Origin of the sequence: Neoroseomonas soli (assembly GCF_018129065.1) — a bacterium.
In the GTDB taxonomy this organism is placed as follows: domain Bacteria; phylum Pseudomonadota; class Alphaproteobacteria; order Acetobacterales; family Acetobacteraceae; genus Neoroseomonas; species Neoroseomonas soli.
In genome coordinates, this window is sequence record NZ_JAAEDM010000005.1 from 1 (window position 1) to 115,343 (window position 115,343).

Annotated in this window: 95 protein-coding genes and 2 tRNA genes (1 of these 97 running past the window's edge); 48 read left to right on the forward strand and 49 right to left on the reverse strand. The window is 70.0% G+C overall.

Going from position 1 to position 115,343, the window contains the following annotated elements:
* The coding region (locus GXW76_RS02920) for a caspase family protein (RefSeq protein WP_211860495.1) at window positions 1–2,120 on the forward strand (2,120 nt) is incomplete at its 5' end.
* Window positions 2,121–2,124: 4 nt separating this feature from the next.
* Here GXW76_RS02920 and GXW76_RS02925 read toward each other — a convergent pair.
* The 9 genes from GXW76_RS02925 to GXW76_RS02965 form a co-directional block, all read right to left on the reverse strand.
* The gene (locus tag GXW76_RS02925; RefSeq protein ID WP_211860496.1) at window positions 2,125–2,523 is read right to left on the reverse strand and encodes a hypothetical protein; all 399 of its coding nucleotides are present in this window, start codon (window positions 2,521–2,523) and stop codon (window positions 2,125–2,127) included.
* Window positions 2,524–2,659: 136 nt separating this feature from the next.
* Entirely contained in the window at window positions 2,660–3,835 is a 1,176-nt protein-coding gene (locus GXW76_RS02930; protein ID WP_211860497.1) for a BaiN/RdsA family NAD(P)/FAD-dependent oxidoreductase, read from the reverse strand.
* Complete coding sequence (locus GXW76_RS02935) at window positions 3,832–5,475, reverse strand: NAD(P)/FAD-dependent oxidoreductase (protein ID WP_211860498.1); 1,644 nt, start codon at window positions 5,473–5,475, stop codon at window positions 3,832–3,834. Before GXW76_RS02935 ends, GXW76_RS02930 begins: the two co-directional genes overlap by 4 nt.
* Before the next feature lies 1 nt (window position 5,476).
* Entirely contained in the window at window positions 5,477–6,196 is a 720-nt protein-coding gene (locus tag GXW76_RS02940) for an ABC transporter ATP-binding protein (RefSeq protein WP_408904299.1), read from the reverse strand.
* A complete protein-coding gene (locus tag GXW76_RS02945; protein ID WP_211860499.1) occupies window positions 6,193–6,987 on the reverse strand; it encodes an ABC transporter ATP-binding protein in 795 nt (264 codons plus the stop codon). The genes GXW76_RS02940 and GXW76_RS02945 overlap by 4 nt, the downstream gene beginning before the upstream one ends.
* 3 nt (window positions 6,988–6,990) lie before the next feature.
* Complete coding sequence (livM, locus tag GXW76_RS02950; RefSeq protein WP_211860500.1) at window positions 6,991–8,313, reverse strand: high-affinity branched-chain amino acid ABC transporter permease LivM; 1,323 nt, start codon at window positions 8,311–8,313, stop codon at window positions 6,991–6,993.
* Window positions 8,310–9,224 carry an ABC transporter permease subunit gene (locus tag GXW76_RS02955; protein ID WP_211860501.1) on the reverse strand — a complete coding sequence of 305 codons (915 nt, stop codon included), beginning with the start codon at window positions 9,222–9,224 and terminating at the stop codon, window positions 8,310–8,312. The genes livM and GXW76_RS02955 overlap by 4 nt, the downstream gene beginning before the upstream one ends.
* 513 nt (window positions 9,225–9,737) lie before the next feature.
* A complete protein-coding gene (locus GXW76_RS02960) occupies window positions 9,738–10,046 on the reverse strand; it encodes a hypothetical protein (protein WP_211860502.1) in 309 nt (102 codons plus the stop codon).
* Window positions 10,047–10,113: 67 nt separating this feature from the next.
* Complete coding sequence (locus GXW76_RS02965) at window positions 10,114–10,674, reverse strand: hypothetical protein (RefSeq protein ID WP_211860503.1); 561 nt, start codon at window positions 10,672–10,674, stop codon at window positions 10,114–10,116.
* Window positions 10,675–11,065: 391 nt separating this feature from the next.
* Between GXW76_RS02965 and GXW76_RS02970 the strand changes: the two genes are divergently transcribed.
* The 4 genes from GXW76_RS02970 to GXW76_RS02985 all read left to right on the forward strand — a co-directional run bounded on the left by GXW76_RS02970 (window position 11,066) and on the right by GXW76_RS02985 (window position 14,002).
* The gene (locus tag GXW76_RS02970; RefSeq protein WP_211860504.1) at window positions 11,066–11,644 is read left to right on the forward strand and encodes a recombinase family protein; all 579 of its coding nucleotides are present in this window, start codon (window positions 11,066–11,068) and stop codon (window positions 11,642–11,644) included.
* Window positions 11,645–11,865: 221 nt separating this feature from the next.
* Window positions 11,866–12,609, forward strand: coding sequence for a ParB/RepB/Spo0J family partition protein (locus tag GXW76_RS02975; RefSeq protein ID WP_211860505.1), 744 nt, complete (start codon window positions 11,866–11,868; stop codon window positions 12,607–12,609).
* Window positions 12,610–13,174: 565 nt separating this feature from the next.
* Window positions 13,175–13,618 (forward strand): ribonuclease HI, encoded by a 444-nt coding sequence (rnhA, locus tag GXW76_RS02980; RefSeq protein ID WP_246513875.1) that lies wholly within the window; start codon window positions 13,175–13,177, stop codon window positions 13,616–13,618.
* Window positions 13,619–13,861: 243 nt separating this feature from the next.
* Window positions 13,862–14,002 carry a hypothetical protein gene (locus GXW76_RS02985; protein ID WP_211860506.1) on the forward strand — a complete coding sequence of 47 codons (141 nt, stop codon included), beginning with the start codon at window positions 13,862–13,864 and terminating at the stop codon, window positions 14,000–14,002.
* Between the two features lie 49 nt (window positions 14,003–14,051).
* On the opposite strand, the gene GXW76_RS02990 is transcribed toward GXW76_RS02985, so the two are convergent.
* The 10 genes from GXW76_RS02990 to dcd all read right to left on the reverse strand — a co-directional run bounded on the left by GXW76_RS02990 (window position 14,052) and on the right by dcd (window position 22,218).
* On the reverse strand, window positions 14,052–15,584 hold the full coding sequence (locus tag GXW76_RS02990) for a DUF6538 domain-containing protein (RefSeq protein WP_211860507.1): 1,533 nt from the start codon (window positions 15,582–15,584) through the stop codon (window positions 14,052–14,054).
* A gap of 96 nt (window positions 15,585–15,680) precedes the next feature.
* Window positions 15,681–15,756, reverse strand: a tRNA-Phe gene (locus tag GXW76_RS02995).
* A 73-nt stretch (window positions 15,757–15,829) separates the two neighbouring features.
* On the reverse strand, window positions 15,830–16,021 hold the full coding sequence (gene yacG, locus GXW76_RS03000; RefSeq protein WP_211860508.1) for a DNA gyrase inhibitor YacG: 192 nt from the start codon (window positions 16,019–16,021) through the stop codon (window positions 15,830–15,832).
* Window positions 16,011–17,189, reverse strand: a complete 1,179-nt coding sequence (locus GXW76_RS03005) for a ribonuclease E/G (protein WP_338150875.1) — start codon at window positions 17,187–17,189, stop codon at window positions 16,011–16,013. The genes yacG and GXW76_RS03005 overlap by 11 nt, the downstream gene beginning before the upstream one ends.
* Before the next feature lie 50 nt (window positions 17,190–17,239).
* Window positions 17,240–17,827 carry a Maf family nucleotide pyrophosphatase gene (locus tag GXW76_RS03010; RefSeq protein ID WP_211860510.1) on the reverse strand — a complete coding sequence of 196 codons (588 nt, stop codon included), beginning with the start codon at window positions 17,825–17,827 and terminating at the stop codon, window positions 17,240–17,242.
* 25 nt (window positions 17,828–17,852) lie between these two features.
* Window positions 17,853–18,071 carry a translation initiation factor IF-1 gene (gene infA, locus GXW76_RS03015; protein WP_137128126.1) on the reverse strand — a complete coding sequence of 73 codons (219 nt, stop codon included), beginning with the start codon at window positions 18,069–18,071 and terminating at the stop codon, window positions 17,853–17,855.
* 116 nt (window positions 18,072–18,187) lie between these two features.
* Window positions 18,188–19,480, reverse strand: coding sequence for a histidinol dehydrogenase (hisD, locus tag GXW76_RS03020; RefSeq protein ID WP_211860511.1), 1,293 nt, complete (start codon window positions 19,478–19,480; stop codon window positions 18,188–18,190).
* 148 nt (window positions 19,481–19,628) lie between these two features.
* A complete protein-coding gene (hisG, locus tag GXW76_RS03025; protein WP_211860512.1) occupies window positions 19,629–20,336 on the reverse strand; it encodes an ATP phosphoribosyltransferase in 708 nt (235 codons plus the stop codon).
* Between the two features lie 50 nt (window positions 20,337–20,386).
* Complete coding sequence (gene murA / locus GXW76_RS03030) at window positions 20,387–21,646, reverse strand: UDP-N-acetylglucosamine 1-carboxyvinyltransferase (RefSeq protein ID WP_211860513.1); 1,260 nt, start codon at window positions 21,644–21,646, stop codon at window positions 20,387–20,389.
* A gap of 17 nt (window positions 21,647–21,663) precedes the next feature.
* The gene (gene dcd, locus GXW76_RS03035; protein WP_211860514.1) at window positions 21,664–22,218 is read right to left on the reverse strand and encodes a dCTP deaminase; all 555 of its coding nucleotides are present in this window, start codon (window positions 22,216–22,218) and stop codon (window positions 21,664–21,666) included.
* A gap of 389 nt (window positions 22,219–22,607) precedes the next feature.
* Here dcd and GXW76_RS03040 point away from each other — a divergent pair.
* Both GXW76_RS03040 and GXW76_RS03045 read left to right on the forward strand, forming a co-directional pair.
* Window positions 22,608–22,682: transfer RNA gene (locus tag GXW76_RS03040), tRNA-Thr, on the forward strand.
* Between the two features lie 148 nt (window positions 22,683–22,830).
* Window positions 22,831–24,537, forward strand: coding sequence for a DEAD/DEAH box helicase (locus GXW76_RS03045; protein ID WP_408904300.1), 1,707 nt, complete (start codon window positions 22,831–22,833; stop codon window positions 24,535–24,537).
* 237 nt (window positions 24,538–24,774) lie between these two features.
* On the opposite strand, the gene GXW76_RS03050 is transcribed toward GXW76_RS03045, so the two are convergent.
* The 8 genes from GXW76_RS03050 to GXW76_RS03085 all read right to left on the reverse strand — a co-directional run bounded on the left by GXW76_RS03050 (window position 24,775) and on the right by GXW76_RS03085 (window position 34,544).
* Entirely contained in the window at window positions 24,775–25,476 is a 702-nt protein-coding gene (locus GXW76_RS03050; protein WP_211860515.1) for a NeuD/PglB/VioB family sugar acetyltransferase, read from the reverse strand.
* Window positions 25,476–26,615 (reverse strand): DegT/DnrJ/EryC1/StrS family aminotransferase, encoded by a 1,140-nt coding sequence (locus GXW76_RS03055; RefSeq protein WP_211860516.1) that lies wholly within the window; start codon window positions 26,613–26,615, stop codon window positions 25,476–25,478. The genes GXW76_RS03050 and GXW76_RS03055 overlap by 1 nt, the downstream gene beginning before the upstream one ends.
* Window positions 26,615–27,616 carry an NAD-dependent epimerase/dehydratase family protein gene (locus GXW76_RS03060; RefSeq protein WP_211860517.1) on the reverse strand — a complete coding sequence of 334 codons (1,002 nt, stop codon included), beginning with the start codon at window positions 27,614–27,616 and terminating at the stop codon, window positions 26,615–26,617. Before GXW76_RS03060 ends, GXW76_RS03055 begins: the two co-directional genes overlap by 1 nt.
* On the reverse strand, window positions 27,606–28,730 hold the full coding sequence (locus GXW76_RS03065) for a DegT/DnrJ/EryC1/StrS family aminotransferase (protein WP_211860518.1): 1,125 nt from the start codon (window positions 28,728–28,730) through the stop codon (window positions 27,606–27,608). The genes GXW76_RS03060 and GXW76_RS03065 overlap by 11 nt, the downstream gene beginning before the upstream one ends.
* Complete coding sequence (locus GXW76_RS03070) at window positions 28,727–29,752, reverse strand: Gfo/Idh/MocA family protein (protein ID WP_211860519.1); 1,026 nt, start codon at window positions 29,750–29,752, stop codon at window positions 28,727–28,729. The genes GXW76_RS03065 and GXW76_RS03070 overlap by 4 nt, the downstream gene beginning before the upstream one ends.
* A complete protein-coding gene (locus GXW76_RS25930; RefSeq protein ID WP_211860520.1) occupies window positions 29,749–30,261 on the reverse strand; it encodes an acyltransferase in 513 nt (170 codons plus the stop codon). The genes GXW76_RS03070 and GXW76_RS25930 overlap by 4 nt, the downstream gene beginning before the upstream one ends.
* Before the next feature lie 696 nt (window positions 30,262–30,957).
* Window positions 30,958–33,252 (reverse strand): calcium-binding protein, encoded by a 2,295-nt coding sequence (locus tag GXW76_RS03080; RefSeq protein ID WP_211860521.1) that lies wholly within the window; start codon window positions 33,250–33,252, stop codon window positions 30,958–30,960.
* Window positions 33,253–33,584: 332 nt separating this feature from the next.
* A complete protein-coding gene (locus GXW76_RS03085) occupies window positions 33,585–34,544 on the reverse strand; it encodes a right-handed parallel beta-helix repeat-containing protein (protein WP_211860522.1) in 960 nt (319 codons plus the stop codon).
* On the opposite strand from GXW76_RS03085, the gene GXW76_RS03090 reads away from it, so the two are divergent.
* A complete protein-coding gene (locus tag GXW76_RS03090; RefSeq protein ID WP_211860523.1) occupies window positions 34,544–35,713 on the forward strand; it encodes a right-handed parallel beta-helix repeat-containing protein in 1,170 nt (389 codons plus the stop codon). The genes GXW76_RS03085 and GXW76_RS03090 overlap by 1 nt on opposite strands.
* Before the next feature lie 83 nt (window positions 35,714–35,796).
* A complete protein-coding gene (locus GXW76_RS03095; protein ID WP_211860524.1) occupies window positions 35,797–38,118 on the forward strand; it encodes a hypothetical protein in 2,322 nt (773 codons plus the stop codon).
* A 24-nt stretch (window positions 38,119–38,142) separates the two neighbouring features.
* Here GXW76_RS03095 and GXW76_RS03100 read toward each other — a convergent pair whose 3' ends face one another.
* Window positions 38,143–39,492: a DUF5935 domain-containing protein gene (locus GXW76_RS03100; RefSeq protein WP_211860525.1), complete on the reverse strand. Its 1,350-nt coding sequence runs from the start codon at window positions 39,490–39,492 to the stop codon at window positions 38,143–38,145.
* Between the two features lie 522 nt (window positions 39,493–40,014).
* On the opposite strand from GXW76_RS03100, the gene GXW76_RS03105 reads away from it, so the two are divergent.
* The gene (locus GXW76_RS03105; protein ID WP_211860526.1) at window positions 40,015–43,800 is read left to right on the forward strand and encodes a calcium-binding protein; all 3,786 of its coding nucleotides are present in this window, start codon (window positions 40,015–40,017) and stop codon (window positions 43,798–43,800) included.
* A 12-nt stretch (window positions 43,801–43,812) separates the two neighbouring features.
* On the opposite strand, the gene GXW76_RS03110 is transcribed toward GXW76_RS03105, so the two are convergent.
* The 4 genes from GXW76_RS03110 to GXW76_RS03125 are packed head-to-tail and all read right to left on the reverse strand — an operon-like array spanning window position 43,813 to window position 49,646.
* The gene (locus GXW76_RS03110; RefSeq protein ID WP_211860527.1) at window positions 43,813–44,904 is read right to left on the reverse strand and encodes a glycosyltransferase; all 1,092 of its coding nucleotides are present in this window, start codon (window positions 44,902–44,904) and stop codon (window positions 43,813–43,815) included.
* On the reverse strand, window positions 44,901–46,988 hold the full coding sequence (locus GXW76_RS03115; RefSeq protein WP_211860528.1) for an NAD-dependent epimerase/dehydratase family protein: 2,088 nt from the start codon (window positions 46,986–46,988) through the stop codon (window positions 44,901–44,903). The genes GXW76_RS03110 and GXW76_RS03115 overlap by 4 nt, the downstream gene beginning before the upstream one ends.
* Window positions 46,985–48,145 carry a glycosyltransferase family 4 protein gene (locus GXW76_RS03120; protein WP_211860529.1) on the reverse strand — a complete coding sequence of 387 codons (1,161 nt, stop codon included), beginning with the start codon at window positions 48,143–48,145 and terminating at the stop codon, window positions 46,985–46,987. Before GXW76_RS03120 ends, GXW76_RS03115 begins: the two co-directional genes overlap by 4 nt.
* Window positions 48,146–48,203: 58 nt before the next feature.
* Window positions 48,204–49,646 carry an oligosaccharide flippase family protein gene (locus GXW76_RS03125; RefSeq protein ID WP_211860530.1) on the reverse strand — a complete coding sequence of 481 codons (1,443 nt, stop codon included), beginning with the start codon at window positions 49,644–49,646 and terminating at the stop codon, window positions 48,204–48,206.
* Window positions 49,647–50,078: 432 nt separating this feature from the next.
* On the opposite strand from GXW76_RS03125, the gene GXW76_RS03130 reads away from it, so the two are divergent.
* From GXW76_RS03130 to GXW76_RS03140, 3 genes are read left to right on the forward strand one after another with little or no spacing between them, the layout of a single operon-like run.
* Complete coding sequence (locus tag GXW76_RS03130) at window positions 50,079–50,984, forward strand: glycosyltransferase family 2 protein (protein WP_211860531.1); 906 nt, start codon at window positions 50,079–50,081, stop codon at window positions 50,982–50,984.
* Entirely contained in the window at window positions 50,981–52,012 is a 1,032-nt protein-coding gene (locus tag GXW76_RS03135) for a glycosyltransferase family 2 protein (protein WP_211860532.1), read from the forward strand. Before GXW76_RS03130 ends, GXW76_RS03135 begins: the two co-directional genes overlap by 4 nt.
* Window positions 52,013–52,055: 43 nt before the next feature.
* On the forward strand, window positions 52,056–53,066 hold the full coding sequence (locus GXW76_RS03140) for a glycosyltransferase (protein WP_211860533.1): 1,011 nt from the start codon (window positions 52,056–52,058) through the stop codon (window positions 53,064–53,066).
* Between the two features lie 24 nt (window positions 53,067–53,090).
* Here GXW76_RS03140 and GXW76_RS03145 read toward each other — a convergent pair whose 3' ends face one another.
* The 5 genes from GXW76_RS03145 to GXW76_RS03165 form a co-directional block, all read right to left on the reverse strand.
* Complete coding sequence (locus GXW76_RS03145) at window positions 53,091–54,026, reverse strand: hypothetical protein (RefSeq protein ID WP_211860534.1); 936 nt, start codon at window positions 54,024–54,026, stop codon at window positions 53,091–53,093.
* Window positions 54,027–54,109: 83 nt separating this feature from the next.
* Window positions 54,110–56,041, reverse strand: a complete 1,932-nt coding sequence (asnB, locus tag GXW76_RS03150) for an asparagine synthase (glutamine-hydrolyzing) (protein WP_211860535.1) — start codon at window positions 56,039–56,041, stop codon at window positions 54,110–54,112.
* Between the two features lie 336 nt (window positions 56,042–56,377).
* Window positions 56,378–57,364, reverse strand: coding sequence for an NAD-dependent epimerase/dehydratase family protein (locus GXW76_RS03155; protein ID WP_246513876.1), 987 nt, complete (start codon window positions 57,362–57,364; stop codon window positions 56,378–56,380).
* A gap of 8 nt (window positions 57,365–57,372) precedes the next feature.
* Window positions 57,373–58,698 (reverse strand): glycosyltransferase, encoded by a 1,326-nt coding sequence (locus tag GXW76_RS03160; RefSeq protein ID WP_246513877.1) that lies wholly within the window; start codon window positions 58,696–58,698, stop codon window positions 57,373–57,375.
* A gap of 11 nt (window positions 58,699–58,709) precedes the next feature.
* Window positions 58,710–59,648 (reverse strand): exopolysaccharide biosynthesis polyprenyl glycosylphosphotransferase, encoded by a 939-nt coding sequence (locus tag GXW76_RS03165; protein WP_272876014.1) that lies wholly within the window; start codon window positions 59,646–59,648, stop codon window positions 58,710–58,712.
* 571 nt (window positions 59,649–60,219) lie between these two features.
* On the opposite strand from GXW76_RS03165, the gene GXW76_RS03170 reads away from it, so the two are divergent.
* The 8 genes from GXW76_RS03170 to GXW76_RS03205 are packed head-to-tail and all read left to right on the forward strand — an operon-like array spanning window position 60,220 to window position 69,163.
* A complete protein-coding gene (locus GXW76_RS03170; protein WP_211860538.1) occupies window positions 60,220–60,843 on the forward strand; it encodes an XrtA/PEP-CTERM system exopolysaccharide export protein in 624 nt (207 codons plus the stop codon).
* A gap of 3 nt (window positions 60,844–60,846) precedes the next feature.
* On the forward strand, window positions 60,847–62,316 hold the full coding sequence (locus GXW76_RS03175) for an XrtA system polysaccharide chain length determinant (RefSeq protein ID WP_246513878.1): 1,470 nt from the start codon (window positions 60,847–60,849) through the stop codon (window positions 62,314–62,316).
* Window positions 62,313–63,212: a P-loop NTPase family protein gene (locus GXW76_RS03180; protein WP_211860539.1), complete on the forward strand. Its 900-nt coding sequence runs from the start codon at window positions 62,313–62,315 to the stop codon at window positions 63,210–63,212. Before GXW76_RS03175 ends, GXW76_RS03180 begins: the two co-directional genes overlap by 4 nt.
* A 22-nt stretch (window positions 63,213–63,234) precedes the next feature.
* Window positions 63,235–64,956: a TIGR03016 family PEP-CTERM system-associated outer membrane protein gene (locus GXW76_RS03185; RefSeq protein WP_211860540.1), complete on the forward strand. Its 1,722-nt coding sequence runs from the start codon at window positions 63,235–63,237 to the stop codon at window positions 64,954–64,956.
* Window positions 64,956–65,993, forward strand: a complete 1,038-nt coding sequence (locus GXW76_RS03190; RefSeq protein ID WP_338150876.1) for an AAA family ATPase — start codon at window positions 64,956–64,958, stop codon at window positions 65,991–65,993. The genes GXW76_RS03185 and GXW76_RS03190 overlap by 1 nt, the downstream gene beginning before the upstream one ends.
* Window positions 65,990–66,868 carry an XrtA system polysaccharide deacetylase gene (locus GXW76_RS03195; RefSeq protein ID WP_211860541.1) on the forward strand — a complete coding sequence of 293 codons (879 nt, stop codon included), beginning with the start codon at window positions 65,990–65,992 and terminating at the stop codon, window positions 66,866–66,868. The genes GXW76_RS03190 and GXW76_RS03195 overlap by 4 nt, the downstream gene beginning before the upstream one ends.
* 4 nt (window positions 66,869–66,872) lie before the next feature.
* Window positions 66,873–67,916 carry a FemAB family XrtA/PEP-CTERM system-associated protein gene (locus GXW76_RS03200; protein WP_211860542.1) on the forward strand — a complete coding sequence of 348 codons (1,044 nt, stop codon included), beginning with the start codon at window positions 66,873–66,875 and terminating at the stop codon, window positions 67,914–67,916.
* An 8-nt stretch (window positions 67,917–67,924) separates the two neighbouring features.
* The gene (locus GXW76_RS03205) at window positions 67,925–69,163 is read left to right on the forward strand and encodes a TIGR03087 family PEP-CTERM/XrtA system glycosyltransferase (protein ID WP_211860543.1); all 1,239 of its coding nucleotides are present in this window, start codon (window positions 67,925–67,927) and stop codon (window positions 69,161–69,163) included.
* A gap of 15 nt (window positions 69,164–69,178) precedes the next feature.
* Here GXW76_RS03205 and GXW76_RS03210 read toward each other — a convergent pair whose 3' ends face one another.
* Window positions 69,179–70,378: a GTP-binding protein gene (locus GXW76_RS03210; protein WP_211860544.1), complete on the reverse strand. Its 1,200-nt coding sequence runs from the start codon at window positions 70,376–70,378 to the stop codon at window positions 69,179–69,181.
* A gap of 173 nt (window positions 70,379–70,551) precedes the next feature.
* Here GXW76_RS03210 and GXW76_RS03215 point away from each other — a divergent pair, with 173 nt between their 5' ends.
* The 4 genes from GXW76_RS03215 to GXW76_RS03230 all read left to right on the forward strand — a co-directional run bounded on the left by GXW76_RS03215 (window position 70,552) and on the right by GXW76_RS03230 (window position 80,271).
* The gene (locus tag GXW76_RS03215) at window positions 70,552–72,714 is read left to right on the forward strand and encodes a peptidase domain-containing ABC transporter (protein ID WP_211860545.1); all 2,163 of its coding nucleotides are present in this window, start codon (window positions 70,552–70,554) and stop codon (window positions 72,712–72,714) included.
* On the forward strand, window positions 72,711–74,114 hold the full coding sequence (locus tag GXW76_RS03220; protein WP_211860546.1) for an HlyD family type I secretion periplasmic adaptor subunit: 1,404 nt from the start codon (window positions 72,711–72,713) through the stop codon (window positions 74,112–74,114). The genes GXW76_RS03215 and GXW76_RS03220 overlap by 4 nt, the downstream gene beginning before the upstream one ends.
* A 25-nt stretch (window positions 74,115–74,139) precedes the next feature.
* Window positions 74,140–79,857: a DUF4082 domain-containing protein gene (locus GXW76_RS03225; protein ID WP_211860547.1), complete on the forward strand. Its 5,718-nt coding sequence runs from the start codon at window positions 74,140–74,142 to the stop codon at window positions 79,855–79,857.
* Window positions 79,858–79,989: 132 nt separating this feature from the next.
* Complete coding sequence (locus GXW76_RS03230) at window positions 79,990–80,271, forward strand: hypothetical protein (RefSeq protein ID WP_211860548.1); 282 nt, start codon at window positions 79,990–79,992, stop codon at window positions 80,269–80,271.
* Here the strand turns inward: GXW76_RS03230 and GXW76_RS03235 are convergent.
* The 6 genes from GXW76_RS03235 to GXW76_RS03260 form a co-directional block, all read right to left on the reverse strand.
* Window positions 80,254–82,116 (reverse strand): ABC transporter ATP-binding protein, encoded by a 1,863-nt coding sequence (locus tag GXW76_RS03235; protein WP_211860549.1) that lies wholly within the window; start codon window positions 82,114–82,116, stop codon window positions 80,254–80,256. The genes GXW76_RS03230 and GXW76_RS03235 overlap by 18 nt on opposite strands.
* Window positions 82,113–83,141 (reverse strand): glycosyltransferase family 2 protein, encoded by a 1,029-nt coding sequence (locus GXW76_RS03240; protein ID WP_211860550.1) that lies wholly within the window; start codon window positions 83,139–83,141, stop codon window positions 82,113–82,115. Before GXW76_RS03240 ends, GXW76_RS03235 begins: the two co-directional genes overlap by 4 nt.
* Window positions 83,141–86,116, reverse strand: a complete 2,976-nt coding sequence (locus GXW76_RS03245) for a trifunctional glycosyltransferase/class I SAM-dependent methyltransferase/polysaccharide deacetylase (protein ID WP_211860551.1) — start codon at window positions 86,114–86,116, stop codon at window positions 83,141–83,143. Before GXW76_RS03245 ends, GXW76_RS03240 begins: the two co-directional genes overlap by 1 nt.
* A gap of 20 nt (window positions 86,117–86,136) precedes the next feature.
* Window positions 86,137–87,333, reverse strand: coding sequence for a glycosyltransferase family 2 protein (locus GXW76_RS03250; protein ID WP_211860552.1), 1,197 nt, complete (start codon window positions 87,331–87,333; stop codon window positions 86,137–86,139).
* A 321-nt stretch (window positions 87,334–87,654) separates the two neighbouring features.
* The gene (locus tag GXW76_RS03255; protein WP_211860553.1) at window positions 87,655–87,906 is read right to left on the reverse strand and encodes a hypothetical protein; all 252 of its coding nucleotides are present in this window, start codon (window positions 87,904–87,906) and stop codon (window positions 87,655–87,657) included.
* Window positions 87,903–88,574 carry a structural protein gene (locus GXW76_RS03260; protein WP_246513879.1) on the reverse strand — a complete coding sequence of 224 codons (672 nt, stop codon included), beginning with the start codon at window positions 88,572–88,574 and terminating at the stop codon, window positions 87,903–87,905. Before GXW76_RS03260 ends, GXW76_RS03255 begins: the two co-directional genes overlap by 4 nt.
* Window positions 88,575–88,664: 90 nt before the next feature.
* On the opposite strand from GXW76_RS03260, the gene GXW76_RS03265 reads away from it, so the two are divergent.
* Window positions 88,665–89,057, forward strand: coding sequence for a hypothetical protein (locus GXW76_RS03265; protein WP_211860555.1), 393 nt, complete (start codon window positions 88,665–88,667; stop codon window positions 89,055–89,057).
* A 6-nt stretch (window positions 89,058–89,063) separates the two neighbouring features.
* Here the strand turns inward: GXW76_RS03265 and GXW76_RS03270 are convergent, their stop codons facing one another.
* Genes GXW76_RS03270 through GXW76_RS03280 form a run of 3 tightly spaced genes read right to left on the reverse strand, consistent with a single transcriptional unit; the run spans window position 89,064 to window position 92,103 of the window.
* Complete coding sequence (locus tag GXW76_RS03270) at window positions 89,064–89,441, reverse strand: phage tail fiber protein (protein WP_211860556.1); 378 nt, start codon at window positions 89,439–89,441, stop codon at window positions 89,064–89,066.
* Between the two features lie 31 nt (window positions 89,442–89,472).
* Window positions 89,473–91,410, reverse strand: coding sequence for a glycosyl hydrolase family 28-related protein (locus tag GXW76_RS03275; protein ID WP_211860557.1), 1,938 nt, complete (start codon window positions 91,408–91,410; stop codon window positions 89,473–89,475).
* 42 nt (window positions 91,411–91,452) lie between these two features.
* The gene (locus tag GXW76_RS03280) at window positions 91,453–92,103 is read right to left on the reverse strand and encodes a hypothetical protein (protein ID WP_211860558.1); all 651 of its coding nucleotides are present in this window, start codon (window positions 92,101–92,103) and stop codon (window positions 91,453–91,455) included.
* A gap of 273 nt (window positions 92,104–92,376) precedes the next feature.
* Here GXW76_RS03280 and GXW76_RS03285 point away from each other — a divergent pair, with 273 nt between their 5' ends.
* From GXW76_RS03285 to GXW76_RS03360, 16 genes are all read left to right on the forward strand, one after another.
* Window positions 92,377–93,471, forward strand: a complete 1,095-nt coding sequence (locus tag GXW76_RS03285) for a polyamine ABC transporter substrate-binding protein (protein WP_211860559.1) — start codon at window positions 92,377–92,379, stop codon at window positions 93,469–93,471.
* Window positions 93,468–94,511, forward strand: a complete 1,044-nt coding sequence (locus GXW76_RS03290) for an ABC transporter ATP-binding protein (RefSeq protein WP_211860560.1) — start codon at window positions 93,468–93,470, stop codon at window positions 94,509–94,511. Before GXW76_RS03285 ends, GXW76_RS03290 begins: the two co-directional genes overlap by 4 nt.
* 139 nt (window positions 94,512–94,650) lie before the next feature.
* On the forward strand, window positions 94,651–95,481 hold the full coding sequence (locus GXW76_RS03295; protein ID WP_338150877.1) for an ABC transporter permease: 831 nt from the start codon (window positions 94,651–94,653) through the stop codon (window positions 95,479–95,481).
* Window positions 95,478–96,272 carry an ABC transporter permease subunit gene (locus GXW76_RS03300; protein WP_211860562.1) on the forward strand — a complete coding sequence of 265 codons (795 nt, stop codon included), beginning with the start codon at window positions 95,478–95,480 and terminating at the stop codon, window positions 96,270–96,272. The genes GXW76_RS03295 and GXW76_RS03300 overlap by 4 nt, the downstream gene beginning before the upstream one ends.
* Before the next feature lie 55 nt (window positions 96,273–96,327).
* Window positions 96,328–96,687: a hypothetical protein gene (locus GXW76_RS03305; RefSeq protein ID WP_211860563.1), complete on the forward strand. Its 360-nt coding sequence runs from the start codon at window positions 96,328–96,330 to the stop codon at window positions 96,685–96,687.
* Window positions 96,688–96,755: 68 nt separating this feature from the next.
* The gene (locus GXW76_RS03310) at window positions 96,756–97,958 is read left to right on the forward strand and encodes a pyridoxal phosphate-dependent aminotransferase (protein ID WP_211860564.1); all 1,203 of its coding nucleotides are present in this window, start codon (window positions 96,756–96,758) and stop codon (window positions 97,956–97,958) included.
* Window positions 97,955–98,407 carry a GNAT family N-acetyltransferase gene (locus GXW76_RS03315; RefSeq protein WP_211860565.1) on the forward strand — a complete coding sequence of 151 codons (453 nt, stop codon included), beginning with the start codon at window positions 97,955–97,957 and terminating at the stop codon, window positions 98,405–98,407. The genes GXW76_RS03310 and GXW76_RS03315 overlap by 4 nt, the downstream gene beginning before the upstream one ends.
* Before the next feature lie 63 nt (window positions 98,408–98,470).
* Window positions 98,471–100,216, forward strand: coding sequence for a 6-pyruvoyl-tetrahydropterin synthase-related protein (locus tag GXW76_RS03320; protein WP_211860566.1), 1,746 nt, complete (start codon window positions 98,471–98,473; stop codon window positions 100,214–100,216).
* A 32-nt stretch (window positions 100,217–100,248) separates the two neighbouring features.
* A complete protein-coding gene (locus tag GXW76_RS03325) occupies window positions 100,249–101,451 on the forward strand; it encodes a pyridoxal phosphate-dependent aminotransferase (protein WP_211860567.1) in 1,203 nt (400 codons plus the stop codon).
* Between the two features lie 141 nt (window positions 101,452–101,592).
* Window positions 101,593–102,591 (forward strand): GNAT family N-acetyltransferase, encoded by a 999-nt coding sequence (locus GXW76_RS03330; protein ID WP_211860568.1) that lies wholly within the window; start codon window positions 101,593–101,595, stop codon window positions 102,589–102,591.
* Between the two features lie 28 nt (window positions 102,592–102,619).
* A complete protein-coding gene (locus tag GXW76_RS03335) occupies window positions 102,620–103,681 on the forward strand; it encodes a phytanoyl-CoA dioxygenase family protein (protein ID WP_211860569.1) in 1,062 nt (353 codons plus the stop codon).
* Window positions 103,678–104,202, forward strand: a complete 525-nt coding sequence (locus tag GXW76_RS03340) for a DinB family protein (RefSeq protein ID WP_211860570.1) — start codon at window positions 103,678–103,680, stop codon at window positions 104,200–104,202. Before GXW76_RS03335 ends, GXW76_RS03340 begins: the two co-directional genes overlap by 4 nt.
* Window positions 104,199–105,341 carry a PP2C family protein-serine/threonine phosphatase gene (locus GXW76_RS03345; RefSeq protein WP_211860571.1) on the forward strand — a complete coding sequence of 381 codons (1,143 nt, stop codon included), beginning with the start codon at window positions 104,199–104,201 and terminating at the stop codon, window positions 105,339–105,341. Before GXW76_RS03340 ends, GXW76_RS03345 begins: the two co-directional genes overlap by 4 nt.
* Before the next feature lie 68 nt (window positions 105,342–105,409).
* Window positions 105,410–105,751 carry an STAS domain-containing protein gene (locus tag GXW76_RS03350; RefSeq protein WP_211860572.1) on the forward strand — a complete coding sequence of 114 codons (342 nt, stop codon included), beginning with the start codon at window positions 105,410–105,412 and terminating at the stop codon, window positions 105,749–105,751.
* On the forward strand, window positions 105,748–106,206 hold the full coding sequence (locus GXW76_RS03355; RefSeq protein WP_211860573.1) for an ATP-binding protein: 459 nt from the start codon (window positions 105,748–105,750) through the stop codon (window positions 106,204–106,206). Before GXW76_RS03350 ends, GXW76_RS03355 begins: the two co-directional genes overlap by 4 nt.
* A gap of 342 nt (window positions 106,207–106,548) precedes the next feature.
* A complete protein-coding gene (locus tag GXW76_RS03360) occupies window positions 106,549–107,421 on the forward strand; it encodes a hypothetical protein (protein ID WP_211860574.1) in 873 nt (290 codons plus the stop codon).
* A 368-nt stretch (window positions 107,422–107,789) separates the two neighbouring features.
* Here GXW76_RS03360 and GXW76_RS03365 read toward each other — a convergent pair whose 3' ends face one another.
* Entirely contained in the window at window positions 107,790–108,674 is an 885-nt protein-coding gene (locus GXW76_RS03365; RefSeq protein ID WP_211860575.1) for an alpha/beta fold hydrolase, read from the reverse strand.
* Between the two features lie 87 nt (window positions 108,675–108,761).
* Here GXW76_RS03365 and GXW76_RS03370 point away from each other — a divergent pair, with 87 nt between their 5' ends.
* Genes GXW76_RS03370 through GXW76_RS03380 form a run of 3 tightly spaced genes read left to right on the forward strand, consistent with a single transcriptional unit; the run spans window position 108,762 to window position 110,861 of the window.
* Window positions 108,762–109,160: a carboxymuconolactone decarboxylase family protein gene (locus tag GXW76_RS03370; protein WP_211849040.1), complete on the forward strand. Its 399-nt coding sequence runs from the start codon at window positions 108,762–108,764 to the stop codon at window positions 109,158–109,160.
* A gap of 4 nt (window positions 109,161–109,164) precedes the next feature.
* A complete protein-coding gene (locus GXW76_RS03375) occupies window positions 109,165–110,070 on the forward strand; it encodes an NAD(P)-dependent oxidoreductase (protein WP_211860576.1) in 906 nt (301 codons plus the stop codon).
* Window positions 110,067–110,861 carry an N-acyl homoserine lactonase family protein gene (locus tag GXW76_RS03380; protein WP_211860577.1) on the forward strand — a complete coding sequence of 265 codons (795 nt, stop codon included), beginning with the start codon at window positions 110,067–110,069 and terminating at the stop codon, window positions 110,859–110,861. The genes GXW76_RS03375 and GXW76_RS03380 overlap by 4 nt, the downstream gene beginning before the upstream one ends.
* A gap of 18 nt (window positions 110,862–110,879) precedes the next feature.
* On the opposite strand, the gene GXW76_RS03385 is transcribed toward GXW76_RS03380, so the two are convergent.
* On the reverse strand, window positions 110,880–111,206 hold the full coding sequence (locus tag GXW76_RS03385; protein WP_211860578.1) for a multidrug DMT transporter permease: 327 nt from the start codon (window positions 111,204–111,206) through the stop codon (window positions 110,880–110,882).
* 95 nt (window positions 111,207–111,301) lie between these two features.
* On the opposite strand from GXW76_RS03385, the gene GXW76_RS03390 reads away from it, so the two are divergent.
* From GXW76_RS03390 to thrS, 3 genes are all read left to right on the forward strand, one after another.
* A complete protein-coding gene (locus tag GXW76_RS03390) occupies window positions 111,302–112,438 on the forward strand; it encodes a glycosyltransferase family 4 protein (protein ID WP_338150878.1) in 1,137 nt (378 codons plus the stop codon).
* Entirely contained in the window at window positions 112,438–113,355 is a 918-nt protein-coding gene (locus GXW76_RS03395) for a glycosyltransferase family 9 protein (RefSeq protein WP_211860580.1), read from the forward strand. The genes GXW76_RS03390 and GXW76_RS03395 overlap by 1 nt, the downstream gene beginning before the upstream one ends.
* A gap of 136 nt (window positions 113,356–113,491) precedes the next feature.
* On the forward strand, window positions 113,492–115,343 hold the 5' portion of the coding sequence (thrS, locus tag GXW76_RS03400; protein ID WP_211860581.1) for a threonine--tRNA ligase. It continues 89 nt past the right edge of the window; only the first 1,852 of its 1,941 coding nucleotides appear in the window; its start codon is at window positions 113,492–113,494; its stop codon lies beyond the right edge, outside the window.

Consider the following 115,343-nt stretch of genomic DNA (forward strand, 5'->3'; position numbering starts at 1 on the left):
CGGCAGGCGGCGCCTCCTCGGCGGCGACGTCCTCGGGTGGGCGCGGCCTGGCGGTGCGGGAGCAGCAGCCGGCGCCGACCCCGTTGCCGGCTGCCGTCTCGCCGACGGAGACGCGGCGCGAATTCGTCATCCGCCGCTGGGGCGATTTCGGCTTCGGGACCGCCGCCGACATCCCGGCGGCGCGGGACGCGATATCCCACCTGCTGCCGCTGCCGCAGGGCGGGCTGGTCTATGCGGCGGCCGATCCGGGCTGGGGGCGGATCGCGCCGGATGGTGCGCTCGCCATCGCGCCCCGGCCGCCGGGCGGGGATTTCCGCAACACCGGCGTGACGCTCGCGCTCTCGGCCGACGGGACGCAGGTGCGATTCACCCTGCGCGCCGGCGGCCAGCCGCTGGTCTTCGATCCGCTGACCGGAAACCTTTCGGCCTGGACGGGGGAGGCCGGCTTCTCCCCGGCGCGGACGGAGACGGCGCGCATCCGCGTGCTCGACTGGCAGGGGTCGAACCGCCCGCGCCTGGGCAACATGCCGCTGCGGCTGGGGGAGGGCGAGTTCTCCCGCAGCCTCGCCATCCTGGTGCGGGAGGACGGATTCCTCCTCGGCACCGACACGCATCTGCGGCTGTTCGACGCGCAGGGGCGGCTGGTGGATTCCATCGCCACGCCGGGCGCGGTCTGGGGCGTTGCGGTGGCGGGCGACATGGGCGTCGCCGCGCTCGGCGACGGCACCATCCGCTGGTATCGCTTCGAGGCCGGCGCGCTGCGCGAGCAGGCCGCGCTCTTCGTCCATGCCGAGACGCTGCGCTGGGTGCTCTGGACGCCCGAGGGGCTGTTCGACCACGCGCCCAATGGCGGGCAGGAACTCGTCGGCGTCCACCTGAACGGGGCGCGCAACCAGACGCCGGAATGGGCGTCCTTCCAGCAGGCGTATCGCGCGCTCTACGCGCCGCGCGCGGTGCGCGGCAGGATCGCCGGCGACTACGGCCCGGCGCAGGAACGCCTGGCCCAGCTTGGCGAGGTGCGCAACCGGATTGGCCGGCTGCCGAGCCTCGCCCCCGGCACGCTCTGCGCCGTGGTCGGCGCGGAGTGCCGCAACCTCGCCTGGGATGCGCGCGCGCTGCCGGAGGGTGCCTCCGCCCTGCGCATGACCTTCACGGCGACGGATCGCGGCCTCGGCCTCGGGCCGCTCGACGTGCTGGTGAACGACCGCATCGCCGCGCGCGCCGAGCCCGCGGTGGGCGAGGCGAGCGTCGAGGTGCCGCTCGACCCCGGCACCAACCGCCTGGTGACGCGGCTCTATGGCAGCGACGGTTCGCTCTTCGCCGAAGGCCCGGCGCTGCTGCTGCGCCGCCCTGGCGAGCCGGAGGCGCCGCCCACCGCCGGCCGCCTGGTGGTGCTGGCGATCGGGGTGAACGAATACGCGCAGCCGGACCTCAACCTGCGCTTCGCGGAGCCGGATGCGCGGTCGGTGGGCGATGCGTTGCGCGCGCATGGCGACGGCCTGTTCCGCGACGTCGACCTGCGCGTCCTGCCGAGCGCGCGGGCGACGCGGCGCGGCGTGCTGGATGCGCTCGCCGCCGTGGCGCGCGACACGGCGCCCGGGGACACCTTCATCCTCTACATCGCGGGCCACGGCATCGTGTCGCAGCCGGGGAACCGCTTCCTGTTCCTGCCGTCGGATGTGCGCGACACATCGAGCATGGCGGTGCTGCGCTCCCAGACCATCGACGATGCGACGCTGGTCGCCGCCCTGGCACGCATCCGCGCGCGCGACGCCTTCATTCTGATCGACACCTGCTATGCGGGGCAGATCGACATCGACCAGCTCGCCGCCATCGGCAACGACACCGGGCGCTTCCTGCTGGCGGCGTCGTCCTCGGTGCAGGAGGCGCTGGATTCCTACGACGACCGCAACGGCGTCTTCGCCTATGCGCTGATGGAAGGGCTGCGCGGGCGGGCGGCGGTGGATGCGGAAGGGCGCGTCACGGCGCTGGCGCTGGGCGAATGGGTGATGCGGCGCGTACCGCAACTGGCGCGCGAGAAGGGGCACCAGCAGAACGCCGTGTTCCGCGCGGCGCAGCGCGACTTGCGGTCCTTCCCCATCGCTGTGGTGCAGCGGTAGGCGATCAGGGGTCGGGCGGCGCCGCCACGCAGCCCGTCCCGCTGCGGGTGAAGGAGGCGATGCGCCCGTCGCGGACCTCGAATGTGACGCGGCAGGGCGGCGGCGGGGCATAGGCCGGGTACGCCGTGCCGATGCCCCAGCCGGTGCCGTATCCGCCGCGCCAGCCGAAGCCGCCAAGGCCGAAGCCCATCGTGGGCAGTGGTGTCGGCGCGGAGGTGCCTAGGCGTTCGTATTGCAGGAAACGGCGGCCGTCGGGCGTGGTGTAGTCCGAGTCCGGGACGCCGACGGCCTGGACCGCGTCGCCTACGGTCATGCCGACCAGCCCCTGCATCCGGGCGTCGAAGCCGGCCTGGGTGGCGCAGGCTGCAAGCGTCAGGCCGGCAAGGACCAGGATCGGGCGCATGGGCGAAGGATGGGATGCCGGGATGGCGTTTGCGAGAGCAGATCCCGATCAGGTGGAGCCACCTCATCGGGTGAAGATGCTCGCAAGGACAATGATCCAGAGCGGTGAATGTGAGGCTTGGCGAACGGAAACCGCTCTAAGCGGCCTCGCCCGCGGCCCAGCCACTCGACCAGGCCCACTGGAAATTGTAGCCGCCGAGCCAGCCGGTGACGTCCACCGCCTCCCCGATCACGAAGAGGCCGGGGACATTCTTCGCCACCATGGTCTGGGACGACAGCGCGGCGGTGTCCACGCCGCCGAGCGTGACCTCGGCCTTGGCGTGGCCCTCCGTGCCTGCAGGCGTCAGGGTCCAGGCCTTGAGCAGCGCGCCGAGGCGGCGGAGATCGGCGTCGCCGGTCTCGCCGATCACGCGCGGCGGGAGATGCAGCGCGGCGAGCGACTGCGCGAGGCGCTGCGGCAGCAGGTCGGCGAGGATGGTGCGCCCCTCCGCCTTCGGCCGCGTGCGCTTGGCGGCGAGCAGCAACGCGGCCGCGTCCCGGTCGGGCAGCAGGTCGAGGGTGATGGCCTCGCCCTCCCGCCAGTAGGAGGAGACCTGCAGCACCGCGGGCCCGGAAAGCCCGCGATGGGTAAAGAGCATCGCCTCCGGGAAGGCGGCCTTGCCGCAGCGGGCGATAACCGGCAGCGCGACGCCCGCGAGCGGGCGCATGAGGTCCAGCGCCTCTCCCGCGAAGGTCAGCGGCACCAGGCCGGGGCGAGGCTCGGCCAGCGGCAGGCCGAAGCGGCGTGCAATGTCGTGCGTGAAGCCGGTGGCGCCCATCTTCGGGATCGACAGGCCGCCGGTCGCGAGAACCAGGCTGTCCGCGGTGAAGGCGCCGTGGTCGGTGGCGATGGTGAAGCGGTCGCTGCGCGAGATCTCGGTGACGCGGTGGCGCAGGCGGAGGTCCACGCCGGCCGCCCCGCATTCCGCCAGCAGCATGGCGACGACCTGCCGCGCGGAGCCGTCGCAGAACAACTGCCCGAGCGTCTTTTCATGGAAGGCGATGCGGTGCTTCCGCACCAGCGCGATGAAGTCGTGCTGCGTGTATCGGGCCAGCGCCGAGCGCGCGAAATGCCGGTTCCCCGACAGGAAGCGGTCCGGCGCGCAGCCGAGATTGGTGAAGTTGCAGCGCCCGCCGCCGGAGATGAGGATCTTCTTCCCCGGCTCCTCTGCGTGGTCGAGCAGCAGCACGCGCCGCCCGCGTTGGCCGGCGCGCATGGCGGCGAACATCCCCGCCGCGCCGGCGCCGATGACGACAATGTCGAAGTGGGTCACGCCGCCGCCGCGAGCCCCGCCATGTCGCGCCCCATCGCCTCCGCCACGCGGATGCCGTCCACGCCGGCGGAGAAGATGCCGCCCGCGTAGCCCGCGCCTTCGCCAGCCGGATAGAGCCCGAGCGTGTTCACGCTGCGGAAGGCCGCATCGCGCCGGATGCGCACGGGGGAGGAGGTGCGCGTCTCCACGCCGGTCATCACCGCATCCGCCATGTCGTAGCCACGGAGCTGGCGGCCGAAGGCGGGCAGCGCCTCGCGGATCGCGGCGACGACGAAATCCGGCAGGCAGAGGGAGAGGTCGGTCGGCGTCACCCCCGGCCTGTAGGACGGGCTGACGGCGCCGAGATGCGTGGATGGCCGCCCTGTCACGAAATCCCCCACCAGTTGCGCCGGCGCGCGGTAGTCGCCGCCGCCGGCCACGAAGGCGCGTTCCTCCCAGTGCCGCTGGAAGGCGATGCCGGCGAGCGGATCGCCGGGGTAGTCCTGTTCCGGCGTGACGCCGACGACGATGCCGGAATTGGCATTCCGCTCGGCGCGCGAATACTGGCTCATGCCGTTGGTGACGACACGGCCGGGTTCGGAGGTCGCGGCGACCACCGTGCCGCCGGGGCACATGCAGAAGGAATAGACCGAGCGCCCGTTCCCGCAGTGGTGCACCAGCTTGTAGTCGGCCGCGCCGAGGATCCTGTTGCCCGCGAAATCGCCGAAACGGGCGCGGTCGATGATCGATTGCGGGTGTTCGATGCGGACGCCGATCGAGAACGGCTTGGCCTCGACATGGACGCCGCGGTCGAAAAGCACCTGGAAGGTGTCGCGCGAGGAATGGCCGATGGCGAGCACGACATGGTCGGTCTCGATGGTCTCGCCGGCCTCGGTGACGACGCCGCGAATGCGGCGGGCGCCGTCGCGGCCGGTCTCGATGACGAAATCCGTCACCTTGGTCTGGAAGCGGTATTCGCCGCCGAGGCCGGTGATCTTCTCGCGCAGGCTTTCCACCATCGTCACCAACCGGAAGGTGCCGATATGGGGCTTGGCGACGAAGAGGATCTCCTCCGGCGCGCCGGCGGCGACGAATTCCTCCAGCACTTTGCGGGATAGGGCTTCCGGCGCCTTGATGCCGGAATAGAGCTTGCCGTCGGAGAAGGTGCCCGCACCGCCCTCGCCGAACTGGACGTTGCTCTCGGGCGTCAGGACGGAGCGGCGCCACAGGCCCCAGGTGTCCTTGGTGCGTTCCCGCACCACCTTGCCGCGGTCGAGGATGATCGGGCGGAAGCCCATCTCGGCGAGGATCAGGCCCGCAAACAACCCGCAGGGGCCGGTGCCGATGACGACCGGGCGCTTCCAACCCATCGCCGGCGCCTGCGCGACGTGGCGGTAAGCGGTGTCCGGCGTCGGGCCGAGGGTGCGGGCCAAGGTGCGGTCGCGCGCGGCGCGGCGCAGCAGGGCGGCCTCGTCCGCCACCTCGATGTCCACGGAATAGACGAGGAAGATGTCGGACCGCTTCCGCGCATCCCAGGCACGGCGGGCGACGTGCAGGCTGCGCAACTCGCCGTCCCGCAGGCCGAGCCGCTCGCGCACCGCCGCCTCGATGGCGCCCTCCGGGTGGTCGAGGGGCAGCTTCAGTTCCGTCAGGCGCAGCATGTCAGTGGCCGCCGCCGAGATAGGCGTCGCGCACCTCCGGCATCGCCAGCAGCTCGCGCCCGGTGCCGCGCAGGGTGATGCGCCCGTTCACCAGCACGTAGCCCCGATGCGCGAGGCGCAGCGCCTGGTTGGCGTTCTGCTCCACCAGCAGCACAGTCAGTCCTTCCCTCTCGTTCAGGTCGCGGATGGCGGCGAAGATCTGCCGCACGATCAGCGGTGCCAGGCCGAGCGAGGGCTCGTCCAGCAGCAGCAAACGGGGCTTGGACATCAAGGCGCGGCCGATGGCAAGCATCTGCTGCTCGCCGCCCGAGAGCGTGCCGCCGCGCTGGGCCTCGCGCTCCTTCAGGCGCGGGAACAGGTCGAAGACCTGGCCGAGCAGCGGCGCCGGGTCGTGGCCGGCCACCTGCGCGCCCATCAGCAGGTTTTCCATCACCGACATGCGCGGGAAGACGCGCCGCCCCTCCGGCACCTGCGCGAGGCCGAGGCGCATGATCTCATGCGTCGGCATATGCGTGATGTCGCGGCCTTCGAACGTCACGCGGCCGGCACGGGCGCGCGGGTCGCCGCAGATCGTCATCAGCAGGGTGGACTTGCCCGCGCCGTTGGCGCCGACCAGGGTCACGATCTCGCCCCTGGCGACCTCGATGGAGACGTCGCGCAGCGCCTGCACGGCGCCATAGGCGGTGGAGACGGCGTCGACGGAGAGCATCGGGGCGCTCATTCCTCGTCGCCCTCCCCGAGATAGGCGGCGATGACGCGGGCGTCGGCGCGCACTTCGGCGGGCGTGCCGTCGGCGATCTTCCTGCCGTGGTCGAGCACCACCACGCGGTCGGAGATGCGCATCACCACGCCCATGTCGTGCTCGATCAGCAGGAGGGAGCAGCCACCGTCGCGGATGCTGCGCAGCAGGGCGGAGAGTTCCTCGGATTCGCGGGGGTTCAGCCCGGCGGCGGGCTCGTCCAGGCAGAGCAGCAGCGGGTCGGTGCACATGGCGCGCGCGATCTCGAGCCGCCGTTGCTGGCCGTAGGGCAGGGCTGCGGCCGGGTCGTCGGCGCGGTCGACCAGCCCGGTCGCCTCCAGCCAGTGCCTGGCCTTGGCGATGGCCGCCTTCTCAGCCCTTCGGTAGCCGGGCGCGCCCAGCAGCGCGCCGATGCCGAAGCCGGTCGCGGCCATCAGCGTGACGTGCTGCGCCACCAGCAGGTTCTCGAGCGCCGTCATGCCGGGAAAGAGGCGGATGTTCTGGAAGGTGCGCGCCACGCCCGCGCGCGCGATGCGGTGGCCGGGCAGGCGGTGCAGGTCCACCGGCGTGCCGTCGCGGAACAGGCGCAGCGCGCCGCCGGTCGGGCGGTAGAAGCCGGTGATGCAGTTGAACATCGTCGTCTTGCCGGCGCCGTTCGGGCCGATGATCGCGGTGATGTCCCCGCGCATCGCGGTGAAGGAGACGGCGTCCACCGCGGTCAGCCCGCCGAAGCGCATGGTCAGCGCACCGGCCTCGAGGATCGGTTCGGCCATGGGTCAGCCGCGCCCTTCCGCCACGTGCTCCGCCCCGATGGTCTTGCGTTCCCCGAGGGCGACGGTCGGCGTGCGGCTGCCCACCAGGCCGCGCGGCCGCGCCACCATGATGAGCACCATCGCGCCGCCGAAGACGAGCATGCGGTACTCGTCGAGGTCGCGGAACACCTCGAACCCGCCGATCATCACCAGGGCGGCGATGGCGATGCCGATCTGGCTGCCCATGCCGCCGAGCACGACGATGGCGAGGATGATCGCGCTCTCGATGAAGGTGAAGGATTCCGGGCTGATGAAGCCCTGCCGCGTGGCGAAGAAGGACCCGGCGAAGCCCGCGAACATCGCCCCCAGCGCGAAGGCCGTCAGCTTCGTGGTGGTGACGTTGATGCCCAGCGCCCGGCAGGCGATCTCGTCCTCCCGCAGGGCTTCCCAGGCCCGGCCGAGCGGCTGGCGCCGCAGGCGGATGCTGACCCAGTTGGTCAGCAGCGCGAGGGCGAGGATCAGGTAGTAGAGGAAGACCACGCGGTGGGTCGGCGAAGGCTCGATGCCGAAGAAGTCGGCGAAGGAGCCGGGACCGCCGCCGGCGCTGAAGGTGAGGCCGAAGAAGGTGGGGCGCGGAATGCTGGTGATGCCGTTGGGCCCGTTGGTCAGGCTGACCCAGTTGGTCAGGACGATGCGGATGATCTCGCCGAAGGCGAGGGTCACGATCGCCAGGTAGTCTCCGCGCAGCCGCAGCACCGGGAAGCCGAGCAGCACGCCCCAGAAGGCCGCGAGGATGCCGGCGAGCGGCAGGCAGATCCAGAACGAGAGCCCGAAGGTCGTCGCCAGCAGCGCATAGGCATAGGCGCCGACCGCGTAGAAGGCGACGTAGCCGAGGTCGAGCAGCCCCGCGAGCCCGACCACGATGTTCAGCCCCCAGCCGAGCATGACGTAGGTCAGCACCAGGATGCCGAGGTCGAGTTCGTAGCGCCCCGTGCCCGGGACGAAGGGCAGCGCGACGGCGAGGACGAGCATCACCGGCGTGACGAAGGCCCCGGCCTTCCGCAGCGCCGCCGCGCGGCCCGCGGAGGCCGGCTTCGGCCCGTCACGCATGGCGCGCCAGGCAAGCAGCGCGAGGCGCCCCGCGAAGGCGAGGCCGACGAGGATCGCGACGTCCCCCCAGCGCTGGCGCAGCATCAACCCGCCAGTCGGGGAAACATCCGTGCGCAGCCCGACGATGGGGGCGAAGAGGCCGAGCGCGATCAGCGCCGTCAGGACGGCATCCTTCAACGCCGCCGCACCGGCCGAAGGGCGCTGCGCCGCGGAGGCGGCGGCGGTCGCGCTGCTCATACCTTCTCAACCTCCGCCCGGCCGAGCAGCCCGGTCGGCATGAAGATCAGCGTGATGGCGAGGATCGAGAAGGCCGCGACATCCTTGTACTGGACGCTGAAGTAGGCCGACCAGAAGGTCTCGATCAGCCCAATCAGCAGCCCGCCCAGCACCGCGCCGGGCAGGGAACCGATGCCGCCGAGCACCGCCGCGGTGAAGGCTTTCACGCCGGCGAGGAAGCCGATGTAGAAGTCGATCACGCCGTAGCGAAGCAGGTACATGGTGCCCGCCACTGCCGCGAGCGCCGCGCCGATGACGAAGGTCAGGCTGATGGTGCGGTCAGTGTCGATGCCGAGCAGGCTCGCCATCTTCCTGTCCTGCTCGCAGGCGCGCATGGCGCGGCCGAGCGGCGTCCTGGTGACGAGCCAGGTGAAGATCGCGAGCACCGCGAGCGTCACCGCGATGATGAGCATCTGCATGTAGGAGAACTGGACGACGAAGGCGTCGGCCTCGAGCACCGTCACGCCGCCGGGCAGGACGGGATTGATCGGCTTCACCCGCGCGCCCTGGGCCACCTGCATGTAGTTCTGCAGTACGATGGACATGCCGATCGCCGAGATCAGTGGCGCCAGGCGGAAGGATCCGCGCAGCGGGCGGTAGGCGATGCGCTCCACGGTCCAGCCGTAGAGCGCGGTGACGCACATCGAGACGAGCAGCACGATCAGGATCGCCGCCGGCCCGTCCATGATCCCGCCCGAGACCAGCATCACCAGCGAGATCAGCGCGACGAAGGCGCCGATCATGAAGACGTCGCCATGGGCGAAGTTGATCATGCCGATGATGCCGTAGACCATCGTGTAGCCCACGGCGATCAACCCATAGATCATCCCCAGGCTGATCCCGTTGATCAGCTGCTGCAGCGCATAGGCCACCAGCCGCCCCCCTCATGCCGTTCCGCGTGAAGCCCGAACGTCCCTGGAACAACGCTATGCCGTGGCGCGGATGCCCGGAAGCGGATTCGGCGTGGGGAGGGAGGATGGCGCGGATGAGTGGGGCATCCGCGAAGCGCGCCGGCAGGCAGGGTCGGCGTGGCGGCCGCCTGCGGGAGAAAGTGGTGCCCAGGGCCGGACTAAGCCATCTGTCTATAGAAACCCTTATAAATCAATCGACTGAGTGGCACCCCATACCGGCGTCTTGTACCAGTCGAATGGCCTTGCGGCAACGGGCGCTATTGCGGTCACCCGAGGCGGACCCGTCTCATCTACACACAGGGGCACGCCTGCTACGGCGCTATGAGCCGCGCGGCACGCAAGCGCCGCGATGTTCAGGCCAGAAATTTTTTTTGGCAGCCGTGCAAGCCCTGAGGATCGAGATAGCGGCTGCGCGGCTCCCCCCGGTGGCGGGCCTGCGGGGGGTGGGGAGTGGCCTGTAGGGCGCCTGCGGGTTCACGCCGTGATGCCCTGCTGAAGGAGCACCGAACGGCACATCGCGAGGAGATCGGCCGCGAATTCGTCTCGGGCGACGTGATCGCTGGTGATCATCTCCATCAGGCTGGGCACGTTTGCCATCGTCGTACGAGCGATGCCGTCAGCCACCAGGGCGAGCTTAGAGAGCTTCCAGAAGCTGGCTCTGTGGCCGGTCTTCTCAAGCCAGCGATTGGTGAACTCCGTTCTGATGTCTTCCTGCGGCCAGTCGCCGGTCTTGTGATGATAACCAATGATCATCCGAACGAGGTAGCTGACCAGTATGGCCATTTCGTCCAAGTTCATACTGTTTTTTGTAAACAATCCCATTTTAGAATTTCTCGATCTCTCGGGGAGTTCAATAATAAAAATCGAGCGCCCGCTCGATGTCGGCTAGATGCTTGAACAATGGTCCTGATGAGGCCTCTTCGCGGATGTCCATCAGCGCAAACAAGTTCTCCAAATCCGCTGTGGCTGTTTCCGGCGGAAGGCCAAGTTCGTCATTTTTTCTGCGTACAGCATCGGCCATTTCGGCGAGGCATGTCAGGCCTTGCTTCGCGAGTATCCTCCGGGCGCTCTCGTCTTTCGGTGCCAGATGGTCCCGCGCTTCAACGCCCCTGTAAGACGTCGCCAAGTTGCAGATCTCGGTGACGGCGCGGGCCATGTTTACGTGCCCGATGTCCGAACCTGTTTCTGACAGGACGAGCGCGCGGGCAAACCTGACGGCAAGCACGGATGTCCCGCCGTCTGCACCCGCATCCGGCATAGCCTCGGCAATTCCCTGATCAAGAATGGTAAGTCGTTGTTCCACCGGGATGCGCTTATTGTTAGCGACGACGCACGCTCGTCGGAGCGTACTAGCGAATGCGAAGGCGGCGCCCGGCGTCTCGGTGGCCATACGCAGCAGGGTCGCAGTCACGGCCGCGCCTGTGGCTGCATGCTCTATCGGACGCATAAAATGTGGACATCCTTCCAATCGTAACAGTTATGACTGAGCCTGATCATGACTGGGCCTGATACTGCATGTTCTCGCCTTTTGCGGCGCCTGAACAGATGCGGCGGCCCCCGGGCCTCGATGGCCAATTCCCTCAACCGCGCAGCACAGACATTGCCCTGAGAGACCGGCGTGCCGCCGCCGTGCGGTGCGAGGTAAGCGGCAGTAGCCGAACCAGCGTTGGCGGCCTGTCCTTTAATGACCGTCTACGGACAGGTGCGGAAAAGGGCGTCTGATGGTGTCCAGAAACTATCTTGACGACTTTAGGACAGGTGATGATTATGGACGGGGAAATAGGACACCCCGGGGCCACGCCATGCACACCTTCGCCTACCTCCGCGTATCCACCTCCGAGCAGACGACCGACAACCAGCTTCTTGAACTGCGCACCGCTGGATACGAGCCGGATGCGGTCTATCAGGACACCATCAGCGGGAAGACCAGCGCGGCAGACCGACCGGACTTCGGGTGCATGCTGGACGCCATCACCCGCACCAAGCGGCCGAAACGCCTGATCGTCACCAAGCTGGACCGCCTGGGCCGCGATGCGGTGGACATCCAGCAGACCATCAGGCGGCTTGCTGAACTCGGCTGTGCGGTGCGTGTCCTTCAGCTTGGCGACCTCGATCTCACTTCCACGGCGGGGAAGCTGGTCATGACCACGCTGGCTGCCGTGGCAGAGATGGAGCGGGACATCCTCGTAGAACGCACCAAGGCCGGGCTGGCGAGAGCGAAGCAGGCGGGCACCACCCTGGGCCGTCCTCGCGTGACCGATGACGCCAAGGCAGCGGCCATCAGGGCCTTGCTCGCGGAGAATGTCAGCGTGTCGGAGATAGCGCGCCAGCATGGCGTGTCGCGCCAGACCGTGATGCGCCTGCGGGATGCTGCGGCGTAGATCGCCATCATAGCCACCCACTGTAGGAAGACAGCAGCAGCGCCGTAGCTTGGTGGGTGGTCGCTGCTTCTACCCCACACTGTAGGAAGACACCGGCATCTCCGTAGCCGCTTGGCTGCCCTGAGAGGCCCAGCGTGCGCGTGCGCGCGAGAGGCGCCCCGTCATCCATCTTCCTTCCAGAGCGACCCCGCTCTCTCATCAACACCCAGGACAACCCGAACATGACCGATGCCACCACCGCCAGCCCCTCGGGCGCGGACGAGGCAACGCGCGAACTTTCGATCTCCGACCTTCTGCGCGACCAGCGATACCAGATCAGGGCGAAGACGGACGAAGCCGCAGTCCGTCGATACGCCAACGCCCTGCGCTCAGGCGCAGAGATGCCGCCTGTCCGTGTGGCCATCGTGGACGGCGTGCCGGTCCTTGTGGACGGACACCACCGCGTTGCCGCGCATGTGAGTATAGGCCGCAGCACGGTGATGGCTGTCATCGTCACCGCGCCAGCCTCGGAAGCCCGATGGCTCGCAGCACAGGCGAACCTTGAGCACGGATTGCCGCTAAAGCCGCGAGAGGCCCGCGAGGCATTCCGGGCCTTCATCCGGGCACGCAAGCACGTGCTGAAGGGCCGCAGGCGCCTGATGTCCTTGCGCGACATTGCGAAGGCCCTGAGTGGCGCCGCCACTCACATGTCCATCCATCGATGGATGAAGAAGGACTTCCCGAAGCTGTCGAAGGAATACGGTGGCGGGCCTGGGCCAACCTCGAACGAACCTCCTGCCCCGGAGAGCCAGCAGCAGGTGCACTTCACGGACGCGATGAAGGCGGTCGCCCAGGTGCAGATCACCGGCAGGGCCATACGAGACCCGGAGCTTCGGGGGCGCCTGATCGCGGCCATCGAAGACGGATTGAAGATCGTTCGCGAGGTAGGGCCGTGGACGCTGCCTGAGATGTCCCCGGACTTCTGAGGAAGCAGGCTGGGACGCCTGGGAGCCTCAGGTATTCCGGGGGTTTGAGTGGCGCCTGTATCATTCCATGCCCTCGGGGCAACAAAACCCGGTCCCTGGCGGGTGTAACATCGTGACAGGACCGGGCGGAAAGCCAGTTAAGACAAGGCTTTCAGCGAACTGACCTTCGCAGCGCCAGCGCGAAGCCCCGTGCAGTCCACATTTCGCGCAGGGCTGACCGCGCCATGCGCATCACCACCATCACCGATAACCGAAAGTCCATCAGCAATGTCCACCGTCTACCTCAAGCCGGGGGAGCGGAAGCTCGCCCTGCGTGTCCGTCTCTCCTCGTCCGACAAGCACCGCCTGAACATCATCGCCTCGCGGTACGAAGGTGTCCTTGGCGCACGTCCCAGTGCATCCGTCCTCATCGCCCTGGCCGTTGATGCCCTGGCTGATCGTGTTGAGCGGGAACGATACCTTCCGCGACACCCGTCCCTCCGCACTAGGCGCAGCGCCTCTAACTCGATCTATGGAGGCTGACATGTCCCAGTCAGCGGACGTTGTCGCGCCTGATGCGCCAGAGATGCCAACCATCGAAGCTTGGACGGATGGAGGATGCAGCCCGAACCCCGGCCCAGGCGGATGGGCCTATGTCCTTCGGAACAGTGCCGGGGGCACGAAGGAACGGTCAGGCGCCGTGCCCGACACCACCAACAACCAGATGGAACTACTCGCCGCCATCATGGCCCTGGAAGGCTTGTCGGGACCGCGCCGTGTCATCGTTCACAGTGATAGTGAATACGTCTGCCGTGGCATGACGGGTCGCGTTGCGGACTGGCAGGCGCGAGGATGGTGCACAGCCGCAGGCAAGCCGGTGAAGAACCTGGACCTCTGGCAGCGGCTGCTATCGGCGGCGGAACGTCATCAGCTGGAATGGCGATGGGTGCGGGCACATGCAGGCGACCCGATGAACGAGCGCGCTGATGCGCTGGTATGTCGAGCGCGGGAGAAGCACGCCAAGCGATAGGCAGCGATGGCGTGACAGAACCACCATAGAACCGCCTGGGAGAGTTACTGGGCGGCTTTGCGGCTTCCCTGGGACCGGAGGGTAGCGGGAACGCACAAGGACGGCCCCAGGGAGCCCTGAAAATCTTCAGCTATCCACCCTCGCGACCAACCCGGCGAGGTTCTGGATTACTGATTTCGGCTGTGATTTCTTCGCCCCCGTCGCTGTCACACTAGCAGCGCCGTTGGAAGGAACTGACACAGCATGACCATCAAGACGCGTAGTTTTGAACTGGAAGTCTATCTGTTCGCCCCGACGATCTACGTCAGGGTCGGGAAGCTGTTCGAGTTCTACCTGTCCAGGCAGTTTCAGACGTTCGATTGGCGGCCTGCGAACGCTTCGTAATCAGGAAGCCGGGGAGGGGCCGCTACGGTCCCTCCTACGCGATGCGCCGCTATGCCAAGCCTATGTCGTAGCGAGGGAACAGGGCCATCGCTCTGGCCTGCGCTACGGGGCTGAACTCGCCGTAGTCGGCACCAACTGTACCGGGCTCATGCCCAACGATGGCGTCCATCACATCGTGAGGGATGCCGACCTCCCGAGCCACGGTCTTGAAGCGGTGTCGCCAGCCGTGGTTCGGCTGCACATTCGGGTCGGTCACAACCGTACGCACGAACTCCGTCACTCGGTTCTTCAAGCCACGCCAGGGGCCGCGAACATCTCCGTCCGCTGCTGGCTTGAGGAACAGATGACCGGCCGGTGCAGCACCAACGAACTCAGGGAAGCCGAGGTCAACGATGTGCTGGTGAAGCACCACGTCCCTGGCTTCCTTGTTCTTCACCCGACCGGCCTCGGGCGTGATCTTGATGACCCAGTGATCGCCTTCCTGCCGTACATCCTGCTTGCGAAGCTGGGCCATCTCACCCACGCGCGCACCTGTGTAGGCGCACAACCAGGGAACCCACCGCTTCGCTTGGTAGGTCTGCATCCGCTCACCGGACTGCTTCAGGTGCCAAGCTGCACGTAGCAGCGACGTGGCCTCATCATCGCTCAGCCCCCGGCTACGCAGCTTCGGCTTTTTGCCGATCTTGATCGTGATGTTCGCAGCCGGGTTGGAGATCATCCTCCGGTTTGTGACGGCCCAGTTGAAGACGGACTTCAGCCCGGAAAGGTCACTGTCCTTCACGGTCTTCGCGGAGACCGGCTTTCCCGTCCGAGGGTTCACTTCCTGAAGGCGCTTGTCCTTGTAGGCCAGCACATCGTCGGCGGTGACACGTGCAAGATCGTCATGGCCGATGAAGCGGACGAACCTGCGAATGGTGGCCCGATAGCTCTCGTATGTGGCGGGAGCGAGGTCCGTCGCCTTCCGTTCGTTCCACCAATCTTCAAGCAGGCCGGTGATGGAACCTTTGGAGCCGCTTGGCTCCTCGGCCGCCACTGCGGGTTGCGGGGCGGACCACTCGGGAAATCGGTTGGCGTTGGGGTCAGGGCGATAGTCGCCTTCCGCGAGGCGCTTCAGGTACTCCGCTGCCTGGGTGAGCGCCCGGTCCACCGCTTCGATCAAGCGAGCCCTGCTGCGATCGTCAGCCTTCACGCCTGCTCGCATCAGGACTTGGTCCACCACAGGACCGACCCACTGTTCCAGCTTACCCGCTGCGGCGGCTTCACGGTGGAGCCTGAGCACGTGCTCCCACATTGTCGGCGTGTTCGGCTCGTCACCGGCTACGGCAACCAAGTCGGCATAGGCTAGCCCTGCCAGGGCAATGATCTGCTTGTGCGTCAGCGGCTCAGGCTTGGACCGAAGAACCTTCCAGTGGTTCGCTACCTCGGCCGCGACCTTCGCGTATGCGCTGCGCGCCTCGGTGGGGTGCTTGGTCTTCAGCGAGACCTTCACCTCACGCTTCCCGATGGCCTCTCGGAGATCGTCGGGAACGGCCTTGCGGAAATAATAGACACCCGTGACGGGGTGCTTGAACGGACGGCTCATCGCAAGGACCACTGTACCCCCCGTTTGTACCAACGAGGAGCGCCGATCAGTCTGATTTCCGAGGATTTCCGCCCGATCAGGGGCTTAGGAGAAAGATGGTGCCCAGGGCCGGAATCGAACCAGCGACACTGCGATTTTCAGTCGCATGCTCTACCAACTGAGCTACCTGGGCCCAGCGAGGTTCCTGATGGAACCCGGCGAGGCCGCGGGAAATAGCGGAGGCCGCGCCGCCTGTCCAGCGGGGGTCAGGCGGTTTCGTCGTCGCGGTTCATCGCGTCCTCGGGTTCGCCAGGAATCGCATAGGTTCCGCCGAGCCAGCGGCCGAGATCGACCTGTGCGCAGCGCGGGGAACAGAAGGGGCGGGCCTCCGCGCTCGCCGCCCGGCCGCAGACGGGGCAGCGGGATGCGGGGCGGGGGCGGCGGGGATCATGCGCCATCTCTGGCCTCCTCGATCTGCGGCGTGACGGCGAGCGGGTCCGGGGTCAGCGCCAGGGCGTGCCCGGCGGCGGCCGCGAATTCCTCCAGCGCGCCGGGCAGGGCCTGCAGCGCAGACAGCACGGGGGGCGCGGCGCGCAGTGCGAATCGCTGTCCTGGCCGCGCCGCGGCTTCCCGCGCTGCCTGCCGCAGAGCCGCAAGGCCGCGCGTGAGCGGGGAGGGCGGCCAGCCCAGCACCTCATGCAGGGGCGGGTGGATGCGGTCGCGCACGATCTCGGCGAGGCCGAGCCCGGTGAAGCCCACCAGCCGCGCCAGGCGGTCCGGCGCCAGGGCGGCGCGCAGCGGTTCGGCCAGCGCGGCGCGGCGCTTGGGCGACATGCCGGCGAAATCCACCAGGATGGCCCCGGCGAGGTTCCGCAGGCGGATCTGGCGGGCGAGTTCCGGCAGCGCATCCCGGTTCAGCGCCGCCACGGCATTGGTGCCGCGCGCTCCGGCGGCACTGCCGGCATCCATGTCGATCGCGGTGAGCGCCGGAGTCGGGTGGATCAGCAGCCGCCCACCGCCGGGCAGCGGCACCTCCGGCCCGGCGAGGAGATCGAACTCCTCCTCGAGCGAATCGTCGAAGGCGGGCGTGGTCAGCAGCCGGACCCGTGCGCCGAGCACCCCGCGCAGGCGGGCGGCGAGGGCTGCCGAATCGACCTCGATGGCGGCGGAGGGGTGGCGGGCCGCGAGTCGCAGCGGCGCATCCGGTCCGCGGGCGACGAGGCGCGGCGCGCCCTCGGGCGCTGCGGCGATTCGCGCCGCGTCGGCATCCGTCAGCCGGGCCGAGACGCGCGGCCCCTTGCCGCCCTGGGCGGCGCGGGTGATCCGCAGCGGCAGGATCATGCCCTCGGAGACCGCCTCGGCGATGGGGCGACGGGTGGTGCTGGCTTCGCTTTCGGGCAGGAAACCGGTCTCGCCACCGGGCAGCGCCACGAAGGCGCCGGCCATGGGCGCTGCCACCGCCGAGACGCGGCCACGATGCAGGTCGCCGACGCCGTCCGGGCGCGCGGGGCGCTCGACCCAGGCCTCGGTCAGCACGCCGTCCAGCAGCAGCGCCGTGCGCACTTCCCCGGGGGAGGCGCCGACACGGATCGTCGCGCCGCGAGGCGCGCGGGGCTCGGTCGCCACGCCGCGAGGCGCGCGGGGCTCGGTCGCCACGCCGCGAGGCGCGCGGGGTTCTACGGCCGCAGCCATCCGATGCCGCGCAGCAGTTGCGCCGTCTCGAAAAGCGGCAGGCCGACCACGTTGGAATGGCTGCCCGAGAGGAAGCGCACGAAGGCCTCGGCATGGCCCTGGATGGCGTAGCCGCCGGCCTTACCGCGCCATTCCCCGATGGCGAGGTAGTCCGCTACCTGCTGCCCGGTCAGGCGCTGGAAGGTCACTGCGGTCTCGACCAGGCGCTTCAGCCGCCGCCCGTCGGGCAGGGCGAGCACCACGCCCGTCATCACCCGGTGCCTGCGGCCGGAGATCAGGTCGAGGCAGGCGCGCGCCTGCTCCTCGGTCTCCGCCTTGGGCAGGATCCGGCGGCCGACCGCCACCACCGTATCGGCGGCGAGCACCAGCGCCTCCGGCTCGACCGCAGCGGCGGCCTCGGCCTTGGCCAGCGCGAGGCGCGCGGCGTGCGGCCGCGGCAATTCGCCGCCATAGGGCGTCTCGTCGATGTCGGTGGGGACCACCCGGTCGGGCGCGATGCCGATGCGGGCCAGGAGGTCCAGGCGCCGCGGGCTGGCGCTGGCCAGCACCAGGGGCGGGCGCGGTCCGGTCATCGCCGGAAGCCGCGGCGCGGCCGCGTCACTTGAAGCGGAAGGTGATGCGGCCCTTGGTGAGGTCGTAGGGCGTCATCTCGACGTTCACGCGATCCCCGGCCAGCACGCGGATGCGATTCTTGCGCATCTTGCCGCTGGTGTGGGCCAGGACGATGTGGTCGTTGTCCAGCTTCACGCGGAACATGGCGTTCGGGAGGAGTTCAACGACCTGGCCGCTGAACTCGATCATGTCTTCCTTAGACATCGGGCCTCATGCATGGGCGCCAGAGGGGCGCGTTCAAACGCGGCGCGAGGGCGCGCCGCTGAAAAGCGGCCGGAAGATGGTCCTCCGGCCGTGTCGGGTCAAGCGCGGCGAAAACCTCAGCCGCCGAGACGCAGCGCCACGCTGCGCGCATGGGCGGTCAGGCCCTCGGCCTCGCCCAGCGCTACCGCGGCGGGGCCGACCACCGCGAGGGCTGCCTCGTCCGCCTCCACCCAGGTGGTGCGCTTGAGGAAGTCATAGACCGAAAGGCCGGATGCGAAGCGCGCCGTGCGCCCCGTGGGCAGCACGTGGTTCGGCCCGGCCACGTAGTCGCCCACCGCCTCCGGGCAGTAACGGCCGAGGAAGGCCGCGCCGGCATGGCGCACGCGCGCGAGCAGGGCGCGCGGTTCGGCGACCATCAGTTGCAGGTGCTCGGGCGCCAGGCGGTTGGTGAGGTCCGCCGCCTCATCCAGGCTCCGCACCAGGATGACGGCGCCGTGGCGGCGCCAGGATTCGCCGGCGATGGCGGCGCGCGGGAGGTGCTTCAGTTCCTCCTCCACCGCCGTCGCCACCGCATCGGCGAAGGCGGCATCGCGGGCGATGAGGATGGATTGCGCGCTCTCGTCGTGCTCGGCCTGGGCGAGCAGGTCCACCGCGACGTGCCGCGGGTCGTTGTCGGCATCGGCGATGACCACGACCTCGGACGGGCCGGCGATGGAATCGATGCCGACGCGGCCGAAGACCTGGCGCTTGGCCTCCGCCACATAGGCATTGCCCGGCCCGCAAATGCGATCCACCGGAGCGATCGAGGCGGTGCCCCAGGCCATGGCCGCGATCGCCTGCGCGCCGCCGATGCGGAAGATCTCCGTCACCCCCGCGCGCTTCGCGGCGGCGAGGACCAGCGGGTTGAGTTCCCCCTCGGGCGTCGGCACGCACATGGCGATGCGCGGCACGCCCGCCGCGCGCGCCGGGATGGCGTTCATCAGCACGGATGACGGATAGGCCGCCTTGCCGCCCGGAACGTAGATGCCGACCGCGTCGATCGCGCCCCAGCGCATGCCGAGCGTGAGGCCGGCGGAATCCTTCATCTCCAGGTCGTGCGGCAGTTGCGCGCGGTGGAAGGCCTCGATGCGCTCGGCGGCGAGGTTCAGGGCGGCGCGGCGTTCGGCGTCGATGCGGGCGTCGGCGGCTTCGATTTCCTCCGGCGTCACGCGCAGCGCGGCCGCGTTCGCGGGCGTCCAGCCGTCGAAGCGCGCCGTCAGGTCGATCAGCGCCGCATCGCCCCGGGCGCGGACGTCCGAGATGATCCCGGCAACCACGCTGTCCACGCGGGCGGTGGTGTCGCGGGCCTCGTCCAGCAGGGCGGCGAAGGCAGCGGGGAAGTCAGGGGAGGCGGTGTCCAGGCGTTTCATGGTGCATGAAGGTCGGGGGGAGAGAACTCCCCCCGATCCCCCCTCCTTTCTTGGATACTTGGGGACTGACAGTGGCGGCCGGCGCCAAGAAGACAAAGAAGGGAGGGGGCTCGGGGGAGGTTCTCCTCCCCCGACCTTCTCTTCAGCGTCACCGCGCGTCCCGTTCCGCCAGCGCGGCGCGGAATCGCGCGATCCATGCCCCGATCGCCTCCGGCCGCGTCTTCAGCGCCGTGCGGTTGACGATGAGGCGCGAGGTGACATTGGCGATCACCTCCGTCTCGCGCAGGCCGTTGGCCTTCAGCGTCGATCCTGTCTGCACCAGGTCCACGATCAGCTTCGACAGCCCCATGGACGGCGCGAGTTCCATCGCCCCATTCAGGTGCACGATCTCCGCCTGCACGCCGCGCGCGGCGTAGTGGCGCTGGGCGATGCTGGGGTATTTCGTCGCCACGGTAACGCGCGACCAGCGGGAGGGATCGTCCGCCTGCGCCGCGACGGGTTCCGCCACCGACACGCGGCAGCGCCCGATGCCGAGGTCGAGCGGCGCGTAGATCTCCGGGTAGTCGAATTCCATCAGCACGTCGGCGCCGCAGACGCCGATCTGCGCCGCGCCATGCGCCACGAAGGTCGCCACGTCGAAGGACCGCACGCGGATGACGTCGAGCGCCGGATCCTCGGTGGGGAAGCGCAGCCGCCGGCTGCTTTCGTCGGCGTAGTCGGCGGCCGGGTGGATGCCGGCGCGGGCCAGGACAGGCGCCAGTTCCGACAGGATGCGCCCCTTCGGCAGGGCCAGCACGATCGGGCCGGCATCCTCGGGGGTCGCGGGGGACAGCGGGGTGGGGATCGGATGGTCCATGGGGGAGGCTACACCAGGGTCGCCGGAGTCGATGTCATCGCAATTTCGTTTCAGCCCGGCAGCCGTTCGATGTCGGCGCCGACGGCGGCGAGCTTCGCCTCCACCCGCTCATAGCCGCGGTCGAGGTGATAGACGCGGTTGACGATGGTTTCGCCCTCGGCGGCGAGGCCGGCGAGGATGAGGGAGACGGAGGCGCGCAGGTCGGTTGCCATGACCGGCGCGCCGGCGAGCCGCGGCACGCCGCGCACGATGGCCGAGGCACCGTGGTAGTTGATGCGCGCGCCCATGCGCGCCAGCTCGGGCACATGCATGAAGCGGTTCTCGAAGATCGTCTCGGTGATCATCGCGGCGCCCTCGGCCACGCACATCAGCGCCATGAACTGCGCCTGCATGTCGGTGGCGAAGCCGGGGAAGGGTTCGGTTACCACATCCGTGCCGCGCAGGCCGTTCAGCCGCGAGACCTTCAGCCCGCCATCGGCCTCGGCCACGTCCACCCCGGCCTCGCGCAGGATGCGGACCACGGCCCCGAGATGATCGAGCCGCGCGCCGCCCAGCAGCACCGACCCGCCGGTGATCGCCGCCGCGCAGGCATAGGTGCCGGCTTCGATGCGGTCCGGGATGATCGGATGGGTGGCGGCGCCGAGGCTCGGCACGCCTTCCACCAGCAGCCGGTCGGTGCCGAGACCCTCGATCCGCGCGCCCATGCGCATCAGGCAGGCGGCGAGGTCGGTGATTTCCGGCTCGCGCGCGGCGTTGACGATCTCGGAGGTGCCCTTGGCCAGGGCGGCGGCCATCAGGATGTTCTCGGTCGCCCCCACCGAGACCTGCGGGAAGATGATGCGCGCGCCCTTGAGCCCCCCGGGCGCGCGGGCGGCGATGTAGCCGGCTTCGATCTCGATCTCGGCGCCCATCTGCTCGAACGCCTTGAGATGCAGGTCCACCGGCCGCGTGCCGATGGCGCAGCCGCCGGGCAGCGAGACGCGGGCCTGCCCGTAGCGCGCCAGCAGCGGGCCGAGCACGAGCACCGAGGCGCGCATCTTGCGCACCAGGTCGTAGGGCGCCTCGAGATTCGTCGCCGCGCCCGACATGGTGATGGTGCGCGCCTGCTTGTCGTGCGCGACGGCCAGCCCGTGCTGGGCGAGCAGCCCGGCCATGGTGCCGACGTCGGCGAGGTCGGGCGCGTTGGTCAGCGTCAGCGGCCCGTCCGAGAGCAGCGCGGTCGCCATCAGCGGCAGCGCGGCGTTCTTCGCCCCCGAGATCTGGATTGTGCCGGACAGCGCCTTGCCGCCGCGGATGCGGATGCGATCCATGCCGGTCCTCTACCTTGTCAGAGCCGCGGCAGCGCGACGCCGCGCTGGCCCATGTATTTGCCCTTGCGGTCGGCGTAGCTGACCTCGGGCGCGCTTTCCCCCTTCAGGAAGAGGAACTGGCAGACCCCCTCGTTCGCATAGACCTTGGCGGGGAGGGGGGTGGTGTTGCTGATCTCGATCGTCACCTGGCCTTCCCATTCCGGTTCCAGCGGCGTGACGTTCACGATCAGGCCGCAGCGGGCGTAGGTCGATTTGCCGAGGCAGATCACCAGCACGTCCCGCGGGATGCGGAAATATTCCACCGTATGGGTCAGCACGAAGGAATTGGGCGGGATGATGCAGACGGGGCCCTTGCGGGTGACGAATCCGTCCTCGCTGAAAGCCTTGGGGTCCACCACCGCGTTGTCCACGTTGGTGAAGATCTTGAACTCGTCCGCCGCGCGCGCGTCGTAGCCGTAGGAGGACAGGCCGAAGGAGATCACGCCCTCCCGCCGCTGGGCCTCGACGAAGGGCTCGATCATGCCGTGCTCGGCCGCCATGCGGCGGATCCAGGTGTCGGGCATGATGGGCATGGGTGTCGCCTGGCCTGCGTTAAGGACGGGCGGGCGGGGGCGCGACGCGACGCGGCCCCCGAAGGCCCGGGGCGGCCCGATTAGCCCATGGGCTTGGGCGGGGCAACCTTGGGGGCGTCGGCGGGCTGGTCCGCGGCGGCGTCCCGCGCGCGGGCCTGGGCCTTGCGGCGCTTCAGGTTCTCCCGCAGCGCGGCGGCCAGGCGGGCGGCGCGATCGGGCGAGGGAGGCGGCGGCTGGCGGGGCTGATCGGGGCGGTGGGCCATGGCGCGGAAAAAGTGGCGGGGCGGGAGTTTCGCGGCAAGGGGCGTGGCCATGCGCGGGCGGCATGCGCGACGGGGTTGCGCCCGAGCCGCCATCCGCCTAGAGAGTGCGCCGCCCGCGGGCCAGGCGCTGTTGTAGCTCAGTGGTAGAGCACTCCCTTGGTAAGGGAGAGGTCGAGAGTTCAATCCTCTCCAACAGCACCATGTTTCTCAATGGCTTGGGTCTCTTGGGGGTCCGGTCGAACGGGAACTGGAACGGACCGGACGGCGATCCCGGATCGGAAAGTGGCACAAGGCCGGCACAGTGGTGCGGCCGGCGTTCCCGGTCCGGTCATTTCAGGCGCCAATGCCGATGCTCATGACCCCGAGCCCCGTCGCCGCGCCGCCTTCCTTCGGATTCATTCCCCAGATGTCCTTCGCCGACCTGCCCGCCCCGCTGCGCACCGCGCTCGAAGGCCGTGGCTATGCCGAGCCCACCCCCGTCCAGGCAGCCGTGCTGCAGCCGGAGGCGGCGGGCCGTGACCTGCTCGTCTCCGCCCAGACCGGCTCGGGCAAGACCGTCGCCTATGGCCTTGCCCTGGCGGCGGACCTGCTGGGCGACGCGCCCCGCCTGCCGCCGGCCGGCGCGCCCCTGGCGCTGATCGTCGCGCCGACGCGGGAACTCGCGCTGCAGGTGAAGGCGGAACTCACTTGGCTCTACGCTCCTGCCGGGGGGCGCATCGTCTCCTGCGTCGGCGGCATGGACCCGGTGGCCGAGCGCCGGATGCTCGCCCAGGGCGCGCATCTCGTCGTCGGCACGCCGGGGCGGCTCAGGGACCATCTCGAACGCGGCAATCTTGCCCCGGGCTCGCTGCGCGCCGTGGTGCTGGACGAGGCCGACGAGATGCTCGACCTCGGCTTCAAGGAGGAACTCGAGGCGATCCTCGAGGAAACCCCGGCCGAGCGCCGCACGATGATGTTCTCCGCCACCGTGCCGCGCGGCATCGCAGCGCTGGCCAAGGGCTACCAGCGCGATGCGCTGCGCATCGAGGCGACCAGCCAGGGCGAGCAGCACGGCGACATCGAATACCGCGCCGCCCTCGTCGCACCGCATGAGCTCGAGCGCGCGGTGGTCAACGTGCTGCGGCTCGAGGACCCGCGCATCGCCATGGTGTTCTGCGCGACGCGCGCGACGGTGGCGCGGCTGCACGGAAACCTCGCGGAGCGCGGATTCTCGACCGTGGCGCTGTCGGGCGAACTCTCCCAGTCCGAGCGCAACCGCGCGCTCCAGAACCTGCGCGACGGCCGCGCCCGGGTCTGCGTCGCGACCGACGTCGCGGCGCGGGGCATCGACCTGCCGGATCTCGGCCTCGTCATTCACGCGGAACTGCCACGGGACCCGGAGACGCTGCTCCATCGCAGCGGCCGCACCGGGCGCGCCGGCCGCAAGGGCGTGAGCGTTCTGCTGGTGCCGCATACCCGGCGCGGCCTGGGCCAGCGCCTGCTGACCGCCGCGCGGGTGAAGGCGACCTGGGGCCCCGCGCCCTCGGTCGAGGCGATCCACGCCAAGGACGCCGAACGCCTAGTCGAACAGGCCCGCACGCTTGCCGCCGAGGAACCGGCCGAGGAGGATCTCGCCGTCGCCCGCACGCTGCTGGCCGATCCCGCCCTGGCGGCGCAGGGCGCGGAGGGTCTCGCTGCCGCGCTGGTGCGCGTGCTGCGCGCCCCGTTGCCGGCGCCGGAGGAACTCTCGGACGTCTCCGAGCGCCCGCAGCGGCGCGAGGCCCCGACCCCGCGCGCGGAAGGCGACCAGGAAGGCATCTGGTTCCGCATGGATGTCGGTCGCAACGGCAATGCCGATCCGCGCTGGCTGCTGCCGTTCCTGTGCCGCCGCGGCCACGTCACGCGGCAGGAGATCGGCCGCATCCGCATCCTGGGACGGGAGACGCAGTTCGAGGTCGCGCCCTATGCGGCCGCCCGCTTCGCCGCCGCGGCGCGCCGGGCCGAGGGCGAGGACGCGCACATCCGCGTCGAGCCCATGCAGCCGGTGAAAGGCCCGCCGCGCCGGCCGCGGCAGTAGCCGCGCCGGTTGCGGCAGTAGGGCGGGGGCGTTGCCGGCGGCGCGGCGGGGCCTTGGCCCGGCCGCGGCGCAAGGACCCTGCGGCCCCGGCAAGGCCTTCCATTCGCCGGCCGGCAGATGGCTGCGCCGCTTGCCGAGCAGTTTCGCGCCGATGCCTCGCCACTGCGCCATCCGCCCCTGGCCGGCGCCATGCGGCTTCGTCGCCTCGGTGGGTAGCGGGCGTATCCGCGCCGCCGATCAGGGGTTCGGTGCGCTGCGAAGGATGTAGGCCGGATTCCCGACCACGGTGGCGCCCGGCGGAACGTCCTTGAGGACGACCGCACCCATGCCGACGAGAGCGCCAGCGCCGATGGTGCAGCCTGGCCGTATGCAGGCGCCCGTCCCGACATAGGCGCCGGCACCCACGCGCACGCCACCGGCCAGGTTGGCGCCGGCGGCAAGCGTCGCTCCGGCCGCGATCTCGCAGTCATGCCCGACCAGGCAGTGCGCTCCGATCCAGACATGGTCCTCCACGCGCACCGCGCCGGCGATGGCGCAGTGGGGCCCGATGCAGACATCGCGGCCCAGCGCGGCGCGCGGCGAGACCGAGGCGAAGGGATGGACGAGGGTCGCGAAGCGCAGGGTCGGCAGGCCGGTGCGGGCGATGATCCCGATCTTCTGCCTGTGCGTCCGTTCGCTCGCGATCGCGTTGACGAACACGGTATCGGAGAGGGGGCCCGAAACATCGGCGAGCGACGCCCCCTCCTCGAGGCGGCCGAGGATCGTCGCGCCGAAATGGCCGGCCCCCGCGGGCCGTGCATCGTCGAGGAAGCCGGCGACCTTCCACCGGCACTCGAGCATGTTCACCGCGTCGAGGATGTCGAGGATGTCGTGCGCATTGCCGGACGCGCCGATGATGACGATGCGCCGCGCCGACCCCGCGAGAGTGCACGTCGCCATCAGTGCCGGAGCGCGCCCGACAGCGCGCCGACGACCTCGTCCTGCATCGCCTCGGTCATGCCGGGAAAGAGCGGCAGGAGGATGGTGCGGTCCTGCGCGGCCTCGGAAGCGGGCAGGGGGAAGCGCCGCGCCCCGGCATAGGGGCGCTCGCGGTGGATGCACATGATCCCGCGGCGCGTCGCCACGCCGCGGTCCAGCATGTGCTGCATCACGTCCCGCTGGTCGGCGCCGTCGGGCAGCCGCACGGCGTAGCTCTGCCAGTTGGTCCGCGCGCGGTTGGGCTCGATCGGCGGGGCCACCCTGGGCAGCTGGTGCTCGAGCCGCTCGCGGTATCCCGCCGCGAGCGACCGCCGCGCGCGGACGATCTCCGGCAGCCGGCGGAGCTGCTCGATGCCGACGGCGGCTTGGATGTCGGTCAGCCGATAGTTGAAGCCTTCGACGTCGTAGCTTTCGAAGATGACCTGCGGGCTGCCGTGTCGCACCGTGTCGGGGATCGACATGCCGTGCTGGCGCAGCAGGCGGAAGCGCGCATCGAGCTCCGGGTTCCGCGTGGTGAGCACCCCGCCGTCGCCGACGGTGACGACCTTGCGTGGATGGAGGGAGAAGCAGGCGACATCGCCCGCGGGCACGCCGACAGGCTGCCACTGGCCGTCGTGGAGCATCTCGGACCCCAGGGCGCAGGCGGCATCCTCGACCACGGGCAGGTCGTGCTCGCGGGCCACCGCCATGATGGCATCCATGTCGCAGGGCATGCCGATCTGGTGCACGCAGAGGATGGCGGTCGTGCGCGGCGTGACCGCGGCGGCGATGAGCGCCGGGTCCATCGTGTAGCCGATCGGCTCGATGTCGATGAAGACGGGCTCGGCGCCGCAGTATCGGATGGCGTTGGCGCAGGCGATGAAGGTGTGGCTGACGGTGATCACCTCGTCGCCCGGCCGGACGCCGACGCCAAGCAGCGCCAGGTGCAGCGCCACCGTGCAGTTGGAGACGGCGCAGGCGTGGGGGCTGCCCGTCAGCGCCGCGAAATCGGCCTCGAAGCGGGCGACGCGCGGGCCCTGGGTCAGCCAGCCTGAGCGGATGACCTCCGCGGCGGCTTCCGCTTCCTCCGGTCCGATCAGCGGCTTGGTGATGGGAATCATCAGGCTGCTCCCGCCGTCATGCTCTGCTCGCGCCACCAGCCGACGAGTTCGGCGATGCCCTCCTCGAGCGGCACGCCGGCGTCGAAGCCGATCAGCCGGCTCGCGGCGGAAACATCCGCCAGTCGGCGCGGCACCGGGTTCACGGCCCGCGCCTCCTGGTGAAGTGGCACCAGCTCCGGCCGCCCCATGACCCGCGCGAGCAGGCAGGCGAGGTCGAGCAGCGAGGTCTCCGTCCCGCTGCCGACGTTCAGCACCACATCCGAGGCGGGCGAGACGGCGGAGAGGATGTTGGCGCGCGCGACGTCGCGCACATGGATCATGTCCATGGTCTGCAGCCCATCGCCGAAGATGACGGGCGGCAGGCCGGCGGCGACGCGTTCCATCCAGCGCACCAGGACTTCGGTGTAGCGCCCGTGGATGTCCATGCGCGGGCCGTAGACGTTGAAGTAGCGCAGGGCGACATAGTCCAGGCCGTGCATGTCGTTGAAGGATCGCAGCAGGCCCTCGGCGAAGGACTTGGCGGCGCCGTAGAGGGTGCGGTTGCCGTAGGGGTGCTGGCTCTCCGGCGTCGGGAAGACCTCGGCCATGCCGTAGACCGAGGCGGTCGAGGCCACCACCATCTTGCGCACCTGCGCGGCAAGGCAGCGTTCCACCAGGTCGTAGGTGGCGGCGACCATCACCTCGAAGGCCTGCCGCGGTTCCTGCGCGCATTGCGTGATGCGCAGGGCGGCCTGGTGGAACACCACATCGGCCCCGCGCACGAGATCCGCCATCACCGCGTCGTCGCGGATGTCGCCCTCGACGAGCCGGACGCGGTTGCTCGCCAGCGCGCGGGCGAGGTTGTCCCGCCGTCCGCGCACCATGTTGTCGATGACGCGGATCTCGGCGCAGCCCTCGGCGAGCAGCAGGTCCACGATATGCGAGCCGACGAAGCCCGCACCGCCGGTGACCAGGCAGGTGGATCCCGCGAGGCCGAGCGGCCTTCTGTCGTCAGGCTGCATGGCTCTTTACCGCGCCTTCGGATGCGAGGCGCAGCAGCGTGTCGCAGATCTGGCGCTGCTGTGCCGGGGTGAGTTCGGGGAAGATCGGCAGGGAAAGGAATTCCTCGGCCAGCCGTTCCGAGACGGGGAAGCTGCCCGGACCGCGGCCGAGCTCGGCATAGGCGGGCTGGAGATGGACCGGGCGCGGATAATGCAGGCCGGTGGCGATCCCGGCCTCGGCCAGGCCATGCGCCAGGCGGTCGCGCTCAGGATGGCGGATGGCATAGACGTGATAGACGTGTTCGAGTTCCTTCGGCTTCGCCGGCGTGCCGATCGGCGAGCCGGCGAGGAGGTCGTCGTAGAGCGCGGCGACCTCGCGCCGGCGGCGCGTCCATTCCGGCAGGTGCTTCAGCTTGACCGCGAGGATCGCGCCCTGGATGCCGTCCATGCGGTAGTTGAAGCCATGGCGGACATGGTTGTAGCGGCCTTCCTGCCCCCAGTCGCGCAACTGGCGGATGGTCGCGGCGAGGTCCTGCCGGTCGGTCACGACACCGCCGCCTTCGCCGCACGCCCCGAGGTTCTTTCCCGGGTAGAAGCTGAAGCAGCCGATGTCACCGATGGTGCCTGCCGACCGGTTGCGCATTCGCGCGCCGTGGGCCTGCGCCGCGTCTTCGATCACCGCAAGGCCATGGCGGCGGGCGATCCGGGTGATCGCATCCATCTCCGCCATTCTGCCATGCAGGTGCACGGGGATGACCGCGCGGGTGCGCGCGGTGATTGCGCGCTCGAACGCCGCGGGGTCGAGGTTCCAGGTTTCGGGATCGACATCCGCCAGGACGGGCGTCGCGCCCGCATAGCGAATGGCGGCGACCGTGGCGACGAAGGTCATCGCCGGTGCGATCACCTCGTCCCCCGGCCCGATGCCCAGCGCCAGCAAGGCGAGATGGAGTGCGGAGGTACCGGAGTTCAGCGCGATCGCCTCCCGCGCGCCGCAGAAGGCGGCGAAGTCGGCCTCGAAGGCGTCGACCCGCGGGCCGGAGACGTAGGCGCAACTCGCCAGCGTCTCGAGGACCGCCGCGTCGAGCTCCGCCTTGATGCCGGCGTATTGCGCCTTGAGGTCGAGCAGCGGGATCACGACACTTTCCTCATCTGTCCGATCTCCACAGGGTGACCGCGCTGGCGCAGCGAGGCGGTGGCTGCCTCGAGCGTCTCGACGACACGCAGGCCGCTCGCACCGGAGGTGACGGGCTCGCGCCCGGTCGCGATGCAATCGACGAAATGCTCGATTTCGGTGAGCAGGGCTTCCTTCACCGAGAGCTGCGGAGCCCACATGTCGCCACTGCGGTAGGAGATGCGCGCCGCAACCGTTTCCGGTCCGTCCCCCAGCGTCACGCCGCGGTCGTAGATCTTCACCTTCTCGCTGGGCTCGAGATCGTTCCAGACGATCATCTTCTTGCTGCCGCCGATCAGCGTCTGGCGCACCTTCACGGGCGCGAGCCAGTTGACGTTGAGATAGGCGACCGTGCCCGAGGGATAGAACAGGCTGAGATGCGCCATGTTCTCCGTGCGCCCGCGGATGTGGCCCGCGCCGCTCGCCGATACGGCGAGGGGCTGTTCCTTGAGCAGGAAGTCGAGCACCGACAGGTCGTGCACCGCGAGGTCCCAGATCACGTTCACGTCGTGCTGGAACAATCCGAGATTCACCCGCGTGCTGTCGTAGTAGAAGACCTCGCCGAGTTCGCCGCGCGCGATGATCTCCCCGATCTTCTGCACCGCGCTCGTGTAGACGAAGGTGTGGTCCACCATCAGGACGCGGCTGCGGCGCGCGGCCTCCTCGATCAACCGGTGCGCATCCTCCGAGGAGGCGGTGATCGGCTTCTCGACGATCACGTGCTTCCCCGCGCAAAGGGCGGCGAGGGCGAGTTCGTGATGGGTGCCGACCGGCGTCGCGATCAGGATCGCATCCGTCGCGGGGTCGGCGACCAGGCTGGACCAATCCTGGTGCAGGGTGGCGCCGGGGTGGCGCTTGGCCGCGCGGGCGAGGGCGGGCGCGGAGGCGTCCGCGATGCCGGTGAGTCGGCAGCCCTCGGTCTCGGCGACGCAACGCGCCAGGTTGGGGCCCCAGTAGCCGTAGCCGATGACACCGATGCCGATCATGAGGCCTCGCTTGCCGTTGCGGCGACCGCCTCCGGCGCGCGGTCGCGGACGTCGCCGACCACTCTCGCGGGAACGCCGGCGACGATGGCGTGGTCCGGGACGTCGCGCGTGACGACCGCCCCGGCGCCGACCAGGGCACCGCGGCCGACGACCACGCCGGCGATGATGGTGGCGTTCGAGCCGATGGAGGCGCCCCGGCGGACCAGGGTCGGTACCACCGTCCAGTCGGCCTCGGTCTTCATGGCGCCGGTCGCGGTGGTGGCGCGCGGGAATAGCTCGTTCGTGAAGATCACACCGTGGCCGATGAAGACTTCGTCTTCAATCGTTACGCCCTCGCAGATGAAGGAGTGCGACGAGATCTTACATTGGGCGCCAACGGTACTATTCTTCTGGATCTCGACGAACGGTCCGATCTTCGTCCCGGCGCCCACCGAGCAGCCGTACAAATTAACGAGATCCGGGTGCGTGACAACGACGCCTGCACCTAATTGAACATTGGTGAGCGGCATGACGGGAGCATCCGTCATTCAAGCCGCGGTAGCAACATTAAAATAAAAGAAAGAGTCCAAGAAACATAATAGCGGTATCCGAGGGGCGTATGGTGAGTATTGGCTGAGCGTGACGTGGCTGCTGCAACCATTGGAGAGTCTGGCGGGGCCGCTCGGCAACCGGATGGGGCGCCGCCGAGCGTTGCGCATCCGTCCGCATGTGCCCTCTGCGCTTCCGCGTGACGACAGCAGGGCTGGGTGGAAGGGCAGGATGAAGGGCGCGCGGGTGAGATCCGAACTCCACGCCGCCTGCGGCGCGGGGGGCCAAGGGGGTGCCGCCAATTGGTGGCTGAGGCAACGACCAAGGTGGCGCCGCGCTGATGCGGTTCCGCCTGCCACGTATGGGCGAACCGATCGCCGACCGCCGCTTGCACCCCTTCAACGCGCAGTCGGAAACTGCCTGTCCGCCGCGCCCCTGTGCTCTGCCGCCAGCACCACCGGATCGAGCGTGTGTTCGGTCGTCGGGAAGGGGCCGCGCCATGCTGGCGGACCTTGCTTGCCGCTGCCCTCCCGCGCCTGCTCGAGGCGCGGGAGGGCAGCCCCTGGAGCGGTTTCCGCCCGATCCGGCTGACGGGCACCGCTCCAGGTCTCTGCTCTTGTGAGCATCCTCACCCGATCAGGTGCTTCCACCTGATCGGGCTCTGCGCTGGCCTGACCTTAGAGCAGGAACCAGTCCGCCGTGGGTCCGGTCGCGCTGGTGACGTTGATGGCGAAGTCCGCCGCGCCGTCGCCGTTGATGTCGCCGCGCACCTGGTAGGAATCGCCGCCCAGCGAGGCGACCATCACCTCGCCGGCCTGCTTCCCGAAGCTGGTGACATAGGCGAAGGCGTCGTCGCCGGCCTGCGACAGGTTGGCATCGATCTGCCGCAGGTCGATCCGGTCCTGCCCGGCCACGAAGTCGACGATCTGGTCGGGCGCCTTCGTGGTGCTTTGGGAGGCATCGAGGAAGCGGAAGTGGTCCCCGCCGTTGCCGCCGATCAGGACGTCCCGCCCCACGCCGCCGATCAGCACGTCGTTGCCGTCGCCGCCGCTGAGCGTGTCGTTGCCGGCCATGCCCCAGAGCACATTGTCGCCTGCATTGCCGATGATGGTATTGGCGAGCGCATTGCCGGCGCCGGTGACGAGGCCGGCCCCATCAAGCCGCAGCACCTCGACATTCGCCGAGAGCGTGTAGCTGGTGCCGCCCGTCGCGGAGACCGTGTCGATCCCGGCGCCGGAGGCCTCGACGACGGTGTCCCCGCTGCTGTCGACGACGTAGAAGTCGTTGCCCTTGCCACCCACCAGCAGGTCGTTGCCCGAGCCGCCGTCGAGCGTGTCGTTGCCTTGGTACCCGTAGAGCGAGTCCGCGCCGTCGCCGCCCTGCATGCCGTTGCCGAGGGCATTGCCGTTGAGGAGGGCGCCGCCCTTGGCGGTGGCGACGACATCCTCCACGTTCGTGGTCAGGGTGTAGGTCGAGAGGCTGGTCTCGACCTTGTCGCGGCCGCCCCCGTTGCCTTCGACCACCACGTCGCCGGTCGAGTTCACGACGTAGTGGTCGTTGTCGGCGCCACCGATCATCCGATCGTTGCCGGTCCCGCCGTCCAGCGTGTCATTCCCGGCGCCGCCCTCGAGCGTGTCGTTGCCCGCGAGCCCGACGAGGAGATCGCTGCCGCCGTTGCCCCGCGCCAGGTCCGCGCCCGCGGTCAGCGTCGGCGCATCGTTCATGACGTCACCGCCGATGAAGAGACGGCCGGTGACCTCGCTGGCGCTCGAGACCGAAACGCTGCTCGACGAGCCGTTCGAGGCGGTGACGCTGAGGCGGAGTTGCTCCCCGACCTCGCCCGCGCCCGGCGTGAAGGAGAGCGAGGTGGCGCCCGTGATGTTCTTCCAGGTGCCGGATTCGAGCGACTGCCACTGATAGGAATTGGTGACGCCGGTGGTCGACGTGGAAGCGGCCACCGAAGCGCCGAGGGCCTCGCCCTGGGTCGGGGTGGTGTCGCCGAGCGTCACGGTGAGCGACGGCAGGGCGGGGGGGGGCGTGGGCGTGGGCGTGACGGCCTGCCAGGGCGAGGAATAGTCGAGGGCCGACCCGCTCGAGAGGTAGGTGGTCCCGGAGACGTTCGCCGCACCCGAGCTGATCTGGCCCGAGGTGAGCCCGTAGACGTCGTTGCCGGAGATGGTCGCGGCGATGCCGGTCGCGTTGACCAGCAGCTTCGGGCTCGTGCCCGACATGTTGTTGAGGACGACGTTGTCGGAGATCAGCAGGCTCGAACCGGCGTAGGGCGCGCTCTCGCCGCCGAAGTGGACGATCGCTGGGTTGTCGGAATTCGCGCCCTGCTGGATGACGTTGCCCGTGATGATGCCGACACCGCCATTCGGCAGGTCGATGCTGTAGCTCGCCGTGCTGGAGTTGTCGTAGATCCGCGAGTTCGTGATGATCGTCTCGCTCGCGCGGCTCTTGATCTCATGGCCGACATTGGCGTCGTGGAAGTAGCTGTTGTCGATGATGAGCTTCGCGACGTTCCCGACGTAGATGTTGTGGGAATAGCCGTCGCCGGCGCCGTTGAAGGCGAATTCGGAGTCCTTGATCGTGACGGTCGCGCCGGGGATGCTGCCGATCAGCAGGCCGTTCTGGTTGTCGTGGAAGTAGGACGACAGGACCGTGAGGTCGCCGGCCTCATGGCGGATGCCGGTGCCGTTCATGTCCGGCACCTTGGTCCCCGAGAAGCTGAGGTTCTGCACCGTCACGTCGTTCTGCGTGACGAGGATGCCCTTGCCATTGGGCGGCGGCACGGTGGCGACGAGGTTCGCCATGCCGCCCACACCCACGATGGTGATCGCGGTCTTGATGGTCGCGAAGTCGTTGTAATAGGTGCCGGCCTGGACAGCGATGGTGTCACCATCGCGGGATGCCCCAATCGCTGCGGCAATCGTGCTGTATTGTTGGCCTGCGCCAACGGTCAGAGTAGCCAAGATCTTGCCCCCTTTTCATTTTGCGGGGGCGGCTGGATGCTTGTTCCAGACCGGGAATACATGCCGTGATCCCCCCTGCAGTGCTGCCGATGCACCTGATGTGCTGCGGCGGCACGAGACAACCAGAAATTGTGGCGACGAGGGGGCAGGGGCAGAAAACAGGTCCGCTTTCGCGAGATTGTGAGCAGAAATTCCCGTAACGCGAGCGTGTCGCGGATGCTGATCAACCAGTTGGGCATTTCCGCGCTACGTGCGAGTCGTCATGAATTGGGACGGAGAAGGCTGACCGTTGCTGGAGTGGATCCCGATCAGGGGGTGGACCAGATCGCGCGCTACTCGGCAACGGCGAAACGCGACATCGGAGGCAGCGCCGTCACTCGGCCGTCGCCGCGCAGCGGCTGCACCGAGCCCGTGATCCGGTTGCGCACCAGGATCGCGGGCGTCGCGGTGTGGTTCGTGACGAACGCGGTGCGGTAGCGGCCATCGAGGACGAAGCTGTTGTCCTCGATGAGGATCTCGGGCGTCGGCCGGTTGACGCCTTCCGCGCCGATCGCGATGGCGGTGGAGCGGTTCTCCGAACGCGGCCCCTTGCGCATCCGATTGCCACGGATCAGGACCGCGCCGCCGTTCGGCACGTCGATCAGGTAGCTCGCGGTGCCGTCCGGGCCGTCGTCGATCTCGTTGTCGAGGACCTCTGTCCGCAGCGCCCGCGACTTGATGTGGTGCCCCTCGCGCGTGCCGACGAAGCGCGACCTTTCGACGCGGAAGAGCGCGACGCCACCGACGTAGATCCCGTGTGCGCAGGCCCGTTCGCAACTGCCGTTGCCGATGAACTGGCTGTCGCGGACGATCAGGCTCCCGCGCGGCTGTCCGCCGGACAGGATGCCGTTCTCGTTGCCGATGAAGCGGGAACCTTCGACCGTGAGCCCGACACCCTCGGCGCGGATGCCGGCGCCGTTGGCGTCGGGAACGCGCGCACCCGAGAAGGTAAGGTTCCGCACCACGACGTCGTTGCCGGTGATGACGAAGATTCCTTTTCCCTGGCAGGTGCGTTCGGTCACGATGGTGCGCGCCGCGTCCTCTCCTTCGATGACCAGGCGGCTGTTCCGCCACACGGCGCAGTCCCTGTAGGTGCCCGCCGCAATGCGGATCGTGTCGCCGTCGGCCGCGGCGGCTGCCGCATCGGATGGTTGCGCGTAGGGGCGGCCGGGCCCAACCTCGAGCACGCGGGCCCCGGAAGGCTGCGTGCAGACCAGTACCAGCAGGCCAGCGGCCAGGAGGACGGTTCGCATTGGCGGGGATCCCAAGGGCAGCGACGACGGAACGCTACGGCACGCGGCGCCGCTGCCGCAACCGAACTGCGCTGCGAAGGCTGGCCTGCCTCGTCGTCGCCGGCGCCGCGACCCATGTCCCGCCTGCCCCTGCTGCGGAACTCGTCGTCGGGGAGGGCGCGGCCTACCCGCTGCCGAGTGCGGCCGCCGCGGCCGTCCGGCCGGGCGACCGCGTGCGTATCCTTCCCGGGACCTATTACGATTGCGTAGTCTGGGCCGTCGACGGGATCGAGATCGTGGGCAGTGGCGAGGCGACGCGGATCACGGACCGCATATGCCAGGGCAAGGCCGTGTTCGTGGTCACCGGGAACGGGATCATGATCCGCGGCCTGGTCTTGACGCGCGCGCGCAGCCTGGACGGCAACGCGGCGGGCATCCGCCTGGAAGGGCGCGACCTGACGCTGCGGGACGTCGTGATCGAGGACAACCAGGATGGCGTCGTCGCGCCCGGCATCGCCGGAGGAACGCTGCGGATCGAGGACAGCGTCTTCCGCGCCAACGGAACCGCCAGCGCCGAATCGCCCACGGGCGCGGTGCGCGTCGGTCCGCTCGAACGACTGGTGGTCACCCGCACGCAGTTCACTGCCGGCCGCGGTGAATCGGTCATCACCTCGGCCGCGCGTTCGACCGAGATCGCGAACAGCCTGATCGAGGCGGTCCCAGCCGGCCGCGGGCCGACAGTGCGCGTGGAGGGCGGCCTGCTCATGGAGGGAACGACGATCGCGCCGGGCGAAGGCCCGCGAGGACGCCGCGCCGCCGTCCTTGCCGTGGGTGGAGACGGCGCGGGAGATCTCATCCTCCGCGGCAACCGCCTCGCGGGCGAGGGCACCCTGCTGGTGAACTGGTCAGGCCGCGAGGCGCGTCTGGCGGGCAATGAGGTCGGGCGCGCCAGCCTCGCGGAAACGCGCGATGGCGCCTGGATCAACCGGGCGCGGGGCCTGGCGCGGGCAGCATACGACGCGGTGCGCGAGGCATTTCGCGACGCCCGGCGCGCCCTGAAGGCGCTGCTGCGGTCGATCCTGCGCGGGGACGAGGCGCAGGCCGGCGCGCTACCGGTCGGCGCGACGAGCATGGCCATGGGCCGCGGGCGCGGCGTGCGTCGCGGTGGTCGTCGCGCGGTGCGTCGCTGACGATGCACGCGCCGGCACCGCGAGGCGCGGAGCAGTCGCAGGACGGCCTCCGACCCTCACGGCCTGCGGCTGCGCTGGGCGCGGTGACGCTGAGCCTCTGGCTGATCGTCCTGGCCTGCGTCACCTGGTTCGTGCTGGACCCGGTGAAGGACGCGGTGCTCGTCGCCTGGGTGTCGGGCGGGCGGGCGCTGGCCTGGCGCGACGCTGCCGTCGCGGCGGCCGGGGCGCTGACGGCGCCGCGGCTGGCCTTGCTGTGCCTCGCGGCAGCGGTGACGGTCGCACTGCCCGTCATGGAACGGCGGCGGCAGGCCTTCAGCGCGCTGCTCACGGAAGGCGGATGGCCGCTGCTGCTCGCCTTCGCGGCGCTCGTCCTGTGGTTCGGGCACAGCTACCTGGGCCACGGGCTGCTGCTCAGCGGGGACACCGTGGCGCATGTCTCCATGGTGACGACCCGCGTGGCGGCGATCGAGACGGGTGACGACCCCTATTGGACCAATTTCAAGCGCTTCGGCCAGCCGCTCGAAGCCTTCTACAGCCCGACGACCTTCTGGCCGCTGGTCTGGCTGGCGCTCGGGTCGGGCCCGATGGCGGCGCTGCGGATCTTCCTTTTCATCGCGCATGCGCTCTCGGGCCTGGCGGCCTATGGCATGTGCCGTCAGTTCGGGTTCGGGCGCCGCGCCGCCGTCATTGCCGGCATCGTCTATGCGGGGTCCTTCGCGCACCTGCATGCGCTGCTGTACCGGGGCAATATCCCGTTGGCGCTGTCGCTGGCGGTGCTGCCGCTCTGCTTCCTGCTGCTCCATCGCGTTCTTGCCGCGCCGCGGGTGACGGCCGCTCCGCTCGTGGCCCTGGCCGTCGCGTGCGGCGTGCTGCTCGCGAACTACACGCCTTTCGGTGTCATCGCCGGCATCGACATGGGCCTTTTCGCGATTGCGCTGATGCTGGCCGGCCAGGCGTCCTGGCGGCGCCTGCCGGCGCTTGCCGCGGCCGCCATCGCCGCGGGCGGGGTCGCCGCCTTCGTGCTGGTGCCTGCCTGGCTGGCACAGAGCGAGGTCAAGTCGGTTCCCCTGGCCGAACTGGTCTACCTCGAATGGCCGGGCCTCGCCTATTTCGACCATCTGCTGGTCTGGCGGGGCTGGCGAACGAACATGCCGGGGGCGGCCGCGTATCTCGGCATCGTCGCGGTTGGCCTTGCCGTGCTGACCGTGCTGCGCGCGGCACTCGGCCGCGAGCCGCCGGGGCCGCAGCGGACACTTCTGCGCATTCTTGCCGGGCTGCTGGTCCTTTCGCTCTTCCTGCGCGGCATGCATGTCCGCGACATCGGCTTCACGCTGCTGTTCATGGCGGTGCTTGCGGGGGCGGGCCTCGATCACCTGCTGTCGCGCTTCGGCCGGCGGCACGGTCTCACGCTGACGCTCGCGGCGCTGCTGCTGCTGGATCTGGGCTCCACGGCCATCCAGCCCATCGGCAGGACGGACAAAGGGTTCCTCGAACGTGCCGGCGCCTATCTGGCGGCCTCGCGTCCTCCCTCGCGCTACCTCGAAGGTCGCGTCGAGGAAGGCCGCTTCGCCTATGAGCCCGGGACGGGGATGCTCACCTGGTATGCGGCGGAATCCGTAGGCGGCGGCCATGTGGAGATGGCCACGCCCGCTTGGATCCACGGCGATCTGGCGGGGCTTCTGGTCGAGGAGGACCTGCGTGCCCACGGCGCCCTCCGGGCGGAGACACAGGATCTGCTCTGCCTGCTGCGGGTCGGGCGGATCATCGCGACGGAGCCGTCGTCGATGGGCCTGCCGACGTTGGTCCGGGATACCGAGGCGGAGGGCCCGCTCGGCCGGGTGCTGGTGCCACGCTGCGCCTTCTCGGTCGTCTTTGCGCGGGAACTTGCTCCCGCGCCGATGGCGCCGATGGACGCGCGCGTCGGCTACGGGGACGACACCCACAGCGCCAGGATGCCGGCCTACCGACGTTTCGTGCCCGCGCTGCTGTCCGGCATGGCGCTGGACCGGGAGAGCGGAACTGCGTTTCGCATCCTCGTGCCAGGACTCCAGGAGCCGCGGCGCGTGGGCGATGCGGCGGCTTCGGCCGGCGGTGTCGTGGTCCGGCGCTACGACGTGAGCGGCGCACGCGTCCGCATCGACGCGGAGGCCGCGGGGGCGGGCTTCCTGCGCCTCAGCCACGCTTGGCACCCGCGCCTCATCGTGTCCGTCAACGGCAGCGGCGTGGAGGCGCTTCGCGACGTCACCGGCATGCTCGTGATCCCCGTCGGCGCCGGTGCCCTGCATATCGAGGTCACTCCCGGGCCCGACAAGGCGCGCATCCTCGGCGAGGCGGTCTCCGTGGCCACGCTGGCCGTACTGCTCATGATATTCGTCGGAGCAGGATTGCGTCGCCGGCGGCCGTGATGACCCTGCCGGCGCGGGCTTCGCTCAGGCGCCCGAAACGGAACGCCGTGCCCGCAGCCGCCACGAGGGCATCGGCGCTTCCGGCGCTTCATGCCGTGCAGCAGGAACGCGCGCCCTGGCGAGGAAGGCTGTCGCGCAGACGGCCAGCGCGAACAGGTAGTAGTGCAGCGGTTGGAACGCGATGCCGACAAAGGCAGCGCCCGCAAGGTAGATCACCATCGACTGCATCAGCGCCAGCGCCAGGCTGTCGAGCCATTGCAGGGATTCGTTGTCCCGCGCCCGCTGTCGCAGCGTGCGCATGTTCGCGAAGAAGGTCAGGAGGATGGCGCCGAATATCGCCGCGCCGACCCAGCCATGCTCGCCGAGCACCTCGAAGAAGATGCTGTGGAAGGCACGCCCCTGGACCTCCATCACCTGCCCGTCGGGCATCGCCACCATGGCATGGTTCGCCAGGTAGGCATCGAAGCCTCCGCCCTGCGGATGCTGATTGGCGAAGTCGATGGTCCAGCCCCAGACGACGAGCCTGGTCAGCGCCGAGGCTTCCTGCTGCGCGTCGAGGGACGTGGAGATGCGGGCGAGCCAGCTCTCGCCCATGAGCGGTACGACCACCGCGCCGGCGGCGAAGAGCAGGATGGCCACCGCAAACTTCCTGCGGGAATGCCACCAGGTCAGCGCCGCCCATACGAGGCAGGCGACCACGGCGGAGCGTGCGAAGGTGGCGAAGGCGCCCAACACCGCGATGGCCGGCGCCGCGATATAGGCGTAGCGGAGGAGGCCCCTGGCCGGCGCCAGGATCGACCATCGCCGCAAATGGGCGATCAGCGGCAGGGACGCGAATGCGTAGGTCGCGAGGGTGCTGCCCTCGCCGCCCCAGCCGGAATTGACGCCCACCAGCCCGAGGGCGCGGAAGTAGCCGCCTCCCGAGATGAGGCCCTTGATGGCGTAAGGCAGGACATTCGCGAAGATCGTGCAGACGATGACGAGGACCGCTGCCTCGATCTGGATGCGTGTGCGGAACGCGAAAGGCAGCAGCGTCGAGAAGGCCACCGTCTTGAAGGCCCAGTCCCACTTCTCCCAGGCTGCATCGGGGAACAGGGCCCAGGTCGTCGTCAGCGTGATCCAGGCGGCCCAGACCAACAGCAATGCGGTCAGCAGGCCCAGGCGTGGCGGGTCGCGCCGGTCCGCCAGCAGATAGCCGCCGATGGCCAGCACCGCCGTGATCATGGAGATCGGCAGCAGGCGCCCGATCTCCGGCGACACGTATTGTGGCTGGAACAGGTCCACCCAGAGATAGGCCAGGGCCAGGACGAACGGCGCCGCGCACCCGATCAGGAGGAGCAGGCTCCAGACCAGCAGGATGAAGAGGCCTTGCATGCGCGACGCCGCAGCCGCTGGTCAGCGCGTTCTGCGCCAACCCCTTGCGGGGAAAGCCCAGATCGATTCCGCCTTCTGCGCGCGCTGACCGCGGCGGTCGAGGAGCGCGGCGCGGAAGGCAACGAGGACGACGGCCCCGCAAGTGATCAGGATCACGAAGTTGTCAATCATGGCAGATGCCGAAGCCGTTACTTAGAAAAACTACCATATCTCCTGGCCTTGGCGCGAGAACTGTCAGTGCCCGGAATGACGAGGCGCCACGAACTCCCCCCAAACCGCATGCATTGACCAAATTGCAACTTTCGAGAGAAGGGTGGGGATGCTAGCGACCCGGTCCTTCGCATCGGATATTCGGTGCACATTTATTGGTTGTGTTGATCTGGGGGTAACGCAACCAATGATCGATACCGCCCTTGCGGGCACCCGGACTTGCCGCGGGGACGGCGAGGGGGTGCCGGGCAGGGTCCGCCGGCTTCCGGGCCGTCGTGACCGGGCAACCCTTCATCGGATTCCCCTGGAGAGATGACCGGCCGAGTTCTGGCCGGCGGCATGGAGGCGGGACTGAGCGGCACCAGCGGAACCCCGATCGTCACTTTCAGCCTGCAGAACACCGCGGGCACGGCGTCAGCCAGGCAATACGTCCAGTTCAACCAGCAATTCGCCATGGGCGCCTTGCCCACCGATACGGAACTGACAGCGGTTGTCGGCGGCGTCACGGTCGCCGTGCAGATGGACGTGCAGACGCGCTACGCGGACGGCTCGGTACAGTCGGCGCTGCTGACCTTGGCGGAACCGAGCATCGCGGCCGGAGGGTCGCTCGCGGGAACACTGCTGGCGGCGCAGTTGCCGGCCACCACGCCGGTCGCGACGAATGCCGCGCTCGCCGGTGGCTATGACCTCGTCGTGAATCTCGACATCGCTTCCAACGGCGTGTTCCGGATCGATGCGGCCAAGGCGCTCGCCGGCGCGATCGCCAACAACACGGTCGACGTGGTGCGCCAGGGGCCGCTTGCCACGGAGGTGAACTTCGACGTCGACGTCACGCGCGCCCTGCATCTGTCGTTCAACGTCGTCACCTATGCCGATGGCAGCACCGCGACGAAGGTGTGGTTCCGCAACGATATCGCGATGCAGGATATCGGCGGCGATATCCAATACAACAGCATCAGCATCGTCGAGGGCGGCCAGACGAAGTTCAGCCGCGGCGCCCTGACGCAGTACCAGTATCAGACCTGGACGCAGGACATCTATGACGGGGCGAGCGCCACGCCCACTTTGCACGTGCGCCACGACATCGACTACCTCGAGCGCATCGGGGCGATCCTCCCCTATGACCTGACGGCGCAGACCGATGCGGTCGGCGGCGTGCCGAGCGGCTGGACGAATGTCCTCGGCGTGAACGGCGTCACCCAGTTCATGCCGATGACGGGCGGCAGGGCGGATATCGGGCCCACCACCACCGTCAATGCCAACTGGCTGATCACGCAGGATCCGGCGGCGGCGAAGTACGCCCTGATGCAGGCGCAGGCGGCCGGGAGCATCCCGTGGCATTACTACGACGCCGCGAATGGCCACTACCTGTCGCTCGACGACTATCCGTCGATGTGGATCGACAACCGCGGCATCGTGAAGCCGACGCAGCTGGCCGGCGACGCGGGCGGCTGGACGACGGACCGCGAGCACGCGCCCGACATGTCCTTCGTCGCCTATCTGCTGACGGGCGACCAGTACCACCTGGACATGCTGAACGCGCAGGCCTCCTGGGTGCTGGCATCGACCTGGGACTACCCGCGCCAGCTTGGCGACGGCATCGTGGTCAACTGGGACCAGAACGTCCGGGCGCAAGCCTGGTCGCTGCGCGTCGTCACCGAGGCGGCCTACGCGAACCCGGACGGCTCCTACGAAAAGGAATATTTCAGCCGGATCGCCGACAACAACTGGAAGAGCCTCCTCGGGCAGATCCCCAATCTGACGGCGCAGCAGGGCGAGGTCCACGGGATCATCCCCGGCTACTTCGGGACGCCGGACATTGCGCCCGCGGCGCAGGACTATTTCGCGTCCACCTCGGCGATCGCGGCGCTGCAGGGTAACGAGTACGCCCGCGAGGTGCTCAAGTGGCAGGCCAACTTCCTGAGCGGCCGCTTCCTCTCGCCGGACATCGATCCGCACAACGGCTACAACTACATCCTCAATGCGATGGATTCGCAGCGCAACTGGCACGGCACATGGTCGGAGGTCGCGGACGCGACGCGCGCGGCCGGAAACTACAGCACGACCAATGGGCTGCACGGCTTCTTCGCGGAGCTGGCGGCCATGAGCAACGCGGCCATCATCTCGGTCTTCTCGGGCGGTGACGATCCGACCGACCACCGGGTCGCCGCGGACGCGATGCGCGCCTATGGCTGGCTGCTGTGGGACAACAATCCCGACCTGCGTTCGGACCTTCAGTACCAGCTCGCGCCGCGGATGGCCGATGGCTCGCAGATCGGCGTCACGGAGATGCGCGTCGTCACGCCGTCCTCTCTCAACGCGACCTTCACCTTCACTGGCGCGAATGTCTTCGGCTACGACCATGGCGTGGGGTCGGCGAAGCTGATCGGCACCAACGGCGCCGACGTGCTGGTCGACGCAAGCGCGAGGGGCGGCGACCGCCTCGAAGGCAGAGGCGGCGACGACTACCTGATCGGGGGCAGCGGCACCAACGTCTTCGTGCCCGGCGCCGGCAACGACTACGTCCTGATCCGCGGCGGCGCGGCCCAGATCGTCGTGGATGCTAGCCTGACCGGCCGGCTGGAGATCGAGGGCTTCCGCCCCGGCACCGACATCATCCAGGTCTCGGGAAGCTTCAGCCTCTCGACGATGCTCGCTTCCGCGACGGCCGACGGATATGGCGGCGTGCTGCTGCGCGCCTCCGATGCGATGACCATTCGCATCAACAACCTTCAGCCGGGCCAGGTCGGCCAAGGCATGTTCGACGTGTCCGGCGCGGGGCCGATCAGCCCGCTCTTCGTGGTCGGTACCGCGGCCGCGGAACACCTGGTGGGAAGCAGCCTCGCCGACACGATCAACGGCGGCGGCGGCGCGGACACGATGGTGGGCGCTGCGGGGAACGACCTCTACTACGTCGCTACGCCATCCGGCATCATCGTGGAGGTGCCCGGGGGTGGCGTGGACCGGGTCCTTTCTTCGGTGTCCTATGGCCTGCCGGCCTTCACCGAGAACCTGACGCTGACCGGCACCGCGCATATTTCGGGGAGCGGCAATGGCGCGGCGAACCGGATCGACGGCAATGCGGGCAACAACCGCCTGTCGGGCTTCGGCGGAGCCGACTTCCTTGCCGGGGGCGGCGGGAACGACATCCTGGTCGGCGGCGCGGGCGCGGACACCATGGACGGCGGTGCCGGCGACGACCTCTTCGTGGTCGACAGTGCGCTCGACCGGGTTGTCGAGGCGGCAGGCGGCGGCAACGACCGCATCCAGTCGGCCGTCACCTACAGCCTGCCGGCCAATGTCGAGGCGCTGATCCTGACCGGCGCCGCCGCAATCAACGGGACCGGGAACGGCAGCGCGAACAGCCTCTTCGGCAATGCCGGGGCCAATGTGCTGTCGGGCCTGGCCGGGGATGACCTGCTCGCCGGCGGTGCCGGGAACGACACGCTGTTCGGCGGGATCGGCGCGGATGTCCTGAATGGCGCGGTGGGTGCGGACTCGATGGTCGGCGGCGCCGGGAACGACATCTATGACGTGGACAATGCCGGCGATCGCGTGGTCGAGGCGGCCAATGAGGGCAACGACGTCGTCCGCGCGTCCGTGTCCTTCGTGCTGCCCGTCGGCGTGGAGCGCCTGCTGCTGACGGGCAATGGCGCCATCGACGGCACCGGCAACGCGCAGGCGAATATACTGTTCGGGAACGCGGCCGCGAACCACCTTGCCGGGGCGGGCGGCAACGATGTTCTCGTCGGCGGCCTTGGTGCCGACACGCTGACGGGCGGCGCCGGGACGGACTTCTTCCGCTATGCCGCGCCTTCTCAGGGCGGGGACAGGATCACGGACTTCGATCCGAGCCAGGACTTCATCCAGATCATGCGCGGCGGCTTCTCGCAGGATCTGGCGGCCGGCCCGCTCGATCCGTCGCAGTTCGTGTCGGGCACGGCGGCCGTCGGGTCAGGGGCGCAGTTCATCTACGATGGCAGCGCCGGCGTCCTGCGCTGGGACGCCGACGGGGCCGGGGGGCAGGCATCCGTCGTGATCGCCACGCTGACGGGCGCGCCGGCACTCAGCGCGGCGGATATCTCGATCCTGGGCTGAGCGCGGGACCGTTCAGTCGAGGCCGGCAAAGAGGCGGCGCCAGGCCTCGACCATGCGGTCCAGCGAATAGTGCTCTTCGGCGCGGCAACGGTTGGCCGCGCCGAGGCGCCGGCGCAGATCTGCGTCTGCCACCAGCGTCGCCAGGGCGGCGGCGAGATCCTCGTCGCTGCGCGGGACGATCTGCGGGCGGTTGGCTTCGCTGAGCATCGCGCGCACGTCGCCGATATCGGTCGCGGCGACGGGCAGGCCGGTCGCCATCGCTTCGAGCAGCGATAGGGGCATCTGCTCGGTATCCGAGGAGAGCGCGAAGAGGTCGAAGCCGCGATAGTGCGATGCGGGATCGGCGGCATGTCCGGTAAAGAGGATCCGGTCGGTCAGGCCTCGCGTCGCAGCCAGTGCCTCGACTTCCCGCCGTTCCGGCCCGTCGCCGACGATGACGAGCCGTGCCGGAAGCGACGCCGGAAGAAGCGCGAAGGCGCGGACCAGGCGGCCGATGTTCTTTTCCGGGCGCAGCGCCGCAACGGTGCCGATCACCGGCGGGTCGCCACACGGCGCACTGGCCGTCCGGGCCGGGAAACGCGCCAGGTCCACGCCATTGGGCACCAGGCGCAGTCGCGCCTCCGGCAGGCGCCAGGCCTCGCGCGCGATCCGCCAGAGCACATGCGACGGCAACACCACCGTGGCCGAACGCAGCAGGAGCCTGCGCGCCAGGACGCGCCGCGGGATCTGTTGCGCGCTCTCCTCCGGTCCGAAGCCGTCCTCGGCATGAAGGTGGCGCAGGCCCAGGCCCCTGCGCGCGATGGCCCATTCGATCGTGCCCCAGTTGCTGGTCACCAGCAGGTCGGGCCGCATTCCGCGGAGCAGGGCACGGAAGCTGCGCAGGTTGCGCCAGCTGTCGCCCTTCACGATCGACACCTCGGGGAAGGCGATGTCGAGGCGAGGGTCGAGCAGCGCCCTGGCTTCCAGCCGGCCGTCCATCGCCACCACCGCATGGCGGAAGGCGGGGCCGAGCCGATTGGCGACGGTGGCGAAGCGGACCTGCGGCCCGCCGATGGCGAAGGTCGAGAAGACGTGCAGCAGCAGGGGCGGGCTGGCTCGGGTCACGGAACGTGCACGTCGATCGCGCGCGCGGCGAAGACCGCCGCGTCGGCCACCGGCGTCCAGCCGAGGTCGCGCTCGGCATCGCTGCAGTCGAAGGTCGCGCGGAGACCGCGGGAGAGGATGTCCCGCCGCGAGGGCACCGGCACGCGCCGCCCGCCGAGGCGCTTGACCAGCCACTTGGCGGTTTCCTCCGCCAGCAGCATGCCGGGGAATTTCGGATGAAAGCGCAGTGGACGCCCGAGCGCCGAGCCGAGCTGCGCGATGTAGTCGCGCGCGCTCGGCCGCACCCCTCCGACAAGGTTGTAGCAGCGCCCCTCGATCCCTGGCGCGCGCAGTGAGGACAGGATGGCCTCCGCAATGTCCTCGACCAGGACGAAGGGCAGCGGGTTGAGGCCGCGGTTCCAGCCGATGCAGTGCTGTTCATTGTTGAAGAAGCCGAGGCCGCCGTGGAACGGGGAGGTGCCCGCGCCGACCACCAGCCCGGGCCGCAGGATGCAGACGGGCAGGCCTTCCGCGCCATGCAGGCCGAGCAGCATGACGTCGCATTCCGCCTTGGCCCGGGCGTAGTCGCTTCGCCGGGCGGCCTCCCTGTCGGGCGGCGTCGCGCCGGTGACGACGCCCGCATCCGGCCCGAGGTAGAGCGCCGCGATGGACCCGACATGGATCAGGCGCCGCGCGCCTTGCCCGAGGCAGGCGCGGGCGACGGCTTCCGCCCCCCCGACCATGGCCGCGCGGATCGCGGCGTAGTCCGCGCCGCCGCCGCCATGCGCGAGGTTGACCACCTGGCCGGCGCCTTCGATGGCATGGGCCACCTCCGCCGCATTGGCGATGTCGCCGCGGGCGAGCCGGAGCCGCGGGCCGGAGAACACCGGCGGCAATCCGCGGACCGATCGCGCCATGACCGTGACGCGGAGCCCTTCCTGCAGCAGCCGGGCCACGGTTGCCCGCCCGATGAAGCCCGTGCCGCCGAGCACCGCGACGTCGGGCCGCCCTTCCAGGGTCGCGGGGGCGGGCAGGGAGGGAGGCTCCTCGCATGGAAGGCTCGCGGCGATCCGCTCGCAGGTCCCGACCAACTGCGTCCCGAAGGTTGCATCGGCCTCGAAGGTGGTGCCTGGGCCGGCATGGAAGGCGGCGATGCTGTCGCGCATGCTGCGGAAGAAGGCATCGCTGCGCCCGGCGAGGCCCAGCAGGGAGAGCCCGTAGCGCCCCGCATTGGCGAGGCTCGCCGCGAACATGCCGCCGCCACCGAGAGCCGCCGACGCGACCCCGTCGATCGCATCGGCCCAGCGCGTGCGACCGTGGGCGTAGAAGCGATTGGCGAGGATGTCGGCGACCGCGACGCCGTCGTCGCAGATCACGCTGACCTGCCAGACGGGATAGGTCTCGCCGACCGCGAAGCGGAGCTGGGCGTCCAGCCGCTCGCCGCCGAGGGCGACGGTGAAGGCCGGATGAAACCTGCGGCCCTGCCACAGGTCGCGCGACGGGCCGGGGATTGCGGTGACTTGCCTGAACGGTCCGGCCAGGGCCTGGATCTGCGACAGCGGGTGGACCGCCTGTTCGAGGAGGATGTTCACCGGCGCCTCGAACATCCAATGCCCGAACTGGCCGGCGGAGAGCTGGCGCAGCGGCACGCTGTACACGCAATCGACGAAGCGTGGCGGGCCGTGGCGCCCCGCCGCGAGGCTGCGCCGCAATGCCGCGAAGGCGGGGTGGAAGAGGAAGTTCTGGTTCACGCCGAGCCGCGCGCCGGTGGTGCGGGCGGCCTCCGCGAGCCTGGCGCAGTCGGCCGCAGAGGTGGCCATCGGTTTCTCGACGAGGACGTCCTTGCCGGCCTCCAGCAGGGGCAGTGCGAGGCCGGCATGCGTCTCGGGCGGCGTCAGCACGTGCGCGGCATCGAAGCCGCGTGCTGCCAGCGCGGCCTCGGCCGAGGCGAAGGCAGCGGCGCCGGGCGTCCGGCCGGCGAGTTCCTCCGCGGCGCCGGGGCGCGGATCGACCACCGCGACGACGGAGACGTCGCGCATGCCTGACAACGCCTCCGCATGGACACGGGCGATGCCGCCCGCGCCGATCAGGCAGATGCGCCTCATGCAGTCTGTTCCGCGGTGGCGGGCAGGCGGGCGCGGGCGGCTTCCGCCAGGGCGACGACGCGCCGCGCGTTGCCGGCCCAGGTGAGGTCGCGGCGCAGAACTTCCTGCCGGGCGGCCTCGCCAAGTCGTGCCCGCAGCCCGGCGTCCGCGGCCAGGCGCTGCACGCCTTCCCAAAGCGCACCTTCCCGTCCGGGATCGAAGAGCAGCGCCGTGCGCCCGTCCTCCAGCACCTCGCGGATGTTCGGCTGGTCGGGCGCGAGGATCGGGCGACCTGCCGCCATGTATTCGAAGACCTTCAGTGGCGAGGCATAGGGAACCGAAGCCGGCTGCAATGCGATGTCGAAGCGCGCGACCAGGGCGGGCACCTCCTCCCGCGCGGCGAGGCCGGTGAAGCTCACGCGGTCGGCGATGCCGAGTTCCGCCGCCAGGCGCTCGAGGTCGGGGCGCGCAGGCCCGTCGCCGACCACCAGCAGGGAGAGCCGTTGCGAGCCCTGCCACGCGGCAAGCCCGCGCAGCACGCCGTCCAGCCCGTGCCAGGCGCGCACGAAGCCGACGAAGCCAAGTACCAGCGTGTCATCCTCTCCGCGTGCCGGCAGGGCGGCGAAGTCTGCGAGGTCGATGCCGTTCGGGATCACGACGATGCGTTCCGCCGGCACGCCGGCCGCGGCAATGCGTCCGGCGAGGACGGCGGTGACGGGCAGCACGACGTCCGCGCTGCGCCACACATGGGTTTCCGCCGCCGCGGCGAGGCGGCGCAGCCGGAGGCCGCCGAAGCGCCCGCGCTCCTCGGCCAGCGGCGAGTTGACCTCGAGGATCAGCGGGATGCCAAGGCGCCGCCCCGTGCAGGCGCCCGCGAAGTGGAACAGGTTGGCGCGCTCATAGATGACGTCCGGCGCGAATTCGCGCGCGGCGCGGCGCAGGCGCAGGCAGGCGGGCAGGGCGTAGGCGATCTCGGCGACTTCACCGGCCCAGGCCGGCAGCCACCGGCGGAGGCGTGCCAGCAGCCGGCTCTCGCCGCCGAGCGCCGCGCGGTCATAGGCCGCCGGGCCGACCACGCGCACCTCGTGCCCGGCCTCGCGCAGCGCCGCGACCAGGGCGTCGAGGTGCACGCCCTGGCCGTCCCGCGACTGGATCCGATGGCTGTAGAGGATGCGCATGGGATCTAGAGCGCCTCGCGACAGCCGGCGCGGCGCGAACAGGGCAGCGCGGTGGGGGTCAGGCCCATCGCGTGAGCCTCCTCCTCAGCCCGAGCAGCTCCGCCAGCAGGGGATGGCCGCTGACATGCAGGCCCACCAGCCAGCCGCAGGCTGCAAGGGCGATGGCAATGGCCATGGCCGGCATGGAGATGTCGAGATGGAAGCCGCCGAGCGCGACGACCAGAGACGGCCCCGCGGCGGTGCAGAGGGCGATGACGGCGCCCGGACACACCGCCCGGGCGATCTCTCCCCAGCCGATCGTCAGATGCCGGCGGATGAAGGAGAGGGCGACGAGCACCTGAAGCGGGGCCGTCACCCAGGTCGTTGCCGCCACGGCCTCGATGCTGTGGAAGGAGGCGAGGAGGATGAGCAACAGGCTGGGCGGGATGGTGATCAGGCTGAGCGTGAGCGTGTCGCGGATCCGCCCGAGCGTCACCAGCGTCGGATAGGTCAGGAAGGCGGGGAAGAGCCACAGCATGCCGACCGCCATGATGCGGACCAGGTGCGGCACGGTACTCCATTGCGGCCCGAGCAGCAGGTGGACCACCGGGTCGGCCAGCAGCGCGAGGCAGAGCAGGGCCGGCCATTGCACGGCGGTCATGTGCCGGATCCCCAGCAGGAACGCCTCCTTGAGTGATCCGCCGCCGCGGGCGTGCTCGGCCAGGGCGGGCAGCACCACCGGATGGACGGCGCTCACGACCAGCTTGTCCGGCAACTGGCAGACCATCTGGGCGCGGCCGAACAGCCCGACCGGCGCTGCGCCGAGGATGCGGCCGATCATGAGCTGCGGCAGGGCGTCGTGGATGACGTTGACGACAGCGGTTGCCGTCGACCAGCCGCCGAATGCGAGCACCGCCCGCCAGCCGGCGAGGCCCGGCACGAAAGCCCAGGGCATCGGCCGTGCGAGATTGGCCGCGGCGCCGCGCGTCAGCCCGCTCGCCAGCGCCGCCCATGCCATGGCCATGTAGCCATGCCCGAGCGTGGCCAGGCTGACGAGCACGACCAGGTGCACCGCTGCGCCTGCCAGCGAGATCGCCGCGAGCACGTCGAAGGCCATGTCCCGCCGCAGCATCGCCGTCGCCGCGGTCGAGAGCGGGTTGGTCAGGAAGGTCCCGGCCAGCACCAGCAGCACATGCGCTAGGCCTGGCTCGCCGTAGAAGCGCGCGATGGGCCCTGCGGCGGCAGCCAGCGCCGCCGCGCAGGCGAGCGAGATCAGCAGCGATACCGTATAGGCCGCCCGCACGACGTCGCGGCGCGCTTCCTCCACCTGCACGAGGTAGGTTCCCGCCCCGAAGTCGCGCATGACGTCGATCAGCATGACGATGGAGGCGCCGACGGCGAACACGCCGAAGTCCGCCGGTGTCAGCAGGCGCGCGGCGATGACCGTGCCGACCAGCCCGAAGGCGTAGACGCCGTAGCGGTCCAGGACGGAGAAGAGGAGGGAGCGCCGCAATCCGGTCACGACAGGCTCCCCGGCAATGGGCGACTGCGCATGCGCCGATCTTGCCACTCGCGCGCGTGGGTTGCCAAAGACAAGGACGCCTGATCGCGCATCCGGATTGCTGCGGTGAGGAAGTTCGTCACCGTCGCCACGCGCGTGAGTTGTGAGCCGCGAGGCAACACGACGCAACAATCCTGCGGGCTGTCCGCCCGCTATCGCATTTCGTGTGCCCCATCGGATCCATCGCTTCCTGCTCGAATGCCAAGTTGTCAGTTCGCGATAACTGTACGCGATGACGATATCGTTTCTGAATCGTGCGTCATGATATCTTTCAGTATCATTGTCGTGTGGCGAGAGCGCAAAATATTTCGTAGAAGGTTTCTGCGCCGCCGATCTCGGTCGCATCGACCCCGAAGCGAGCGACGCGCGACACAACGGCGGAGAGCGACCCTGATGCAGAGGCGGAGTATCTCGGTCGTCATCCCAGCATATCGGGCTGCCGGGACGATCGCGTCTGCCCTCCGCAGCGTGTTCATCCAGAGCATCCGGCCGGACGAGGTGATCGTCGTCGATGACGGCTCTCCCGACGCCCTCGCCGATGTCGTTGCGCGCGACTTTCCCGAGGTGCGCCTGCTTCGGCAGGCGAATGCCGGCCCGGCGGCGGCACGCAATCGCGGCGCGGCAGCGGCCAAGGGCGAATGGCTCGCCTTTCTCGACGCGGACGACGCCTGGCTGCCCGGAAAGCTCGAGCGGCAGTTGGAGATGGCCGCAGCACCCGATGTCGGCGTCATTGCCGGCGGCGTCCTCGGGCGCGAGACCAAGGCGTTCGACCCCGCGCCGGGCTTCGATGCCCTGTGGGAGCGGAACAGCGTGGCGACCTCGTCCGCCCTTGTCCGCCGCGCTGCCTACCAGACGGCCGGCGGGATGGAGGCGCGCTTCCGGCACTGCGAGGACTACCACCTGTGGCTGCGGCTCGCGCACGCCGGATGGCGGGTCGTGATCTGCGCCGAACCCATGGTCGTCTACACGCCAGCGGCAACCAGCCTGACCCATCAGCTCGACGCCTTCGCCGAAGCCGAGCGCATGTGCGTCGAGGACATCGCTGCGCGGTTCCGCATTCCTTCCGGGCAACTGCGCCGACGCATCGCGGAGAGCTATCGCCAACATGCGCGCGGCGCCCTGCACGTGCGGCAGATGCGGTCCGCGCGCGCCTTCCTCCGTCGCTCCCTGCGCTATCGCGTCACGGCCCGGCAGGTCGTGGACCTCATGGCGGCGAGCGCGCCGCGCACGCTGCTCGACCTCCGCCGCTGGTTGCGCGGTGGCGACACCCCGGTGGGCAGCCCGGAGGCTGGCCGGTGATCCGCGTCGACGTCTTCATCCCTTGCTACAATTACGGGCGCTATCTGCGGCAATGCGTGGACAGCGTGCTGTCGCAGGAAGGATGCGAGGTGCGCGTCCTCATCATCGACGATGCATCGAAGGACGACAGCCTCGCCATCGCGCGGGGCATCGCCGCGGAGGATGATCGCGTCTCGGTCCTGCCCCACCCGGTCAACCGCGGGCATATCGCGACCTACAATGAGGGCATCGATTGGGTCACGGCGCCCTACATGCTGCTCCTCTCCGCCGACGACCTTGCCGCACCGGGGGCCTTCGCGCGCGCCACCCGGCTCATGGAGGTCCATCCGGGCGTCGCCTTCGTCCATGGCCGGTCGCTCCGCTTCACGGAGGAGGCGGAGCTGGCCGGATTGGCGAGCGATCCCGGCAGTGGCGAGGCGCGCCTCGTGGCGGGCCGCGACTTCCTCGATGCGACCTGCCGCGGGGGCATCTGCCCGCTGGAGACGGCGACCGCGATCGTGCGCACGACCGCGCAACGGCGCGTCGGAGGCTACGATCCCGCCTTGCCGCATACCGGCGATCTCGAGATGTGGCTCCGGCTCGGTGCGGTCGGCAATGTCGGCGTGATCGATGCCTGGCAGGCCTGCACGCGCATGCACGCCACCAACATGCGGCACGCCTATGCGGCGGACCGCATGATCGCCGATTTCCGGCACCGCCTGCGCGCCTTCGAATCCTTCGGCCGCAAATGCGCGCCGCAACTCGCCACGGCGCCGCAACTCGCCGGGCGCGGCCGCGCGGCCCTGTCCGAGGAAGTGCTCTGGGCGGCCGCCCGTGCCTTCGAGGCGGACGAAGGCGTGGATGCGGTGCGGCTCATGCATCTGGCGCGTGAACTGAGACCTGGCGTGGTCACCTCGGCCCTGTGGTGGAAGGTGGCGGCGCGGCTGATGGTCCGGCCACGTCATTGGCAGGGTTTCGCGCGGCTGCGTGGGCGGCTCGTGCGAGCCGGCGATGCAAGTCGGTCCGGGCAAGGTCGCGCGGGACCTTGACGGATCTGACCGGTCCCCTCGGGGACCATTGGGAGCAGTGCGGATGACCACGCCGACGCTCAGCATCGTCATCTGCACCGCCAATCGGGCGGATGCTCTCGCAGCCGCGCTGGCGAGCATCGCGCGTGCGCGGATGCCGGGTGTCGGCACCGAACTCCTGGTCGTCGACAACGGATCGACGGACCATACCCGCGCCGTTGTCGAGGCCGCGCAGGCCACGATGCCGCTTCCGCTCCGTTACCTGCATGAGCCCAGGCGAGGCCTCGGCAACGCGCGGAACTGCGGGCTCTTCGCGGCGCGCGGCGAGATCATCGCGCATACCGACGACGATTGCCTCGTCGCCGAGGATTGGATCGAGCGGATCCTGGGAAATCTGGCCGCGGCGCCGGAGATCGATTTCCTGAGCGGTCGCGCCGACCTGCATGATCCCGCGGATCTGCCGGTATCCATCATGACGTCGGACCAGCCTGCGGTGATGGGGCCGCGCGACATGCCCTACCATGTCGTCATCGGCTGCAACATGGCCTTCCGGCGCCGCGTGGCGGAGCGCATCGGCGGCTGGGACCCGCGTTTCGGCGCCGGCGCGCCACTTCGCGCCGCGGAGGAGATCGACTTCGCCTACCGCGCCTCCCGCGCGGGCTTTCGCGTGGTCTATCGGCCCGATGTCGTCGTGCGCCACCACCATGGGCGGCGCGGGGTCGAGCAGGTGCTGAACCTTCGCCAGGGATACGCCTATGCCGGCGGGGCGCTGCTCATGAAGCACATGCTGGCCGGCGATGGCCTGGCCGCGCGCTACTTCGCCTGGAGCATCATCCATATGCTCGGCCGCGTGCCGGCACGCACGGAAGAGGACGCCCTGCCGGGCGGCGGCCGCCTGAGGCTGCGGCCCTTCCTGGGCGGTGCCTGGCGCTTCCTGTGGCAGGGGCGGCGATTGCCCGGCCCGCCGCCTCCGTCCTCGATCGCCGGTGCCGGGGCACAGGCCGGCCCAGCCTTCACCGGTCCGGCAAGTGACGCGAAGTGGCCGCTGGCCGGCCGCACGCACGAGACGTCGTAGGAAGGCCGGGCGCGGGCGTTCCGCTCAGAGCTGCGCGATGGCCTGCAAGGTGGCGGCCCGATAGGCGCCGTGCCGGTAGCGGTGCGTCCCCACGAAGTGCAGGAACCGCATGTCGCTTCCCCAGGGCTCGCCCCAGTAGTTCGCGTAGCGCGTGTAGGGCAGCACGACAGGGGCCGGGTCGTTGGCGATCACGTAGTTGGACGTCACCTGCTCGCTGCCCCATTCGGACCAGCGTTCCGACCCGAGCCGGGCCTCCGCCGCCGTGCACAGGACTTCCGCCTCGCGCCGTCCCGTGCCCATGCGGGCAAATCCGGCGAAGGCCGCGCAGCCGCGGACATAGGCGCGATCGGTGGGCAGGGGCAGTTCGGCCATCAGAGCTTCGATCGTCGCCTGGATGTGCCGGTGGCCGTTGCGGTTGGGCCGAAGATGTCCGAGCCCGTGCGGGTAGAAGGTCGGGGCAATCGTGCTCAGCGGCAGGGCGCCCGCGTCCGCCTCGGCGATCCCGCCGGCCAGCGTGAAGCTGCGGTTGGCGGCGATCGCCTCGGCCACCTCGGGCACCGGGCCGATGGTGACCGTGTCGGAATCGAGCTGGATGACGTAGTCGTCGGCGCGCAGGTCGAGGATCGCCAGCAGGCGTTCCCAGCATCCGCCTCTCGGGCATGGACCGGTGTCGATCTCGGCGATGGGGCTGATCCGGGGGTCGCCCAGGTGACGCGCCAGCACCTCCTTGTCTGCCCTGGTCAGCGTGCCGTCGTCGAGGATCACCACGCGCCCGCGACGGAGCTGGTGCCATAGCGACTTCACGGCCACCAGGTAGGGCCGGATCACCGCGGTGCCGATCATCGACAGCAGGACGACACCGTCGTCGGCCGGCGTGATCGGTGCCGTGCGGGCGACGGCGGAGGCCGCGCTGTTGTACGCGAACCTGGCGGCGTGATTGCGGATGCGATCCCAGCCCATCGAAGCGCGCCTCGGTGCTGATGCTTCAGGTCGGTGTCGGACGGAAGGTGTTGTCGGCGACGGGGAGTGTCGGGCCGGCCCGGCTACATGACGCCCTCCTCCACGCGTGGCCGGCTGGGCTCATGCCCGGCGCCGGCGCCGGCGAGCCAGCCCTCCATCACCAGCAACTGCCAGATCGCCTGCGTGTGGTTCATGGCGCCCGAGGCATGCTCGTCGATCACCCGGCGCAGGGCATCGCGCTCGAACAAGCCGGACTCCAGCATCGCCGGTCCCAGCAGCCTGTGCCGGATCGTCAGCGCGTCCCGGCGGAACTGCCCCGAGATGTCATCCGCGAAGCCCCGCTTGCCGCGCGTGAGCAGCGCAGGCGGCAGCAGCGAGGCGGCGGCCTCGCGCAGCACCCGCTTGCCCGTCGTGCCCCGCAGCTTGGCGCGTGGCGGAAGGGCGATCCCCCACGCCACCAGGTCCGGATCGAGCAGAGGGGGCCGCACCTCCAACGACACGGCCATGCTGGTCCGGTCCACCTTGGCGAGGATGTCGCCAGGCAGATAGGTGTGAAGATCCACGTACTGGGCCTGCAGCAGCGGGTCGGCCGGATCGCATTCCGCCATCAGCGAGGCGAAGCGGTCCGACGGATCGTGCCCTTCCACCGCGACACGCGTGGACCGTGCCAGAAGCCCGCGCCGGCGCTCCTGGGCGATGCGGCAAACCGTCCCGAAATATCCGATCGCGCTGTCGAGGCTGATCTCCGTCAGTGTCGTCTTGGCGCGGAGCCAGGGCGGCGCGCGGTCCAGCTTCGGATAGGCGCGCGCCAGGGCGCCGATCGCGTGGCGCCGCACTGTGGCCGGAAGCATGCGGCGCGCAGCCTCGGCGAGGAGATGCCAGCGATAGCGCCTGTAGCCCGCGAAAACCTCATCCCCTCCGTCGCCGGACAACGCGACGGTGACGTGCCGCCGCGCCAGGGAGCAAACGGCCAGCGTGGGTACGGCCGAATGGTCGCCGAATGGCTCGCCGAAGATGCGCGCCACGTCGCGGGCGGCTTCGATGTAGTCGGCCTTCCCGTCCTGGGCGGTGTGGTGCGTCCGATAGCGTTGCGCCACCAGCGCGGCATCCGGCCGTTCATCCGCGCCGCCGGGAAAGCCGATGGTGAAGGTCGCGAGCGGCGCATCCTGCGCCTGGGCCGCGAGCGCCGTGACGACGCCTGAATCGATGCCGCCCGAGAGAAAGGTGCCGAGCGGCACGTCCGACATCAGCCTGGCACGCACCGCAGCATCCAGCCGGTCGCGAAGTTCCTCGGCCGGTCGCGCGCAGCCTGGCAGGGAGACGGTCGGCGGCGCCCAGTAGCGCCGCGGTGCCGTCCGCGCCTGGCCGGCGTCCTCGATGGACAGGCGCAGGACATGCGCCGGCGGCAGGCGGCGTATGTCGGCATAGATGGTGGCCGGGTCCGGCACGTAGCCGAGCGCCAGGTAATCATCGACGGCCACCGGGTCGAGCCGCCGCGGCAGGCCGGGCAGGGCGAGCAGCCCGCCGATCTCGGAGGCGAAGGCGAAGGTGCCGTCCGGCAACCATGCGTAGTGGAGGGGCTTCTCACCGAGCGGGTCGCGCGCCAGCAGGAGGGTCGCCCGGCCGCGGTCCCAGAGCGCGAAGGCGAACATGCCGTTCAACCGCGCCGGCAGGCCATCGCCCCATTCCCGCCAGCCATGCAGCAGCGCCTCGGTGTCCGACCGCGTCCGGAAACGATGCCCGAGCGCCTCCAACTCGCGCCGAAGCGCGCCGTGGTTGTAGATCTCGCCGTTGAACACCACGACGACCGAACCGTCCTCGGTCGCCATCGGCTGCGCGCCGCCGGCCAGATCCACGATGGCGAGCCGCCGATGGCCGAGCGCCAGGCGTGGTTCGGCATGGAAGCCTTCGCCGTCCGGTCCACGATGGCGAAGGGCATCGGTCATCGCCCGGATCCATCCGGGATCGAACAGGGTCGGCTGGGAAGGCCGGAAAAGGCCTGCAATTCCGCACATCGCTAGAATCCCGTCTTGAGATGGGGCGTGCCCGGATAAAAGTGGCAAAAAACGAAACCGAAACAACCTATGCTTGTCGAATCGACTTGCAGTTGACGCTCGGGGACTGCTAGCGAAGGGAAGTAGGGAGAGCCTTTTCCCGAATCGGATGAGTGACGCCCGTCTCGAAAGGTGCGCCGCGTGTCATTGATGGAAAAGACCGAAGGTCGACCGGTTGTGATGGTCACGGGCATGGTCTCCCATGCCGCGGAGACGAAGCCCTGGCCCTGGCCCCGTGCCGCTCTCCTGATCCTCCTCGCGTCCCTTGGGCTCTGGGGCATCCTGGCACTCCTCGTCTCATCCGTGATCGGATGACGCCGGAACGGCGTCCGCGGGGTTGACGTTCGGCGGCGGTCTTGGCGGGCTGCCAGACCTGAGCCAGTTCACCACTTCCCTGAGGCCATCGCCGAGGCTTCGAGGCGATGGAAGGTCCAATGTCCGGCGCGCCCCGATCGGGGAGCCGAGCGAATGGCGAATTTCGCCGGCGCGCGGCAGGAGGTGCCGGGTGGCCGGCGAGACCCCGAAGATCTCCCCCAGCGTTTCCGCCAGGTGCAGGACGTTGGTCGCCTGCCCCGTGCAGACATTGAGGACGTGCGCGTCGGTACTGGCGGCGTCCATGGCGGCCAGCAGCGCCATCTGGACATCGGTTACGAAGACGAAGTCGCGGGTCTGGCGCCCGTCCCCGTAGATGTCGAGGGGCAATCCCCGCAGCATCCGGTCGCAGAAAACCGAGATGACGCCCGAGTAGGGCGATTTCGGATCCTGCCGCGGCCCGTAGACGTTGAAGAAGCGCAGGCCGAGGGTGGGGATCCCATGCACCACGCCGGCGACCCGCGCGTGCAACTCGCACCCCAGCTTGTCCGCGCCATAGGCGGACAGAGGCCGCGTGACGGCACTCTCCACGAGTGGCAGGTCGGCATTGCTGCCATAGACCGCCGCGGAGGAAGCATAGACCACGGGCAGGCCCCCGATGCGGGCAGCCTCGTCGAACACGGCAATGGTCGCGGACAGGTTGACCCTGTGCGTCTCGCACCATTCGCGCACGCCGCGCTCCACCGAGGCGATCGCGGCCAGGTGGAAGCACCCGGCCACGCCTTCCATGGCCTCGCGCAGCAGGGCGCGATCACCGACGTCGCCTTCCAGCAACTCCACGCCCGGCGCGAGGTTCTCGCGGTGACCGGTCGAAAGGTCGTCAACGACGCGGACGCGATCCCCGCGGGCGACCAGCGCGTCGACCAGATGCGAGCCGATGAAGCCGCATCCGCCGGTGACCAGGTAGGACATGCCTCGCCTCATGTGACACCGCCTCCCGACCGTGCGGCGAGGACGCGACGGAAGAGGGCGAGTTGCCCCGCGGTCGTCTCCTCCCAGCCGAAGCGCTCGGCGTGGGCGCGCGTCGCATCGCGTGCCGGCGGTGCCGCCAGGACCGCCGCAACGGCCTGCGCGATGGCATCCGCCGACACATCGTCGAGCACGATGCCGGCCTCCGGCGCGCAGATGGCCTCGCGGCTGCCCCAGGCCGGTCCTGCGACCACGGGCGTGCCGCAGGCCATGGATTCCAGCATCACGTTCGCCCAGCCCTCGCGCGTGGAGGCGAGCACCAGCGCATCCGCGGCGCCGTAAAGCGCCGGCAATTCCCCATGCGGGCGGGCGCCGAGCAGGCGGACGCGGTCTGCAACGCCGAGCCGCGCGGCCAGTGCCGCCAACGCCTCCCGGTCCGGACCCTCGCCGGCGATGAGGAGGGTGCAGCCAGGCAGGCGGGGCAGGGCGGAAATGGTGTGGTGATGGCCCTTGCGCTCGATCAGCAGGCCGACCGAGAGAAGCATCGGCCCCTCGATCCCCAGCGCGGCGCGCGCTCGCGCGCGGTCCAGGGGCGGCCGGAACACCGAGAGATCCACGCCGTTCCGCAGCACGGAGACCTTTTCCGGCGGCGCGCCGAGCGCGACCAGCCCGTCCCGCAGCCCGCTGCTGACGGCGATCAGCGCATCCGCCTCGTCGAGCGCCTGGAGGATCAGGCGACGCGGCAGGGCAAACTGCGGCAGCAGGCTGGTGTCAGAGCCGCGCGCGGTGATCACGACGGGCTTGCCGAGCCTTCGCCCGAGCCACGCCGCCACGACGCCGTCCGGGTAGAGATAATGCGCGTCGATGGCATCGAACGCGAAGCCCTGTGCCGTCAGCCGGCGGAGTGCTGCCTCCGCGGCCCGCTGCAGCATCCAGGGCGCGGTCCACATGCCGATCCGTGGCGGCGCGAAGAACCGGGGATGCAGCACGTGCAGGCCGTGGCGTGTCTCCTCGCGCGGGGCCCGGGCGTAGCGCGCCCAGGTGCCGAAGCGCTCCGAGCGGAGGGGAAACCAGGGCACCGGCGCGATCACGGTGCTGCTGGCCTCGCCGCTGGCGACCAGGTGGCGGAGGCGGTTCTCGACGAAGACGCCATGCGCCGGCTGCGCCGCGTTGGGATAGAGCGTGCTGAAGGTCAGCAGCCGCATGGATCGCCCCGCAGCAGGCGGTGCGGCCGGTCCGGTGCCGCTGTCCTGCACCCCTCGGCGGCGTTCGGCGACAGCGGCCGCCGGGCTGCCGGAGGAAACCGGACGCAGCGGGGCATCGATGCCGAAGGGCATGGCGCGCCGCCTCAGCGCGCGCCGGATTGGAACAGCACGACCCGGACGGTCGCGAGGACGATCCGCATGTCGAGCCAGATGCTGCGGTTCTCAATGTAGTAGAGATCGAAGGCGAGCTTGTTCCGTGCGTCATCGACCGAGGCGCCGTAGCGGAACCGGACCTGCGCCCAACCCGTGAGGCCCGGCCGCACGAAGTCGCGGTCCGCGTAGTGCGGGATCATCGCCGACAGTTGCTCGACGAAGCCCGGCCTTTCCGGACGCGGGCCCACGAATGCCATGTCGCCCCGAAGGATGTTGAGAGCCTGCGGGATCTCGTCGATCCGGGTGAGGCGAAGGAACTGGCCCACGCGCGTCACCCTCGGGTCCTGCACCCGGCACCAGACGGGACCGCCGGCTTCCGCATCCACCGTCATGCTGCGGAACTTGAGGATGGTGAAGACGCGTCCCCTGCGGCCGACGCGCTCCTGCCGGTAGAGGACCGGCCCGGGGGAGTCGAGCTTGATGGCGAGCGCGACAAGCAGCAGGAGCGGCAGCGTCAGCACGAGCAGCGAAAAGCTCGCCGTGATGTCGAGCGTGCGGTGCAGCGCCTGTTCCAGCCGGTACTGGCGGGCCGCACGGGTCGTCGTCAGCCAGTCGGGCGGCAGGTCCTCGGGGTCGAGGCAGTCGTCGCGCAGGCTGGCGCGGCGGATTTCGGGCCCGAACAACCCCGATGCGCCCTCCGCATAGGTGGTCGAGGTGGATGCCCCGTGATCCACCGTCAGGACGATGAACGGCTCCTGGAAGGCCGCTCGCCCGCTTGCACGGCCCGTCGACCGTGCGGTGGCAAATGCGGCGCCGCCCGGAGCCGTGCCGCCTGCAAACGAGAGCAGCATCAGGCCGGCAATGAGTGCGGCTTCGAGGCCAGCCAGGTCGTGCCGCGCGAAAGCGACGCCCGCCAGGAGGATGACCATGGCCGGGAGAGCCATCCGGCAGCCGGCCGCCGGGCCCCGCCGCAAGGCCCGCATGGCACGGCCGGGTCGAGACCCCAGCAAGTCACGGACACGGGTGCCGAAGGATCGCGTCATAACGCCTTCCTTGAGTGTATTGCCGCCCCGGCCGGCACGAAGTCCGCGGGGCGGTCGAAAACAATCGCTCCGCCCGCGCAAGTTCTGCGCAGGCGTCGCAAAAATGCATTCCCTTGCCCCAACGTTAGCAATGCTATCATGCTCAAAGCAATCGTGGTTAAAAAAAGCCTTTGGTAGTTTAAGCATCGATATCGCAACGGTTGAGCGAGGGCGTTGAAACGGATGCACGTCACGCGAGTGTGGGGCTCAATGCGGCATGTGGTGGCGGTCATGTGCGGGTTCGACCTGCAACCCGAATACTGCGATACCTCTGAAAAATGGAACATCGATTACATTGCATTTCGAGTCTGACGGAGCCTAGGATCGGGTGAAAACGGGGCGCCGAACGCTACCGCGCCAGCCCCCGGAGAACTGCCGGTTGAGTGGGCCGCGCCTGGAGCGGTGGTGGGAGGTTGGGATGGGGCACTCTGGCCGTTTCGGGATCGCGGTGTCGGCGCTGTGCCTGCTGCTCGCAGCCTGCGCGACACCATCGGAAGATGCGGCCGCGTCGGCGGCGACGGGGCCGGCCTCGGAATATGTGATCGGACCGGGTGACGGGCTCGACATCTTCGTCCACCAGGCGCCCGAACTCAGCGCAAGCGGATTGCCGGTGCGGCCGGATGGGCGGCTCTCCCTGCCGCTCGTGCCGGATATCGTGGCGGCGGGCCGCACCCCGACGCAACTCTCGCGCGAGATCCAGGAGCGCCTCAAGCGCTACGTCATCGAGCCGAACGTGACCGTGATGGTGCGCTCCTTCGTCGGCGTGCCGGGCCACCAGGTGCGCATCATCGGAGAGGCCGCCCAGCCGCGCAGCCTGCCCTATCGGGAAGGCATGACCGTGCTCGATGTCATCATCGAGGCGCGCGGCCTCACGCGCTACGCCGCGGGCAATCGCACAGAGATCATCCGGCGCGACCCGGCCGGCGGGTCGCCGCGGTCCATCCGCGTGCGGCTCGATGACCTGCTGCGTGGCGGCGACATCTCCCAGGACGTTGCCTTGCGTCCTGGCGACACGATCCTCATTCCCCAAGGATGGTTCTGAGCCATGGACCCGAGGGATCTCGTCAGGCGCTACATGGCCGCCGGCTGGCGCCACCGGTGGAAGGCGATGGCGGCGATCTGGCTCGTCGCCCTGCTCGGCTGGAGCGGCGTGCGCATGCTGCCGAACCAGTATCTCTCGACCGCCCGCATCTATGCCGATGCCGACGCGATCCTCGGGCTCCTGCTGCGCGGCATCGCCATCGACAGCTCGCCCGCGGCGCAGGTCGAGATGCTGCAGCGCACGCTCCTCAGCCGCCCCAACCTCGAGCGACTGATCGATCGCTCCGACCTCTCGCGCAGGGTCGCCGAAGGCGTCGACCGCGAGCAGATGCTGCAGCGCCTGCAGCGTGACGTCCGCTTCTACACGCAGAGCCGGAACCTCTTCGCCATCGAGTACCGCGACCGCGACCCGGTATTCGCGCAGAACGTCGTCCAGACGGTGGTCAACCTGTTCCTCGAGGCCGCCAGCGGCAGCGACCGGCGGCAGATGGAGAATGCGCGGACGTTTCTCCTGCAGCAGCTCTCCGCCTACGAGGTGCAACTCCGCGAGGCGGAGCGCCGCCGCGCCGATTTCACCACGCGCTACCAGGACCTTCTCTCGCTGAACGGCAGCGTCTCGCGCCTCGAGGCCGTGCGCGCCCGGCGGGAAGCCCTGCGCGGCGAGCTTGAGGACACCATCGCGCGCCGGGACCTGATCCGCGAACAGATCGACGCCGCGCCCCGGATGGCGCCGGTTGCGACGCAGGGCGGTGCGGCATCGGAAGCCGAGCGGCGCCTCGCTGAGCTGCGCCAGCGTTATACCGATCAGCACCCGGATGTGATTGCGGCGCGTGCCGCCGCTGCCGCCGCGCGCGGGAACGGCGGCCGCGGCGCGACCGCCGCGGCGCGGTCCAATCCGCTGCGCGAGCAACTCACGGTCCGGCTTGTCGATGTCGACGCGCAGATCGCCTCCCTCGAGCGCCAGATCCGCGACATCGACCAGGAGTCCGAACGCCTCGAGGACATGGCGCGCAGCGCCCCGGAAGTGCAGGCGCAGTTCGCCAACCTCGACCGCGACTACAACGTCATCCGCCGCAACTACGAGGAACTTCTGGCGCGGCGGGAATCCGTCAACATCGCCGACGCGGCCCGCACGAGCACCGAACGCGTCACGCTCGAGGTGGTCGACCCGCCGACCATGCCGACCGGCCCGGCAGGGCCGAACCGGCTGCTGCTGTCGGCGGGCGTGCTGCTTCTCGCACTCGGGGCCGGCGGTGCGCTCGTCGTCCTGCTCGTGCAGTTCGACGGCTCCTTCTACACGCTCAAGGAACTCCGCCGGCTCGGGCTGCCGGTCATCGGCGGCTTCTCGACGCCGGCGCCGCGCGTGCGGGCGAATGAGGCGATGCTGCTGGCCGGGAGCTTCGGGTTGCTGGTGATTGCCTTCCTCGCCGCCGCCTACGGCGGCCTGTCCATCATCGCGAGGCTTCAGGCATGAGCAGCATCCGCCCGACCCGCCCTCATCTCGTCGAGCGGGCAATGCTGGCCGCGGCCGTGCCGGCAGCGGTCGCCCCCGAACCGCCGCCGGCGCCCGTCGCACCGCCCGCCTTCGAGGACGTGCCGCCGGCGGGTCCTACGGAGGACCTCGCGCCGCGGCTGCGGCTCGAGGTCCTTCTGCGGGCCGGCCTCGTGGGTCCCGCAGCGGCGCGTTCGCGCCTGGCGGAGGAGATCGCGCTGGTGCGCGAACAGGTCATGCGCAACGTCGCATCGGCGGCGACTGAGGCAGGGCGCAGCGACCGCATCGTGCTGGTCACCAGCGCGCGGCCCGGGGAAGGCAAGTCCTTCGCCGCCCTGAACATCGCCGCGAGCATCGCGGCCGGCACGCAGCAGCGGGCGCTGCTGGTGGATACGGAAGGTGAGGCGGGGTCGCTGACGGGTCTGCTCGGACTTGCCGCCCATCCGGGGCTGGAGGCGCTGATGGCGGAGCCGGACCTCGATGCCGGCACGCTGCTGGTGCCGACCGAACTGCCGCAGCTCGACCTGCTCCCACGGGGACGGCCGGCCGCGGACCGGGCCCGGGCACCGCAGGGCAGCGCGATGAACGCGGCGCTGCTTCGTATCGCGCAGGCGCTTCCCCGGCACATCATCGTGCTCGATGCCACGGCCTGCCTTTCCTCGAGCGACCCGGGCCTGCTCGCCGCCGCGGCGGGCCAGGTGGTGATGGTCGTGGAGGCCGAGCGGACGCAGCGCGCGGAGCTCGAGGCCGCGCTCGACATCGTCGATTCCTGCCCGAACCTGCAACTCCTGCTGAATCGGATCCGGCTGACGGTCAGTGACAGCTTTGGCGATCGTGGCACGGCAGGAGATCATGTTGGTGGCAGCGCGAGCGCGTGATGCCGGCATCGCCGGAGGCGGCTTGCCCGCCGCGGTCGTGGCCGTGCTGTGGTTCGCGTGGCCACTCGCGGCCGAGGCGCAGCAAGGCAACGCCCCCGCCACCGGCAGTGTAGCGCCGACGGAGGGCGCAACGACGCAGGCCGGCGAGGCCCCCACGCAGAACGTGCCGGAGCGCCTGGTCTCCCCTGCGCTCGGCCCGCTTGCGGGCAGCGACAGGCCCATCACGCCGCGCGAAGGCCGGGACGTGCGCCTGGGCGGGTTCGGCGGGCTCGGCGGCCTCGGTGCCCCCTATGCGCCGGACCAGGCCGTGCCGCTGCTCGATCGCCCATGGTCGGTCCAGCCGCGCCTCACGCTGGAGGTGCTGGCGACCGACAACGTCTTCCTCTCCGCGAACGACACCCGATCCGACGTCATCACCTCGGTGACGCCGGGCATCACGCTGAATGTCAGCACGCCCCGCCTGCTCGGCACGATCAGCTACGACCCGACGGCGCGGTTCTACGCGACCTATACGAACCAGAACCGCGTGGACCAGTACGGCTCGGGGCAACTCCTCGCCGCCGTCATCCCGGGCAGCTTCTACGTCGACATGCGCGGCTCGGCCTCCGTCGTGCCCTCCGGCGGTGGCTTCTTCCCCGGTGCGGCGCAGCCCGTCTCCCGCGGCGACGACACGCAGCTCTACGCCTTCCAGGTGACGCCCTATCTGGTGCATCGCTTCGGCAGCGCCGCCACGGCGCAGATCGGCTACTCGTTCCAGTATTCCGAGCAGACCGGCAACGCGAACATCGCGACCGGCCAGCCGCTGCCGGAATTCGCCGCGCAGGACTACATGGCGCATCGCGGCTTCGCGATCCTGCGCTCCGGCGAGGATCTGGGCCGCCTCGCGCTGCAGGCCTCGGTGGATGGCACCGCCTTCGTCGGCACCGGCATCTACGACAACGCGCACCGCTTTCTCACCTCGGTGGAGGGGCGGTATTCGATCACCCCGACCATCGCCGTGCTGCTGGAGGGCGGGTACGAGAACCTCGAATACGGCGGCACGGCTCCGGGCAAGATCGAGGGGCCAATCTGGTCGGTGGGCACGCGGCTCACGCCGAGCCCGGATTCCATCGTCATCCTCCGCTACGGGCGGCGCGACGGGTTCAATTCCCTCTCGGTGAATGCGGGCATTGCCCTCGGCGGGCGAACGGACCTCTTCGCGAGCTACAACGAACGCCTCACCTCCTCCCTCGGCGATGCCCAGGACCTGCTGGCCAGCACGACGCTCGACGCGCTCGGCAATCCCGTCGACAGCCAGACGGGCGCTCCGGTGCTGCTCGTCAATCCGTTCTTTCCGGTACAGAACGCGCTCTTCCGCACGCGCACGGCGACGGTGACGCTTCGCCAGTCCTGGCCGCGCGACATCTTCACCCTGTCGGGCTCGTGGCAGGACAGGGATCCGGTCTCCGCGGCACCGGGCACGGTGGCGACGCCCGAGACGGGGGGCTACGCGACCTTCAGCTGGGCCCATGACCTGAGCCCGCGGACGACGACCATCGCCACGGTGCAGTATGGCCGCATCAAGCAGGACATCCCCGCAGGCACCACCGACAACTACTACAGCGCCTCCGCGGCCGTGGTGCATTGGCTGAGCGAGACCCTGATCGCCTCCGTCCAGCTCGCATGGACACGCCGGGATTCGGATGATCCGCAGTCCGGATACACGGAAACGATCCTGCGCGCGGTGGTGAGGAAGACCTTCTAGTGAGCGGCGCCCAGATGCAGATCGATGCCTACGGCTTTCGCAGCCCGCCCTTCCAGATGACGCCGGACGTCCGGCTCTATTTCCCGAGCACGGTGCACAGCCGCGCCTACGCCCACCTGCTGTTCGGCCTGGCGCAGCGGGAGGGCTTCGTCGTCGTCACCGGAGAGGTCGGCGCGGGCAAGACGACGCTGATCGAACGCCTCTGCGCCGAACTGGCGCCGACCGACCATGTCATCGCGCGCATCATGACGACGCAGGTCGAGGCGGATGACCTTCTGCGCCTGGTGGCGACGGCGTTCGGCGCCCCGTCCCACGGCAGCAAGGCCGAGATCCTCCGAAGCCTGATCGCCGTCCTCGGAGGCGGGGTGCATGACCTCGGGAAGCGCCCCGTGCTGATCGTGGACGAGGCCCAGGGCCTGCCCATCAGCGCCCTCGAGGAGTTGCGCATGCTCACCAATGTCACCGAGGGGGATCGCGCGCTTCTCCAGGTGATCCTGATGGGGCAGCCGCAACTCCGGCGCACCCTGGCGCGGCCGGACCTCGACCAGCTGCGGCAGCGGATCCTTGCGGCCTATCACCTGGCCGGGCTGACGCGGGAGGAGACACATCTATATGTGCGCCACCGCATGTCAGCGGTCGGTTGGACCGGACATCCGGCCTGGGACGAGGCGGCGCTCGACACCGTGCACCACCACACGGGCGGCATTCCGCGACGCATCAACCGGCTCTGCTCCCGCGTGCTGCTGGCCGGCTCGCTGGAGCACCAGGCATTGCTCTCCGCCGCGCTGGTGGAGGCGACGGCGGTCGAGCTGGAGCAGGACCTGAACGAGATCTGCGCCGATCCCTTGCCGTCTCCGCCGCTGACACTTCCCGAAGCGCCGGCTGCGGCACCGGCGTCGACGGCGCTCGAGGAAGCCATCCACGACCTCGGCGAGCGGGTCGGTGAACTGGAACGACTGACGACCAAGCGCGAGCGGGTCTTCCGGCGCCTGCAGGACCTTTTCGGAGACGTCAAGCCCGGAAGGACGCGGCGATGAGCGAAGAGCGCATCCGCAACGCCATGACCGTGGACGTCGAGGACTGGTTCCAGGTCCAGAACTTCGCCGGAGTGATTCCGCGTACGGCGTGGGACGGCCTGGAACGGCGTGTGGAGGCGAATACCGACCGCATCCTGCAGGACTTCGCGGACGCCGGCGTGCTCGCCACCTTCTTCACCCTCGGCTGGGTGGCGGAACGGCACGCGGCGCTGGTCCGGCGGATCGTCGCCGGCGGGCACGAACTCGCAAGCCACGGCTATGGCCACGAACTGGTCCACGCCATCGGCATGGCCGGCTTCCGCGAGGACATCCGGCGCGCGCGGCTGGTGCTCGAGGACACGGGCGGCGTGCCGGTCCGCGGGTACCGCGCCCCGACCTTCTCGGTGTCCGCGGCCAGGACACCCTGGGCGCACCGGATCCTGGCGGAGGAGGGGTATCACTATTCCTCCTCCACCTTTCCCGTGCGTCACGACCGCTACGGCGAGCCCGGCGCGCCGCGGCATCCGCACCGCCGAGACGCGGAGGGCGTGCCGGAAATCCCGCTCAGCACACTGCCGGCCTTCGGGCGCAACCTGCCCTGCGCCGGCGGCGGCTGGTTCCGGTTGCTCCCCTACGGCGTCACCCATGCCGGGCTGAACCGGGTCAACCGCGTCGAGGGGCGGCCTGGCGTATTCTACTTTCATCCGTGGGAGATCGACCCCGCGCAGCCGCGGGCGGAAGGTGCCGGCAGGCTGGCCCGCTTCCGGCACTATACCGGGCTCGGCAGCATGCGACGCCGTCTCGCTCGCCTCCTCACGGACTTCGCGTGGGGGCGGATGGACGAGGTCTTCGCCGATGCGATCGCGCCGGCGCAAGGCTGCGCCGCGGCGGCCTGAGCCGATGGCCCCGCGCGTCCGCATGCTCGACGAACAGGCCGTCCCCGCCTGGGACGCCTTCGTCCGCCCGGCGCGGGAGGCCACCTTCTTCCACCTGGCCGCCTGGGAGCGCGTGATCCGCAAGGCCTTCGGCCATGCCACCCACTACGCCTATGCGGAACAGGATGGCTGTATCGTCGGTGTCCTGCCGCTCGCCAGGATGCGGACGCGCCTGTTCGGCGACGTCCTGGCTTCCACGCCCTTCTGCGTCTACGGCGGCAGTGTCGCGGCAACGCCCGAGGCAGCCGTGGCGCTCGAGGCGCATGCGATCGACCTGCAGCGTCGCCTCGGCGTGCCTTGCCTCGAGTTCCGCCGCGCCGGCACGCCTGATCCGGGCTGGCTGCCGCGGCCGCCCCTCTACTTCACTTTCCGCAAGCCGATCCTCGTCACCGGGGATGACGACCGCGACCTCGAGCGGAACATCCCGCGCAAGCAGCGTGCGGAAGTGCGCAAGGCGCTGCGGCGCGGGCTGACGGCGGTGACCGACGGCGATGTCGACCGGCTGCACCGCGTCTATGCCGAGAGCGTGCGCAACCTCGGCAGCCCGGTCTTTCCCCGCCGCTATTTTCGCCTGCTGGCCGAGGCATTCCCGGAGGAGTCCGACGTCACGACGGTGCTGCACGAAGGCCGGCCCGTCGCGTCCGTGCTCAACTTCCATTTCCGCCAGGAGGTGCTGCCCTATTACGGCGGCGGCACGCGGGAAGCGCGCGGCCTGTCCGCGAATGACCTGATGTATTGGGAAGTGATGCGCGTCGCCGGCCGCGATCGCGGGGCGACCTCCTTCGATTTCGGCCGCAGCAAGCTCGGCACCGGCGCCTTCGACTTCAAGAAGAACTGGGGCTTCACGCCGCAGGAACTGCATTACTGCTATCGCCTCGCCCCTGGCGCGGCGGTGCCGGACAACAACCCGAACAACCCGAAGTACCGGTTGCTCATCGCCGCCTGGAAGCGCCTGCCGCTGCCCGTGGCGAACACGATCGGCCCGATGCTGGTGCGCGGCCTGGGGTGATGCGGCAGATGGCGCGCCGGCGGCTTCTCTTCCTCGCTCACCGGATCCCCTATCCGCCCGACAAGGGCGACAAGATCCGCGCCTGGCACATGCTCGACCACCTGGCCGAGACCTGGGAGGTGGATCTCGGCTGCCTGGTGGACGACCCGGCGGACCTCGCGCATCTGCCGGTTCTCGAGGCGCGATGCGCGACGGTGCGGCATGCGCGGCTGACAGGCGCCGCGCGTCGCTTGCGCGCCATGGCGGCGTTGCGGCCGGGCCGGCCACTGAGCCTCGGCTGGTTCCACGAACCGGGCCTGTATCGTTGGGTCCGGGAAGGTCTCGCGAGCGGGCGCTACGACGCGGTGCTCGCCTATTCCTCGACGATGGCGGCCTATGTCGTGGGTGCGCCGAAAGGTGCCGCCCTCGTGCTCGACATGGTCGACGTGGATTCCGAGAAATGGCGTGCCTACGCCGCGACGACCGAGGGCCCCATGCGTCACGTCTGGGCGCGCGAGGCCCGCACCCTTCTCGCCTTCGAGCGCCGCGCCGCCCTCGCCTTCGATCGCACCATCCTGGTGTCGCCCGACGAGGCGGCGCATTTCGCGGCCCTCGCGCCCGGCGCGGCGGATCGCATCGACTGGGTCGAGAATGGCGTGGACCTGCGGCATTTCGATGCCGCGCTCGAACTTCCCAGCCCCTTCGAGGGCGGCAGGCCGGCCATCGTCTTCACGGGCACCATGGACTACCGGCCGAACGTCGAGGCGGTGCGCTTCTTCGCCGACCATGTGATGCCGAGGCTCGCCGGTCTCGACCCCGCTCCGGTGTTCCACGTCGTGGGCGCCAATCCGGCGCCGTCCGTGCGCGCCCTTGCCGCCCGGGGGGATGTGCGCGTGACCGGCCGGGTGCCGGACGTGCGCCCGTACCTCGCGCACGCGGCGGTGGCCGTCGCGCCGCTCGGCATTGCGCGCGGCATCCAGAACAAGGTGCTCGAGGCCATGGCGATGGCGCGGCCGGTCGTCGCCTCTCCCCAGGCCTTCGAAGGCGTGCGAGCGGTGGCGGGCCGCGATCTTCTCGTCGCGGACGGTGCCGAGGCGATGGCAGCGGCAGTCGCGGCCGTGCTGCGTGGCGAGCATCCCGCCATGGGCAGTGTGGCGCGCGTCGCGGTGGCGCGTGGCCACGACTGGGGCGCGACGCTGTCGCGGCTCGATCGCATACTGGACGAGGCGATGCGCAAGCGGCTTCCCGAGACCGCACGGGTGGCCTGAACTTCCGGGCGACGGTCAGGGGGCCACCGAACCTGATCCCTCGGGGTTTCCCCGCACCGCGCCGCCCGTCGACGCGGCCGGCGGCACGAGGCAGAGATCGAGCGCAGCCCGGATCCTCGCCTCCGACATCTCCTGGCCGATGAAGGCGATTTCCTGCCGTCGGTCTCCGAACGGCTCCTGCCATTGTGCCGCCAGCCAGCGGCGCCAGGCCTCCTGCTGCGGCCAGGCCTGGCGGGGGCGGGTCGCCCACCAGGGGCCGGCCACGGTCAGCCGCCGCTGGCCGCCGGCCAGGTGCCATTCCATCGCCAGGTCGTGGCGGTCCGCCAGCCATGCGACGCCCTTCGCCCGCAGCACGCCCGGCAGCGGCGTGCGCAGCAGGGTGGCGAAGCGCTGCGGGTCCAGCGGCCGCCGGGCCCGCCAGACGAAGGACCGGATGCCGAACTCCTCGCTCTCCGGCACATGTTCCCCGGCCAGGGCGCGCGCCCAGCCCGGCGAGGCGCGCGCGCGCAGCGGATCGAAGCGGGCCGTGCCGATGAGTGTCGAGGGCGGGACTTCGCCCTCGACGCAGGGAATGACCTCCGCCGAGGGGTTCATGGCGCGCAGCAGGCCCACGAGCTGGCGCAGCTTCGCCGGCGACAGCAGGTCCGCCTTGTTCAGCAGGATGACGTCGGCGAACTCGACCTGGTCCGCCAGGAGTTCGACCAGCTGGCGCGCATCCTCGCCACTGGCCGCGAGCCCACGGTCGGCCAGCCGGTCCCTGCTGCAGTAGTCGGCAAGGAAGGACGGGCCGTCCACCACCGTGACCATGGTGTCGAGCCGCGCGACCTGGCTGAGGACGAGGCCGCCGGGACCCGGCAGGTCGAAGCCTGCGGCGACGGGCATGGGTTCGCTGATGCCGGTGCTTTCGATGACGAGCGCGTCGAAGCGGCCCGCGCGGGCGAGGCCGGCGACCTCGGTGATCAGTTCCTCGCGCAGCGTGCAGCAGATGCAGCCGTTCGAGAGTTCGACCAGCCGGTCATGGCCGCGGGGCAGGATCCCGATGGCATCCAGCAGCCCCGCGTCGAGGTTGGTCTCCGCCATGTCGTTGACGATGACGGCAAGGCGCAGGCCGGTGGGGGCGGCAAGCAACCGGCGCAGGACCGTCGTCTTCCCCGAGCCCAGGAAGCCGGACAGCACCGTGACCGGCAGGCGCGCCTCGGCTGCTGCCGCGGTCATGCCCGTACCGTTCCACGGCGGGCCTGGCCGGCGGACGACGCCATCGTGAACGAAAACCGGCAATGGGCGTTCGCGAGCATGCTGAATCAATTGCACGTCTCTCGAAACGATATCAATATCCATCCTACGAACATTTCGTTCCCCGGAAATGCGTGGCGAGAAGCATTCTGTAGATGCCTGGATCATTACGTGAAACGTCACTTGTTGCTCTTGTGGACGTTGCGCGTTGTCTGGGAATACATCTTTCGGTTGAGCGAATTCGGCACGACTACGCACTAAACGGGGCAGAACCGCCGTTGGCGCTACTCCTTCGTATCGGCCGCGAGGCCGGGCTTCGCGTCGAGCGCGCCACGCTCCGATGGGACGACCTGAAGGGCGTGGATCCCAACCATCCGGTCATGGCCCGTCTCGAAAACGGCAACTGGGTGGTCGTTCTGGGAGCGCAGGAGACGGGCGGGCAGGACGGCAGCGAGGCCCTGGTCCGCGACCCGCTGGCGCCGGCCGACGGCACTCTGCGCATCCCGCGCGCCCGCTTCTGTGAATCCTGGCAGGGAGAGACGCTTCTCCTGGCGCGCGGCGGCGAGGCCGGCGCCGGGCAGGACGCGGCGTCAAGCTTCGGCCTCGGCTGGTTCCTGCCTGAATTGTACCGCGAGCGCCGCCTGTTCGGCGAGGTTGCCATCGCGGCCTTGTTCCTCTGCCTGCTCGGCCTCGCCGTGCCGGTGTTCTTCCAGATCGTGATCGACAAGGTGCTGGTGCACCAGAGCATCGCCACGCTGCAGGTGCTGTTGGTGGGCGTCATGCTGGCGCTCGTCTTCGACGGGCTCTTCGGCTTCCTGCGCCGCTATCTGCTGATCTATGCGACGAACCGCGTCGATATCCGGGTGGCCACCAGGACCTTCGGCCACCTTCTCCGCCTGCCGATGGACTTCTTCGAGCGCATGCCCGCCGGGGTGGTCGTGCGCCACCTGCAGCAGGCGTCCCGCGTGCGGGAATTCCTGACGGGACGGATGTTCCTCACGCTGCTCGACAGCATGACGCTGTTCGTCTTCCTGCCCATCCTCTTCCTGTACAGCGCGCGGCTGGCCCTGGTGGTGCTCGGCTTCGCCTTCGTCGCGGCACTGGTCGTGGCCGGGTTGTCGGCTCCCTTCCGCCGCCGCCTCGCCGCGCTGCACAAGGCCGAGGGCGAGCGCCAGGCGCATCTCGTCGAGAGCGTGCACGGCATGCGCACGCTGAAGTCGCTGGCGATGGAACCGCGCCAGCGCAGCGCCTGGGACGAGCGCTCCGCCGAGGCGGTGCGCATGCGCCATGAGGTCGAGAAGGTTTCGGCCGTCGCTCTTTCGCTCACCGGGCTGCTCGAGAAGACGATGCTGGTCGCCATCGTCGGTCTCGGCGCGCTGCTGGTGTTCGAAGGCCATATGACGGTCGGCGCTCTGGTGGCCTTCAACATGCTCGCCGGGCGCGTGTCGGGGCCGCTCATGCAGCTCGTGGCCATGGCGCATGAGTACCAGGACGTCGCGATGTCCGTGCGCATGCTGGGCGAGGTGATGGGGGCGGAGGCGGAGCGCGGCGGGCGCGGGCAGGGCATCACCCCGCCGATCGAGGGCGCGGTCGAGTTCGACGAGGTCACGTTCCGCTACGCCGGTGCCGCCGCGCCGGCTCTCGCCGGTGTCTCCTTCCGGGTGCCGGCCGGAGGGGTGCTCGGTGTCGTCGGGCGGAGCGGGTCCGGCAAGACGACCATCACGCGCCTGTTGCAGGGCCTGCACACGGCGGAGGAAGGCGTGCTGCGGCTCGACGGGCACGACATCCGCGAATTCGACCTGGCGCACCTGCGTGCTTCCATCGGCGTGGTGCTGCAGGAGAACTTCCTGTTCCGCGGCACGGTGCGCCACAACATCGCGGCGCCGCGCCCCTCCGCGAGCCTCGAGGAGATCGCCGAGGCCGCGCGCCTCGCGGGCGCGGACGAGTTCATCGAGCGCCTGCCGCGCGGCTTCGATACGCCCATCGAGGAAGGCGGCCAGAACCTTTCCGGCGGCCAGCGCCAGCGGCTGGCCATCGCACGGGCGCTGATCATCCGGCCGCGGCTTCTCATCCTGGACGAGGCGACGAGCGCGCTCGACCCCGAGAGCGAGGCGATCGTCCGCCGCAACCTGCGGCGCATCGCGGAGGGTCGGACGGTGATCATCGTCTCCCACCGCCTCGCGACCCTGACCGACGCCAATTCGATCCTCGTCATGGATCGCGGGCGGGTGCTCGACATGGGGCGCCATGCGGAACTGCTGCAGCGCTGCACCGATTATCGGAGCCTGTGGAACCAGCAGATGAGGCAGGTGGCATGACGGCACCGGCCATCCGCAGCGTCGAGGGGAAGAGCGGGCCGCAACCGCAGGAGCGCCGGCCCCCGGAGGTCGTGCCGCTGCGGCCGCGGGCGCCCGGGCCGCTGGCAGCCTTTCGCCCGCCGGCGATCGCGCTGGAGGAGCGGCCCCCGCGCATCCTGGCGCGACTGGTCCTTTACACCGCCGCCGCCCTGATGGCCGCGGCGCTGGCCTGGGCCTCGCTATCCTATGTGGATCGCGTCATCGTGGCGCCCGGGCGGCTGGTGGCGACGACGCCCAACCTCGTCGTGCAGCCGCTCGAGACCTCGGTGATCCGCACTCTCGAGGTCGCACCCGGGGACGTCGTGCGGGCTGGTGCGACCCTGGCCACGCTCGATCCCACTTTCGCTGCCGCTGATCTCGCGCAGCTCCGCGCGCGCGTTGCGGCGCGCGCGGCGCATGTGGCGAGGCTGGAGGCCGAGCTGTCCGGGGCGGCATATGCCGCCGGCCCCCTTGCGGACGAGGAGGTCCGGCTGCAGGCGGCGAGCTTCGCGCAGCGCCGTGCCTTCCGCGAGGCACGCTTCTCCGAGTTCGACGCGCGCATCGCCTCGACCGAAGCTTCCATCGCGACCAGCCTCCGCGACCAGCAGGTGCTGGCGGCGCGGCTCGACGTGGTGCGCGAGCTCGAGGCGATGCGGGCCCAGCTGCTGTCCTCGCAGGTCGGCTCCCGCGTCGCCCTTCTGGAAACGCGGAACGTGCGCCTGGAACTCGAGGGGCGGCTCGAACACCAGCGAGCCAATCTCGATGAACTGGCGCAGGACGTCCTGCGCAACCGGGCCGAGCGCCGGTCCTTCGCCGAGGAGCAGCGGCAGCAGATGCTGGACGACCTGGTCCGCGTCCGGGCGGAACGTGACGCGGCGCACGAGGAACTCGCAAAGGCCGAACTGCGCCGGAACATGGTGGTGTTGACCGCGCCGGCCGACGCCGTGGTGCTCGAGATTGCCGCGCGATCCGTCGGTTCCGTGGTGCGGGAGGCAGAGACGCTCTTCACGCTGGTTCCCCTCGATGCGGTGCTGGAGGCGGAACTCGCGATCGAGCCCTCTGATGTCGGGCGCCTGGCAGTGAGCCAGCGCGTCAGGATCAAGTTCGACGCCTTCCCCTACCAGGAGCACGGCACGGTCGACGGCGAACTGCGCACCATCAGCGAGGGTGCCTTCCCGCGCGGGCGTGAGAACAGCGGCGAGACGGCCTATCGCGGCCGGGCCACGCTGGGCGCGATCGCACTCCGCGGCGTTCCGGATGGAACGCGCCTCATGCCAGGCATGACGGTCGTGGGCGAAGTCCAGGTCGGCCGCCGCAACCTGCTCGCCTATTTCGCCTATCCCCTTCTCCGCGGGCTCGACGAGAGCCTGCGGGAGCCCTGATCTCGGTCGCCGGAGGATCCCCCCCATGTCCGCCACCACCACGGCCACCCTGCAGCCGCTGCTGACGAAGTTCGAGTTCGTCTCGTTCGAGGATCCGACGATGGCAACGTCGGATGACATTCTTGTGCTGGGCGTCGGCGGCGAAGGCAGCACGTCGACCTTCACGGTCACGAGCACATCCACGACGTCGACCGCGACGGACTCCACAGCGAGCTTCTCCGCCGCCGGCACCACCACGAGCGCGTCGACCTTCCAGGCGACGGCCGCGAACCGGATCGTGCAGGAGAACATGCTGCCCGGCACGCCGCAGAGCGTGTGGGACCTGATGCAGGGCGCGTCGTCCAGCATCGAGGGCTTCACGACCGATATCAGCTACGACCTCGGCCAGGCTGTCAGCTTCAAGATCAACACGGATTCCAGCAACTACCGCATCGACGTCTACCGCCTCGGCTACTACGGCGGCGACGGCGCGCGCCTGGTGGGCTCGATCAACCACCAGGCGTCCCAGGCGATCCTGCAGCCGGATGCGCTGCGCGATCCGTCGACCGGCCTCGTCGACGCCGGCAACTGGTCCGTGACGGACATGTGGAACATTCCCGTCGATGCCGTCTCGGGCATCTACATCGCCAAGCTGGTGCGCCAGGATGGAACCTTCGGCGAAAACCACGTCCCCTTCATCGTGCGCAACGACGCGGCATCCAGCGACATCGTGTTCCAGACCTCGGACACGACCTGGCAGGCCTACAACGGATGGGGCGGGGCGAACCTCTATGGCGGCAACGGGCCGGGCGGCGACAGCGCGCCGGGGCGCGCCTATGCGGTCAGCTATAATCGTCCGATCACGACGCGCTATCCGGGTGGCGGCTACCTGGCCGGCCCCCAGGACTTCATCTTCGGCGTCGAGCATTCCGCCGTGCGCTGGCTGGAGATGAATGGCTACGACGTCTCCTACATCGCGGGCGTGGACACGGCGCGCAACGGCGCGGGCCTGCTCGACCACAAGATCTTCCTGTCGGTCGGGCACGATGAGTACTGGTCGGGCGACCAGCGCGCCAATGTGGAAGCGGCGCGCAACGCCGGCGTCAACCTCGCCTTCCTCAGCGGCAACGCGATGTACTGGAAGACCCGCTGGGAAGGGAGCATCGACGGCAGCAACACCGACTACCGGACGCTCGTCTCCTACAAGGAGACGCGCGCCGGCGCGAAGATCGACCCGAGCGGCGAGTGGACCGGCACTTGGCGCGACCTGTCCTACGATCCGTCGCTCGGCGGGCAGACGCCGGAGAACGCGCTGCAGGGCACGATGTTCCAGGTGGACAGCTACCGCCTGGACTCGATCACCATTCCCTACGCAATGACGCAACTGCGCTTCTGGCGGAACACGGCGGTCGCCGAGACGGCGCCCGGCGAAACCGCCGAGTTGGTGAAGAACCTCCTCGGGTACGAATGGGATGTCGCTCCGGACACGCCTTTCACCCCCGATGGGATGATCCGGCTGTCGAGCACGACGCTCGACGTCAACACCTTGCTCGCCGACTACGGGACCGCGGTGGGTCCGGGCACCGCGACGCACAACCTGACGCTCTACCGCGCGCCGAACGGCGCCTTGGTCTTCGGCGCGGGCACGGTCTACTGGTCGTGGGGGCTGGATTCCAACCATGACCTCGAGGGCACGCCGACGGACGTCAATGTCCAGCAGGCGATGGTCAACCTCTTCGCCGACATGGGCGTGCAGGCGACGACGCTGCAGTCCGACCTCATGCCGGCTACCGCATCCATCGACTTTTCCGCGCCCACCTCGCAGGTCTCGACGCCCGGCGGTGGGCTGACGGTGACGGAGGGTCAGCGCGTGCTGCTGACCGGCACCGCAGCGGATGTGGGCGGACGTGTCGCTGCGGTCGAGGTGTCGACCGATGGCGGCCAGAACTGGCGGGCGGCGACGCTCACCGGCAACACCTGGAGCTACACCTGGGTGGCGCCGCTGGCGGGCGCCTACAGCATCATGTCGCGGGCCGTCGATGACAGCCTGAACATGGGCTTCTCGAGCAGTCCCGTGCAGATGACGGTCACGCCGGCGACGCAGGTCACGTTGTTCAGCCCGGACGACACGCCCCCGCCGCTTCCCGGCACCTGGGATCCGTCGACCGTGCCCGTATGCTGCAATGTCTGCGTCGTGCACGTCTTCGGCCCGACGGAACTCGGCGTGAAGTTCACATCCGAGCGCAGCGGAACGATCTCCGGCATTCGCTTCTACAAGGACGACCAGAACACCGGACCGCACGTCGGCAACTTCTGGACTGCCAACGGGACGTTGCTGGCAACCGCGACCTTCACGAACGAAAGCGGCAGTGGCTGGCAGCAGGTGAACTTCTCGCAGCCGGTGTCGATCGCCGCAGGCACGGTCTACGTCGCCTCCTACCACACGACGACAGGCCTCTACCTGGCGACGCCGGGCGTGTACTTCGCCGAGAGCCATACCAGCGGCCCGCTGACCGCGCTGGCAAGCGATTGGCAGACCGGCCCGAATGGCCTCATCGCCTACGGCGCGGCTGGGACGTTCCCGACGGGGCCTGTCCAGAACGCAACCAATTACTGGGTCGACGTGGTTTTCAACCCCGCGTCGACGGTGGGCAACAGCGCGCCAGCCGCGACCGCCGATACCGGCATCGCGGGCGACAAGAATACGCGCATGGTGATCTCGGCCGCGACGCTGCTTGCCAACGATACCGACCCGAATGGCGATCCATTGGCTATCAGCGGCGTGTCGGGGGCATTGCATGGCACGGCGGTGTGGGATGCCTATCGCCAGACCGTCACCTTCACGCCCGATGCGGGATATACGGGGGAAGCCGGCTTCACCTACGCCATTACGGACGGCCGTGGCGGCACTGCGACGGCAGGGGTGACGTTGACGGTGAAGGAGCCACCGTACCGCGTCAGCCTTTTCACGGCGACCGACACGCCGACCTTCGCCAATGTCGCGGACACCAGTCCCGTCGAACTCGGCGTTCGCTTCGTGTCCTCGACGACCGGCAGCATCACCGGCATCCGCTTCTACAAGGGTGGGATGAACACCGGGACCCATACGGCCCACTTGTGGAAGGCCGACGGGACGCTGCTCGCCTCGGCGACCTTTGCCAATGAGACGGCGAGCGGCTGGCAGCAGGTGGACTTCGCGACGCCGGTGGCCATTACGGCGGGTCAGGCCTATGTCGCGGGCTACCACACGACGTCGGGCCTCTACTCGGCCTCGCCCAACTACTTCAGCCAGAACTACGTCAACGGACCGCTTTCGGTGGACGGCGGCACCAGCGGCCTGTTCGCCTATGGCGCGGCCGGCACCTTCCCGAACCAGACCTACAATGCCACCAACTACTGGGTGGACGTGGTGTTGCAGCCGGCGAGCCAGGTCAACGAGCCACCGGTGGCAGCCGCCGATACCGGCTTCGTCGCTTCGCGCAACACGCCGATCTACATCGCGGCCTCCTCGCTGCTGTCGAACGACACCGATCCCAATGGGGACGTGTTGAGCATCACCGGTGTTTCCGGCGCGCAGCACGGCACGGTCAGCTACGATGCCCAGGCCCGCGTGGTCACCTTCACGCCGGAGGCCGACTACGCCGGACCCGCCTCGTTCACATACGGTGTCTCCGATGGGCGCGGCGGCACTTCCTCGGCGGGCGTCGTTCTGCAGGTGCAGGACAGCGGCGCGATCGTCACGCTCTTCCAGCCGGCCGCGACGCCGACCACCGCATCCGTGAACGACGCCAGTTCCATCGAAGTCGGGATGCGCTTCCAGGTCACGCAGGCGGGCAGCATCACCGGCATCCGCTTCTACAAGGGTTCGCTGAACACCGGCACGCACACCGCCAACCTGTGGGCGGCTGACGGCACGCGGATCGCCACGGCGACCTTCGTGAACGAGACGGCGAGCGGCTGGCAGCAGGTGAACTTCGCCGAGCCGGTCACTATCGCCACGGGGCAGACCTATGTCGCCTCCTACCACACGAATACGGGATACTATTCGGCGACGCCGGGCTTTTTCTCGAGCAGCTATACCAACGGCGCCATCGTCGCCGAGGGCGGCGCGAACGGCGTCTTCCGCTACGGGAACTCGGCCTTCCCGACCCAGAGCTACAACTCCACCAACTACTGGGTGGACGCGGTCTTCTCGCCGGGCAACAGCCAGCCTGTGGCAGGGGACGATACCGGCATCGTGGCCTATGCCGGTACGCCGCTGGTGATCCCGATGTCCGCCCTGCTGGCGAACGACCGGGATCCGAATGGGGAGCTACTCACCATCACCGCCGTGGCGAATGCGACCAGCGGGACAGCGGCGCTGGACGCCAGCGCCGGCACCGTGATCTTCACGCCGGATCCTGGCTACGCGGGGCTGGCCGCCTTCGACTACACCGTGTCCGACCCTGAGGGTGGCACCGATGCCGCGCATGTCGGCATCGACGTGATGGCGCCCGGCCAGGGTGAGCGGCTCTTCTCTGCCTGGGACACGCCTGCGGTGGCCTCCGCCCAGGATCCTTCGCCGGTGGAAGTCGGCGTGCGGTTCTCCGCCAGCGTCGGCGGGCAGATCACCGGCATTCGCTTCTACAAGGGGGCTTTGAATACCGGGGCGCATGATGGCCGTCTGTGGGCAGCCGACGGCACCCTTTTGGCGTCCGCCACTTTCACCAATGAGACAGGGAGCGGCTGGCAGCAGGTCGACTTCGCCGCACCCGTCAACATCAGCGCGGGCCAGACCTACGTCGCCTCCTACCGGACGAGTTCCGGCTACTATTCGGTGACGCCAGGCTTCTTCGCGAGTGCGTATCAGAACGGCGTGCTGACGGCGCAGGGCGGGGCGAACGGGGTCTTCGCCTACGGCAGTTCCGGCGGTCTTCCGAACCAGTCCTGGAACTCGACCAACTACTGGGTGGACGTCGTGATGGATGCGCGCAACCGCGGCCCCACCGCCAATGCGGATTCCGGTTTCGCGGTTGCCGGCACGACTCCGCTCGTGATCCCCTTCTCCGCGCTGCTCGGCAATGACACGGACCCGGACGGGGATGCGCTGACGATCACCGGCGTTTCCGGCGCAACACACGGCAATGCGGTCCTGGACAGCCAGGCGCGCACCGTCACCTTCACGGCGGAGCAGGGCTATGCCGGGTCGGCCTCCTTCGACTACGCCGTCTCGGACGGGCGGGGCGGGTCGTCGCAGGCCGGCGTGGCGCTCGACGTCTCGCAGCCCGTCGTCACGAGCAGCCTGTTCGCGGCGTCGGATACACCTGCGACAGCGTCGGTCAACGATCCCGGCTCCATCGAACTGGGCATGCGTTTCCAGGCGACGGTCGCCGGCAGCGTGACGGGGGTGCGCTTCTACAAGGGCGATCTGAACACCGGGACGCACACGGGCAGCCTGTGGACAGCGACCGGCAGCCTGCTCGGTTCGGTGACCTTCGCCAACGAGACCGCAAACGGCTGGCAGCAGGCGAAGTTCGCGACGCCGGTCAGCATCACCGCCGGTACGGACTACGTGGTCTCGTACCACACGAATGCGGGCTACTACTCCGCGACCCCGAACTACTTCTCGAATGCGAAGGAGAGCGGTCCCCTCCTCGCGCCGTCTTCGGCCTCGAGCGGCGGGAACGGCCTCTACGCCTATGGTAGCGGCGGTTTCCCGTCCAACAGCTACAATGCGACGAACTACTGGGTGGACGTGCTCTTCCAGGGCCAGCTCGCCGCATGACGCGGCTGCGTCGCGGCTCGCTCGCCCTGCGGGGTGTGCGCGGCCGCGGCGCAGGCTGGACCCGGGCCGCGCGATGGCGGAAGATTCGCTGAACGACGACCCCAAAGCGGGGCGCAGTCATGGGAGAAGTGAATGCACTCTGAACTTTTTACGGACGGCATCGGCGAGATCACCGTCAGCGGCTCCATCGTCCGCGTGGACCTGGTCAGCCTCTCGCCGACCGAGCGCGATGCGGACAACAAGCCGAAGCCCGTGCTGCGCCAGCGGCTGATCTTCTCGGTCGAAGGCTTCGCCAATTCCGTGGATGTCATGCAGAAGGCCCTGCAGGGTTTGATCGATGCCGGCGTGGTGCGCCGGACGCCCGGGGCGCAACCCGCGGAGCAGAAGCCGCAGGGTTCACCGAATTTCCGCTGACGCGGTCCCTGGCCGCCGGCGGTCGCTGAAGGAAGGACGCCGCATGGCGGCCAGGTCCGGCAGGCTGGCCGGGGGGCCGGCCTCGACGATCCTCCCGGCCGAGATGTGCACGACATGGTCGGCGACCAGTGCCGTGTCGAGCCTGTGCGTGACCAGCACGAGCGTCCGCCCGGCGAAGGCGCGCCGCATCCTGTCGCGCACCTCCTCCTCGAGCGTCGCGTCGAGCGCGTTGGTGGCCTCGTCGAGGATGAGCATGTCCGGATCGTTCAGCACGGCGCGGGCGATGCCGATTCGTTGCCGCTGACCGCCGGAAAAGTTCAGGCCCTGCTGGCCGACCCAGCTATCGAAGCCCTCCGGCAGGGCCACGATGAAGTCCAGGGCCCCGGCCATCTCGGCCGCGGCGCGCAATTCTACCTCGGTCGCGTCGGGGCGCGCGAGGCGGATGTTGTCCGCCACCGTGCCCTCGACAAGTTCCACATCCTGCCCCGCGACGGCGAGGCGCGAGAGCCAGGCCTCCCGCGAAATCGCCTCCAGCGGCGTACCGTCCACCAGGATCGCACCGCTGCCCGGATGATAGAGACGCAGCAGGAGGTTCACGATCGTCGTCTTGCCCGCGCCGCTTTCCCCGATGATGGCCGTGACCGCGCCGGCCGGGATCTCGAAGCTCGTGTCAGCCAGGGCCGCACGGCTTGCGCCCGGGTGCGTGAAGCCTACGCCCTCGAAGCGGATCCTCTCGCGCGTGCCCGTGAATGGCAGGTTGCCGGACGGCTCCGCGGGCATGCGCGCATCGCCCAGCATCGCGAGCACCGTGCGCATGGCGGGCTCGGACTGCGCGACCGCCAGCAGATTCGCCTCGAGTTCGCGCAGATGCGGCTGCAGGCGATAGAGCAGGGCGACGCAGGCGAGCGTGATGGCGAAGGGCGTGTCGCTGGCCTGCGCGACCACCACCACGGCGCAGAGAAGTATGAAATACCCCACCTCGGTGGCGGGCGGAATGAGCGCGTGCAGGTGCTCGACCGCCATCCCGGTGGTCCGGGCGCGGCCGGAGGCGCGTTCGAATTCCTCCTGGAAGCGCCGTTCCTGGCCGAAGGCCCGGATCGTTCGAAGCCCCTGCAGGACAACGAGCGATCCCAGGGCGAGGCCATGGTTCACCTGCCGCATTTCCTCCCCCAGCCGGCGGGCGCGGCGCGAAAGCAGGTGCAGGCTGGCGAACAGCGCGATCGAGCCGGCCGCCGCGATCAGGGTGATCCGCCAGGACAACCCGAACAGGACGGCGCCGAACACCATGATCGAACAGGCGCTGATGACCATCCGCGCGACGGCCATCGCGGCATCGGCAAGCGCCCAGGATGAGGTGGCGAGCGCATCGAGAAGCTCGCCCTGGTCGTAGCCGCGGACCTCCGCATAGGGCATCGTGAGGTAGCGGCCGTGAAGGCGGTTCCGGACGCGCTCGCTCAGCGCCGTGCGGATGTTCGAGGCCAGCAGGGAATAGGCGAGGCCGAGCCCCGCCTTTGCGGCAATGAGGCCGACGATCGCCGCCATGAGCGCGAGATCGGCATGCTCCGTCCCCAGGAACCTCCGTGCCGTGGAGAACACCATCTCGAGGAGCCCGCCCACGACGGGAAGCGGTTCGCCCGGCGCCATGGCGAGCTGCAGGAACACGACCACCAGGGTGATGCCAAGCGTCTCGGCGAGCGATGCCGCGAGGCCGAGGAGCACCAGTGACGGCAGGGCGCGCAGCTGGGGCCCGGCAAGTTGCAGGAGCTTCCCGATCTCGCGGCGGGTCAGGGCGCCGCTTCGACGCCCTCCGTCGTCACCGGGGCTCCCCTGCGGCGCCGGGGTCATGGCGCGGGAAATGCCTCCTCGACGCATCCGATCGGGAAGCGCGGCGGCGCGGGTGATTGCCGGGGGGGCTCACGGCCCGGCATGCGCTGCGTCAGCGAAGCGTGGCGGCGGCGCAGCATGTCCCCTGCGACGCTTCGGCATTCGGAGATGATGTGGGACACCGATCCGCACTCGCCCATCCGCAGCAGCGCCCAGGCGATGATCCAGGCCTCCCCGAACTTCCAGGCATGCAGGGCGCGGCTGAGCAGCCATCGCGCGGCGTGCAACTCGCCGTGGTCGATGTTCGCGCGCTCCGTCGGGAACATCTCCCGCAGGTTCGCCGCGACGATCTGCCAGGACCGGAACATCTGCAGGGCGTCGCGCGACATGGTGGCGGAGCCCTGGCGATAGCCGGTCAAGGGTTCGGGCAGGACCGCGACGTGGTGCCTGGCCGCGATGCGGCAGTAGAGCAGCAGGTCCTCGCAGCCCTGGGCGCGGCGGGCGCGCAGCGTCTCGTCGTAGCCGCCCGCCTCGAGAACGGCGGATCGCAGCATCAGTGCCGCGCTGCCATTGCCGACCACGTTGCCCCGGCACATGCGGGAGAGCACCTCGCCCTCGTCCCGCGGCCGGTCCCCGAAGCCGACAACGCGGCTCTCCTGGTCGATCAGCGCCGACCAAGTGTAGACGAGGCCGACGCGCTCGCCCCCTTCGCGGAACAGGGCGAGCTGGCGCGCGATCTTGGTCGGCTCCCAGAGGTCGTCGGCATCGATGGGCGCGATGTAGGGCGCGGCGGACTCCGCGATCCCGCGATTGCGCGCGGCCGCGACACCGCCATTGGCCTGCCGGACCAGGCGCAAGCGGGGATCGGCCGCCGCGTGGGCGAGCACGATCTCCGCAGTGCGGTCGCGGGAGCCATCATCGACCACGACGATCTCCAGGTCGCGATGCGTCTGGGACCTGATGCTGCGCAGCGTCTCGTCGATCGTCCGTTCGGCGTTGAAAGCCGGCACGATCGCGGCGACCGTTTCCTCGTGGGCGGTGGCCATCACTGCGGCCTTTCCACGGCGGCGGCGAAGTCGTCGAGATCCCAGGCGCCGAAGACCTCGAGGCGCGGCAACGCGAGCAGCGGATCGCCGATCCGCGCCCAGGCAGGCCGGACCGAGAAGCCGATCTCATAGCCGCAGGCCGCGGTGAGGTGCAGGAAGCGCGCGTCGAGCGTGCCGTAGGGCGCCGCGAGCGCCGTCGCCCGGCGCCCCAGGCGCGCCTCCAGCGTCGCGCGCGACCGTGCCAGCTCCTCCGCCAGTTCGGCGGTGGAGAGACTGTCGCCATGGACATGATGCGCCAGGTGGCTACCGAAGCCCACGCCCTCGCGTGACAGCGCGACGATGTCGTCCCAGTCGAGCAGCGGAGCCGGCGGGCCATGGCCACTGTCCCAGGCCGCGGTGCCGCCGACGGTGTCGGTGGCGACGAACACCTCGGCGGTGAAATCGTTTGCCTGCAGCATGGGCCACGCCGTCTCCCGGAAATCGCGATAGCCGTCGTCGAAGGTGATCAGCACGGGCCGGCCCGGCAGGGGGCGGCGCGTGGCGAGGGACCAATGCAGTTCGGCAGCGTCGATCGCGTGGAAGCCGCGCCGGCGGAGGTGGCGGAGCTGCGCCTCGAACATCGCGGGAGCGACGCGGTAGCGCGCGAGGGAAGGGGGGCCGTCCTCGGCGATCCGGTGGTACATGAGCACCGGCACGCGATCCGCCGCGACCCGTGTGCGGAGGTCGCGCCGGCGCGCCTCCGCCCCGCCCCAGACGATCTGGCGGGCGACTGCCGGCGGCAGGGTGCAGCCGATCGGCGCATGCTCGGTCATGGGAAGCGGCGGCGGCCCGTCGTCGCGGCGGAAGCGGTCGATGCGATAGAGGTCGGTAACGATCGACCGTTCGCGCACGAGCCCGGTCGTCTCGGAAAAGACGCGAGCGATGGTCTCCCCGCCGAAGGCGTGGTGCCAGTCGAATCCCGTGCGGGTGTCGCCGTCGTCCAGAACGAAGGCATGCGCCGTCACGACATGGCCTCCCATGGAGAGCGCGTCGCGGATCTTCCCGGCCACGGCGCGCAGCTCGTCCACTCCCGGTAGATAATAGAGGACTTCCGTGCATACGACGAGATCGCATCCGGGGGGGAGCGGGTCCTTGGCGAGGTCGAGCTTCCGAAAGGAGAGGTTGGGGTGCGCCGCGCAACGCGCTGCGGCGCGCTCCAGCGCCCGGGGGGAGATGTCGGTGGAGATGAGCCGCCCCACGCGCGGCGCCAGCATCTCGGTGAAATGACCTTCGGCACAGGCGAGTTCCAGCGCCTGGCCGATCGGCCCCTCCGGCAGAATGGACAGCGTGCGGCGATATTTCACCGTCTCGTAGTCCGAACCGTAGTTCCAGGGGTCGGGCTGCGCGAACACGGCGTCCCAATCGCTCTGGAGCGGCTCGGTCCCGACCGTGCCCCCGGCGGCCATTGGCGGAGGCGGCGCGGGTGGCGGCTTCGGAAGCCGTGCCGCTTCCTCTGCGGCCCGCACCCGGATCGCGTCGAGCAGCGCCCCGCTTTCGTCCGGCCGCGGCGGCGGGCCGACCCCGGCAAGGATTGCGCGCCCGAGGGCGGCGAGGGAGACCGCGCGAAGGCTTGGGGCGTGACGCCGCCGACCGGCCATCCTCGCGGCCGCGTCCCAGGCCAGGGAGGGCGCGGAGCGCAGCACCTTTATCCAGAAGGCGGGACGGCGGATGACGCCGGTTCTCTGCAGCGTGCCGAGATGTCCGAACTCATCGAGGCAGGCAGCGGCGATCTGCCGCGCGCCGAGGGGGCCAAGCAGTGGCAGTTCCAGGCGCCGCAGCCGCCGGCCGCCCTGGCAGATGTGAACCACGGCAAGGTCCACGCCGGGTGGCGGCCGGATCGCCTGCAGGTGCCGTAACTCCATCCGGACACCCATGGTGACGCCGAGCGCACAGGGTACCGCGAGGTCGGGCGCATCGAGCAGCGCGCCTTCGATGGCGTAGGTCAGGCGCCGCGCCAGCCCCGGCTGCGCGAGCGACTCCTCGAGCCATCGCAGCACGGCATCGACCCGCCCGGCCATTTCGGGCCAGGCCGCGACGATCTGCGAACGGGCAAGCGCCCCGCCGACTTCGAGGCCCTCGATGACCGTGTTCCGCAGGGAGTCCACGTCCTCGTTCCAGGCGGCGCGCGGCGCAGCGGCTTCGAGCAGGGGCAGCCCCTCACGCCCGGCACCGATCTCCGCCGCTGCGCACCAGGCAGCGAGATAGGTCGCGGGCAGCAGCCAGGCATCCTCCGGCGCGCCGATCGCAGCACCGCCGCGCTGCAACACCTGCATGCCGTCCGTCAGCAACTGTCGATGCGCGTGGGAGAGCGAGCCGGGCCGCGTGCGGTAGAAGCACAAAGCATCGGGGGTGCCGGCAAAGCGCGCGCCGCGCATGGCGAGGCGCTGCCACAGATCCCAGTCCTCGCAGGTCCGCAGCGTCGGATCGAAGCCGCCTGCGGCCGTGACCGCGGCGCGGTCCACCAGGACGGCGTGGATCGCGGTGCCGGGGCGTTGGGCGAAGGCCTCTCGAGGAGCTTCGGCGATATCCGCGCGCCAGATCGCCGGCCAGGATGCGCCATCCGGCCCGACGCGGTGGAAGCCGCAATACGCGGCCGTCGCGCCGGGGTTCGCGGCAAGCACCCCGATGAGACGTTCGAGGTGCTGCGGCGCGATCCAGTCATCGGCATCGAGAAACAGCAGGCGCCGCCCGCGCGCCATGGCGATGCCGGTGTTGCGCGCGGCGGCCGCGCTGCCGGCGCGAACCGTCACGGCGCGGATGCGCGGGTCGCGGGCCGCATGGGCCTGCACGACCTCCACCGTCCCATCGCTGGAGGAGTCGTCCACCACGATGGCTTCCCAGCGCGGCATCGTCTGGGCCTGAAGGCTGTCGAGTGCCTCGCCGAGCGTCGCCGCCGCGTCCTTCGCGGGGAGGATGACCGAAACCTCGATCTCCATTGACGCAGCCCGCTGCGGGGTCATCCGCCGCGAGACCCGCCTTCGGGTCGTGGCGTGCGCCAGTAGAACAGCAGGCCGGAAGCGAAGCCGCCGATCTCCTGCCACAGCAGGCGGTCGCGCTCGGAGGCGCCTTGCGTGAAGCGCCGCAGCAGGCGGCCGGCATACCAGGCCGGCATGGTGAGCAGCGCGCGACGGCGATTGCCGGCATTGCCGCTGCGCTCGTACTGGACCATCAGCGCGGCGGCATGGCCGCGCATGTAGGCGCGGATCTGCCGCGCCAGCCCCGGGAAGTCGCGCCGATGATGATGGAAGGCGACCGCGGCGGGCTCGTAGCGGCAAGTGCCGCCGTGGGTCAGCACGCGGTGCCAGAACTCCGAATCGCCCGAACATCCGGCCGCACCGACATCCAGGCGTTCATCGAAGAGGCCGATGCGATCGAAGACCTGGCGGCGGAAGGCCATGCTTGCGCCAGCCCCTATCTCCCAAGCCGGGCAGCCCTCAGCCACGTCGGAGGCGAAGAAGTCAGGGCCGAAGTCGATCCGGTCGAAGCCGCGCGCGAAACTCCAATGCGCTTCGAAGTGGCATTGCGCGGCCGTCTCCAGTTCGGCCGGCAGGACGAGGCCCGTCACCGCCAGGATGTGCTCCTCGTCGAAGGCTGCTGCCAGGCGCTCTAGCCAGCGCGGATGCAGCCGCACGTCGTCGTCGGTGAAGGCGATGATATCGCCCCTGGAAGCAGCCACGCCCCGGTTGCGCGCGATGTCGAGGCCCGGACGATCCTCGCGCACGTAGTCGGCGCCCGCCGCCGTCACCACCTCGCGCACCCGGGCGCCGTCGCGCGATGCGTTGTCCACCACGACGACCTGGTCCGGCGCGCGGCTCTGCCGCGGCAGGCAGGCAAGGCAACGGGCGAGGTCCTCCGGCCGATCGCGCGTGCAGATCACGACGCTCAGCGCGCGTCCGTCGTGCGGGCGGCCGGCGGCTTCGATGGCGAGGCCCGCGGCCGCCCGCCGGGCGGGCGCGACGCAGCGCCCGGCGATTTCCGTCATGCCGGCGGGAACGTCGTCGGGGCCGCGAAGGAATGCCGCCCCAACCGGCCAGTCCCCCAGCCAGAAGACGAGGAACTGCCCCGGCGCAGCCGGATCGGCGTCCGCCAGGGATCCGAGGTCGAGGTGGCGGATCCGGCAGGCTGGACCCTCGGCATCACCGGCGTCCGGCATGCCGGCCCTCCGCGCCGGGGCGATGGGGCCATCGCGCTGTCCCGCACCCGGCGCACCGGCTCCCGCGGTATGCCTGCCGTGGCGGCAGGGCCCATCCATGATCGGGGGCCGTGCGGCGGTTCTCGGAACGATCCATCCGGAATACTCCTGATGAATACTCCCGCGGCAACTTGAACAACGTCAATTCTCAAGACGATCGCGCGGGTTCACCACCTGCATAGCCGCCGCCCCGCCAGGTTGTGCGCAAGGATGGAACGCGCCGTCGCCTCGCCCAGCACGTCGCCAGGGCCGATCAGGATCGGCCGCCAGGGGCCGCAGGCGTCACGGGCGGCGCCAGTCCCGCCGCAACTCGCCAGCAGGATCGCCAGCGCGATCCACGTCGCGGTCCACCTCATCGCGCATCTCCCGTGCGCGCAGGGCGCGCCGCAGCGTCTCGGTTTCGGAAAGCGACCGCCCGTCGCGCCGGCCGGCGGCGTAGGTGGCGGCGAGCAACGCCAGCGCTGCCCCCATGGCTGCAAGCCAGCCGGAAGCGCGCCCCCAGGCTGCGGAAAGCAGGCCTGCCAGCGCCGTCATTCCGGCCGCCTGGCGCGCTGCCAGACGAACCAACCCGCGACGGCGAGGATGAACGCTGCCGCCAGCCAGGGGCCGAGCGCGCGGGCGAGTTCCGCCGCCGCGCCGAGATGCGGCGCCAACTCCGCTGCCGCCTGCGCGACGGCGACGCCACCGACGCCTGCCGCCGCCGTGCCGGCCGCCGCGCGCGCGGTGCCTGTCCGGGCGACCGTCGCCCGCCCTTCCGGCACCACGCCCGCGAGCCGCAACCCTGCGTCGATCGTCGCTCGATCATAGGGATTGCCGCCGAGTTCGTGAGCGATGATCGCCTCGACCAGCGGCCGCAGGTCCGCATGGGAGTGCAGATTCAGCCCCTCCCGCGGGTGGCGGTCCATCCACCGCGCGACGGCGGCGATATAGGCCTCGGTGTCGTTCTCCTGGCCGGGCGCCCAGCGCGAGACGATGCCGCGGATGGTGCGAAGCCCATGGCGGTCCTGGTAGGTCGTCAGCAGCAGCGCGAGGGCGCGGATGCCGTATTCGTGGCTGGTGAACCGCGCGAAGCGGGCGCGCCCGCCGCCCGGCGGGGGCGGCTCGAGCGACGGTTCGGCCAGGCCCTGCCAGCGATTCGCCGGCACGTGCTCGATATTGCCTGGGTTGCGGTTGCGGAAGCCGCGGGTCTGGCGCGGGTCCATGGCGGTGTCCTTCTGTGCTGGGATGCCGGGCGCTGGCCCGGGCATGGCGTTCCGGGGCATCCTTCGGCCGCGCGGGCGAGGGAGGCTTCGGTGCGATCGGCGATCTGCGGGGCGGTGGCGGTGGCGGCTGTGCTGGGCGCGGATCCGGCCGCGGCCGCCTGCGTCCAGGTCGGCCGCCACAACGAGGCGCGCAACGACGCCGTCGCCTTCGCCGCCGGCGTGCAGCGCGAGGCGCGCATGCCGGTCGGCTACAGCGACGCCTGCGGGCCGGAGGTGCTGGTCAGCTTCATGGTGGTGGAACTTGCCGTCATCGCCGGGCGGGCGGGGCGGGGCTACCTCGTCACCTACGCCGTTACGGATGTGCGGGAGGGTGACTTCCGCCCGGAGATGGGCGCCACCTGGGGCATGGACCGCACCCAGGCGTTGCTGGATGCGGGCCGTTCGGCCGGGGCGGGGATCCGCGCGCGGACGCCCCGGGATTAGCCAGTCTCAGTCCGCGACGATCGACAGGCTTTCCGCCGGCACGGTGACGGAACCGGGGGCGTTCAGCGTGGCGGGCGTGCCAAGCGCACCCCAGGCCAGCGCATTGCCGCCCGCGACGGCATCGAACAGGCCGAGATGGGTGAGCGTGCCGACGCCGGCGGTGAAGGCGAAGCGCACCGGCGCCGCATTGCGCTGCGTGCCGCTGCCGGTGAAGGCGACCGGCTGGCGGGCATAGCCTGTGGCGGCGGCCGGCTCGCCGGTCAGGCCGGCGGCATCGGTGCCGCCGGTGCCGAGGGCGGCCCAGGCTGCCACCGGCAGGCTGGGCTGGCGGCCGACGAGGGCGCGGGCGAGCAGGTTCTTGGCGTAGTCGGTCAGGGCGGTCATGGCTGTCGGTTCCTTCGCTGCGTGTGCCGGGTCAGCTCACCACCGCGCCGTCCGGCCAGCGCCAGTAGGTGCCGTCGCTGATCGCGAAGCGCTTGTTCGCCGTGCCGTCCGAGACATGGACGACGCAGCGCACGAAGGTCGATGCCGAGGGCAGCGCCGCCACCGTGTAGGACGGCAACTGGAACGGCGCCGTGCTCTGCACCGGCGCCGTGCCCTTCGGCGCGAGCTGCAGGGTGATGTTCGTGTCGCTGCCCTGCGCCGCGAGCTGCGGCTGTCCGCCCGAGGCTGTGCCGGTGGCGCGCAGGTAGTTCACCGGCGTGGCGGAGGCGCTGACCTCGAAGGCGGTGCCGGATCGCGCCTGCAGCCGCAGCGTGCCGGTGCCCTTCGCCGCGACGGAGAGCGGGATGTTCGCGTCGGCCCCGTTCGCCGCCAGGCTGACGATGCCGCCCGCCGCCGCGCCCGAGGCGAGGACCCGGTTCACCGAATTCGCCGGCGTGTTCACCTGGAAGCCGTGCGCGCCGTTCGCCGCGCCGAGGGTGACGGTGCCGGCGGCGTCGGCGCGCAGCACCTCCGTCCCCGCCGCGGCGGCGGCGAGCGCATTGGCCGCCGGCGCGAAGAGGCCGGTGTCCTCGGTGCCGAGCATCACGCCGGGCCGGTCCACGCGCCCCGCCGGCCCGGCCAGCGCGACATGGCCATTGGTGCCGGCATTCGCCGCCGGTCCGCCATTGCCGTTGCCGAGCAGCGCGGGGCTGCCCAGGAACACCTTGTTCGGCGTGCCGGAGGCGACGTTGGCGACATGGACCGCCGCCGAGCCGTCATTGAGCTGGTTGTAGCGCTCGGCGCGGAAGGAGAAGACGTCGATCCGGTTGCCCGTGCCGTTGATGCGGACGGCGTTGCTCTCCACGGCGTCCACGCGGAGGTTGCCGACCTGGATCTTCGCGTTGTTGCCGTCGATGCGGATGCCGGCCGCGCCGGTGAGCGCCGCGCCACCGGAATTCCACAGCTCGCCCTGCGTGGTGGCGTTGGCGATCTGGCCTTCCACGCCATTGCCGTCCACCCAGATGCCGACCTGCGCGAAGTCCGTGTAGAGGCTGCCGACGTAGAACTTGGTCGTCACGCCGTTCGCTGAGGAAGCGAAGCGCAGCACCGATCGCGCGCCGAGGACGAAGATGTCGTCGAGGAAGACGCCGTCCACCCGCCGGAACACCAGCGCATCCTGGTTCTGCTGCTGCCAGCGCACGACGAAGTCGTTCGCGGTGACGAAGGTCCAGAGGTGCAGGTGATGGATGCGACCGATGTCGAGCGCGCGGTCGATCTCGATGCCGGTGGCATAGACCTGGCCGCGCATTCGCTGGACGTTGAAGCGGCCGGAATTGTCGCACCAGATGCCGCGGTTCACGCCGCAGAGGAAGACGTTCTCGAAATCCACCGCGCCCAGGCAGTCCTGCACGCGGAAGACGAAGTCGTAATTGGTGGGCGCCCAGCTCGCATTGAGCGCTGCCGAATGCTGCTGCCGCACCGCGAGGTCGCGCACCGCCGAGCCGCGCGCGGCGATGCCTGTGAAGGTGAAGGGGGTGAAGCCGGTCTGGTCGATGGTCAGCCAGGTGCCCGCGGCGACGTTCGGCCCCTCGGTGAAGCCGGCGCCCTGGAAGACGACGGCGACGCCGGAGACGACGATCGGGCTCGCGATCCGATAGGCGCGCGGGCCGAAGAGCAGCACGCCGCCGCCGGTCGCCGCCAGCGCGTCCACCGCGGCCTGGATGGCGGGCGCGTCGTTGGTCACGCCGTCGCCGACGGCGCCGTATTCGCGCACATGCACCGGGCGGTCGGCGAGCAACCCGGCGCGCAACTGCGCGAGCGAGGCGCGCCGCGTCGTGGCGGCGGCGCCACTGCCCTGCACCAGCGGCAGGGTGTCGGCGTCGGCTGCGGAGGCGATGACGGGCAGGGCGCTGATCTTGGTGTCGGACATGGGGTCTCTCTCTCGCTGTGGGGCGGGATGGGGCGGGGCGGGCTAGAGGAGGAGAAGGGCGCCGTTCTCGAGCAGCAGCGACCCGCCCGCCTCGATGAGCAGGCGCGGCGGCTGGGCCACGGCGAAGGGAGGGGAAAACGTGGCGAGCGTCGGATCCCCCGTCTCGATCACGCGGATGCGGTAGCCGCCTGCCGGCGGCGGCGCGATGAAGGTCGTGCTGGCGCGGCCGCCGGCGACGGCGACGGTCTTCGCCGGCACGACATCGACGCCGGCCGAGTTGCGCAGGCTGAACGTCACCTGCGTGACGGGCCCCGTGATGGTGGCGCCGACCGGCAGCGGGTCGTTCGCGAACAGGAGCGCCGGCAGCGCATCGAGTTGGATCGCCCGCGCGGCCGCGGCGGCGGAGAGCATCACGTCCACCCGCAGCGTCGCCGAGCGCAGCAGGGCCGGCGTGCTGCCCGACCCGTCCACCGTCACGCCCGAGCCAGGCAGCGTGCCGCCGCGGATCGGCACCATGGCGGTGGCGTCCGCTGCCTGCACGATGACGATGTCGCCAGGCAGAAGGTACGTGGCCGCCGCCGCGAAGTAGCCGGGCGCGAGTACCGTGGCGCGGTCGTCCGCCGTCCGGTAGTGCCAGAGGGTGAAGCCGTTGGCGGAGGTCAGGGCCGAGAGTTCGCTGACGGAAAAGGACATGCGGGGCTCCTCGGCCGCCCCCCAGGCGACGGGCGCGCGCAGGCGCACCGCCGCCGGGGGCGGGGTGTTCGGGGGGATTGGGCTGTTGGGATGGCCGGAAGGGGAGCGCGCCGGACGCAGTTCACCCCTTGGTGCGGCGTGACTACAGGAACATTACCCCAGACGTCAAGGGAAAAATTCCTAGTTGCCGCCGCGCGCGCGGGGGATGGCAGCCGCGTCGCGCGTGGCTACTCTGCGCGCCATCCGCCGAACGCTGCCCGAGGGACCGCGCCGATGCTCCGACGCCTCTTGCCGCTGCTCGCCCTGCTGCTTTCTGCCCTGCCGGCAGCGGCGCAGGAGCGCGTGCTGAACGTCTACAACTGGTCCGACTACATCGACCCCTACGCGGTCGCACGCTTCACGCGGGAGACCGGCATCCGCGTCCGCTACGACGTGTACGACAGCCTCGAGACGCTGGAGGGCAAGCTCTCGGCGGGCCGCTCCGGCTACGACATCGTGGTGCCGACCAGCGAACCGACCTTCGCCCGCCTGGTGCGCGCCGGCGCTCTGCGGCCGCTCGACCGGGCGGCGATCCCGAACTGGCGCAACCTCGACCCCGTGCTGATGGAGCGCGTTGCCGCCATCGACCCGGGCAACCGGCACGGGGCGATCTATCTCTGGGGCACGGTCGGGCTCGGCATACGCACCGACCGCGTGCGCGCGGCGCTGGGGCCGGACGTGGCGCTCGACAGCCTCGATATCCTGCTGAAGCCGGAGAACGCGGCGCGCCTTGCCCGCTGCGGCATCATGGTGATGGACAGCCCGACGGACGTGCTGCCCTCCGTGCTGCGCTGGCTCGGACGCGACCCGAACGGCAGCACGGCGGAAGACTACCGCGCCGCCGAGCAGGCGCTGATGGGCATCCGCCGGCATGTGCGCACCATCATCGCCTCCGGCTCCATCCTCGATGCGCTGGCGACCGGGGAAGCCTGCGTCGCGCTGACCTATTCCGGCGATGTCATCCAGGCCCAGGCCCGCGCACGCGAGGCCAGCCGCGGCGTCGAGATCGGCTACGTCATGCCGCGCGAGGGCGCGCAGCTCTGGTTCGACATGCTCGCCATCCCAGCCGATGCGCCGAACCCGGAGGCCGCGCAGGCCTTCATCGACTTCCTGCTGCGGCCCGACGTCATGGCCGGGATCACCAGCCACGTGCGGTACCCGAATGCCGTACCGGCCAGCCGCCCGCTGGTGGCCGAGGCGGTGCGCAGCGACCCCAACGTCTTCCCTTCCGCCGAGGCGCTGTCGCGCACCTTCGTCGCCGGCACCCCGCCGCGGGACGCCGAGCGCGCCCGCACCCGCCTGTGGTCGCGCTTCAAGGCGGGGCGTTGAAGCCGCTGCTCCGCGCCGAGGCGCTGACCAAGCGCTTTGGCGGCACCCTCGCGCTGGACGCGCTCGACCTTGAGATCGCCGAGGGCGAGTTCTTCGCGCTTCTCGGCGGATCGGGTTCCGGCAAATCCACCCTGCTGCGCATCATCGCCGGCTTCGAGACACCGGATTCCGGCCGCCTCCTGCTCGACGGCCACGACATCGCCGCCACGCCGCCCTGGGCGCGGCCGGTGAACATGATGTTCCAGTCCTACGCGCTGTTCCCGCACATGAATGTGGCGGACAACGTCGCCTATGGGCTTCGGCGCGCCGGCGTCGCGCGCGCCGACGTCACGGGCCGCGTGGCATCGGCGCTCGCCATGGTCGGCCTCTCGGGCTTCGAGCGACGCAAGCCGCACCAGCTCTCCGGCGGGCAGCGGCAGCGCGTGGCGCTCGCACGTTCCCTGGTGATGCGTCCCCGCCTGCTGCTGCTAGACGAACCGCTCGGCGCCCTCGACGCCGGGCTGCGCGAACGCACCGGCTTCGAACTCCGTGCCCTTCAGCGCGAGACCGGCGCCGCCTTCGTCATGGTGACTCACGACCAGGAGGAGGCGCTCGCGCTCGCCGACCGCGTCGCCCTGCTGGACGGCGGGCGCATCGCCCAGGTCGGCGCGCCGCGCGCCATCTACGAGCGTCCGGCCTCCCGCTTCGTGGCGCGCTTCCTTGGCGCGGCCAACGTGCTGGAAGGCCGCGCGATGGAAGGGCGCTTCGACAGCGCCGAAGCCGGCGCGACCTTCGCCGGTGACATTCCGGCCCACACTGCGGCCATCGCGCTGCGGCCCGAACGCATTCGCGTCGCCGTCGCCGCCGAGGGAGCCAATACCGCCCGTGGCGTGGTGGAGGACGTCGCCTTCCGCGGCGACGACTCCCTGGTGCTGGTGCGCCTGACCGGAGGCGCCACCCTGCGCGTCGCCCATGCCGAGGAAGACGGGGCGCCGCCGATGCGCGGTGCAGACGTCTACCTCGCCTGGGACGCGGAAGCCGTGGTGGCGCTGCCGGCATGAGCGGCGACGGACAGGCACGGGAGGGACGCCGCGCCCTCCACACCCAAGGGCTCGATCGGGGAGGGCTCCACCCTCCCCGAACCCCTCGGGCCAAAGGCCGAAAGGCCTTTGGGAACCAACACCCGGGGAGCACCGGGCCGTGAGGGGGCGACTGCTCCTTCTCGCGCCCGCATGGGGTTGGCTGCTGCTGTTCGTCGCGGCGCCGGCAGCCATCCTGGCGGCCATTGCCCTGGCGGAATCCGACCCCGGTGTGCCGCCCTTCCGCCTGGCGCTATCGGCCACGGGCTTCGCGACGCTGACGGAGGACACCTACTACCTCGACGCCCTCCTGACGGCCCTGCGCGTCGCGGCCACGACGGCGGCGCTCTGCCTGCTCATCGCCTATCCCATGGCCATGGGCATCGCCCGCGCGGCGCCGCGGCGGCGCGTGATCCTGCTCGCCCTGCTGATGCTGCCGTTCTGGACCGGCTTCCTGCTGCGCGTCGGCGCCTGGATCGGCCTGCTGCGCGACGAGGGCTGGATCAACGGCATGCTCCAGGCCGCCGGCCTGACCGACGCCCCGCTGACGCTGCTCTACACTGAGGGCGCCATGATCGCGGGCATGGTCCACGCCTACCTGCCCTTCGCGGTGCTGCCGCTCTTCGCTGCCTTCCTGCGCCTTGATCCGTCACTGGGAGAGGCGGCGGCGGATCTCGGCGCGCGACCGGCAATCGCCTTCCTGACGGTGACCCTGCCGGTTACGGCGCCGGCGGCGGCGGCGGCCTTCCTGCTCGTCTTCATCCCGGCGGCGGGGGAATACGTCATCCCCGAACTGATGGGGCCGCCCGAGGCGCAGCTCGTCGGCCGCGTCCTCTGGCAGGAATTCTTCCAGAACCGGGACTGGCCGGTCGCGGCGGCACTCGCCCTCGCGCTGCTGGTCCTGCTTCTGGTCCCGATCCGGCTCTTCCAGCGGCTCGAGGCGCGCACATGAGCCACCATCGCCTGGTGAAGGCTGCGATGGTCGCCGGCTTTGCCTTCCTCTGGCTGCCGATCCTGCTGCTCGTCATCTATGCCTTCAGCGCGGACCGCATTCCCTTCCAGTGGGGCGGCTTCTCGCTGCGCTGGTTCCAGGCCCTGGCGGCGAACGAGCGCCTGGTGGAATCCGCGCTGCTCTCCCTGCGCGTCGCGGCCGGGGCGGCGACGCTGGCGGTGCTGCTGGGCGGCGCGGCCGGCTGGGCCCTGGCGCGCTTCGGCCCCTTTCGCGGCCGTGCCCTGTTCGGCGCGCTGATCGGCGCGCCGCTGGTGCTGCCGGAGGTGGTGACGGGCCTTTCCCTGCTGCTGCTCTTTGTCGCGCTGGACGCGCTGACCGGCTGGCCCGCCGGGCGCGGGGCGACCACGGTGCTGCTCGCCCATGCGACCCTCGGCGCTGCCTTCGTGGCCGTGGTGGTGCAGGCGAGGCTCGCCGAGTCCGACCGCAGCCTCGAGGAAGCGGCCATGGATCTCGGCGCCACGCCCTTCACCGCGTTCCGCACCGTGACCCTGCCGCTGATCGCCCCGGCGCTCGCGGCGGGGTGGCTGCTGGCCTTCACCCTGTCCCTCGACGATGTGGTCATCGCCTCCTTCGTCTCGGGGCCGGCGGGGACGACGCTGCCCATGGCGCTGTTTTCCATGTTGCGACTGGGGCTGACGCCGGAGGTCAATGCCCTCGGCGCGGTCGTCGTGATCGCGGTGGGGGGCATGCTGGCCCTGGCGGCGCTGCTGCTCCGCCCCCGCAGGGGCTGACCCGCATCCCGGCCGGGCCATGGTTTCGCCGCTATGTCGTGCCAAATTTTAGACTATGCGACGATTCCTCCCGCTCCTCCTCCTGCTGGCAGGCTGCGCCGAGAACTGGGAACGGCCCGGCGCCACCGAGGCCGAGGCCGAGGCCGCCCAGGCCGAATGCACCGCCTGGGCGGCGCAGCAGGTGCCGCCCGCCCTGGTCTGGACCCAGACGGCGCCCGGCTACTGGGAACGCCCGGAGCGCCGCTGCTTCAGCCGCCGGGGCCAGACCGAATGCGTCGTCCGCCCGGCGCGCTACCAGCCGCCCCAGTATGGCTGGGTGGATGCCAATACGGGCCCGCGCCGGGCCGCCCGCGCCGCCTGCCTGCAGGAGGGCGGGTGGACCTACCAGGGGCTGCGGCCGTTGCGGCTCTGGTAGGCACGGGTTGATGGCGGGGGAGGGCGGCATTAGGGTCCGGCCCTTCGCAGAACTGTCCTGGGCCCGCCATGAACCTGATCGCCGACCGCCTGAACCGCATCTCGCCGTCCCTGACCATCGCCATGACGGCGAAGGCGCGCGCGCTCAAGGCCGCGGGCAAGGACGTGATCGGCCTGTCCTCCGGCGAGCCGGACTTCGACACCCCGCGCAATGTCAAGGACGCCGCCATCGCCGCCATCGAGCGCGGGGAGACGAAGTACACCGACGTCTCCGGCACCGTCGAACTGCGCAGGGCCATCTGCGAGAAGTTCAAGCGCGACAGCGGCCTCGACTACAAGCCGGAGGAGATCATCGTCGCCACCGGCGGCAAGCAGGTGATCTTCGACGCGCTGGTCGCCACCATCAATCCGGGCGACGAGGCGATCATCCCCGCGCCATGCTGGGTGTCCTACCCGGACATCGTGCAGCTCGCCGAAGGCACGCCGGTGATCGTGCAGTGCGGCCAGAACGCCGGCTTCAAGATGACCGGCGAACAGCTTGAGGCCGCGATCACGCCCAAGACCAAGTGGCTGATCCTGAACAACCCCTGCAACCCGACCGGCGCTGCCTACAACGCGGAAGAGCTGAAGAAGATCACCGACGTGCTGATGAAGCACCCGCATGTCTGGGTCTTCACCGACGACATCTACGAGAAGCTTGCCTATGACGGCTTCAAGCCGGCCACGATCCTGGAGGTCGAACCGCGGCTGCGCGACCGCACCGTGACCATGAACGGCTGCTCCAAGGCCTATGCGATGACGGGCTGGCGCATCGGCTTCGCCGGCGCGCCGCTGCATCTCATCAAGGCGATGGACAAGCTGCAGGGGCAGTCCACGTCGAACACCTCCTCCATCTCCCAGGCTGCGGCCATCGAGGCGCTGACCGGCCCGCAGGAGAGCATCGAGGAGATGCGCAAGGTCTATGAGCGCCGCCGCAACATGGTGGTGGAGATGCTGAACCAGGCACCAGGCATCCGCTGCCATAAGCCGGAGGGCGCGTTCTACGTCTTCCCGGACATGCGCGGCTGCATCGGCAAGACCACCGCCGGCGGCAAGAAGATCGATACGGACGAGGACTTCACCATCGCCCTGCTCGAGGAAGCCGGCGTCGCCACGGTGCATGGCGAGGCCTTTCTCTCGCCGGGGCATTTCCGCATTTCCTACGCGACATCGGACGAGGTGCTGAAGGAAGCCTGCACGCGGATCCAGAAGTTCTGCGCCGGGATGAAGTGAGCGCAGCTTTCACGCTGCGTCCGGTCGAGGAAGCGGATTTCGAGCCGCTCCTCGACCTTTCGATCCGCGTGCTGCGCGCGGACCTCGAACGCGTCGGCCGCTTCGACCCGGAGCGGCGGCGCAGCCGGATGCGGGCCGGCTTCGACCCTGCGACGCTTGCCGCCATTGAGGTCGATGGCCGCGTTGTCGGCTGCATCGCCGCCGTCCCGGCGAAGGACCACCTCGAAATCCATTCCTTCTACCTGGAGCCGGCCGTTCAGGGCCGTGGTCTCGGCGCCGCCGTCCTCTCGGCGGTGGCGGGCGCCCATCCGGGGCTTGTGGTGCGGATCGAGGTGCTGAAGGGCAGCCGCGCGCATCGCTTCTGGGAAAAGCAGGGTTTCGTCCGGATCGGGGAGCAGGCCGTCGATTGGCTCTACGAGTCCCCTGCGCGCGTGCCGCCTGGGTCCTAGGATCGGCAATCGGGCGCGTAGCGTGACCTTTTTCCGAGACCGGGCATCGCGGTGCGGCAGACGATGACGGCAGAAGTCACGAGGCCCCCGGCAAGCGGTGGCGTTTGGATCATCCTTGTTGCTGCTGTCCTGCTGGGCGCACCAATCCTGCTGCTGGGAGCCCCGGCGACCGATAATGCTCATTACAATCTGAACTGGGCCGAGCAGTTCGCGGCGCTGCTCGCCAGCGGCGTTGCCGTGCCGCGGTGGTTGCCAGATGCATTCGGTGGACTTGGAAGTCCGACATTCGTCTTCTACGCGCCGCTCCCCTTCTACGCTACGGCACCGCTTCTATGGCTCTTCGGCAATGTGCTGGACGGCGGGCGGATCATGGGTCTCGTGCAGGTCGCGATGCTGGCGGGCTCGGGCCTGATGATGCGGCGCTGGCTCCTGCAGTGCGGCGCGGCGCGACATGCGACGGTGGGCTCGCTGATTTACATGGCTGCTCCCTATCATCTCTTCGACATCTACGTGCGTGGCTCGTTCGGAGAGATCGCCGCCTATGCGGCGCTGCCGCTTCTCGTTGCAGCGCTTGACCGTTGCCTGCGCGGGCATTGCAGACACGTGCTCTGGCTGGCCTTCGCGACGGCCCTCCTGCTTCTGAGTCATTTGCCATCGGCGATGCTCGCCGCTGTCTTCGTGGCCATTCCATATGCCTTCCTGCGACTGGCCAGCGCGGCGCGCCCCATGGCCGCCCGCATGCGGGGCGGCGCCGCGGTTCTGGCGGGCGCGACCGGCGGTATCGTGCTGGCGGCGTTCCAGGTGGTGCCGGCATTGGCGATGCTCAGCGCCAATTCCTTCGAGCATATGACGACCGGCCGGTACGATTCGGCGGGGTGGCTACTGCTCCGGCCAGACGCCTGGCTCAGCGCTGGCTACATGACCTTTGTCGCAACGGCCGCATTCGGCGTGGCGGCGCTCGCGATTGCGGGTCTGGCTTTCACGCGTGGTGGCGTCGGCGGCGAGCCACGCATCTGGGCCGTACTGACGTTGCTCGGGGGCGCATTCATGGCCGGCATTCTGCCGGCACTCTGGTCGGATGGATCGCCGTTGACCCGCGTGCAGTTTCCGTGGCGCATGTTGCTGGTCCTGGATTTTACCTCTGTCACGGCTCTCGTGCTCGCCGCCGAACACAGCGGCCGGCCGCGCCGCGCGACCCTAGCCGTGTGGTTCCTTACGGTCCTTCCGGCCCTTTTCGTGCTGGCCGCTGCCGCCTATCCGATCCTGCGCACGACCACGACCAACGCCTGGCGTGAGACGTATCGAACGGTGGTGGCCTATCGTCCCGATCCGGGCGAGTACCTTCCAGCGGGGCACTGGCTGGGGCCTTCCGCGGCGGGGGTCGCGAGCATCGACCATGTCCTGCAATTGCTCGCTTCCATCGGCCCCGGCAGTCGCGCCTGGGGAGAGCCCGAGGCGGAGGTCGGCGTGCGTGTCGTCGAGTCGGGTCCGCTTGGAGAGCGCCTGGCGGTCGCAGCACCGTACGGCGGCCGGGTCGTCCTGCGGCGGTTCGACTTCCCAGCGTGGCACCTCGTCGGGCCAGGCGCCGAGCTGGGGTTGCCGAGGGAGCCGCATGGGCCAGATCGTCTGCTCTCCTTCCGCGTGCCGCCAGGCGAGCACACTCTCGAACTCGTCTGGATCATGCCGCTCTCGGCACGGATCGCGGCACTTGCCTCCGTGCTGGGCTGGTTCGCGTGGGGCCTCGCAGCCCTATCATGGCGGTTCCTACCATCGGCCGGGCCCATTGGCGTGCCGGTTCGCTCGCCGTAGATTGCTTTGCCCAAGGAGGGATCCCTGCCGACATGCCGTCACTCGCCCAACGCCTGAACGACGTCTCCATCTCCGCCTCCGTCGTTATGACGATGAAGGGGCGCGAACTCGCGGCGAAGGGGATCAAGGTGATCAGCCTTGCCTCCGGCGAGCCCGACTTCCCGACGCCGATGCATGCCATCGAGGCCGCGCACAAGGCCGCGCTCGCCGGCGACACCAAGTACCCCCCGCAGGACGGCACCAGGGAACTGAAGGAAGCCATCCAGCGCAAGTTCAAGCGCGACAACAACATCGACTACGCGCTCGACGAGGTCATGGTCGCCAATGGCGGCAAGCAGTGCATCTACAACGCCTTCATGGCGACAGTGGATCCGGGCGACGAGGTGGTGATCCCCGCGCCCTACTGGATCTCCTACGCCGACATGGCGAAGGTCGCTGGCGGCAAGCCGGTGCTGGTCTCCTGCCCGCAGAACAACGGCTTCAAGCTGCGCCCCGAGGACCTCGACGCCGCCATCACCCCCAAGACCAAGTGGGTGATGCTGAACTTCCCGAACAACCCGACCGGTGCGGCCTGCTCGCGCGAGGAGATGAAGGCGATCGCCGAGGTGCTGAAGAAGCACCCGCATGTCTGGGTCATGACCGACGACATGTATGAGCACCTCGTCTATGACGGCTTCGAGTTCTGCACCATCGCCGAGGTCGCGCCGGAACTGAAGAACCGCACCCTGACTGTCAACGGTGCCTCCAAGACCTACGCCATGACCGGCTGGCGCGTCGGCTTCTGCGGCGGGCCGAAGGAGTTGATCAAGGCGATGGTCAACATGCAGGGCCAGGCGACCTCCGGCATCTCCACCGTCGGCCAGGCCGCCGCCGCTGCCGCCCTGGACGGCCCGCAGGACCTGGTGCGCGAGCGCGCCGAGGAATACCGCCGCCGTCGCGACCTGGTGGTGGACATGCTGAACGCTGCGCCGGGCATCGCATGCCACAAGCCCGAAGGCGCCTTCTACGTCTTCCCGAACATCGCCGGCTGCCTCGGCAAGACCACCAAGGCGGGCAGGAAGATCGACACCGACACCGACTTCGCCCTCGCCCTGCTCGAGGAAAAGCACGTCGCCGCCGTGCAGGGCGCGGCCTACGGCATGTCGCCGTATCTGCGCATCTCCTACGCGACGGACACCGAGAGCCTGCGCGAGGCCTGCGCCCGCATCCAGGAGTTCTGCAAGGAACTCGCGTGAGCGTGCATCCGATGACCGCAGGGCGCAGGCGCCGAGGGCGCCGAGCACCGGAGGTCTGAATCGGATGCACCATCATGCGATGCATCCGATGACCGCAGGGCGCAGGCGCCGAGGGCGCCGAGCGCCGGAGGTCTGAATCGGATGCACCATCATGAAATCCGGGCGGGCAAGGACAGCGACGCCGAGGGCTTCATCGCCCTCATCGGCGGCTGCTGGGCTGAGTATCCCGGCTGCATCCTCGACGTGGATGGCGAGGTGCCCGAACTGCGGGCCCTCGCCACCTGGTTCCGCGGCCAGGGCGGCACGCTCTGGGCCGCGGAGCGGGAAGGGCGCCTGATCGGCATGATCGGCACCCGCCCGCTGAAGGAAGACGGTGCCTGGGAGATCTGCCGCATGTATGTCGATGCCGGCGCGCGCGGCGCCGGCCTCGCCGCCGACCTCCTGCGCACGGCCGAAACCCATGCGCGTGACGCCGGGGCGGAGCGGATGGTCCTCTGGACCGACACCCGCTTCACCCGCGCGCACGGCTTCTACGAGAAGCACGGCTATGTCCGGCAGGGTTCCATCCGGATCCTCGACGACATCTCCCACTCGCTCGAATTCCGTTACGCGAAGCCGGCGAAGGGCCTGGTGGTGGAGGCGCTGGACGCCGCCGCGGCCGCCAGCGCGGAACGCCGCCTTGCCGAGATCCTGATCGCCTGCGTGGCGGAGGGAGCCTCGCTGGAATTCCTCCCGCCGCTCTCGCGCGACCGCGCGCTGGCCTTCTGGAAGGGTGCTTCGGCCGCCGTGGCCGCCGGGCAGCGCGTGCTGCTCGCGGCCTGGCTCGATGGCCGGCTGGCGGGGACGGCGACGCTCGAACTCGTCACGTCCGAGAACCAGCCGCATGTCGTCGGCATCCAGAAGCTGATGGTCGATCCGCCGGCGCGGCGCGCGGGCATCGGCCGCGCGCTGCTGCGCCGGGCGGAGCAGGCCGCCCGCGCACATGGCCGCCGGCTGGCGATGCTCGACACGCGCCGGGGCAGCGCCGCCGAGGCCCTGTACCGCGAGCAGGGCTGGACCGAACTCGGGTGCATCCCCGGCTTCGAACTGGACGCCGCCCGCACGCCGCAGGACACCGTCTTTTTCTACAAGGCGGTGTGATACATCCGGGGGCAGAAGGAGCCCCGTGATGGCCGTCGCTTCTGCCGCGCGTTCCGTTCTTCTTGCTCCCTGGTGGGTCGCCTCGCTCGCCACCGGCGCGCAGTCCTTCATCGACAACCCACTCCTCGGCAGCGAGGCGCTGAATCGGCGCGGTCTGCACGCCCGCCGCGTCGCCATTGCCGCCCGCATGGCGGACCGGCGCCGCGCCCGCCTCTCTGCCGCGCTTTCGCCCGAGGATGCCGCCGCCTTCGCCCGGGACGGCTTCGTGCTGAAGCGGGACTTCCTGCCGACCGAGGCCTTCCGCGCCCTCAGCGAGGAGGTGGAGGGCCTCGTCACCACGGTGCGGGAGATGGTGCAGGGCGACACCATCACGCGCCGGATCGCGCTCGGCGATTCCCTGCTCGCGCGGCTGCCGGCGGCGCGTGCCCTGGTGGAAAGCCCGGAATGGCGGAACCTGCTCGCCCATGTCGCGGGGCACGGCGCGCGGCCGTCGCAATTCATCCAGACCATCCTCTCCGGCGTGCGCCCGGCCGAGCCCGACCCGCAGACGGTGCTGCACTCGGACGCCTTCCACCCGACCATGAAGGCCTGGCTGTTCATGCGGGATGTGCCGGCGGACGAAGGACCCTTCACCTACGTCCCGGGCTCCCACGTCATGACGAAGCGGCGCCTCGCCTGGGAAAGGCGCATGAGCATCGAGGCCTCGCACGGCCTCGACCATCTCTCGCGTCGGGGATCGCTGCGCATCACTGCGGATCGCCTGCGGCGCCTCGGCTTGCCGCAACCCGTCGCTTTCGCGGTGCCGGCGAACACGCTCGTGGTCGCCGACACCCACGGCTTCCATGCGCGCGGGCCGAGCCTGCGCCCCTCCATCCGCGTCGAGATCTGGGCCATGGAACGGCGCAACCCCTTCCTCCCCTGGACGGGGCTGGACCTCTGGGCCATTCCTGGCCTGCGCGGGCGGCGGGAGGCGCTGCAGTGGCGCGCGCTCGACCTGATGGAGCGGATGGGCCTGGGGCGCAGCCCCTGGCGCCGCCTTTCGCCGCGCCATCCGGGCGACCCCGCCGGCCCGCTCGAGGAACATGCATGATCGGTCCTGCCTGGTGCCGCATGATGGCGGCCTACAATGCGGAGATGAACCGTCGGCTCTACGCCGCGGCCGACACCCTGACGGACGATGCCCGCCGCGCCGATGGCGGCGTCTTCTGGGGCTCCGTGCACGGCACGCTGAGCCATCTGCTGTGGGGTGACACCACCTGGATGAGCCGCTTCGACGGCTGGGAGAAGCCGCCCGTCGCCCAGAAGGACAGCGCCCGCATGATCGAGGACTGGGCCGCGCTCAAGTCGGCGCGGGCGGTGGCCGACGAGCGCATTGCGGCCTGGGCCGGACGCCTGACGGAGGACTGCCTCGCCGCCCCGCTCACCTGGTTTTCCGGCGCCTCGCAGCGGGAGATGTCGCTGCCGCTCTGGGTCGCCGTGGCGCATTTCTTCAACCACCAGACCCATCACCGCGGCCAGGCGCATGCGCTGCTGACCCGCGCCGGCGCCGCCACGGGCGACACCGACCTGCCATGGGTGGTGGACCTGCCCGCCCTCGGGATCGCCATGTGACCGACGACGCGACCGAACGCCACCCGCCGGAGTCCGAGCGCACCATGGTGCGCCGCGCGGCCCCCACCGCCGTCGAGCCGGATCCGGTGCTGCACGTGCTCGACCTCGAACCCGCGGAGGGCATCGCCGCGCGCCGGATAGGGCTGGACGCGACCCCATTGACCATCGGCCGCACGCCGCAGAACGGGTTGGCGCTGCCCTCGCCCGATGTCTCCCGCAGCCACTGCATTCTGGCGCTGGAAGGCGAGGCGGTGGTGGTGAGCGACCTCGGCTCCACCAACGGCACCATCGTGGACGGGCGTGCCGCGCAGGGACCGACCCGCCTCGCGCCCGGCAGCCGGCTGCGTCTCGGGCCCTTCACCCTGGTCTATCGCAGCGGCCGCGCCTCCGACCTCGCGCGGGCGGAGGAGGTGGAGCGCGACCTCGCCCGCGCGGGGCGCTACGTCGCCGCGCTGCTGCCGCCGCCGGTGGCGGAAGGCCCGGTGCGGGCCGATTGGCGCTTCGTCCCCTCGGCCAGGATCGGCGGCGACGGCTTCGGCTATGGCTGGCTCGACGAGCGGCGCTTCGCGGCATGGCTGCTCGACGTCTCGGGCCACGGGGCGGGGTCCGCGCTGCTTGCCGCCTCGGCCATGAACATCCTTCGCGAGCACAGCCTGCCCGGCGTCGATTTCGCCGATCCGGTGGCGGTCCTCTCGGCGGCCAATGCGCGCTTCCAGATGGACCGCCATGGCGGGCTCTACTTCTCGATCTGGTACGGGGTGCTCGACATCGGGAGCCGGGTGCTGACCTTCGGCTGCGCGGGGCAGCACCCGGCTTTCCTCGTGGCACCCGGCGAGGCGGCGCCGCAGCCGCTCTGGGTCAAGAGCCCGGCGATCGGCCTCGCGCCCGACTGGCCCTATCGCCGCGCCGAGGTGGCGGTCCCGCCCGGTGCGCGCCTGCACCTCTTCAGCGACGGCGCCTTTGAGATCACGGCCGCGGATGGCGCGCAACTCGGCATCCGCGACTTCCTGCCACTGCTCTCGGCGCCCGCCGTGCCGGGACTGGCCGAGCCCGAGCGCCTGTGGCGCGCCGTGCGGGGCCGTGCCCGCCCCGGCCCGCTGGACGACGACGTCTCGCTGGTGACGCTGGACATCCCGTAAGCAGCGCGCCATGCCTCCTGCGCATGGCAGCGCGGGTCGTTCCAGGCTGGCGTGAGGGAGAGGACGCAATGGAACTGGCGGTGGTGGGTTCGGGAACGGCGCTGCTGCGCCTGGTGCTGGCCGGGCGGCTCGACGCGGCCGGGACCGAGAAGGTGGAAGGCAGGTTTTCCGCCGCCATCGGCAACTCGAAGGCCGATGTTGCCGTCGACCTGACGGGTGTCTCCTTCGTTGGCTCCCTCGGTATCCGCATGCTGATCGCCGCCGCGCGCCAAGCTGACCGCGCACGCCGCCGCTTCGTGATCTTCGGCGCGCAGTCGGCGGTCGCCGAGGTCTTCGAAACCGTGTCGCTCGACGATCTGATCCCGGTCGTGGCGGACGAAGACGCCGCGCTCGCTCGCCTCAAGGCATGACCGCGACCCCTCCTCCGGGCGGGGAGGTGCTGAGGCTGGCGCTGCGCGGGGCAGCGGCAAGCGAGGTGGTGCGGGCCCAGGCGGCGGTCGTCGAATTCCTCGCCGCGCACGGCGCGCGCCCGCGCAGCGTCGCGCGGGCCGAACTGCTGATCGAGGAAGTGGCACTGAACACCCTTCGCCACGGCTACCCGGAGGGCCAGGAGCCAGCGCTCGACATCGTCGCCTCCATCGAGGGCGGCCGCTGTGTGCTGCAGTTCGAGGATCGCGGCATCGCCTTCGATCCCACGGCCGCCCCCTTGCCGGCACCGGCTGCGGGGCTCGCGGAGGCGCGGATCGGTGGCCTCGGCATCACGCTCATCCGCCGGACCGCGGCGGAACTGAGCTACGAGCGCATGGCGGACGGCCGGAACCGGCTGCGCATGGTGCTGCCGGCGGATGAGGCCGGGACCGGCTGAGGGCCGGGCGGCGTGCTGGTGACCTGATTCCGAAATCCTGCGGACTTCGTTCTCAGGCCACTAGCCTTTGTTTTCAGTAGCCTGCTTGCTCGCTTCGTTCGCTGGAAATCCAGCGAACTTCACGGGCAGGACACTGGAGCGGTTTCCGTTCGCCTCTGCTCACGAACACCGCTTCAGGCCTTTGTTCTTGCGAGCATCTTCACCCGATCAGATGAGTCCACCTGATCGGGATCTGCTCTAACACCGGGTCAGACATTTCGTAGTTGAAATGGAAGGCCCGGCTCGCCACCATGCGGCGAGCCGCGCGTGCCTGCGTGGCACGACGCGGCGAGGAGCATGGCCATGGCGATCCTGTTCCGCATCATCCGCAACGGCGACGATTTCTCGGCCTCCGCCGACGGCGGCAGCCCGTTCTTCGTCGGCCGGCGCGTTCCCTTCCAGGGCAATATCGGCCTCTTCAACATCTTCCGGGGCACGAAGCTGGAGCGGCTCGACTACGCGGCCTCCGACTTCACCGGAGCCTTCGGCTTCTGGGCCGAGTTCGTGGAACCGACGGCAGCCTGCGAGGGGCGCAACTTCCTCACCCTGAACACGTACGACCGCGCGGCCTTCACATTCGGCTTCGCGCAGTTCGCGGCGCATGTGCCGAACGGGGACTTCGTCCGCTACTTCAGGATGCTGCTCGGGCGGCCGGAGGCGGCGGACTATTTTCCCAACCTCGCCCTGGTGAACGGACGGATCTGCCGGGATGAGGGCGGGCCCGTGCCGAAGCCGCTGGAGGACGACGCCTCGACCGAGGCGCTGATGGACTACCTCAACCCCGACCTGTCCGAAGTGCAGGACGCCGAGGTCATCGCCGCGGCGAAGCTGATCCACTGGACCAGCAATGTTGTCGAGGCGCGCGAGGCGCAGGTGCAGGTGATGACCGACGCCTATCGCGGCTTTGTGCGCCGGGCCGATGCGCGCGTCGGCATCGATGGCCGGAGCGCCGAACTGTGCTGCGTCATCGCCGACATCCTCCATCACGGGCGCGGCGGCCGCATGACCTGGCCGCTCGTCGACCAGGCCCTGAAGGGACCGCGGCCGTTCGACGACCTGATCGAGATCGGCGCCCCGAACTGGGGGGAGCGCCGGAAGACGCTGAAGGCCGAGATCCGCAAGCGCCCGGATTTCGCGACGAAGACCTGGAGCCGGGCGGCGGCGGATTTCGTCTGACGCCCGCATCGCCGGGGATCGACGTGAGCGTGTTCGGGTCCATGGTGCCGTGGATCCTGATGCCCGCGTCGCAGGGGACCGACCCTGGCGGCGCGGAAGCCGGCCCCGTCGATGTCGCGCGCGGCCGCCCGGTCAGCCTTGGGTGAAGCCTTTGCCGGGCGGGCGCGAAGCGCATCCCCTGCCGGGCGGGATGACCTGCTCGCGCGCGGGCGCCCCGACGGCGGGGGCTACGCCTACACGGTCAACCGCGGATGACCTGCTCGCGCGCGCGCCCCTCGTTTCGGGCGGGAGCGGCGAGCCCGCCCGATGCACCCCCCGCCGGCATCACGCCGGTCCGTGCCCGTCGCCCGGACCTGGCCGTGCGCCGCCTATCGGCTGAGGAAGCCGTCGAGCCGCGCCAGCACCTCCGCCGGTGCCTCCTCCGCCAGGTAGTGGCCGGAGGCGATGGCCCCGGTCTCGAGCGGCCCGGCCGCGTAGCGCCGCCAGATCTCCGGCGCGTCGTACCATTTCGGGATGCTGCCCTTGGCGCCCCAGAGCGCGAGCATCGGGCAGCGCACCTTCTCCCCCGCGGCGCGGGCGGCGCGGTCGTGCTCGAGGTCGATGGTCGTCGCCGCGCGGTAGTCCTCGCAGATCGCCTCGATCGTGCCGGGCGTGTGCAGCGCGTCGAGATAGTCCGCGCGCGCCTCCGGGTGGAAGAAATCCGCGGGCTTCGGCTCGCGCGAGGTGTGGAAGTCGAACCACGGCTCGATGTCGGCGCGGATCATGTTCTCCGGGCCCGGATGGCGCTGGGCGAGGAAGAACCAGTGCCAGTAGCCCATGGCGAATTTCATGTCCGTGTGCTCGAAATGCTCGAGCGTCGGGATGATGTCCATGGTGCAGAGCCGCTCGACGGCGGCGGCGTGGTCGAGCGCCATGCGATGCGCGACGCGCGCCCCGCGGTCATGCGCCACGACCTGGAATCGCTCATGGCCGAGCGCCTGCATCAGCGCGACCATGTCCGCGGCCATGGCGCGCTTCGAATAGGGCGCATGGTCCGCGCTGACCGGCGGCTTGTCGGAGAAGCCGTAGCCGGTGATGTCCGGGCAGATGACGGTGAAGCGCCGCGCCAGTTCCGGCGCGACCCGGTGCCACATGGCATGCGTCTGCGGGTTGCCGTGCAGAAGAAGCAGGGGAGGGCCTTCGCCGCCGCGCCGCAGGCGGAAACGGCGGCCCTGCGCCTCTCGGAATTCCAGGTTGAACCCATCGAAAAACATGGCTGCCTCCTCCGCCGCGCCCGGTTGACCGCCCCGCGGGTCCGCGCAAGCCTGCGCGCCTCAATCTTCCCGAGGGAGTGACGCAACATGTCCGACGATCAGGCGCTGTTCGACAAGGGCCTGCCCATCCGCCGCGCGGTGCTGGGCCCCGACTACGTGGATTCGTCCATGGCGAAGGCCGACGAGTTCATGATGTCCTTCCAGCGCGCCACCACCGCCTGGGCCTGGGGCTGGGCCTGGGGCGACCCGACGCTGGATCGCAAGACACGCTCGCTGCTGAACCTCGCGATGCTGACCGCGCTGGGCAAGATTCCGGAGGTGAAGCTGCACGTGAAGGGTGCGCTCAACAACGGCATCACGGTGGACGAGATCAAGGCGACGCTGCTGCACGCGACGGCTTATTGCGGCATCCCGGCCGGCCTCGACGCCTTCAAGGCGGCGCATGAGGTGCTGATCGCCGAAGGCGCCATCCCGGGGAAGAAGTAAGACCATGGCCGCCATCCGGAAGATCGCGTTTGCCGGCATCGGCAACATGGGCTGGCCGATGGCGGCCAACCTGGTGAAGGCCGGCTTCGACGTCACCGTCTGCGACGTCGTGCCCGGCCGCGCCGATGCCTTCGCCGCCGAGACCGGCGGCAAGGCCGCCGCCTCGCCGGCCGAAGCCGCCAAGGGCGCCGATTGCGTCGTCATCATCGTCCCCACCAGCAAGCAGGTGGCCGAGGCGGTGGAGGCGATGGGCGCCTCGCTGGCGAAGGACATGCTGGTCATCGACATGACCTCCGGCCAGCCGGGTCGCACGCGGGAGATCGCGGCGGGCCTCGCGGAGAAGGGCGTGGCGATGATCGACTGCCCGGTCTCGGGCGGCGTGCCGCGCGCCAAGACGGGGCAACTCGCCATCATGGCGGGCGGCGAGGAGGCCGACCTCGACCGCGCCGATCCGGTGCTGAAGGCGATGGGCACCTCCATCCACCGCTGCGGGCCGATCGGCGCCGGGCAGGCGATGAAGGCGCTGAACAACCTGGTCTCCGCCGGCGGCTACCTGATCGGCATCGAGGCGCTGCTGATCGGCCAGCGCTTCGGGCTCGACCCGGCGAAGATGGTGGACGTGCTGAACGCCAGCACGGGGATGAACAACTCGACGCAGAAGAAGTTCAAGGAATACGTGCTGTCGCGGCGCTTCGACGCGGGGTTCGGCCTCGACCTGATGGTCAAGGACCTGTCGATCGCGCTGGAAGTGGGCCGCGAGACGACGACGCCGACGCCCTTCGCCGCGCTGTGCCGCGAGATGTGGGCCTCGGCTGCTGCGCTGCTCGGGCCGGGGGCCGACCACACGGCCGTCGCCAAGCTGAGCGAGCAGATGTCGGGCACCATCCTCGGCGGGAACAAGTCGCCATGACCTGGGAAGTCTATGCCATCCGCTACGGGCGGCATGAGCGGACGGCGCAGACCAACCACCTGCTGCCGCTGCCCGACCCGCACGAGGCGATGCCGCTCGACTACTTCGTCTGGCTGCTGCGCGGGCCGGGCGGGCGGGAGATCGTGGTGGATACCGGCTTCGACCACGAACTGGCCGCGAAGCGTGGGCGCAAGCTGTCGCGCTCGGTCGCCGAGTGCCTGGCCTCGATGGGCACCGACCCGGCCAAGGTGCAGGACGTCATCATCACCCACCTGCACTACGACCATGCGGGCTCGCTCGGCATCTTCCCCGCCGCGCGCTTCCACCTGCAGGAACGCGAGATGCACTTCGCCGTCGGCCGGCACATGTGCGTCCACGCCATCCGCATGCCCTTCGAGGCCGACCACGTCGTCGCCATGGTCCGCGCCGTCTATGCCGACCGCGTGGAGTTCCACGATGGCGATGCCGAGGTCGCGCCCGGCGTCACCGTCCACCGCGTCGGCGGCCATTCGGACGGGTTGCAGATGGTCCGCGTCGAGACGGCGCGCGGGCCGGTGGTGCTCGCCTCCGACGCCATGCACTTCTATGCCAATGCGCTGAGCGGGAACCCGTTCCCGATCATCTTCGACCTCGGCGCCATGGCGGCGGGCTGGCGCACGGCGAAGAAGCTCGCGGGCGGCGACGACAGCCGGGTCATCCCCGGCCACGACCCCGAAGTGCGCAACCGCTTCCCGGCCGTGGCCGGCCAGAACGGTGAGGTCGTCGCACTGCACCTGCCGCCCGTCGCCTGACGGGCGGCGGGGCCAAGGTCAGCGCAGGATGGTCGCGAGGCCGGACAACAGCCCGGCCACGCAGAACACCATCGACAGGCCCGGCCAGGTCCGCATCGGGCCGCGCAAGCCGATCAATGCGTTCACCCCGAGCGAGGCCAGCACCGCCGCGACCGGCTGCGACCAGTGCATCGTCACGAACCCCCAGACGGCGAGGCCGATCCAACTCCAGAAGGCGGCTCTCGCCACCCAGCCCCAGACCATGTCCGAGGCGGCCGAGGCCGGGCGCATTTCCGGCGCGGCCGAGCGCGTCCGGATGAAACTGCCCGCCGAGAGCAGCATCATGGCCATGAGATAGGTGGGCATCCCCGCTACTTGCGCGGGCATCCGCTTCGGCGCAAGACCCGATGCCACCGGGACGGGACGCCGCCCCCTCGCATCATGAAACCGTTCATAGGACCGTGACCCCCCGCACCACGACGCCCGCCGTGCTGCAGATCGTGCCCTCGCTCGTCTCGGGCGGCGTGGAACGCGGCACGCTCGAGATCGCGGAGGCGCAGGTCGCCGCCGGGATGCGCGCCTTCGTGGCTTCGGCCGGCGGGCCGCTGGTGCCGGCGCTCGAGGCGCTCGGCGCGCGCCATGTCACGCTGCCGCTCGACACCAAGTCGCCGCCCGGCATCTGGCGCAATGCCGCCGCGCTCGCGGAACTGGTCCGCGCCGAGGCGATCGGCGTGCTCCACGCCAGGTCCCGTGCCCCCGCCTGGTCGGCGCTGCTCGCGGCGCGGCGCACCGGCGCGCGCTTCGTCACCACCTACCACGGCACCTACAACGAAGGCTTTCCGGGCAAGCGGCTCTACAACTCGGTCATGGCGCGGGGCGACCGGGTGATCGCCATCAGCCGCTTCATCGCGGACCTGGTCCGGCAGCGGCATGGCGTGGGCGAGGATCGACTGCGGATCATTCCGCGCGGCGTGGACGAGCGGGTCTTCGACCCTTCGCGCGTCTTCCCGGCCCGCGTGGCGGCGTTGCGCGCCGCCTGGGGCGCGCCGGAGGGCAGGCCGGTGGTGATGCTGCCCGGCCGCGTCACGCGCTGGAAAGGGCAGGGCGTGCTGGTGGAGGCGATGGCGCGGCTGCCAGGTGAGGCGATCGCGCTGCTGGTCGGCGATGCCGGCGCCAAGGCGGCATTCCGGGAGGAACTCGTCGCGCGCATCGCGGCGCTCGGGCTCGGGGACCGCGTGCGCCTGGTCGGCCATGCCGAGGACGTGCCCGCCGCGCTGCTGCTGGCGGATGTGGTGGTCCACGCCTCGACCGATGCCGAGGCCTTCGGCCGCACGGTGATCGAGGCCCAGGCAATGGAACGCTGCGTGGTGGCGAGCGACCTCGGCGGCCCGACGGAGACCGTGGAGCACGGCGTGACCGGCTGGCGCGTACGGCCCGGCGACCCGATGGCGCTCGCCGCGGCGATCGGCCGCGTGCTGGCCATGCCGGCCGAGGCGAGGGCCGCCATCGGCGCGCAGGCGCGGGCGGCGGTGCTGGCGGGCTACACCACGGCGCGGATGCAGGCGGCGACGCTCGCGGTCTATCGGGAAGTGCTGTGATGCGCGTGCTGGTCATCAAGCTCGCCGCGCTCGGGGATTTCGCCCAGGCCTTCGGGCCCTTCGCCGCGATCCGCGCCCACCACCCCGGCGCGCGCGTCACACTTCTGACGACGAAGCCCTATGCGCCGTTGGCCCGCATGTCGCCCTGGTTCGACGAGGTGTGGGAGGACGGACGCCCCGATTGGACGGATATCCCCGCTGTGCTTCGCCTGGCGCGACGGCTGCGGGCGGCGCGTTTCGACCGGGTCTATGACCTGCAGACTTCCTCGCGATCCTCCCGCTATCGCTGGTTCGTCGGCCGCCGCGCGGAATGGTCGGGCATCGCGCCCGGCTGCTCCCACCCCCATGCGAATCCGCGCCGGGACTTCATGCACACCGCCGAGCGGCAGCGGGAGCAGCTCGAGATGGCCGGCATCCGGGAATTCCCCGACCCGGACGTGTCCTGGCTCGATGCCGACCTCTCGCGCTTCGGCTTGCCGGGGCGCTTCGCGCTGCTGGTGCCCGGCGCCTCGCCGGGCCGGCCGGCCAAGCGCTGGCCGGCGGAGCGATTCGCGGCGCTCGCCGCGCTGCTCGATCTGCCGGCGGTGGTGATCGGCGGGCCGGCGGAGGCGCCGCTTGCCGCGACCATCCGCGCCGCCGCTCCGGCGACGGTGGACCTGACCGGGAAGACCGGCTTCGCCGATATCGCGGCCCTGGCCCGGCGGGCGGCGGCCTGCGTCGGCAACGACACCGGGCCGACGCACCTCGTCGCCGCCTGCGGCTGCCCGACGCTGGCTCTCTTTGGGGAGGACAGCGACCCGGCGCTCTGCGCGCCGCGCGGGGCCTCGGTGGTCGTATTGCGCAGCAGGACGCTCGGCACGCTCGATGTCGCAGAGGTCCTCGAGGCCGTCGCGGCGCTGCGGAACGGTGGGGGTTAGGACGACGGGGCGCACGCGCGGCGGCAGGCACGCGGCGGCGGAAGCCGTGGTCTGCATGCTCTCGCCTTGACGCGCCGGGCCCCCAACCGCAATTTCCGGCCCCCCAACCTCCTGCCGCACCGAGGATCAGCCCGCGATGCCCGCGATTACCCTGCCTGATGGTTCCGTCCGGTCCTTCGACGGACCGGTGACGGGCACGCAGGTCGCGGCCGCGATCGGCCCCGGCCTGGCCAAGGCCGCGCTGGCCATGCAGGTGGATGGCGCCATCCAGGACCTGGCGCGGACCATCGAGTCCGACGCGTCGGTGCGCTTCATCACGCGCAAGGATCCCGAGGCGCTGGAACTGATCCGCCACGACGCCGCCCATGTGCTGGCGGAGGCGGTGCAGGACCTCTACCCCGGCACCCAGGTCACGATCGGCCCGTCGATCGAGAACGGCTTCTATTACGACTTCGCCCGCAACGAGCCCTTCACCCCGGAGGACTTCGCCGCCATCGAGGCGAAGATGCGCGAGATCGTGGCCCGCAACGCGGGCTTCGAGCGCATCGTCACCACCCGGCATGAGGCCATCGCGCTCTTCTCGGACAAGGGCGAGCGCTACAAGGTCGAGCTGATCGAGGCGCTGCCGAAGGGCGAGACCATCACGCTCTACAGGCAGGGCGACTGGGTGGACCTCTGCCGTGGCCCGCACATGCGCGGCACGGGCGATGTCGGCACCGCCTTCAAGCTCATGAAGGTGGCCGGTGCCTACTGGCGCGGCGACCACCGCAACGCGATGCTGAGCCGCATCTACGGCACGGCCTGGCGCGACCAGAAGGAACTCGACGCCTACCTCCACCAGTTGGAGGAGGCGGAGAAGCGCGACCACCGCAAGATCGGCAAGGAGATGGGGTTGTTCCACCTCCAGGAGGAGGCGGTCGGCTCGGTCTTCTGGCACCCGAAGGGCTGGCGGCTCTACCGCACGGTCGAGGGCTACGTGCGCCGACGCCTCGACATCGCCGACTACCAGGAGGTGAAGACCCCGCAGCTGGTGGACCGCAAGCTCTGGGAGGCCTCCGGCCACTGGGAGAAGTTCCGCGAGAACATGTTCATCGCGACGGTGGAGGACGAGGGCGAGAAGGACCGCATCCTCGCGCTGAAGCCGATGAACTGCCCCTGCCACGTGCAGATCTTCAACCAGGGGCTGCGGTCGTATCGCGAGCTGCCGCTGCGCATGGCGGAATTCGGGTCGTGCCACCGCTATGAACCGAGCGGCGCGCTGCACGGCATCATGCGCGTGCGCGCCTTCACCCAGGACGACGCGCACATCTTCTGCTCGGAAGACCAGATTGCCGACGAGACGGTGCGCTTCGTCGAACTGCTGTCGTCGATCTACCGCGACTTCGGCTTCACCGAGTTCCGCGTGAAGTTCTCCGACCGCCCGGCGCGGCGCGCCGGCACCGACGAGGTCTGGGACCAGGCGGAGGGCGCGCTCAAGGAAGCCTGCCGGATCGCCGGCGTGGAATACGAGCTGAACCCGGGGGAGGGCGCCTTCTACGGCCCGAAGCTGGAATTCGTCCTGCGCGATGCCATAGGCCGCGACTGGCAGTGCGGCACCTTGCAGGTGGACTTCGTGCTGCCGGAGCGGCTCGACGCCGAATACGTGGCCGAGGACGGGTCCCGGAAGCGGCCGGTCATGCTGCACCGGGCCATCCTGGGGTCCTTCGAGCGCTTCCTCGGTATCCTGATCGAGCAGCATGCCGGGCGTTTCCCGCTCTGGCTCGCGCCGGTGCAGGTGGTGGTGGCGACCATCGTGGACGAGGCGGCCGGGTTCGCGCGCGAGGCGGCAGCCGCCTTGCAGAAGGCCGGGGTCGCGGTTTCGCTGGATCTGCGGAATGAGAAGATCAACCGCAAGGTGGTGGACCACATCGACCAGCGCGTGCCGGTGCTGGCCGTGGTCGGGCGGCGGGAGGCGGAGGAGCGCAGCCTTGTGCTGCGCCGCCTGCCGG

Coding starts and splice junctions, on each gene's coding strand:
- GXW76_RS02925 (WP_211860496.1), bottom strand. CDS start 2,523: ATGCGCCCGATCCTGGTCCTTGCCGGCCTGACGCTTGCAGCCTGCGCC.
- GXW76_RS02935 (WP_211860498.1), bottom strand. CDS start 5,475: ATGCTGCGCCTGACGGAACTGAAGCTGCCCCTCGACCACCCGGAGGGC.
- GXW76_RS02940 (WP_408904299.1), bottom strand. CDS start 6,196: ATGAGCGCCCCGATGCTCTCCGTCGACGCCGTCTCCACCGCCTATGGC.
- GXW76_RS02945 (WP_211860499.1), bottom strand. CDS start 6,987: ATGGCCGAACCGATCCTCGAGGCCGGTGCGCTGACCATGCGCTTCGGC.
- livM (WP_211860500.1), bottom strand. CDS start 8,313: ATGAGCAGCGCGACCGCCGCCGCCTCCGCGGCGCAGCGCCCTTCGGCC.
- GXW76_RS02960 (WP_211860502.1), bottom strand. CDS start 10,046: ATGGCCATACTGGTCAGCTACCTCGTTCGGATGATCATTGGTTATCAT.
- GXW76_RS02970 (WP_211860504.1), top strand. CDS start 11,066: ATGCACACCTTCGCCTACCTCCGCGTATCCACCTCCGAGCAGACGACC.
- GXW76_RS02975 (WP_211860505.1), top strand. CDS start 11,866: ATGACCGATGCCACCACCGCCAGCCCCTCGGGCGCGGACGAGGCAACG.
- rnhA (WP_246513875.1), top strand. CDS start 13,175: ATGCCAACCATCGAAGCTTGGACGGATGGAGGATGCAGCCCGAACCCC.
- GXW76_RS02985 (WP_211860506.1), top strand. CDS start 13,862: ATGACCATCAAGACGCGTAGTTTTGAACTGGAAGTCTATCTGTTCGCC.
- GXW76_RS02990 (WP_211860507.1), bottom strand. CDS start 15,584: ATGAGCCGTCCGTTCAAGCACCCCGTCACGGGTGTCTATTATTTCCGC.
- yacG (WP_211860508.1), bottom strand. CDS start 16,021: ATGGCGCATGATCCCCGCCGCCCCCGCCCCGCATCCCGCTGCCCCGTC.
- GXW76_RS03010 (WP_211860510.1), bottom strand. CDS start 17,827: ATGACCGGACCGCGCCCGCCCCTGGTGCTGGCCAGCGCCAGCCCGCGG.
- infA (WP_137128126.1), bottom strand. CDS start 18,071: ATGTCTAAGGAAGACATGATCGAGTTCAGCGGCCAGGTCGTTGAACTC.
- hisD (WP_211860511.1), bottom strand. CDS start 19,480: ATGAAACGCCTGGACACCGCCTCCCCTGACTTCCCCGCTGCCTTCGCC.
- hisG (WP_211860512.1), bottom strand. CDS start 20,336: ATGGACCATCCGATCCCCACCCCGCTGTCCCCCGCGACCCCCGAGGAT.
- murA (WP_211860513.1), bottom strand. CDS start 21,646: ATGGATCGCATCCGCATCCGCGGCGGCAAGGCGCTGTCCGGCACAATC.
- dcd (WP_211860514.1), bottom strand. CDS start 22,218: ATGCCCATCATGCCCGACACCTGGATCCGCCGCATGGCGGCCGAGCAC.
- GXW76_RS03045 (WP_408904300.1), top strand. CDS start 22,831: ATGCTCATGACCCCGAGCCCCGTCGCCGCGCCGCCTTCCTTCGGATTC.
- GXW76_RS03050 (WP_211860515.1), bottom strand. CDS start 25,476: ATGGCGACGTGCACTCTCGCGGGGTCGGCGCGGCGCATCGTCATCATC.
- GXW76_RS03055 (WP_211860516.1), bottom strand. CDS start 26,615: ATGATTCCCATCACCAAGCCGCTGATCGGACCGGAGGAAGCGGAAGCC.
- GXW76_RS03060 (WP_211860517.1), bottom strand. CDS start 27,616: ATGCAGCCTGACGACAGAAGGCCGCTCGGCCTCGCGGGATCCACCTGC.
- GXW76_RS03070 (WP_211860519.1), bottom strand. CDS start 29,752: ATGATCGGCATCGGTGTCATCGGCTACGGCTACTGGGGCCCCAACCTG.
- GXW76_RS25930 (WP_211860520.1), bottom strand. CDS start 30,261: ATGCCGCTCACCAATGTTCAATTAGGTGCAGGCGTCGTTGTCACGCAC.
- GXW76_RS03085 (WP_211860522.1), bottom strand. CDS start 34,544: ATGCGAACCGTCCTCCTGGCCGCTGGCCTGCTGGTACTGGTCTGCACG.
- GXW76_RS03100 (WP_211860525.1), bottom strand. CDS start 39,492: ATGCAAGGCCTCTTCATCCTGCTGGTCTGGAGCCTGCTCCTCCTGATC.
- GXW76_RS03105 (WP_211860526.1), top strand. CDS start 40,015: ATGACCGGCCGAGTTCTGGCCGGCGGCATGGAGGCGGGACTGAGCGGC.
- GXW76_RS03115 (WP_211860528.1), bottom strand. CDS start 46,988: ATGAGGCGCATCTGCCTGATCGGCGCGGGCGGCATCGCCCGTGTCCAT.
- GXW76_RS03120 (WP_211860529.1), bottom strand. CDS start 48,145: ATGCGCATCCTCTACAGCCATCGGATCCAGTCGCGGGACGGCCAGGGC.
- GXW76_RS03130 (WP_211860531.1), top strand. CDS start 50,079: ATGCAGAGGCGGAGTATCTCGGTCGTCATCCCAGCATATCGGGCTGCC.
- GXW76_RS03140 (WP_211860533.1), top strand. CDS start 52,056: ATGACCACGCCGACGCTCAGCATCGTCATCTGCACCGCCAATCGGGCG.
- GXW76_RS03145 (WP_211860534.1), bottom strand. CDS start 54,026: ATGGGCTGGGATCGCATCCGCAATCACGCCGCCAGGTTCGCGTACAAC.
- asnB (WP_211860535.1), bottom strand. CDS start 56,041: ATGTGCGGAATTGCAGGCCTTTTCCGGCCTTCCCAGCCGACCCTGTTC.
- GXW76_RS03155 (WP_246513876.1), bottom strand. CDS start 57,364: ATGTCCTACCTGGTCACCGGCGGATGCGGCTTCATCGGCTCGCATCTG.
- GXW76_RS03160 (WP_246513877.1), bottom strand. CDS start 58,698: ATGCCCTTCGGCATCGATGCCCCGCTGCGTCCGGTTTCCTCCGGCAGC.
- GXW76_RS03165 (WP_272876014.1), bottom strand. CDS start 59,648: ATGGTCATCCTCCTGGCGGGCGTCGCTTTCGCGCGGCACGACCTGGCT.
- GXW76_RS03170 (WP_211860538.1), top strand. CDS start 60,220: ATGGGGCACTCTGGCCGTTTCGGGATCGCGGTGTCGGCGCTGTGCCTG.
- GXW76_RS03175 (WP_246513878.1), top strand. CDS start 60,847: ATGGACCCGAGGGATCTCGTCAGGCGCTACATGGCCGCCGGCTGGCGC.
- GXW76_RS03180 (WP_211860539.1), top strand. CDS start 62,313: ATGAGCAGCATCCGCCCGACCCGCCCTCATCTCGTCGAGCGGGCAATG.
- GXW76_RS03195 (WP_211860541.1), top strand. CDS start 65,990: ATGAGCGAAGAGCGCATCCGCAACGCCATGACCGTGGACGTCGAGGAC.
- GXW76_RS03200 (WP_211860542.1), top strand. CDS start 66,873: ATGGCCCCGCGCGTCCGCATGCTCGACGAACAGGCCGTCCCCGCCTGG.
- GXW76_RS03205 (WP_211860543.1), top strand. CDS start 67,925: ATGGCGCGCCGGCGGCTTCTCTTCCTCGCTCACCGGATCCCCTATCCG.
- GXW76_RS03210 (WP_211860544.1), bottom strand. CDS start 70,378: ATGACCGCGGCAGCAGCCGAGGCGCGCCTGCCGGTCACGGTGCTGTCC.
- GXW76_RS03215 (WP_211860545.1), top strand. CDS start 70,552: ATGCCTGGATCATTACGTGAAACGTCACTTGTTGCTCTTGTGGACGTT.
- GXW76_RS03220 (WP_211860546.1), top strand. CDS start 72,711: ATGACGGCACCGGCCATCCGCAGCGTCGAGGGGAAGAGCGGGCCGCAA.
- GXW76_RS03225 (WP_211860547.1), top strand. CDS start 74,140: ATGTCCGCCACCACCACGGCCACCCTGCAGCCGCTGCTGACGAAGTTC.
- GXW76_RS03230 (WP_211860548.1), top strand. CDS start 79,990: ATGCACTCTGAACTTTTTACGGACGGCATCGGCGAGATCACCGTCAGC.
- GXW76_RS03235 (WP_211860549.1), bottom strand. CDS start 82,116: ATGACCCCGGCGCCGCAGGGGAGCCCCGGTGACGACGGAGGGCGTCGA.
- GXW76_RS03240 (WP_211860550.1), bottom strand. CDS start 83,141: ATGGCCACCGCCCACGAGGAAACGGTCGCCGCGATCGTGCCGGCTTTC.
- GXW76_RS03245 (WP_211860551.1), bottom strand. CDS start 86,116: ATGGAGATCGAGGTTTCGGTCATCCTCCCCGCGAAGGACGCGGCGGCG.
- GXW76_RS03250 (WP_211860552.1), bottom strand. CDS start 87,333: ATGCCGGACGCCGGTGATGCCGAGGGTCCAGCCTGCCGGATCCGCCAC.
- GXW76_RS03255 (WP_211860553.1), bottom strand. CDS start 87,906: ATGACGGCGCTGGCAGGCCTGCTTTCCGCAGCCTGGGGGCGCGCTTCC.
- GXW76_RS03260 (WP_246513879.1), bottom strand. CDS start 88,574: ATGGACCCGCGCCAGACCCGCGGCTTCCGCAACCGCAACCCAGGCAAT.
- GXW76_RS03270 (WP_211860556.1), bottom strand. CDS start 89,441: ATGACCGCCCTGACCGACTACGCCAAGAACCTGCTCGCCCGCGCCCTC.
- GXW76_RS03275 (WP_211860557.1), bottom strand. CDS start 91,410: ATGTCCGACACCAAGATCAGCGCCCTGCCCGTCATCGCCTCCGCAGCC.
- GXW76_RS03280 (WP_211860558.1), bottom strand. CDS start 92,103: ATGTCCTTTTCCGTCAGCGAACTCTCGGCCCTGACCTCCGCCAACGGC.
- GXW76_RS03285 (WP_211860559.1), top strand. CDS start 92,377: ATGCTCCGACGCCTCTTGCCGCTGCTCGCCCTGCTGCTTTCTGCCCTG.
- GXW76_RS03300 (WP_211860562.1), top strand. CDS start 95,478: ATGAGCCACCATCGCCTGGTGAAGGCTGCGATGGTCGCCGGCTTTGCC.
- GXW76_RS03305 (WP_211860563.1), top strand. CDS start 96,328: ATGCGACGATTCCTCCCGCTCCTCCTCCTGCTGGCAGGCTGCGCCGAG.
- GXW76_RS03310 (WP_211860564.1), top strand. CDS start 96,756: ATGAACCTGATCGCCGACCGCCTGAACCGCATCTCGCCGTCCCTGACC.
- GXW76_RS03320 (WP_211860566.1), top strand. CDS start 98,471: ATGACGGCAGAAGTCACGAGGCCCCCGGCAAGCGGTGGCGTTTGGATC.
- GXW76_RS03325 (WP_211860567.1), top strand. CDS start 100,249: ATGCCGTCACTCGCCCAACGCCTGAACGACGTCTCCATCTCCGCCTCC.
- GXW76_RS03330 (WP_211860568.1), top strand. CDS start 101,593: ATGCACCATCATGAAATCCGGGCGGGCAAGGACAGCGACGCCGAGGGC.
- GXW76_RS03335 (WP_211860569.1), top strand. CDS start 102,620: ATGGCCGTCGCTTCTGCCGCGCGTTCCGTTCTTCTTGCTCCCTGGTGG.
- GXW76_RS03340 (WP_211860570.1), top strand. CDS start 103,678: ATGATCGGTCCTGCCTGGTGCCGCATGATGGCGGCCTACAATGCGGAG.
- GXW76_RS03350 (WP_211860572.1), top strand. CDS start 105,410: ATGGAACTGGCGGTGGTGGGTTCGGGAACGGCGCTGCTGCGCCTGGTG.
- GXW76_RS03355 (WP_211860573.1), top strand. CDS start 105,748: ATGACCGCGACCCCTCCTCCGGGCGGGGAGGTGCTGAGGCTGGCGCTG.
- GXW76_RS03360 (WP_211860574.1), top strand. CDS start 106,549: ATGGCGATCCTGTTCCGCATCATCCGCAACGGCGACGATTTCTCGGCC.
- GXW76_RS03365 (WP_211860575.1), bottom strand. CDS start 108,674: ATGTTTTTCGATGGGTTCAACCTGGAATTCCGAGAGGCGCAGGGCCGC.
- GXW76_RS03370 (WP_211849040.1), top strand. CDS start 108,762: ATGTCCGACGATCAGGCGCTGTTCGACAAGGGCCTGCCCATCCGCCGC.
- GXW76_RS03375 (WP_211860576.1), top strand. CDS start 109,165: ATGGCCGCCATCCGGAAGATCGCGTTTGCCGGCATCGGCAACATGGGC.
- GXW76_RS03380 (WP_211860577.1), top strand. CDS start 110,067: ATGACCTGGGAAGTCTATGCCATCCGCTACGGGCGGCATGAGCGGACG.
- GXW76_RS03385 (WP_211860578.1), bottom strand. CDS start 111,206: ATGCCCACCTATCTCATGGCCATGATGCTGCTCTCGGCGGGCAGTTTC.
- GXW76_RS03395 (WP_211860580.1), top strand. CDS start 112,438: ATGCGCGTGCTGGTCATCAAGCTCGCCGCGCTCGGGGATTTCGCCCAG.